88 protein-coding genes and 1 riboswitch are annotated in these 115,343 nt (G+C 72.3%); of the genes, 55 read left to right on the top strand and 33 right to left on the bottom strand.

Annotation, left to right across the window (positions count from 1 at the left end; all coding sequences use genetic code 11):
* Positions 1–281: 281 nt before the first annotated feature.
* Positions 282–1,739 (top strand): amino acid permease, encoded by a 1,458-nt coding sequence (locus ACIPSJ_RS37365; protein WP_401352646.1) that lies wholly within the window; start codon positions 282–284, stop codon positions 1,737–1,739.
* An 8-nt stretch (positions 1,740–1,747) separates the two neighbouring features.
* Positions 1,748–2,200 carry an Lrp/AsnC family transcriptional regulator gene (locus ACIPSJ_RS37360; protein ID WP_046726552.1) on the top strand — a complete coding sequence of 151 codons (453 nt, stop codon included), beginning with the start codon at positions 1,748–1,750 and terminating at the stop codon, positions 2,198–2,200.
* 179 nt (positions 2,201–2,379) lie between these two features.
* On the opposite strand, the gene ACIPSJ_RS37355 is transcribed toward ACIPSJ_RS37360, so the two are convergent.
* Positions 2,380–3,120 carry a GntR family transcriptional regulator gene (locus ACIPSJ_RS37355; RefSeq protein ID WP_359220334.1) on the bottom strand — a complete coding sequence of 247 codons (741 nt, stop codon included), beginning with the start codon at positions 3,118–3,120 and terminating at the stop codon, positions 2,380–2,382.
* Between the two features lie 236 nt (positions 3,121–3,356).
* On the opposite strand from ACIPSJ_RS37355, the gene ACIPSJ_RS37350 reads away from it, so the two are divergent.
* The 10 genes from ACIPSJ_RS37350 (at position 3,357) to ACIPSJ_RS37305 (ending at position 14,770) form a co-directional block, all read left to right on the top strand.
* Entirely contained in the window at positions 3,357–4,517 is a 1,161-nt protein-coding gene (locus ACIPSJ_RS37350; RefSeq protein ID WP_359220331.1) for an extracellular solute-binding protein, read from the top strand.
* Positions 4,514–5,413, top strand: a complete 900-nt coding sequence (locus ACIPSJ_RS37345; RefSeq protein ID WP_401352643.1) for an ABC transporter permease — start codon at positions 4,514–4,516, stop codon at positions 5,411–5,413. Before ACIPSJ_RS37350 ends, ACIPSJ_RS37345 begins: the two co-directional genes overlap by 4 nt.
* Positions 5,398–6,216, top strand: coding sequence for an ABC transporter permease subunit (locus tag ACIPSJ_RS37340; RefSeq protein ID WP_359220326.1), 819 nt, complete (start codon positions 5,398–5,400; stop codon positions 6,214–6,216). The genes ACIPSJ_RS37345 and ACIPSJ_RS37340 overlap by 16 nt, the downstream gene beginning before the upstream one ends.
* 3 nt (positions 6,217–6,219) lie before the next feature.
* The gene (locus ACIPSJ_RS37335) at positions 6,220–7,296 is read left to right on the top strand and encodes an ABC transporter ATP-binding protein (protein ID WP_401352640.1); all 1,077 of its coding nucleotides are present in this window, start codon (positions 6,220–6,222) and stop codon (positions 7,294–7,296) included.
* Positions 7,297–7,407: 111 nt separating this feature from the next.
* On the top strand, positions 7,408–8,859 hold the full coding sequence (locus ACIPSJ_RS37330; RefSeq protein ID WP_401352638.1) for an HAD-IA family hydrolase: 1,452 nt from the start codon (positions 7,408–7,410) through the stop codon (positions 8,857–8,859).
* Between the two features lie 105 nt (positions 8,860–8,964).
* Complete coding sequence (locus ACIPSJ_RS37325) at positions 8,965–11,262, top strand: nitrate- and nitrite sensing domain-containing protein (protein WP_401352636.1); 2,298 nt, start codon at positions 8,965–8,967, stop codon at positions 11,260–11,262.
* Positions 11,252–11,695 carry a roadblock/LC7 domain-containing protein gene (locus ACIPSJ_RS37320; protein WP_401352634.1) on the top strand — a complete coding sequence of 148 codons (444 nt, stop codon included), beginning with the start codon at positions 11,252–11,254 and terminating at the stop codon, positions 11,693–11,695. Before ACIPSJ_RS37325 ends, ACIPSJ_RS37320 begins: the two co-directional genes overlap by 11 nt.
* Positions 11,696–11,702: 7 nt before the next feature.
* Positions 11,703–12,083, top strand: coding sequence for a DUF742 domain-containing protein (locus tag ACIPSJ_RS37315; protein WP_401352632.1), 381 nt, complete (start codon positions 11,703–11,705; stop codon positions 12,081–12,083).
* A 148-nt stretch (positions 12,084–12,231) separates the two neighbouring features.
* On the top strand, positions 12,232–13,020 hold the full coding sequence (locus ACIPSJ_RS37310) for a carbon-nitrogen hydrolase family protein (protein ID WP_401352630.1): 789 nt from the start codon (positions 12,232–12,234) through the stop codon (positions 13,018–13,020).
* Between the two features lie 52 nt (positions 13,021–13,072).
* A complete protein-coding gene (locus ACIPSJ_RS37305) occupies positions 13,073–14,770 on the top strand; it encodes an NAD(P)/FAD-dependent oxidoreductase (protein WP_359220309.1) in 1,698 nt (565 codons plus the stop codon).
* Here the strand turns inward: ACIPSJ_RS37305 and ACIPSJ_RS37300 are convergent.
* Positions 14,767–15,696, bottom strand: a complete 930-nt coding sequence (locus ACIPSJ_RS37300; protein ID WP_401352628.1) for an LLM class F420-dependent oxidoreductase — start codon at positions 15,694–15,696, stop codon at positions 14,767–14,769. The two genes, ACIPSJ_RS37305 and ACIPSJ_RS37300, sit on opposite strands and share 4 nt — an antisense overlap.
* A 95-nt stretch (positions 15,697–15,791) precedes the next feature.
* Positions 15,792–16,478: a DUF5995 family protein gene (locus ACIPSJ_RS37295; protein WP_401352626.1), complete on the bottom strand. Its 687-nt coding sequence runs from the start codon at positions 16,476–16,478 to the stop codon at positions 15,792–15,794.
* A gap of 148 nt (positions 16,479–16,626) precedes the next feature.
* On the opposite strand from ACIPSJ_RS37295, the gene ACIPSJ_RS37290 reads away from it, so the two are divergent.
* Positions 16,627–17,727 carry a glycoside hydrolase family 6 protein gene (locus ACIPSJ_RS37290; protein WP_401353098.1) on the top strand — a complete coding sequence of 367 codons (1,101 nt, stop codon included), beginning with the start codon at positions 16,627–16,629 and terminating at the stop codon, positions 17,725–17,727.
* On the opposite strand, the gene ACIPSJ_RS37285 is transcribed toward ACIPSJ_RS37290, so the two are convergent.
* Positions 17,703–19,085, bottom strand: coding sequence for a uracil-xanthine permease family protein (locus ACIPSJ_RS37285; RefSeq protein ID WP_393667620.1), 1,383 nt, complete (start codon positions 19,083–19,085; stop codon positions 17,703–17,705). The two genes, ACIPSJ_RS37290 and ACIPSJ_RS37285, sit on opposite strands and share 25 nt — an antisense overlap.
* Positions 19,086–19,225: 140 nt before the next feature.
* Here ACIPSJ_RS37285 and ACIPSJ_RS37280 point away from each other — a divergent pair, with 140 nt between their 5' ends.
* Positions 19,226–20,494, top strand: a complete 1,269-nt coding sequence (locus tag ACIPSJ_RS37280; protein WP_401352624.1) for an alginate lyase family protein — start codon at positions 19,226–19,228, stop codon at positions 20,492–20,494.
* 193 nt (positions 20,495–20,687) lie between these two features.
* On the opposite strand, the gene ACIPSJ_RS37275 is transcribed toward ACIPSJ_RS37280, so the two are convergent.
* On the bottom strand, positions 20,688–21,902 hold the full coding sequence (locus ACIPSJ_RS37275) for an MFS transporter (RefSeq protein ID WP_359220298.1): 1,215 nt from the start codon (positions 21,900–21,902) through the stop codon (positions 20,688–20,690).
* Between the two features lie 141 nt (positions 21,903–22,043).
* On the opposite strand from ACIPSJ_RS37275, the gene ACIPSJ_RS37270 reads away from it, so the two are divergent.
* The 10 genes from ACIPSJ_RS37270 to ACIPSJ_RS37225 all read left to right on the top strand — a co-directional run bounded on the left by ACIPSJ_RS37270 (position 22,044) and on the right by ACIPSJ_RS37225 (position 31,296).
* Complete coding sequence (locus ACIPSJ_RS37270) at positions 22,044–23,339, top strand: ROK family transcriptional regulator (protein ID WP_401352622.1); 1,296 nt, start codon at positions 22,044–22,046, stop codon at positions 23,337–23,339.
* Between the two features lie 236 nt (positions 23,340–23,575).
* Positions 23,576–23,706, top strand: a riboswitch (FMN riboswitch).
* A gap of 155 nt (positions 23,707–23,861) precedes the next feature.
* Complete coding sequence (locus tag ACIPSJ_RS37265) at positions 23,862–24,467, top strand: riboflavin synthase (RefSeq protein ID WP_355720894.1); 606 nt, start codon at positions 23,862–23,864, stop codon at positions 24,465–24,467.
* Positions 24,464–25,105, top strand: coding sequence for a nicotinamide riboside transporter PnuC (locus ACIPSJ_RS37260; RefSeq protein ID WP_401352620.1), 642 nt, complete (start codon positions 24,464–24,466; stop codon positions 25,103–25,105). The genes ACIPSJ_RS37265 and ACIPSJ_RS37260 overlap by 4 nt, the downstream gene beginning before the upstream one ends.
* Complete coding sequence (locus tag ACIPSJ_RS37255; RefSeq protein WP_355720888.1) at positions 25,102–26,391, top strand: bifunctional 3,4-dihydroxy-2-butanone-4-phosphate synthase/GTP cyclohydrolase II; 1,290 nt, start codon at positions 25,102–25,104, stop codon at positions 26,389–26,391. The genes ACIPSJ_RS37260 and ACIPSJ_RS37255 overlap by 4 nt, the downstream gene beginning before the upstream one ends.
* A gap of 56 nt (positions 26,392–26,447) precedes the next feature.
* On the top strand, positions 26,448–26,933 hold the full coding sequence (gene ribH, locus ACIPSJ_RS37250) for a 6,7-dimethyl-8-ribityllumazine synthase (RefSeq protein ID WP_355720885.1): 486 nt from the start codon (positions 26,448–26,450) through the stop codon (positions 26,931–26,933).
* A 34-nt stretch (positions 26,934–26,967) separates the two neighbouring features.
* Entirely contained in the window at positions 26,968–27,240 is a 273-nt protein-coding gene (locus tag ACIPSJ_RS37245; protein WP_030946750.1) for a phosphoribosyl-ATP diphosphatase, read from the top strand.
* Positions 27,241–27,304: 64 nt separating this feature from the next.
* Entirely contained in the window at positions 27,305–28,153 is an 849-nt protein-coding gene (gene hisG / locus ACIPSJ_RS37240) for an ATP phosphoribosyltransferase (RefSeq protein ID WP_355720883.1), read from the top strand.
* A 14-nt stretch (positions 28,154–28,167) separates the two neighbouring features.
* Positions 28,168–28,623 carry a PH domain-containing protein gene (locus tag ACIPSJ_RS37235; RefSeq protein ID WP_359220285.1) on the top strand — a complete coding sequence of 152 codons (456 nt, stop codon included), beginning with the start codon at positions 28,168–28,170 and terminating at the stop codon, positions 28,621–28,623.
* 256 nt (positions 28,624–28,879) lie between these two features.
* Positions 28,880–30,208 carry a hemolysin family protein gene (locus ACIPSJ_RS37230; RefSeq protein ID WP_359220281.1) on the top strand — a complete coding sequence of 443 codons (1,329 nt, stop codon included), beginning with the start codon at positions 28,880–28,882 and terminating at the stop codon, positions 30,206–30,208.
* Entirely contained in the window at positions 30,205–31,296 is a 1,092-nt protein-coding gene (locus ACIPSJ_RS37225) for a hemolysin family protein (RefSeq protein ID WP_359220279.1), read from the top strand. Before ACIPSJ_RS37230 ends, ACIPSJ_RS37225 begins: the two co-directional genes overlap by 4 nt.
* Positions 31,297–31,422: 126 nt before the next feature.
* On the opposite strand, the gene ACIPSJ_RS37220 is transcribed toward ACIPSJ_RS37225, so the two are convergent.
* Both ACIPSJ_RS37220 and ACIPSJ_RS37215 read right to left on the bottom strand, forming a co-directional pair.
* A complete protein-coding gene (locus ACIPSJ_RS37220; protein WP_355720871.1) occupies positions 31,423–33,282 on the bottom strand; it encodes an AAA family ATPase in 1,860 nt (619 codons plus the stop codon).
* Positions 33,283–33,712: 430 nt separating this feature from the next.
* Positions 33,713–34,333, bottom strand: coding sequence for a uridine kinase (locus ACIPSJ_RS37215; RefSeq protein ID WP_401353096.1), 621 nt, complete (start codon positions 34,331–34,333; stop codon positions 33,713–33,715).
* Between the two features lie 252 nt (positions 34,334–34,585).
* Here ACIPSJ_RS37215 and ACIPSJ_RS37210 point away from each other — a divergent pair, with 252 nt between their 5' ends.
* From ACIPSJ_RS37210 to ACIPSJ_RS37190, 5 genes are all read left to right on the top strand, one after another.
* Positions 34,586–35,536, top strand: coding sequence for a hypothetical protein (locus tag ACIPSJ_RS37210; protein WP_359220277.1), 951 nt, complete (start codon positions 34,586–34,588; stop codon positions 35,534–35,536).
* Between the two features lie 80 nt (positions 35,537–35,616).
* Complete coding sequence (locus ACIPSJ_RS37205; RefSeq protein WP_401353094.1) at positions 35,617–37,071, top strand: amino acid permease; 1,455 nt, start codon at positions 35,617–35,619, stop codon at positions 37,069–37,071.
* A gap of 201 nt (positions 37,072–37,272) precedes the next feature.
* Complete coding sequence (locus ACIPSJ_RS37200) at positions 37,273–38,652, top strand: peptidase C39 family protein (RefSeq protein ID WP_401352616.1); 1,380 nt, start codon at positions 37,273–37,275, stop codon at positions 38,650–38,652.
* 96 nt (positions 38,653–38,748) lie between these two features.
* Positions 38,749–38,889: an SCO1431 family membrane protein gene (locus ACIPSJ_RS37195; protein WP_355720864.1), complete on the top strand. Its 141-nt coding sequence runs from the start codon at positions 38,749–38,751 to the stop codon at positions 38,887–38,889.
* Between the two features lie 65 nt (positions 38,890–38,954).
* Complete coding sequence (locus ACIPSJ_RS37190; protein WP_401352614.1) at positions 38,955–39,614, top strand: TetR/AcrR family transcriptional regulator; 660 nt, start codon at positions 38,955–38,957, stop codon at positions 39,612–39,614.
* Between the two features lie 57 nt (positions 39,615–39,671).
* Here the strand turns inward: ACIPSJ_RS37190 and ACIPSJ_RS37185 are convergent, their stop codons facing one another.
* The gene (locus tag ACIPSJ_RS37185) at positions 39,672–40,904 is read right to left on the bottom strand and encodes a glycoside hydrolase family 18 protein (protein WP_365685050.1); all 1,233 of its coding nucleotides are present in this window, start codon (positions 40,902–40,904) and stop codon (positions 39,672–39,674) included.
* Between the two features lie 328 nt (positions 40,905–41,232).
* Between ACIPSJ_RS37185 and ACIPSJ_RS37180 the strand changes: the two genes are divergently transcribed.
* Complete coding sequence (locus ACIPSJ_RS37180) at positions 41,233–42,405, top strand: acyl-CoA dehydrogenase family protein (RefSeq protein WP_401352611.1); 1,173 nt, start codon at positions 41,233–41,235, stop codon at positions 42,403–42,405.
* On the opposite strand, the gene ACIPSJ_RS37175 is transcribed toward ACIPSJ_RS37180, so the two are convergent.
* On the bottom strand, positions 42,368–42,610 hold the full coding sequence (locus ACIPSJ_RS37175) for a hypothetical protein (RefSeq protein WP_359220262.1): 243 nt from the start codon (positions 42,608–42,610) through the stop codon (positions 42,368–42,370). The two genes, ACIPSJ_RS37180 and ACIPSJ_RS37175, sit on opposite strands and share 38 nt — an antisense overlap.
* A 146-nt stretch (positions 42,611–42,756) precedes the next feature.
* On the opposite strand from ACIPSJ_RS37175, the gene ACIPSJ_RS37170 reads away from it, so the two are divergent.
* Entirely contained in the window at positions 42,757–43,857 is a 1,101-nt protein-coding gene (locus tag ACIPSJ_RS37170) for a hypothetical protein (protein WP_401352609.1), read from the top strand.
* Positions 43,858–43,871: 14 nt separating this feature from the next.
* On the top strand, positions 43,872–44,975 hold the full coding sequence (locus tag ACIPSJ_RS37165) for a phosphotransferase family protein (protein WP_401352607.1): 1,104 nt from the start codon (positions 43,872–43,874) through the stop codon (positions 44,973–44,975).
* A gap of 1 nt (position 44,976) precedes the next feature.
* On the opposite strand, the gene ACIPSJ_RS37160 is transcribed toward ACIPSJ_RS37165, so the two are convergent.
* The gene (locus ACIPSJ_RS37160; protein ID WP_359220255.1) at positions 44,977–45,435 is read right to left on the bottom strand and encodes a hypothetical protein; all 459 of its coding nucleotides are present in this window, start codon (positions 45,433–45,435) and stop codon (positions 44,977–44,979) included.
* 266 nt (positions 45,436–45,701) lie between these two features.
* On the opposite strand from ACIPSJ_RS37160, the gene ACIPSJ_RS37155 reads away from it, so the two are divergent.
* The 4 genes from ACIPSJ_RS37155 to fxsA all read left to right on the top strand — a co-directional run bounded on the left by ACIPSJ_RS37155 (position 45,702) and on the right by fxsA (position 49,940).
* Complete coding sequence (locus ACIPSJ_RS37155; protein ID WP_053759891.1) at positions 45,702–46,142, top strand: Lrp/AsnC family transcriptional regulator; 441 nt, start codon at positions 45,702–45,704, stop codon at positions 46,140–46,142.
* A 157-nt stretch (positions 46,143–46,299) separates the two neighbouring features.
* Entirely contained in the window at positions 46,300–47,904 is a 1,605-nt protein-coding gene (locus tag ACIPSJ_RS37150; protein ID WP_401352605.1) for an amidohydrolase, read from the top strand.
* 607 nt (positions 47,905–48,511) lie between these two features.
* Positions 48,512–49,306 (top strand): polyprenol monophosphomannose synthase, encoded by a 795-nt coding sequence (locus ACIPSJ_RS37145; protein ID WP_355720838.1) that lies wholly within the window; start codon positions 48,512–48,514, stop codon positions 49,304–49,306.
* 70 nt (positions 49,307–49,376) lie between these two features.
* Complete coding sequence (gene fxsA / locus ACIPSJ_RS37140) at positions 49,377–49,940, top strand: FxsA family membrane protein (protein WP_401352602.1); 564 nt, start codon at positions 49,377–49,379, stop codon at positions 49,938–49,940.
* Positions 49,941–50,063: 123 nt separating this feature from the next.
* Here fxsA and ACIPSJ_RS37135 read toward each other — a convergent pair whose 3' ends face one another.
* The 4 genes from ACIPSJ_RS37135 to ACIPSJ_RS37120 all read right to left on the bottom strand — a co-directional run bounded on the left by ACIPSJ_RS37135 (position 50,064) and on the right by ACIPSJ_RS37120 (position 53,537).
* Positions 50,064–50,438 carry an RNA polymerase-binding protein RbpA gene (locus tag ACIPSJ_RS37135; protein WP_010046329.1) on the bottom strand — a complete coding sequence of 125 codons (375 nt, stop codon included), beginning with the start codon at positions 50,436–50,438 and terminating at the stop codon, positions 50,064–50,066.
* A 292-nt stretch (positions 50,439–50,730) separates the two neighbouring features.
* A complete protein-coding gene (locus ACIPSJ_RS37130) occupies positions 50,731–52,080 on the bottom strand; it encodes an MFS transporter (protein ID WP_401352600.1) in 1,350 nt (449 codons plus the stop codon).
* Between the two features lie 39 nt (positions 52,081–52,119).
* Positions 52,120–52,887 carry a glycerophosphodiester phosphodiesterase gene (locus tag ACIPSJ_RS37125; protein WP_401352599.1) on the bottom strand — a complete coding sequence of 256 codons (768 nt, stop codon included), beginning with the start codon at positions 52,885–52,887 and terminating at the stop codon, positions 52,120–52,122.
* Positions 52,884–53,537, bottom strand: a complete 654-nt coding sequence (locus ACIPSJ_RS37120; protein WP_401352597.1) for a YitT family protein — start codon at positions 53,535–53,537, stop codon at positions 52,884–52,886. Before ACIPSJ_RS37120 ends, ACIPSJ_RS37125 begins: the two co-directional genes overlap by 4 nt.
* A 101-nt stretch (positions 53,538–53,638) precedes the next feature.
* Here ACIPSJ_RS37120 and ACIPSJ_RS37115 point away from each other — a divergent pair, with 101 nt between their 5' ends.
* Positions 53,639–55,138, top strand: coding sequence for a PLP-dependent aminotransferase family protein (locus tag ACIPSJ_RS37115; protein ID WP_359224708.1), 1,500 nt, complete (start codon positions 53,639–53,641; stop codon positions 55,136–55,138).
* Between the two features lie 120 nt (positions 55,139–55,258).
* On the opposite strand, the gene ACIPSJ_RS37110 is transcribed toward ACIPSJ_RS37115, so the two are convergent.
* On the bottom strand, positions 55,259–56,815 hold the full coding sequence (locus ACIPSJ_RS37110; RefSeq protein ID WP_401352595.1) for a hypothetical protein: 1,557 nt from the start codon (positions 56,813–56,815) through the stop codon (positions 55,259–55,261).
* 37 nt (positions 56,816–56,852) lie between these two features.
* On the bottom strand, positions 56,853–57,047 hold the full coding sequence (locus ACIPSJ_RS37105; RefSeq protein ID WP_355722683.1) for a hypothetical protein: 195 nt from the start codon (positions 57,045–57,047) through the stop codon (positions 56,853–56,855).
* Between the two features lie 294 nt (positions 57,048–57,341).
* Between ACIPSJ_RS37105 and ACIPSJ_RS37100 the strand changes: the two genes are divergently transcribed.
* The 5 genes from ACIPSJ_RS37100 (at position 57,342) to ACIPSJ_RS37080 (ending at position 62,860) form a co-directional block, all read left to right on the top strand.
* Entirely contained in the window at positions 57,342–57,734 is a 393-nt protein-coding gene (locus tag ACIPSJ_RS37100) for an ankyrin repeat domain-containing protein (protein WP_359224704.1), read from the top strand.
* Between the two features lie 300 nt (positions 57,735–58,034).
* The gene (locus tag ACIPSJ_RS37095; protein ID WP_359224702.1) at positions 58,035–59,453 is read left to right on the top strand and encodes a HEAT repeat domain-containing protein; all 1,419 of its coding nucleotides are present in this window, start codon (positions 58,035–58,037) and stop codon (positions 59,451–59,453) included.
* 226 nt (positions 59,454–59,679) lie between these two features.
* Positions 59,680–60,810, top strand: a complete 1,131-nt coding sequence (locus tag ACIPSJ_RS37090) for a glycosyltransferase family 4 protein (RefSeq protein WP_401352592.1) — start codon at positions 59,680–59,682, stop codon at positions 60,808–60,810.
* Entirely contained in the window at positions 60,807–62,012 is a 1,206-nt protein-coding gene (locus ACIPSJ_RS37085; protein WP_359224697.1) for a glycosyltransferase, read from the top strand. The genes ACIPSJ_RS37090 and ACIPSJ_RS37085 overlap by 4 nt, the downstream gene beginning before the upstream one ends.
* Positions 62,009–62,860 carry an SGNH/GDSL hydrolase family protein gene (locus ACIPSJ_RS37080; RefSeq protein WP_401352590.1) on the top strand — a complete coding sequence of 284 codons (852 nt, stop codon included), beginning with the start codon at positions 62,009–62,011 and terminating at the stop codon, positions 62,858–62,860. The genes ACIPSJ_RS37085 and ACIPSJ_RS37080 overlap by 4 nt, the downstream gene beginning before the upstream one ends.
* Before the next feature lie 107 nt (positions 62,861–62,967).
* Here the strand turns inward: ACIPSJ_RS37080 and ACIPSJ_RS37075 are convergent, their stop codons facing one another.
* From ACIPSJ_RS37075 to ACIPSJ_RS37055, 5 genes are read right to left on the bottom strand one after another with little or no spacing between them, the layout of a single operon-like run.
* On the bottom strand, positions 62,968–63,837 hold the full coding sequence (locus tag ACIPSJ_RS37075; RefSeq protein WP_401352588.1) for a biotin-dependent carboxyltransferase family protein: 870 nt from the start codon (positions 63,835–63,837) through the stop codon (positions 62,968–62,970).
* Complete coding sequence (locus ACIPSJ_RS37070) at positions 63,834–64,451, bottom strand: allophanate hydrolase subunit 1 (protein ID WP_359224716.1); 618 nt, start codon at positions 64,449–64,451, stop codon at positions 63,834–63,836. Before ACIPSJ_RS37070 ends, ACIPSJ_RS37075 begins: the two co-directional genes overlap by 4 nt.
* A gap of 32 nt (positions 64,452–64,483) precedes the next feature.
* Positions 64,484–65,242: a 5-oxoprolinase subunit PxpA gene (locus ACIPSJ_RS37065; protein ID WP_359224690.1), complete on the bottom strand. Its 759-nt coding sequence runs from the start codon at positions 65,240–65,242 to the stop codon at positions 64,484–64,486.
* A 19-nt stretch (positions 65,243–65,261) separates the two neighbouring features.
* On the bottom strand, positions 65,262–66,110 hold the full coding sequence (locus tag ACIPSJ_RS37060) for a putative hydro-lyase (RefSeq protein ID WP_359224688.1): 849 nt from the start codon (positions 66,108–66,110) through the stop codon (positions 65,262–65,264).
* Complete coding sequence (locus tag ACIPSJ_RS37055; protein ID WP_359224686.1) at positions 66,107–67,423, bottom strand: MFS transporter; 1,317 nt, start codon at positions 67,421–67,423, stop codon at positions 66,107–66,109. Before ACIPSJ_RS37055 ends, ACIPSJ_RS37060 begins: the two co-directional genes overlap by 4 nt.
* Before the next feature lie 172 nt (positions 67,424–67,595).
* On the opposite strand from ACIPSJ_RS37055, the gene ACIPSJ_RS37050 reads away from it, so the two are divergent.
* From ACIPSJ_RS37050 to ACIPSJ_RS37035, 4 genes are all read left to right on the top strand, one after another.
* Positions 67,596–68,291, top strand: a complete 696-nt coding sequence (locus ACIPSJ_RS37050; RefSeq protein ID WP_359224684.1) for a GntR family transcriptional regulator — start codon at positions 67,596–67,598, stop codon at positions 68,289–68,291.
* Between the two features lie 134 nt (positions 68,292–68,425).
* Complete coding sequence (locus ACIPSJ_RS37045; RefSeq protein ID WP_401352585.1) at positions 68,426–69,952, top strand: hypothetical protein; 1,527 nt, start codon at positions 68,426–68,428, stop codon at positions 69,950–69,952.
* 106 nt (positions 69,953–70,058) lie between these two features.
* Entirely contained in the window at positions 70,059–70,928 is an 870-nt protein-coding gene (locus ACIPSJ_RS37040) for a hypothetical protein (RefSeq protein WP_355722714.1), read from the top strand.
* A gap of 40 nt (positions 70,929–70,968) precedes the next feature.
* Positions 70,969–75,564, top strand: coding sequence for a hypothetical protein (locus tag ACIPSJ_RS37035; protein ID WP_401352583.1), 4,596 nt, complete (start codon positions 70,969–70,971; stop codon positions 75,562–75,564).
* Between the two features lie 50 nt (positions 75,565–75,614).
* Here ACIPSJ_RS37035 and ACIPSJ_RS37030 read toward each other — a convergent pair whose 3' ends face one another.
* Complete coding sequence (locus ACIPSJ_RS37030) at positions 75,615–76,106, bottom strand: hypothetical protein (RefSeq protein WP_401352581.1); 492 nt, start codon at positions 76,104–76,106, stop codon at positions 75,615–75,617.
* Positions 76,107–76,540: 434 nt separating this feature from the next.
* Here ACIPSJ_RS37030 and ACIPSJ_RS37025 point away from each other — a divergent pair, with 434 nt between their 5' ends.
* Genes ACIPSJ_RS37025 through ACIPSJ_RS37005 form a run of 5 tightly spaced genes read left to right on the top strand, consistent with a single transcriptional unit; the run spans position 76,541 to position 84,445 of the window.
* Positions 76,541–79,357 carry a nitrate- and nitrite sensing domain-containing protein gene (locus tag ACIPSJ_RS37025; RefSeq protein WP_401352579.1) on the top strand — a complete coding sequence of 939 codons (2,817 nt, stop codon included), beginning with the start codon at positions 76,541–76,543 and terminating at the stop codon, positions 79,355–79,357.
* A complete protein-coding gene (locus tag ACIPSJ_RS37020) occupies positions 79,354–79,788 on the top strand; it encodes a roadblock/LC7 domain-containing protein (protein ID WP_365684997.1) in 435 nt (144 codons plus the stop codon). The genes ACIPSJ_RS37025 and ACIPSJ_RS37020 overlap by 4 nt, the downstream gene beginning before the upstream one ends.
* A 9-nt stretch (positions 79,789–79,797) precedes the next feature.
* Positions 79,798–80,193, top strand: a complete 396-nt coding sequence (locus tag ACIPSJ_RS37015; RefSeq protein ID WP_355722724.1) for a DUF742 domain-containing protein — start codon at positions 79,798–79,800, stop codon at positions 80,191–80,193.
* A gap of 24 nt (positions 80,194–80,217) precedes the next feature.
* The gene (locus tag ACIPSJ_RS37010; protein ID WP_401352576.1) at positions 80,218–83,859 is read left to right on the top strand and encodes a hydantoinase B/oxoprolinase family protein; all 3,642 of its coding nucleotides are present in this window, start codon (positions 80,218–80,220) and stop codon (positions 83,857–83,859) included.
* Positions 83,840–84,445, top strand: coding sequence for an ATP/GTP-binding protein (locus tag ACIPSJ_RS37005; RefSeq protein WP_359224663.1), 606 nt, complete (start codon positions 83,840–83,842; stop codon positions 84,443–84,445). The genes ACIPSJ_RS37010 and ACIPSJ_RS37005 overlap by 20 nt, the downstream gene beginning before the upstream one ends.
* A 60-nt stretch (positions 84,446–84,505) precedes the next feature.
* Here ACIPSJ_RS37005 and glpK read toward each other — a convergent pair whose 3' ends face one another.
* The 5 genes from glpK to ACIPSJ_RS36980 form a co-directional block, all read right to left on the bottom strand.
* Positions 84,506–86,026 (bottom strand): glycerol kinase GlpK, encoded by a 1,521-nt coding sequence (gene glpK, locus ACIPSJ_RS37000; protein WP_401352574.1) that lies wholly within the window; start codon positions 86,024–86,026, stop codon positions 84,506–84,508.
* A 73-nt stretch (positions 86,027–86,099) separates the two neighbouring features.
* Positions 86,100–86,837: an MIP/aquaporin family protein gene (locus tag ACIPSJ_RS36995; protein WP_359224660.1), complete on the bottom strand. Its 738-nt coding sequence runs from the start codon at positions 86,835–86,837 to the stop codon at positions 86,100–86,102.
* A 305-nt stretch (positions 86,838–87,142) separates the two neighbouring features.
* Positions 87,143–88,783 (bottom strand): EAL domain-containing protein, encoded by a 1,641-nt coding sequence (locus tag ACIPSJ_RS36990; protein WP_401352572.1) that lies wholly within the window; start codon positions 88,781–88,783, stop codon positions 87,143–87,145.
* A gap of 112 nt (positions 88,784–88,895) precedes the next feature.
* Complete coding sequence (locus ACIPSJ_RS36985) at positions 88,896–90,086, bottom strand: lipid-transfer protein (RefSeq protein ID WP_359224655.1); 1,191 nt, start codon at positions 90,084–90,086, stop codon at positions 88,896–88,898.
* Positions 90,083–90,529 (bottom strand): Zn-ribbon domain-containing OB-fold protein, encoded by a 447-nt coding sequence (locus tag ACIPSJ_RS36980; RefSeq protein ID WP_401352569.1) that lies wholly within the window; start codon positions 90,527–90,529, stop codon positions 90,083–90,085. The genes ACIPSJ_RS36985 and ACIPSJ_RS36980 overlap by 4 nt, the downstream gene beginning before the upstream one ends.
* Positions 90,530–90,716: 187 nt before the next feature.
* On the opposite strand from ACIPSJ_RS36980, the gene ACIPSJ_RS36975 reads away from it, so the two are divergent.
* Positions 90,717–91,250, top strand: a complete 534-nt coding sequence (locus tag ACIPSJ_RS36975; RefSeq protein ID WP_359224652.1) for an NUDIX domain-containing protein — start codon at positions 90,717–90,719, stop codon at positions 91,248–91,250.
* Between the two features lie 10 nt (positions 91,251–91,260).
* Here the strand turns inward: ACIPSJ_RS36975 and ACIPSJ_RS36970 are convergent, their stop codons facing one another.
* The 3 genes from ACIPSJ_RS36970 to ACIPSJ_RS36960 all read right to left on the bottom strand — a co-directional run bounded on the left by ACIPSJ_RS36970 (position 91,261) and on the right by ACIPSJ_RS36960 (position 106,597).
* Positions 91,261–93,621 (bottom strand): TIM-barrel domain-containing protein, encoded by a 2,361-nt coding sequence (locus ACIPSJ_RS36970; protein ID WP_401352567.1) that lies wholly within the window; start codon positions 93,619–93,621, stop codon positions 91,261–91,263.
* Positions 93,622–93,912: 291 nt separating this feature from the next.
* Positions 93,913–99,201 (bottom strand): hypothetical protein, encoded by a 5,289-nt coding sequence (locus ACIPSJ_RS36965; protein ID WP_401352565.1) that lies wholly within the window; start codon positions 99,199–99,201, stop codon positions 93,913–93,915.
* A gap of 82 nt (positions 99,202–99,283) precedes the next feature.
* Positions 99,284–106,597, bottom strand: a complete 7,314-nt coding sequence (locus tag ACIPSJ_RS36960) for a SpvB/TcaC N-terminal domain-containing protein (protein ID WP_401352563.1) — start codon at positions 106,595–106,597, stop codon at positions 99,284–99,286.
* A 502-nt stretch (positions 106,598–107,099) separates the two neighbouring features.
* Here ACIPSJ_RS36960 and ACIPSJ_RS36955 point away from each other — a divergent pair.
* A complete protein-coding gene (locus tag ACIPSJ_RS36955) occupies positions 107,100–109,076 on the top strand; it encodes an acetoacetate--CoA ligase (RefSeq protein WP_401352561.1) in 1,977 nt (658 codons plus the stop codon).
* 18 nt (positions 109,077–109,094) lie between these two features.
* On the opposite strand, the gene ACIPSJ_RS36950 is transcribed toward ACIPSJ_RS36955, so the two are convergent.
* A complete protein-coding gene (locus tag ACIPSJ_RS36950; RefSeq protein ID WP_401352559.1) occupies positions 109,095–110,414 on the bottom strand; it encodes an aminotransferase class I/II-fold pyridoxal phosphate-dependent enzyme in 1,320 nt (439 codons plus the stop codon).
* 111 nt (positions 110,415–110,525) lie between these two features.
* On the opposite strand from ACIPSJ_RS36950, the gene ACIPSJ_RS36945 reads away from it, so the two are divergent.
* Positions 110,526–111,734 (top strand): MFS transporter, encoded by a 1,209-nt coding sequence (locus tag ACIPSJ_RS36945; protein ID WP_401352557.1) that lies wholly within the window; start codon positions 110,526–110,528, stop codon positions 111,732–111,734.
* Between the two features lie 22 nt (positions 111,735–111,756).
* Positions 111,757–112,650 (top strand): hypothetical protein, encoded by an 894-nt coding sequence (locus tag ACIPSJ_RS36940; RefSeq protein ID WP_401352555.1) that lies wholly within the window; start codon positions 111,757–111,759, stop codon positions 112,648–112,650.
* A gap of 72 nt (positions 112,651–112,722) precedes the next feature.
* Here ACIPSJ_RS36940 and ptsP read toward each other — a convergent pair whose 3' ends face one another.
* Together ptsP and ACIPSJ_RS36930 are read right to left on the bottom strand one after the other, a co-directional pair.
* Positions 112,723–114,393, bottom strand: coding sequence for a phosphoenolpyruvate--protein phosphotransferase (ptsP, locus tag ACIPSJ_RS36935; protein ID WP_401352553.1), 1,671 nt, complete (start codon positions 114,391–114,393; stop codon positions 112,723–112,725).
* An 89-nt stretch (positions 114,394–114,482) separates the two neighbouring features.
* Complete coding sequence (locus ACIPSJ_RS36930; protein WP_359224634.1) at positions 114,483–114,932, bottom strand: PTS glucose transporter subunit IIA; 450 nt, start codon at positions 114,930–114,932, stop codon at positions 114,483–114,485.
* Positions 114,933–115,343 lie beyond the last annotated feature (411 nt).

The following is a 115,343-nucleotide window of genomic DNA, read 5'->3' as shown; positions in this document are numbered from 1 at the left end:
GGGCGCCGATTTCGGGTGCGGGTCGTCCGTGGCCGGTCGCGCAGTTCCCCGCGCCCCTGAGGGGGCGTGTCATGAGCGGCGCGCAACAAAAGTTCGCGTTGCTGCCGCGGACGCAATGATCTTGCGTATATGGGCAAGGTTGCTGCATTACGTCCGTGAAGTGTCGGCTCATAGGGTCGTGCGCTGTACGTGGCGTGGCCGGGACCCCGCTCGGTGGGGCCCTGCGGGAGGGGCGCCGCCGGTTCCGGCCGCCCTCACCCGCAGCGACGAAGGAGCCGCGCGTGCTCGACCAAGGCCAAGGCGCACCCCCACGAACCGACGTCCCCCCGTCCCTCGGTGCCCGGCTCATGCGCCGGAAACCGGTGGAACGGCTGGTCGCGGAGGGCGGGCAGGGCGAGGGCGGATCGCTTCGGCGTTCGCTCGGGCTCTGGCAGCTGACGATGATCAGCATCGGGGCCACCCTCGGCACCGGCATCTTCGTGGTGCTCGGCGAGGCCGTCCCCAAGGCCGGCCCGGCCGTCACGCTCTCCTTCGTGATCGCCGGGCTGACCGCGCTCTTCTCCGCGTTCTCCTACGCCGAGCTGGCCGGCACCATCCCGGTCTCCGGCTCCTCGTACTCGTACGCGTACGCGACCATGGGCGAGCTGATCGCCTGGGTCTGCGGCTGGTGCCTGCTCCTGGAGTACGGCGTCTCGGTGGCCGCGGTCGCCGTCGGCTGGGGCGAGTACCTCAACGAACTGCTCGACGGCACGATCGGCGTCACCATCCCGCAGGCACTGTCGGCCCCGCCCGGCGACGGCGGCGTCTTCAACCTGCCCGCGCTGATCGTCGTCCTGCTCGCGATGGTGTTCCTGCTCGGCGGGGCCAAGGAGTCGGCGCGCGCCAACACCGTCATGGTGTGCGTGAAGATCGCCGCGCTGGTGCTGTTCTGCGCCATCGGCTTCATGGGCTTCAGGTCCGGCAACTACGCCCACTTCATGCCGCTGGGCATGGCCGGGGTCAGCGCGGCCGGGGCGACGCTCTTCTTCTCGTACATCGGCTTCGACGCCGCCTCCACGGCCGGCGAGGAGGCGAAGGACGCGCAGCGCGACCTGCCCCGGGCCATCATGCTGTCGCTGGTCATCGTGACCGCGCTGTACGTCCTCGTCGCGGCCGTCGCCGTCGGCGCGCGGCCGTGGCGGACGTTCGCCGGCTCCGAGGCCACCCTCGCCCAGATCATGCGGGACGTGACCGGTCAGAGCTTCTGGGGGACGCTGCTGGCCGCCTGCGCGGTCGTCGCCATCGCCAGCGTCGTGCTGACCGTGCTCTACGGCCAGACCCGCATCCTCTTCGCGATGTCCCGGGACGGACTCGTGCCGAAGGTGTTCGCCCGGATCCACCCGAAGACCGGCGCGCCCCGGGCCAACACCGTGATCGTCTCCGTGTTCTGCGGGGTGCTGGCCGCCGCGATCCCGCTGGGCCAGCTGGCGGACGCCACCAGCATCGGCACCCTGTTCGCCTTCGGCCTGGTGAACATCGCCGTGGTCGTGCTGCGCCGGACCCGCCCCGAGATGCCCCGCACCTTCCGCGTCCCGCTGTCCCCGCTGCTGCCCGCGCTGGGCCTCGGCTTCTGCGTCTGGATGATGGGCAGCCTCTCGGCCGTCACCTGGGTCGTCTTCGGTGTCTGGATGGCGGCCGGGCTCGTGTTCTACTTCGTATACGGCTATCGCCGGTCCCGTCTTGCAACATCTGAGAGCTGAACGACCCCTTGCTGAACGATCTCGACGAACGCATCGTGCACGCCCTCGCCGAGGACGCCCGCCGCTCCTACGCGGACATCGGGCAACTGGTCGGCCTGTCCGCGCCTGCCGTCAAACGGCGCGTGGACCGGCTCCGCGCCACCGGAGCGATCACGGGTTTCACCGTGCGGGTCGATCCGGCGGCCCTCGGCTGGGAGACGGAGGGGTTCGTCGAGATCTACTGCCGGCGCAACACCTCTCCGGAGACGATCCAGCGGGGGCTGGAGCGGTACCAGGAGGTGGTGGCCGCGTCGACGGTCACCGGTGAGGCCGACGCGGTCGTGCAGGTCTTCGCGTCCGACATGCGTCACTTCGAGCGGGTGCTGGAGCGGATCGCCGGCGAGCCCTTCGTGGAACGGACCAAGTCGGTCCTGGTGCTGTCGCCGTTGCTGCGGCGGTTCTCTTCGGGGGCGCCGGGGTGAGAACGGGGTAGGGGCTTGGGGGTGCGGGTCCGGTGCCGGGTGCGGGTGCGTGGGGGCTGGTCGCGCAGTTCCCCGCGCCCCTCAGGTGGGACCAGCCGAGTCGCCTTTTAGGGGCGCGGGGAACTGCGCGAGCAACCACACACCACCCGCACCCGGCACCTCACCCGCGCCCCCACCCCCTACTCCGCGGTCTTCCGCGACAGCGCGTTGCTGTCGATGGAGTTGTGCACACTGAAGCTCACCGCATCCGACCGGTACCGGTCGTCCGACCACTCCACCGGGCGGCCCTCGCGCGTCGTCGTCACCCGGCGCACCCGCAGCAGCGGACTCGTCCGGCGCACCCGCAGCAGCTCGGCGTCCTGCGCCCCCGCGGCCACCGCGTCGATGACGTGCTCGCCGTAGGCGAAGACCAACCCCTTGTCCTCGTAGAGCCGTTGGGTCACCGAGGGGCATTCCGGCTCTATCGCCTCGACCGCCGGCGAGATCCAGTCCGCGTACACCGTGCGCTCCAGCAACACCGGCTCGCCGTCCAGGCCGCGGACCCGGAGGACGTGCAACACCGGCGTACCGGCGGCCAGTTGGAGGCGGACGGCGTCCTCCTGTGCGGCGGGCCGGTACTCCTGGGCCACCACGTGGCCCGTCGCCTCGCGGCCCATCGCCTTCGCCCACTGGGCGAAACTGCGCAGCTCCGCGAAGCTCTGGCTGCGGCGGCTGGCCAGCACCACCCGGCGGGCGCCCTGGCGGGAGCCGATCAGCCCCTCGGCGGTGAGCGCGGCGACGGCCTGGCGGACCGTGCCGCGGGACACGCCGTACTGCGCGGCGAGCTCCGTCTCCGCGGGCAGTCGACTGCCGACGGTGTACTCCTCGCGGTCGATGGCCTGCCGCAGCTCGTCGGCGATCTCCTCGTGTCGCGCCGTCATGCTTCCCCTCTGAGTCGGCAGCTGTGCACAGCGTGACCAGCCTAATCGACGTTCCCAGGTGATTCGTGTCAGCCCGTACCCGGCCTGGATTGTGCAGGGAATCAGGGGCTGGAGTTTCGTCGCCGTTCATGAAGGGGAAACCCACGGCGGGCGTACTAGGGCCAACTTGTTCAGACAAGTTCGCTCGGCGCCACCCCTAGCGCCACCCACCCTCGTGCGTACTCCCTGGAGAGACCGTGACCGTGTCCCTGCCGAGAACCGCCCTCCTCGGCGGTTCCCTCGCCACCGTTGCCGCGCTCGCCCTGAGCGCCTGCGGCGCCGCTCCCGACAACGCGTCGTCCACCACGTCCGGTGGCAAGAGCGCCGCCACCGCCACCTCCGCCGCCGACCTCGGCGGGATGGACAAGCTGATCGCCGCCGCCAAGAAGGAGGGCACGCTGCACATCATCGCCGTGCCCCGCGACTGGGCGAACTACGGCGCCATCATCGACGGCTTCAAGGCGAAGTACGGCATCAAGATCGAGGACGAGAGCCCCGACGGCTCCAGCCAGGACGAGATCAACGCCGTGACCTCGCGCAAGGGCCAGGACCGGGCGCCGGACGTCCTGGACCTCGGTTCCTCGTTCGCGCTCAGCGCCGCCCAGCAGGGGCTGCTCGCGCCGTACAAGGTCACCTCCTACGACGACATCCCCGAGGGCCAGAAGGACCCGAAGGCCCAGTGGTACAACGACTACGGCGGCTACATCTCCATCGGCTGCGACGCGAAGCGGGTGAAGACCTGCCCGACGACCTTCGCCGACCTGCTGAAGCCGCAGTACAAGGGGCAGGTCGCCCTCAACGGCAACCCGACCAAGTCCGGCTCGGCCTTCGGCGGCGTGTACGCGGCGGCGCTCGCCAACAAGGGCTCCTTCGACGACATCCAGCCCGGCCTGGACTTCTTCGCCGAGCTGAAGAAGAACGGCAACTACACGCCCGTCGAGTCCACCCCGGCCACCGTCGAGAAGGGCGAGACGCCCATCTCCATCGACTGGGACTACCTCAACGCCGGTTACGCCGACGAGTTCAAGTCCAAGGGCGTGGACTGGAAGGTGACGGTCCCGGCCGACGGCCAGTTCTCGCAGTACTACTCCCAGGCCATCAACAAGGACGCCCCGCACCCGGCGGCCGCCCGCCTGTGGCAGGAGTACCTGTACAGCACCGAGGGCCAGAACCTGTGGCTCAAGGGCTACGCCCGCCCGGTCCTGATGCCCGCCATGGAGAAGGCAGGCACGCTCGACAAGACCGCCGCCGCCAAGCTCCCCGCGGTCACCGGCACCCCGTCCTTCCCGACCGAGGCCCAGCAGGACAAGGCCAAGACGGTCCTGTCGTCCGGTTGGTCGAAGGCCGTCTCCGGATGACGGCCACGCTCACGCGGGCCGACGTGGCGTCCGCCGCTTCCCAGAAGCGGCGGCGCCGTGTCCCCGGCTGGCTCGCCGTCGTCCCGCTGCTCGCCTTCACAGCCGTCGCCTTCGGACTGCCGGCCGTGGCCATGCTGAACGGCGCCTTCACGGTCAAGGACCCGACCAGCGGCGCGAGTTCGTACACCGCGAGCAATCTCGGCGACTCGCTGCAGGGGCCGTACCTCACCGCCCTCGTCGGCAGTGTGAAGCTGTCCGCGCTCTCCGCCGTCATCGCCGCCGTCCTCGGGCTGCCGCTGGCGCAGGCCGTGGTCAGCTCGCGCTCCCGGGCGCTGCGCGAGGCCGTGCTCACCGCCTCCGGTGTGCTCGCCAACTTCGGCGGTGTGCCGCTGGCGTTCGCGTTCGTCGCGACCCTCGGCAACGCCGGTGTGCTGACCGTGCATCTGCACCTCGCGGACCACGGCTGGGACCTCTACAGCTTCTGGGGTCTGGTCCTCGTCTACCTGTACTTCCTGATCCCGCTGATGGTCCTCACCATCACCCCGGCCCTGGACGGCCTGCGGGTGCAGTGGCGGGAGGCCGCGCGGAACAACGGCGCGACCGGCGTGCAGTACTGGCGGTTCGTGGCCCTGCCGGTCCTCGCGCCCTCGCTGCTCGGCGGGTTCGTGCTGCTCTTCGGCAGCGCCTTCGCCGCCTATGCCACCGCCGCCGCGATGGTCGGCAGCGCGGTCCCGCTGGTCACCCTGCAGATCGCCGACGCCCTCTCCGGCAACGTCCTGGTCGGCCAGGAGAACGTGGCCCTCGCCCTGAGCCTGGACATGGTGCTGGTGGCCGGCCTGGTGATGGCGGTGTACCTGCCCCTGCAACGACGGAGCGCCCGATGGCTCGACGCCTGACCCCCTGGCGCTGGGCCGTCCTCGGCCTGGCCGCCCTCTACTTCCTGGTCCCGCTGGGCGCCTCCGTCCTGTTCACGGTGGACGTGCCCGGCCAGGGCATCACCTTCGACGCCTACACCCAGATCGTCTCCGCCGACGGATTCGTCTCCAGCCTGCTGCTCTCCCTTGAGCTGGCCGTCGCCACCATCGCCGTCGTGCTGCTGCTGATGGTGCCGGCCGTGGTCGCCCTGCGGCTCAGCGCGCCCAGGCTGCGTCCGGTCGTCGAGATCGTCTGCTCGCTGCCGCTGGTGGTGCCGCCGATCGCGTTCGTCGCCGGCATCGTGACCGTCCTCAAGTGGGGCCCCGACTACCTGTCGAAGACCCCGCTGTTCGAGACGTTCGTCGCCGTCCAGAACCCGACCTTCCCGGTCGTCCTGGTCCTCGCCTACGTCGTGATGGCGCTGCCCTTCGTCTACCGGGCGCTGGACGCCGGGCTGCGCGCGATCGACGTGCGCACCCTGGTCGAGGCCGCGCGGAGCTGCGGGGCCTCGTGGCCGCAGGCGCTGGTCCGGGCCGTCCTGCCCAACCTGCGCGGCGCGCTGCTCAACGCGTCCTTCCTCACCCTGGCCCTGGTGCTCGGTGAGTTCACCGTCGCCCGGCTGCTGGGCTACCAGCCCTTCGCCGTGTGGATCTACAACGTCGGCGGCTCGCAGGCCCAGATGTCCGTAGCCGTCTCCGTGCTCAGTCTCCTGGTGACCTGGGCCCTCCTCCTCGCGCTCGCCGGTGCCGGCGGCCGTGACCGAACCGCTTCCTCCCGGGGATGAACCATGAGTGTCAGCACGCTTGAGAAGGCGTCCACCAAGGCAGCCACCGTCGAATTCCGCGGCCTGCGGCGGGAGTTCGGCGCCACCGTCGCCCTCGACGGACTCGACCTGACCGTGCGGCCGGGGGAGTTCCTGGCCCTGCTCGGCCCGTCCGGCTGCGGCAAGACCACCGCCCTGCGCATGCTCGCCGGGTTCGAACACCCCGACTCCGGCGCCGTGCTGGTGGACGGCGAGGACGTCACCCGGGTCCCGGCCCACCGCCGCGACGCCGGGATGGTCTTCCAGTCGTACAGCCTCTTCCCGCATCTGAACGCCGTCGACAACGTGGCGTTCGGGCTGCGCATGCGCAAGGTGGGTACGGCCGAACGCCGGTCCCGGGCCGCCGAGTTGCTGGAGCTGGTCGGGCTCGGCGACAAGGGGGAGCGGTTCCCGCACCAGCTCTCCGGCGGCCAGCAGCAGCGCATCGCGCTCGCCCGTGCCCTGGCGCTGCGGCCCCGGGTGCTGCTGCTCGACGAGCCGCTGTCGGCGCTCGACGCCAAGGTGCGGCTGTCGCTCCGCGAGGAGATCCGCCGGCTCCAGCAGGAACTCGGCATCACCACGCTGTTCGTGACGCACGATCAGGAGGAGGCGCTGTCCATCGCCGACCGGGTCGCCGTGATGCGCGCCGGGCGGCTCGAACAGTGCGCGGAACCCGCCGAGTTGTACGGCCGTCCGGCCACCGCGTTCGTCGCCGAGTTCGTCGGCACGATGAGCCGGATCCCGGGAACGGTCCAGGACGGCTCGGTCGAGGTGCTCGGGCAGCGGCTGCCGGTCGACGGACAGGCGCCGGCCGCGAGCGAGGTCGACGTGCTCGTGCGGCCCGAGGCCGTCCAGGTGCGCGGGGACGGGTCCGGTACGGCCACCGTCGTCGCCACCGCCTTCCTGGGCGCGGTCGTCCGGGTCACCGTACGGCTCGCCGACGGCACCGAGGCCAAGGCCGACCTGCCCGCCCACGACGCCGCCGAACTGGGCGCCGGATCCGCCGTGAGCGTGTCGCTGCCCGAGCGGCCGGTGCTCGTGGCGGAACGTGCCCAGAAGTAGCGCGTGCGGAAATAACGCGTGCAGAAGTACGCGTCCAGAAGTCCCGAAGCATCCGGCAGCCCCCCAGGCGACACAGTGTCCGGAAGCCCAGCAGTGAGGAATGACGACAACGTGACCCCCCACCTCCGACTCCCCCTCCAGGCCGTCCTGTTCGACATGGACGGAACGCTCGTCGACACCGAGCGACTGTGGTGGGAGGCGGTGGAACAGGTCGCCGGGCGGCCGCTCACCGAGGCCGACGAGCCGGAGGTGCTGGGCCGCCCGGTGGAGCACACCGCCGACTGGCTCGCCGCCGCCACGGACCGGCCGGCCGCCGGCCTCGCGGCCGAGCTGCACCGGGAGTTCGCGGACCGCGTCCGCACCGGAATCGTGCCCCGCCCCGGCGCCCTCGACCTGCTGGACGCGCTCGCCGCGGCCGGCGTCCCCACCGCCCTGGTCACCGCGTCCCCACGCGCGGTCGCCGCCCTCGTGCTCGACGCCCTCGGCGCCGGCCGGTTCGCCGTCTCGGTCACCGCCGACGACACCGGCCGCACGAAGCCCGCCCCCGACCCGTACCTCGCCGCCTGCCGTGCGCTCGGCGTCGACCCGGCGGCCTGTGTGGCCGTCGAGGACACCGAGACCGGGGTCGCCTCCGCCGAGGCGGCCGGCTGCGCGGTCCTCGCCGTGCCCTCGCTCGCGCCGATAGGCGGCGCGCCCGGCCGGACCGTCCGGGACACCCTCGTCGGGGTCACCCCGAGGGAGCTGAGCGGGATGGTCGCGCCGGAACTGCGGGTCATGTCCTGGAACCTGTGGCTCGGCGGCAGCCGGATCGACGACCACCGCGCCAAGCAGGTCAAGGTGATCCTCGACGCGGGCGTGGACGTCGTCGGCCTCCAGGAGACCGCCGGGACCAGCGCCCGGGAACTCGCCGAGGCGCTCGGCTGGCACCACCACACGGCGGGGGAGAACCTCGGGATCATCAGCCGGTATCCGGTCACCGCCCGGCTCGGCGACCCGGACGTCGGTTTCTACGGGGCCGCCGGGGTACGGATCGCCGTCCGGCCGGGCCGCGAGGTGGAGATCTGGACGGCGCATCTGCATTACACGCCGTACGGGCCCTACGAGTTCCACTTCGACGGGCTCGGCGCGGACGAGCTGATCGCCCACGAGGACGTACGGCTCGGACAGATGCGGGAGACCCTGCGCCGGATCGGGACGACCGACGTACCCGTGGTCCTCACGGGCGACTTCAACTGCCCGTCCCATCTGGACTGGGCGGCGGTCGAGTGGCCGGTGACCAGGGCCGCCGAGGAGGCCGGGTTCCGGGACTCCTACCGGGAGGCGCACCCCGACCCGGCCGCCGCGCCCGGGCACACCTGGTCGCCGATCCACCCCGTGCACGAGGACGGCAGTGGGCGGACCGAGCCGCAGGACCGTATCGACTACGTGCTGCACAGGGGGCTGCGCGTGGTCGACTCCCGGACCTGGGTGAGCGGAGACCCGGCGCCCTGGCCCGAGGTGGCGGACAACGACTGGCCCTCCGACCACGCGGCCGTCGTCACCACGTTCGCCGTCGAGCCGTAATCCGGGGTTACTCGGGGTTACCTGGGGCAACCATTGCGGTCGCGATGGGGATCCCGTAGGTTGTGCCAGCCCTCCTTACTGACTGGTAACACCGGCAGGTAACCCATGCGCTGGCCAGTAGGCCGACCCACCACCGTCCGCGCGCGGATCGTGGCGCTCGCCCTCGCCCCGGCCGTCGCGCTGACGGCACTGTGGAGCTTCGCCATGGTGTCCGTCACCGCCGAACTGCGCGCGCTGATCCGGCTCCAGGGGGTGTACGACGACTTCGGCACCCCCGTCGACACCGCCGTGGGACAGATCCAGATCGAACGGCGGCTGTCGGCGGCCTACCTGGGCGCCCGCCTCGACACGTCGGCCGCCACCGGCCTGCTCGCCCAGCAGCGGCGCACCGACCGGGCGGTGGACGCCATGCGCGACGCGGTCCGGGACGGCGACCGCGGCCGCCTGACGGACCGCCAGCGCCAGTCCCTGGACGCGATGGTGACCGCGACCGGCGGACTGGAACGGCTGCGCGCGCGGGTGCTGTCCCGGAAGATCTCCTGGGACACCGCCGTCGCCGACTACAGCGCCCTCGTGGAGCCCGGCTTCGACGTCGAGTCCACCCTCACCGCCCTCCAGGCCGGACAGCTGGCCCGGGAGTCGCAGGTCGTCGTCGAGCTGGTGCGGGTACGGGAGTTCGTCTCCCGCGAGGACGCGCTGGTCGCCGGGGCACGGGCCGCCGGACGGCTCACCGACCGGCAGTACGACACCCTCACCGCGACGATCGAGGACCGCCGGGTCTTCGAACGGACCTACGTCCCCGACCTGCCGTCGGACTCCCGGACGCTGTTCGAGACGTTCCAGGGCGGCGAGCTGCACCGCTCGCTGGTGCGCGGCGAGGACGCCCTGCTGCGGGCGGGCGCGGACCGGGCCGGAGCGGCCGTCGCCGCGGACACCTGGCGGTCGACCACCGACCGGGCCGTCAAGCGGTACATGCTGCTGTGCACCCGGTCCGCCGAGAACTCCGCCGCGCGCGGCCGGGCCTTCGCCTACCGGGAGCTGGCCAAGGCGGCCGTCGTCGGCGTGGCCGGGCTGGCGGCCGTGGGCCTCTCGCTCTGGTTCGCGGTGCGCGGGGCCCGGCGCATCTCACGCCGGCTGGAGATCCTGCGGGACGCGGCCGATGTGCTGACGGCCCGCCAACTGCCCGCGCTGATGGAGCGGCTGAGCGCCGGCGAGGACGTGGACGCGGTCACCGAGGCGCCGCCGCTGGCCGCCGGGGAGGCCGGGGACGACGAGATCGGCGACGTCGGCCGGTCGTTCAACCGGGCCCGGCTGGCCGCCGTCGAGGCCGCGGTCCGGCAGGCCACACTGCGCCGGGGCCTGTTCGCGGTCCTCCTCAACATCGCCCGCCGCAACCAGGCCCTCGTCCACCGCCAGCTGAAACTCGTCGACACGCTGGAACGGCGCACCGACGACCCGGCCGTCCTCGGCGAGCTGTTCCACATCGACCACCTGACCACCCGGATGCGCCGGCACGCGGAGAGCCTGATCATCCTCTCCGGCGCCACCCCCGGACGGCGCTGGCGGCGGCCGGTGCCGATCGCCGACGTGGTGTCCTCGGCGGTCGGCGAGATCGAGGACTACACCCGGGTCGTGGTGCCGCCGATGCCCGAGGTGGGCGTGGCCGCGGACGCCGTCGCCGACGTCGTGCACCTGGTCGCCGAGCTGCTGGAGAACGCCACGGTGTTCTCGCCGCCGCACACCCGGGTCACCCTGCGCACGGCCCGGGTGGGCCAGGGCTTCGTCCTGGAGATCGACGACCGGGGCCTCGGCCTCGACCCCGAGCAGCTCACCGAGGCCCACCGCACGCTCACCGCCCCCGACGCCTTCGACCCCACCCGCCACGACCGCCTCGGCCTCTACGTCGTCGGCCGCCTGGCTGCCCGGCACGGCATCGAGGTGACCCTGCGGGACTCCCCGTACGGGGGGACGACGGCCGTGGTGCTGCTGCCCGAGGCGGTGCTCGCGGACGTCGAACCGGAGAGCGGCCGACGGGACGGACCGGCGGTCGGCGCGCCGTCGTCGTACGGAGGCGGCGCACGGTCGTCGTACGGGGGTGGCGCACCGTCGTCGTACGGCGCGGCCGAGGCCGGACGGGGAGCCGGGCCCCCGCCGGGTCCGTCGGCGGACCCCGCCCCCGGCGCGACCCCGCCCCTGCCCACCCGCACCCGCCAGGCCTCCCTCGCCCCCGAGCTGCGCACGGAGCGGGCCGCGGGTGAGACGCGCGACCTGGACGCCGACGAGATGCGGGCGGTCTTCGGGGCCTTCCAGCGCGGCCTGGACCGGGGGCGCAGAGGACTGCCGGCCGGACCGGAGGAGCCGGACCACACCGAGGAGAGGACGCGCGCCGACCATGACCAGTGACGACCGACCCCAACCCGCCGACGACGCGTCAGCGCCCGGCGTCCAGCCCGGTACCGGCCTCGGCTGGCTGCTCGACGATCTCGTCGCCCGGACGGACCACGTCCGGCAGGCCGTGCTGCTCACCGCCGACGGACTGCCGCTCAGCCACACCGACGGCATGCGGCGCCGGGACATCGAACATCTCGCCGCCGTGTGCTCCGGCTTCCACAGCCTGGCCCGGTCGGCGGGGGAGCGGTTCGGCGCCGGAGAGGTGCGGCAGACCATGGTGATGCTCGACGACGCCTACCTCTTCGTCACCCCGGCCGGGCACGGCAGCCGGCTCGCCGTCCTCAGCGACGTCCGCACCGACGTCGGCCAGCTGGCCCACGAGATGGCCCTGCTCGTCCGCCGCCTCGGCCGCCACCTGGACGCGGCCGTCCGCTCGGCCCCCTGACACCGCGGTGAGCGACGAGCACTGGTACGAGGACGAGACCGGCTCGCTCGTCCGCCCCTACACCGTCACCCGGGGCCGTACCGAGCCCTCCGGCCGGCATGCCATCGACCTGATGTCGCAGGTCACGGCGGTGGAGGCGGACGCGGCCCAGCCGGACGTCGACCATGCCCGCGCCGCCCTGCTCGCCCTGGTGCGGCGCGGGGCCCGCCCGGTCGTCGAGCTTGCCGCGGACGCCGACCTGCCGCTCACCGTCGTCCGCGTGCTGCTCGGCGATCTCGCCGAAGCCGGCCTGGTCCGGATCGACGAGCCCCGCCGGCTGGAACCGGCGGGCCCCGCCGCCGACCCCGAGCTGCTGAAGGTGATCGTGGAGCGGCTGCGGGAGCTCTGACCCCGCGCAACGAATCGCCGCCGGACGGCCGCATCACGCAACGAACCGCTCGCCGACGCGCAACAGGTCCTTCTTGTCCGGTCCGGCCCGCCGACCGTACCGTCTAACTGGCCCCCAGACCCCCCTTCCGTACCCGGTGAGGACCAGCATGCGCACCGCCCTGCTCCAGAGCTCCGGCCACCCCGGCTCCACCGTCGAGAACCTCAAGGTGCTCGACGAGGCCGCCGGCCGGGCCGCCGCCGCCGGTGCCGCACTGCTCGTCGCCCCGGAGATGTTCCTGACCGGCTACGCGATCGGCGACGACATCGCCCGGCTCGCCGAGCCCGCCGACGGCGACAGCGCGGACGCGATCGCCGAGCTGGCCCACCGGCACGGTCTGGCGGTCGTCTACGGATACCCGGAGCGCGACGGCGAGGCCGTGCACAACTCCGCCCAGCTGATCTCCGCCGACGGCACCCGGCTCGCGAACTACCGCAAGTCCCACCTCTTCGGCGGCTTCGAGCGGGACCACTACACCCCCGGCGACCAGCCGGTCGTCCAGGCCGAACTCGGCGGCCTCACCGTCGGGATCATGATCTGCTACGACGTCGAGTTCCCGGAACTGGTCCGCGCCCACGCCCTGGCCGGCACCGACCTGCTCCTCGTGCCGACCGCGAACATGCACCCGTTCCAGCTGGTCGCCGAGTCCCTGGTCCCGGTACGGGCCTGGGAGAACCAGATGTACGTCGCCTACGCCAACCGGGTCGGCCACGAAGGGGAGTTCGAGTTCTTCGGGCTGTCCACGCTGGCCGGACCCGACGGGGTCGCCCGGGTCCGCGCCGGCCGCGGCGAGGAACTCGTCGTCGCCGACGTCGACCCCGCCCTCCTCGCCGCCTCCCGCGAGGCGAACCCGTATCTCAAGGACCGCCGCCCCGGCCTCTACGGCTCCCTGGCCTGACCTTCTTCCTCCCCACGCTCTACTTCACGCACGCCGCAAGGAGCCGTACCCCATGACGTCCACCGTGCCCAACGCCGTCGAGCACGCAGACGAGCAGCAGCCGCCGATCACCATGTTCGGCCCGGACTTCCCGTACGCCTACGACGACTTCCTCGCCCACCCGGCGGGCCTCGGCCAGATCCCGGCGACCGGGCACGGCACGGAGGTCGCGGTCATCGGCGGCGGTCTGTCCGGCATCGTGGCCGCCTACGAGCTGATGAAGATGGGCCTGAAGCCGGTCGTCTACGAGGCCGACGCGATCGGCGGGCGGCTGCGGACCGTCGGCTTCGAGGGCTGCGACCCCGAACTGACCGCCGAGATGGGCGCGATGCGCTTCCCGCCCTCCTCCACCGCCCTCCAGCACTACATCGACCTGGTCGGACTTCAGACCCGGCCGTTCCCCAACCCGCTCGCGGAGACCACCCCTTCGACGGTGGTCGACCTCAAGGGGGAGTCGCACTACGCCGAGACCGTCGACGACCTGCCGCAGGTCTACCGTGATGTCGCCGCCGCCTGGAACAAGTGCCTCGACGAGGGCGCCGACTTCTCCGACATGAACCGCGCCATGCGCGAGCGGGACGTGCCGCGCATCCGCGAGATCTGGGCGAAGCTCGTCGAGAAGCTCGACAACCAGACCTTCTACGGCTTCCTCTGCGACTCCGAGGCGTTCAGGTCCTTCCGGCACCGGGAGATCTTCGGCCAGGTCGGCTTCGGCACCGGCGGCTGGGACACCGACTTCCCCAACTCCATCCTGGAGATCCTGCGGGTCGTCTACACCGAGGCCGACGACCACCACCGCGGCATCGTCGGCGGCAGCCAGCAGCTCCCGGTCCGGCTCTGGGAGCGCGAGCCGGAGAAGATCGTGCACTGGGCGTACGGGACGTCGCTCGCGAAGCTGCACGAGAACGGCGAGCCGAAGCCCGCCGTGACCCGGCTGCACCGCACCACCGGCAACCGGATCACCGTGACGGACGCGGACGGCGACATCCGCACCTACCAGGCCGCGATCTTCACCGCGCAGTCCTGGATGCTGCTCTCCAAGATCGCCTGCGACGACTCGCTCTTCCCGATCGACCACTGGACCGCGATCGAGCGCACCCACTACATGGAGTCCTCGAAGCTGTTCGTGCCGGTCGACCGGCCCTTCTGGCTCGACAAGGACGAGGACACCGGACGGGACGTCATGTCGATGACGCTCACCGACCGGATGACCCGCGGCACTTACCTCCTCGACGACGGCCCCGACAAGCCCGCCGTCATCTGCCTCTCCTACACCTGGTGCGACGACAGCCTGAAGTGGCTCCCGCTCTCCGCGCACGAGCGGATGGAGGTCATGCTCAAGTCGCTCGGCGAGATCTACCCGAAGGTCGACATCAGGAAGCACATCATCGGCAACCCGGTGACCGTGTCCTGGGAGAACGAGCCCTACTTCATGGGCGCGTTCAAGGCCAACCTGCCCGGCCACTACCGCTACCAGCGGCGCCTGTTCACCCACTTCATGCAGGACCGGCTGCCCGCCGACAAGCGCGGCATCTTCCTCGCCGGCGACGACATCTCCTGGACGGCGGGCTGGGCCGAGGGCGCCGTCCAGACCGCGCTGAACGCGGTCTGGGGCGTCATGCACCACTTCGGCGGAGCGACCGACACGACCAACCCGGGCCCGGGCGACGTCTACGACGCCATCGCGCCGGTCGAACTCCCCGAGGACTAGACCCCGGCGGCCCGCGCCTTCTCGTACACCTCGGCGGCGACGTCCTTGAGCTCCTGGGCGTCGCGCGGGGTGGTGGTGAGGTCGATCAGGATCTCCTCCAGGCCGACGGCCGCGTGCGCGACGAGGTCCTCGACGATCTGCTCGACGCTGCCCTGGAAGGGGCGGCGGTCCGCGCCGTCGTAGGCCTTCGGCGTGTACGTGGCGTTGACCCGCAGGACCGTCTGGATCGGCTCCGTGCGGCCGCGCTCGGCCGCCAGGTCCTGGAGCTGCGTCCACTGGCCGGCGAGCTGCTCGACACCCATGCCCACCGGCAGCCAGCCGTCCGCGTGGTCGACGAGCCGGCGCTGCGCCCTCCTGTTGTTCGCGGCCAGCATGATCGGGATCGGCCGGGCGGGCTTGGGACCGACCACGGCGGAGGCGATCTTCGTGATCCGCCCGTCGTAGCGCACCGGATCGGGGCCCCACACCGCGCGGCACACCTCGATCAGTTCGTCGAGCACCTGCCCGCGCTCCTCGAACGGCCGGATCGCGCTGGCCGCGTACTCGTCCAGGGACCAGCCGGTGCCCAGTCCCGCGATCACCCGGCCGCCGCTCGCCGCGTCCAGCGTGGCCAGGGCCTTGGCCAGGTGGAAGGGGATGTGCAGCGGCGCCACCAGGACGCTGCTGCCCAGCCGGACCCGCTCGGTGACCGCGGCGGCGAGGGACAGCGTGACCAGCGGGTCGGCCACGTTCCGGTACTCGTCGGGCCAGGGCACCCCCGGCATGCCGTACAGGCCCTGGGTGGCCGGCTCGGGGAACAGGGCCCGCTCGAAGACCCAGAGGCTGTCGTAGCCGATCTGCTCGGCGGTGCGGGCCACGTCGGTGACGTCGGTGGCGAGGGAGTACTGCCGCATCTGGGGAAGACTGAGGCCGAGCCGAGTCGTCATACCGGTGCTCCTCTGGATTCGGGTTCGTGCGGTCAACGCAAGGCGATCACACCCGGATTCCACCGCGGTCCGGGCACCGGCGGGATCAGGCCATCTCAGTCCGGCAGCGGGGTGAGCAGCATCCGCCCGGCCAACCCGACCGCCGCGTCCAGCCGTTCGGCGAACTCCTCGACCAGGTCGTCGAACCGGCGCAGCGCCCACAGCGCCCGCGCCGCCGACCAGGTCGCGTCCCGCGCCCGCTCCAGGCTCCAGGAACCGAGCAGATGGGTCAGCGGATCCGCGATCTGGAGCAGGTCGGGGCCCGGCATCAGATCCTCGCGGATGCGCTCCTCCAGCGAGACGAGGAGTTCGCCCACGCGGTCGAACTCGTCCTCCAGGTCCGCCGGTTCGCAGCCGAGCGTACGACAGGCGTCCACCACGGCGAGCGCCAGGTCGTGCCCGATGTGCGCGTTGATGCCCGCCAGCGCGAACTGCAGCGGTCGTACCCCGGGATGGCGGCGGAACTGGAACAGCGGCCGCCAGCAGGCGGGCGGACGGCGGTCGCCCTCCGCCGCGTCCACGGCGGCCAGATAGCGCTCCGCGAACCGCACGTCCAGCGCCTCGGCCGCTCTCGGATCACCGAACCGGCCCGCGTCCAGGCGCCGTTCGACCTCCTCCGTGACGGCGAGGTAGACACGGTTGAAGACCGCGATCCCGTCCCGCTCGGGCAGGGTCGCGTCCAGGGCGCGCATCCGGGAGACGACGGTGCCGACCGGAGCGGTGAGGTGTTCCGACTGCGCCATGGGGGAAGGGTCCCAGCCCTGGGCTGACGCGGGTGCCGACGGGCCCGGCGCTTCCCCGGAACGGGGGAACGGACCTGTCGCGCGGGAGGGGGAGCACGGCATGCCTGGCTCACACGCCCGGCGCCGGGACGGGCGGAAGCGGACGGTCATGCTCGCCGTCGCCTCGGCCGTGGTCGCCGTCGGTACCGCGACCGGGATGCTCTCGGCGCTCGGCGAGGAGCGCGGTGGCGCGGCCGGCGGACCGGCCGTGGGACAGGACCGGCCCGTGGTGACGTACGCGACGACGCTGGCCCCCGCACCGTCCGCCTCCGCGACCCCCTCCGTCCGGCCCGCACCGTCTCCGCGGCGGACCGCGGCGAGCCCCACCCCCACCGTGGCGAAGCGGCGGACACCCCAGCTCTACCGCCACCCCGACTCCCAGGTCGCCGACTGGGTCCGGGCCCACCCGGACGATCCGCGCGCCGCCGTCATCGGGAACCGCATCGCCGACCGGCCGGCCGCCGTGTGGTTCGCCGACTTCGCCCCGGCGGCCATCGCCTCCCGGGTCCGCGCCGTCACCTCGGCGGCCTCCGCGCAGGGCCGGGTGCCGGTGCTGGTGCCGTACGCGATCCCGGACCGGGACTGCGGCGGGGCCTCGCGGGGCGGGGCGCCGGACCTCGCCGCGTACGACGGCTGGATCGACGCCTTCGCCCGGGGGCTGGGCTCCGGCGAGGTGATCGTGATCCTGGAACCGGACTCGGTCGCCCAGGCGGACTGCCTCTCCGCCGCCGACCGCGCCGCGCGGTTCGCCTCGCTGGCCCGCGCCGGCCGGGTGCTGAAGGCGGCCGACCCCGGGGCGCGGGTCTACTACGACGCCGGTCACTCCGGCTGGCACCCGCCCGGCCGACAGGCGGCCCTGCTACGGCAGGCGGGCGCCACGGCCGCCGCCGGGATCTTCAGCAACGTCGCCAACTTCCGGACCACCGAGGACGAGATCGCCTACGACCGGCAGGTCCTCGACGCCCTCGGCGGACCGGCCTCGCTCGGCGCGGTGATCGACACCAGCCGCAACGGCAACGGCGCCCCGGCGAACGGCGCCTGGTGCGATCCGGCGGGGCGGCGGATCGGCCGGGCGCCCACCCTCGGCACCGGTCAGGCGCGGATCGACGCCTATCTGTGGGTGAAGCTGCCGGGGGAGTCCGACGGCTGCAAGGGCGCCGCCGGGAGCTTCACCCCGTCGTACGCCTACGACTTGGCGTCGTCGTCGTAGGAACTGGTGCCCTCGTCCAGCAGCGGCTGGGTGGACTTGAGGTGGGCCGGGGCCAGGGCGCGCAGCGCGTGGTAGCCGATGATGACGACCAGGGTGCCCAGCGCGATGCCGCTCAGCGAGAAGGTGTCGGTGAACTTCAGGCTGACGTTGCCGACGCCGATGATGATGCCCGCGGCGGCCGGGACCAGGTTCAGCGGGTTGCGCAGGTCGACCTTGGCGTGCAGCCAGATCTGGGCGCCGAGCAGGCCGATCATGCCGTACAGGATGACGGTGATGCCGCCGAGGACCCCGCCCGGGATCGCCGCCACGACCGCGCCGAACTTGGGGCAGACGCCGAAGAGCAGCGCGAAGCCGGCGGCGGCCCAGTAGGCGGCGGTGGAGTAGACGCGGGTCGCGGCCATCACGCCGATGTTCTCGGAGTAGGTGGTGTTGGGCGGGCCGCCCACGGCGGTGGAGAGCATCGAGGCGACCCCGTCGGCCGAGATGGCGGTGCCGAGCTTGTCGTCCAGCGGGTCGCCGGTCATCTCGCCGACGGCCTTGACGTGCCCGGTGTTCTCGGCGACCAGCGCGATGACGACGGGCAGGGCGACCAGGATCGCCGACCACTGGAAGGACGGGCCGTGGAAGGACGGCAGCCCGATCCAGTCGGCCTTGCCGACGCCGGAGAGGTCGAGCCGCCAGTGGTCGGTGACCTGGCCGCTCGGGCTCATCGAGTGGATCTTCCCGAAGATCCGGTCCAGGGCCCAGGACAGGACGTACCCGAAGACCAGGCCCAGGAAGATCGCGATGCGTGACCAGAAACCACGCAGACAGACGACGGCCAGAGCGGTGAACAGCATCACCAGCAGGGCGGTCCACTGGTCCTGCGGCCAGTAGGTGGAGGCGGTGACGGGCGCGAGGTTGAAGCCGATCAGCATCACGACCGCGCCGGTGACGATCGGCGGCATCGTGGCGTGGATGATCCGGGCGCCGAAGCGCTGCACGGCCAGGCCGATCAGGAACAGCACGGCACCGACCACGAAGACCGCGCCGGTCACGGTGGCGCTGCTGCCGCCCTGGGCGCGGATCACGGCGGCCACGCCGACGAAGGAGAGGGAACAGCCCAGGTAGCTGGGCACCCGGCCGCGGGTCGCGAGCAGGAAGATCACGGTCGCGGCACCCGACATCATGATCGCCAGGTTGGGGTTGAGGCCCATCAGTACCGGGGCGACGAAGGACGCGCCGAACATGGCCACCACGTGCTGGGCGCCGAGCCCGACGGTGCGGGGCCAGGAGAGCCGTTCGTCGGGGCGCACCACCGCTCCGGGCGCGGGCGTGCGCCCGTCGCCGTGCAGTTTCCAGCGGACGCCGAGATCCATGGTGGGGCTTCGCTTTCCTCGTACATGAAGTTGGTCCGCACCATTGTCACGGCTACCTCGCGGTTCTACGCTCGCACGGTCCTACTCATGAACTGAGTTCACGTATCTGATCCACGCTTGATGTCCGATCGGAGTGCTCGATGAGTGGAAGATCCCGCGTGGCCGTCGTCCTGACGGCGCTGGCGGCCGTCGGCGCCGTCCTCGTCCCCTCCGCCCACGCGACCGCGAGGGCGCCCAAGGCCCCGGACACCGCCGTCCTCGACGGCACCCGCCTCCAGCGGACCCGGGCCGGACTCGACCACGGCGACCCGCGACTGAGGCGCGCCGTCGAGGACCTGACCACCCGCGCCGACGCCTGGCTCGGCCAGGGCCCCTGGACGGTCGTCGACAAACCGAAGCCCGCCCCCGGCGGCGACGTCCACGACTACCTGAGCCAGGCCCCCTACTGGTGGCCCACCACCACCCCCACCGCCGACAACCCCTGGGGCTGCCCCTACGTCCAGCGCGACGGACAGCGCAACCCCGAGGTCGACAGCGGCACCGACCGCCAGGACGTCGAGAAGGTCTTCGACTCGACCTACGACCTCACCCTGGCCTGGTACTACACGGGCCGCCGGGAGTACGCCGAGAAGGCCGGGCAGGTCCTGCGCACCTGGTTCCTGGACCCCGCGACCCGGATGAACCCCGACCTGAACCACGCCCAGTTCATCCCGTGCAAGTACGACGGCCGGGCCATCGGCATCATCGACTTCTCCCAGTCGTACACCAGCGTGGTCGACGCCCTGGCGATCCTGGGCACGGGCGCCCCGGGCTGGAGCGCCGGGGACCGCGCCGGGATGCGGAGCTGGAACACCGACTTCCTCGGCTGGCTGAAGAACAGCGCCTTCGGCAAGGAGGAGGGCGCCGCCGCCAACAACCACGGCACCTTCTACGACATGCAGCTCGCCGCCCTCGCCTACGCGACCGGCGACAAGGCGCTGGCGAAGAAGACCGTGCTGGACGCGCGGGCCAGGCGGATCGACCCGCAGATCGCGGCCGACGGGAGCCAGCCGCAGGAGCTCGCCCGGACCAGGAGCTGGCACTACTCCACCTTCGACCTGGTCGCCTACACCCGGCTCGCGGCCATCGGCCGGCACGTCGGGGTGGACCTCTGGAGCTACCGGGGACCGGACGGGCAGAGCCTGTCCCGGGCCGTGGACTACCTGCTGCCCGCCGCGACCGGGGCCGCCGCCTGGCCCTACCCGGAGCTGGAGTTCCACCGCTACGCGGCGAGCGACGTCGTGCACGCGGCGGCCGACGCCGGCGACCAGGCGGCCCGGCGGGCGGTACGACGGCTGGAGGCACCGCCCGGCGGCGACCTCTGGGCGCTGCGGCCGGCCGCCGAGCAGCTGGACTCGATCGCGGGCTGAGGATGTCCACGGAGGGGTTCCTGAGCGCTCGCTCAGGATGGGTGCCGTACCCGAAGCTCAGGAGCCCCGCCCGTGACCGCCGAAGCGCCGCAAGGTGCTTCGACGTGCTCCGAGCCCGTCGGCAAGGTCGGCTCGGCGCTCAGCGATAACCAAGCGCGCGCTGACTTGAGCCCTGCGCCCAGGCGCGACGCTGTCAGGGCCGCGGGTCGGGCACTGCTGCGGCCGCGGGACTGACCTCGGCCCGCCTGCCCCGCTCCCCGGCGCGCAGCACGCCCGCGAACACCACCAGACCCAGCGCCAGTACCGTGACCAGGCAGAACGACACCACCAGGCTGGTCGCCTGGGCCACCCCGCCGATCAGGCTGGGCGCGATCAGACCCGAGGTGTAGGTGATCGTCGCCACGCCCGCGATCGCCTGACTGGGGTTCGGCCCGGCGTGCCCGGCCGCCGCGAAGCACAGCGGGACGACGACCGCGATACCGAGACCCATCAGGCCGAACCCGGTCATCGCCACGGCCGGATTCCCGGCGAGCACGACCAGCAGACCGCCGAACGCGGCCAGCACGCCCCCGGCCCGCACGGTACGGACCGCGCCGAAGCGGTTCACCACCGCGTCCCCGCTGATCCGGGCCACCGCCATGGCCAGCATGAACCCCGTGGTGGTGGCCGCCGCGAGCCCGGCCGAACTGTCCATCCGGTCCCGCAGGAACACCGCCGACCAGTCCAGGCTCGCGCCCTCCGCGAACACCGCGCAGAAACCCACCGTGCCGATCAGCAGCGCCGATCGGGGCGGCAGCGTGAACCGCGGCGGCGGCTCCTCGTCCGCGTCGGGCTGGACGTCGAGGACCCAGCCGGCGGTCAGTACACCGAGCACCGTGAGCACGGCCGCCGCCAGGGCGAAGTGCACCCGCGCGTCCGTGCCCAGGTGCGCGGCGAGGGTGCCCGCCGCCGAGCCGACCAGGGTGCCCGCGCTCCACATGCCGTGCAGCCCCGACATGATCGACCGGTCCAGCAGCCGCTCGATCTCCACGCCGAGCGCGTTCATCACCACGTCCGCCATGCCGGCGCTCGCGCCGTACACGAACATCGCGAGGCACAGCGTGTAGAGGTTCGTCGCCAGGGACGGCAGGATCAGCGACGCCGTCCACATCGCGATCAGCCCGCGCAGTGCCGTACGGCTGCCGAAGCGGTGGCTGATCCGGCCCGCGAGCGGCATCGAGCACGAGGCGCCGAACGCGGTGAAGGCGAGCGCGAAGCCGAGCTGTCCCGCGCTCAGCCCGGCGTGTTCCTGGATCCAGGGCACCCGGGTCGCGAACGAGCCGGTGACGGCGCCGTGCACGGTGAACACGGCCGCGACGGCGTACCGCGCCCGCTTCACCTCGTGCTGCTCGTAGCCCACGTCTTTCATGGTCCTGCCCCTCCCCGGGTGGGTGCCGCCCCGCTGTCCCCGCCGTACCGCTGTTCGGTCGTAAACTATCAGGGACCCTGCCTGATAGATAGAGAGATATGCGGCCGTCCCGGGCCGCGCGGATCTGGGAGGATGCCCGTCATGCCCGCATCACCGAGCACCGCCCGGGCCATCAACGACCGGCTCGCGCTGAGCCTGCTCCAGCAGGAAGGCCCGCTGACGGCAGGGCAGTTGAAGCAGCTGACCGGGCTCTCCCGGCCGACCGTCGCCGACCTCGTCGAGCGGCTCACCGCCTCCGGTCTGATCACGGTGGTCGGCGAGTCCGGCGAACAGCGCCGGGGCCCGAACGCCCGGCTCTACGGCATCGTCGCCGACCGCGCCTGCCTGGCCGCCCTCGACGTCCGCACCGAAGGCGTCTCGGTCCTGGTGTCCGACCTGGTGGGACAGGTGCTGGCGGAGGGGGCGGTACCGGTGGGGCCGGAGGCCGGAACGGCGGCGGCGGTCGAGCAGGCGGTGGGGCTGGTCGAGCGGGCGGTGAAGGAGGCCGAGGGAGCCGGGGAGGGGCGGCTGCACACCGTCGGCATCGGCGCGCCCGGCCTCATCGACCCGGCCACGGGCGACCTGCGCGACTCGGCGGGGCTGCCCGCCTGGCACCGCCGCCTGGTCGCCACCCTCCAGGAACACTTCCCGCACACCCGGGTCAGCGTCGAGAACGAGACCAACCTCGCCGCCCTCGCCGAGCAGCGCGAGGGCGTCGCCCGGGACCGGGACACCTTCGTCCTGCTCTGGCTGGGCCACAGCTGCGGCGCCGCCGTCGTCCTCGACGGCCGCCTGCGCCGCGGCGCCTCCGGAGGCGCCGGCGAGATCGGCTTCCTCCCGGTACCGGGCACCACCGCACTCCCCTCCGCCACGGACTGCTCCGGCGGCTACCACTCCCTGGTAGGGGCAGCGGCGATCACCCAACTGGCCGCCGAACACGGCCCTGAACTGGACGAGCCGAGCGCGTCGATCGCGGCAGGGGCATCCCGGCTCACCTTTGCGGCTCCGTCTTCTCTAGCGCCCCGCAGGGGCGCGGGGCGTATCGATATGCGGCTCCGCCGCGTGGGCGCGACCAGCCCCCACGCACCCGCGGACAACCGACGACCCACCAAGCCGAACCCCGATTTCCTGGGCACCCTCGCCGACCGCATCGCCCTCGGCCTGGCGGCCGTCGTCGCGGTCCTGGACCCCGGCTGCGTCGTCCTCGGCGGTGAGATCGGCGCGGCCGGCGGTGCGGCCCTCGCCGCCCGTGTGGAGGACCGCCTGCGCCGGATGTCCCCGCTCGCCACCGAGGTGCGGGCGAGCGCGCTCGGCGGTGCGGCCGTGCTGCGCGGCGCCCTGCTGACCGCTCGGGAGCGCGCCCAGGACGAGCTGTTCGCGCCCCCGGACCGCGGATGAGTGACCCGGCGGCGGGCAAGGGTCGTCGTCACCGCCACCGGGCCCGATCGCACCCTAAAAGGACTAGACCAGTAGGGTCAATAGGTTTGGATCAAAGTCAAGATCCCTGGTCCGGGGCCCAGTTGGGCACATGACGAGCTGTCAGGGAAGTCCAGCGACATGGGTTGTGAGGCACCCCACACAGTTCCCCTGTATGGACCACCACCCGGCGTGGCACACTGGCGGTGTACCAGAAGCAGCGCACTCCGGGGTCGGTGAAAGTCCGAACCGGCGGTTATAGTCCGCGACCCGTCCGCTTCCAGCGGCCGGTTGACCAGGTGAAATTCCTGGACCGACGGTTAAAGTCCGGATGGGAGGCAGTGCGCGGCGGGCGAGCATGTATCTGTGCGCGCCGCCGTATCTGGTCTCGTCCGTGACGGACGGGACCTTGTCGGCGTCGCCCCGGTGTGTTCACCCGTACATTCTGTCGTCCGTCGACAGGCCCCGGAGTCCGTGCCCCGTTGAGGCAGGAGGACCCGGGAAGTGTTCACCGGAATTGTCGAAGAGCTGGGTGAGATCACCGCCGTCGAGAATCTCGGCGACGCCTCCCGTTTCCGGCTCCGTGGCCCCGTAGTGACCGAGGGCGCACAGCACGGCGACTCCATCGCCGTGAACGGGGTCTGTCTGACCGTCGTGGAGCACGAGGGCGACGAGTTCACCGCCGACGTCATGCAGGAGACCCTCCGGCGCTCCTCCCTCGGCGCGCTCGGCGTCGGCTCCCGGGTCAACCTGGAGCGCCCCACCGCCGTGGGCTCGCGCCTCGGCGGCCACATCGTGCAGGGCCACGTGGACGGCACCGGTCAGGTGCTGGCCCGCACCCCCTCCGAGCACTGGGAGATCGTCAAGGTCTCCCTCCCCGCCGACCTCGCCCGCTACGTCGTCGAGAAGGGCTCCATCACCGTCGACGGCATCAGCCTCACGGTCGTGGAGGCGGGCCCGGACTACTTCACCGTCAGCCTCATCCCCACCACCCTCGACCTGACCACGCTCGGCCACAAGCAGCCCGGCGACCCGGTCAACCTCGAGGTCGACGTCGTCGCCAAGTACGTGGAGCGGCTGCTCGCGAACTCGCAGGGAGCGGGCAAGTGAACTGGCTCAACTCCGAGGCCTTCGTCCTGTTCGGCCAGCACATCCTCTGGTCGGACATGATCGGCAACATCCTCGGCCTGATCGCCCTGGCCCTCGGCTGGCGCCGCAACCTGTGGAGCTGGCCGGTCCAGTTCGCCTCCGGCCTGATCCTCTTCGGCGCCTTCTTCGGGCACCTCACCGGCAGCGCCGGCAAGCAGGCCGTCGTCATGGTCGTCGCGCTGTACGGCTGGTGGCAGTGGAACCGCAACAAGGGTCAGGGCACCGATGGTCATATCGCGCCCCGCTTCGCCACCTGGCGCGAGCGCGGCGCGATGGTCGCCGCGGCCGCCGTCGGCACGGTCGCCGTCGCCCTGCTCTTCAAGGCCTACCCGTCCCTGTCCTGGGACCCCTGGCCCGACGCCTACATCTTCGTCGGCACGATCGTCGCCATGTACGCCCAGGCCCGCGGCATGGTCGAGTTCTGGTTCGCCTGGCTCCTGGTCGACATGGTCGGCGTCCCGCTGAACTTCGCCAACGGCTACGCCTTCTCCGGCTTCGTCTACGTCATCTACGGCGCGCTCGTCCTGTGGGGCATGCGCGACTGGTGGCTGCGCTCCCGCCAGGGCACGCGGCCCGCTCTGGAAGGAGCACCCGCATGACCGCGGCACCCATCCTCTACCGCACCGACGGCGCCGAAGACCTCACCCTCGACCCCGTCGAGCAGGCCATCGCCGACATCGCGGCCGGCCGCCCGATCGTGGTCGTCGACGACGAGGACCGCGAGAACGAGGGCGACCTCGTCATCGCCGCCGAGAAGGCCACCCCCGAGATCATCGCCTTCATGATGAGCGAGTGCCGCGGCCTGATCTGCGCCCCCATGGAGGGCGAGGAACTGGACCGGCTCCGACTGCCGCAGATGGTCGACGACAACACCGAGTCGATGAAGACCGCGTTCACCGTCTCCGTGGACGCCTCCGCCGCGCACGGCGTCAGCACCGGCATCTCGGCCGCCGACCGCGCGACCACCCTCCAGCTGCTCGCGAGCGGTACCGCCGAGCCCTCCGACTTCGTCCGCCCCGGCCATGTCTTCCCGCTGCGCGCCCGGCCCGGCGGCGTCCTGACCCGCAACGGCCACACCGAGGCCGCCGTCGACCTCGCCCGGCTCGCGGGCCTGCGCCCGGCCGGCACGATCGTCGAGATCGCCGGCGAGGACGGCCGGATGCTCCGCCTGCCCGAGCTGATCCCGTTCGCCCGCAAGCACGGCCTGACGATCATCTCCATCGCGGACCTGATCACCTACCGCCGGGCCGCCGAGCCCACCGTCCGCCGCGAGGCCGAGGTCAACCTGCCCACCCGGCACGGCGCCTTCACGGCGTACGGCTACCGCTCCACCCTCGACGGCGTCGAGCACGTCGCCCTCGCCCACGGCGAGATCGGCGACGGCGAGGACGTCCTGGTCCGGATCCACTCCGAGTGCCTCACCGGGGACGTCTTCGGCTCGGCCCGCTGCGACTGCGGCCCCCAGCTCGACTCCGCCCTGGACCGGATCCAGGAGGAGGGCCGGGGAGTCGTCGTCTACCTGCGCGGACACGAGGGCCGGGGCATCGGACTGCTGTCCAAGCTGCGTGCCTACGAACTCCAGGAGCGCGGCCGCGACACCCTCGACGCCAACCTCGAACTCGGTCTGCCCGCCGACGCCCGGGACTACGGCGCCGGCGCGCAGATCCTGGCCGACCTGGGCGTGCGCAGCGTCCGCCTGATGACCAACAACCCGGACAAGAGCGACGCACTGCTCAGCCACGGCCTCAGGATCAGCGGCCGGGAGCCGATGCCCGTGCAGGCGGGCGAGCACAACCTCCGCTACCTGCGCACCAAGCGGGACCGGATGGGCCACGACCTGCCCTGGCTGGACACGCCCGCCGTGGCCGGCTGCGCGAACCAGTAAGAACGCCAACCAGTAAGAACCAGCACTTCAGCAGAGCAACAGCACCGAGGAGAGACGTGAGCGGCAAGGGCGCACCGGAACTGTCCGTACGCAATGTCAGCGACCTGCGGGTCGCCGTCATCGCGGCCCAGTGGCACGAGAAGGTGATGGACGGACTGGTGGACGGCGCGCTGCGCGCCCTGCGCGACCTGGGCATCGACGAGCCGACCCTGATCAGGGTCCCCGGCACCTGGGAGCTCTCGGTCGCCGCCAAGGCCCTCGCCGGCCGCGGCTACGACGCGGTGGTCGCCCTCGGTGTCGTCATCCGCGGCGGCACCCCGCACTTCGAGTACGTGTGCCAGGGCGTCACCCAGGGCCTCGCCCAGGTCTCCGTCGAGACCGGTGTTCCCGTCGGCTTCGGCGTGCTCACCTGCGACAACGAGGAGCAGGCGCTGGACCGTGCGGGTCTTGAGGGCTCCCACGAGGACAAGGGCCACGAGGCGGTGACGGCGGCGGTGGCGACCGCGGCCACCCTCCGCTCAGTATCTGAACCCTGGCACTGAGCGACGCGGCCATTGGCGTAGTCTGGCGCTCACCATGTCCAACAAGACTTTCGAGGAGCTCTTCACCGAGCTCCAGCACAAGGCCGCCCACGGCGACCCCGCCACCTCCCGCACCGCAGAACTGGTCGGCAAGGGGGTCCATGCCATCGGCAAGAAGGTCGTCGAGGAGGCCGCCGAGGTCTGGATGGCCGCCGAGTACGAGGGCAAGGAAGCCGCCGCCGAGGAGATCTCGCAGCTGCTCTACCACGTCCAGGTGATGATGGTCGCCCGCGGCATCTCGCTGGACGACGTCTACGCCCACCTGTAAGCCACTCGCCGCACCACCCCGTTCAGAACACCGTCAGAGCACCAGAGCAAAGGAAGCCGACCTCATGCTGCGCATCGCCGTCCCCAACAAGGGTTCCCTCTCAGGCCCTGCGGCGGACATGCTGCATGAGGCCGGCTACCGGCAGCGCCGGGAGTCCAAGGAACTGCGCATCGTCGACCCGGTCAACGACGTCGAGTTCTTCTACCTCCGCCCGCGCGACATCGCGATCTACGTCTCCTCCGGCCGCCTCGACATCGGCATCACCGGACGGGACCTGCTCGTGGACTCCGCCGCCAACGCCGAGGAGATCCTGCCGCTCGGCTTCGCCCGCTCCACCTTCCGCTTCGCCTCCAAGCCCGGCGCGGCGAGCACCCTGGCGGACCTCAAGGGCAAGACGGTCGCCACCTCCTACGAGGGGATCGTCGCCAAGCACCTCACCGACAGCGGTGTCGACGCCTCCGTGGTCCACCTGGACGGCGCCGTCGAGACCGCCATCGAGCTGGGCGTCGCCGAGGTCATCGCCGACGTCGTCGAGACCGGCACCAGCCTGCGCAACGCGGGCCTGGAGGTCTTCGGCGAGCCGATCATGAAGTCCGAGGCGATCGTGATCCGCCGCACCGGAGCGGACGCCGAGGAGCCCAAGGTCCAGCAGTTCCTCCGCCGCCTCCAGGGCGTCCTGGTCGCGCGGACGTACGTGATGATGGACTACGACTGCCGGGTCGAGCAGCTGGAGAAGGCCGTCGCCCTCACCCCCGGCCTGGAGTCGCCCACCGTCTCCCCGCTGCACAACGAGGGCTGGGTCGCCGTCCGTGCCATGGTCCCCACCAAGGAGGCCCAGGGCATCATGGACGACCTGTACGACCTCGGTGCCCGCGCCATCCTGACCACGGCCATCCACGCCTGCCGCCTCTGAGGGACACGCACGAGATGTCCGAGCTTCCCGCTCTGCCCGTCACCTTCCGGCCGGGCCGCACCCGCGCGATCCTGCTCACCGCCGGGGTCGCGATCTTCGCCACCATCACCGCGGTCGCGCTGCTCCTGGAGCAGCTCGGCCCGGGGGAGCAGCTCAGCTTCGTCGTCACCGGCGCGCTGATCTTCTGGGTGCTGGCCCAGCTGGCCCGGGTGAAGGTCGTCGCCGACGAGACCGGGGTCACCGTGGTGAACATCGCCAGCAGGCGGCGTCTGGAGTGGGCTGAGATCCTCCAGGTGAACCTCCGCCCGGGTGACCCGTGGGTGTTCCTCAACCTCAGCGACGGCACCAGCCTGCCCGCGCTCGGCATCCAGCCGGGCGTCGCCAAGGAGCGCGCCATCAGCGACGCCAAGGCCCTGCGGGCCCTCGCCGAGGCCCACGCGCCGCACGACCCCGAGCAGCATCAGGGCTGAGATCACGCAACTTCGGGGCCGCCTCCGGGTCGTCGCCCCTGCCGCTGCGGCCCATGTCTTGATTAATCTGTTGGCGGAGGCTTTTCACGTCCCGCCTCCGCCCCTGTCGCGCGCCCCGCGCACAGGGGTTCCTGCTACCCGAGGAGTGACCCTCTCCGGCGATGGACGGATCGTCCTGTAGTACCTGCGCCGCCCCCTCCCGACATACCGCCGACCTCCGATTCGAGGTCCGCGACGATGCGGAGGCGGCGGCATCATGACCACCCCCCTGCTGCTCCTGGCAGCCGCGTTCCTGCTCATCCTGGCCAACGGCTTCTTCGTGGCCGCCGAGTTCGGCCTGGTGACCGTGGAGCGACCGGAGGCCGAGAAGGCCGCCGCCGACGGCGACCGGCGCGCCCGTACGGTCGTCGAGTCGCTGAAGGAGCTGTCCTTCCAGCTCTCCGGCACCCAGCTCGGCATCACCATCACCTCCCTGGTCGTCGGCATGCTCGCCGAACCGGCACTGGCCGAGCTGCTGCACGGCCCGTTCACCGCGATCGGCATCCCGCACGGCGCGGTCTCCGGGATCGCGGTCGTCGTCGGCATGCTGCTCGCCTCGGCGATCCAGATGGTGATCGGCGAACTCGTCCCCAAGAACTGGGCGGTCTCCAAGCCCCTCCAGGTCGCGCGCGTCGTCGCCGGCCCGCAGGCCCGCTTCTCCCGCCTTTTCCGCCCGGTGATCGCGGCGCTGAACACGGTCGCCAACCGGCTCGTGCGCGCCCTGGGCGTCGAACCCGCCGAGGAGCTGGCCTCCGCCCGCACCCCCGGCGAGCTGGTCTCCCTGGCCCGGCACTCCGCCCAGGCAGGCGCCCTGGAGCAGGACACGGCCGACCTGTTCGTCCGCACCCTGTCCCTGGGCGAGCTGACCGCACAGCACGTCATGACCCCCCGGGTGAAGGTCGGCGCGCTCCAGGACTCGGCCACCGCCGAGGACGTCGTCAACCTCACCCGGGCCACCGGCCTGTCCCGCTTCCCGGTCTACCGGGAGAAGATCGACGAGATCGTCGGCATGGCCCACCTCAAGGACGCGCTGGCGATCCCCGTGCACGAACGCCTGCACACCCCCGTCGGCCGCATCGCCCGCCAGGCCCTGCTCGTCCCGGAGACCCTCCCGGTCCAGCCCCTGCTGGCCCGGCTGCGCTCCGAGCAGCCCATCGCGGTCGTCGTCGACGAGTACGGCGGCACGGCCGGCGTCGTCACCCTGGAGGACATCGTCGAGGAACTCGTCGGCGAGGTCCGTGACGAGCACGACAGCCCGGACGCGCCGGAACTCGCGGCGGCCCCGCCGCAGGACGGCAAGCCGGCCTGGGACGTCGACGGCAGTGTCCGCGTCGACATCCTCCAGCGGATAGGCCTCGACGTGCCCGAGGGCCCGTACGAGACGGTCGCCGGCCTGGTCGCCGACCTGCTCGGCCGGATCCCGGCGCCGGGTGACCGCGCGGAGCTGCCCGGCTGGCGGCTGTCGGTCCGCCGGGTCGGCCACTACCGCGCCGAGCGGGTCCGTCTGGTCCGCACCGCCCCCGTCGTCGCGGAGGCCGTCCGATGAGCGTTCTCCAACTGGTCTTCGCGGGGCTGCTGGTCCTGGCCAACGGCTTCTTCGTCGGCGCCGAGTTCGCCCTCGTCTCCGTCCGCCGCAGCCAGATCGAACCCCTCGGCACGGCACGGGCCCGCCAGGTCCTGTACGGCCTGGAGCGCCTGCCGCAGATGATGGCCGCGGCCCAGTTCGGCATCACGGTCTGCTCCCTCACGCTCGGCGCGGTCGCCGAACCGACGGTGGCGCACCTGCTGGAGCCGGTGTTCGAGGCGGTGCATCTGCCGGAAGGCGTGATCCACCCCCTGGGCTATGTGATCGCACTGGCCGGAGTGGTCTTCTTCCACCTGGTCATCGGCGAGATGGTGCCGAAGAACCTGGCGATGGCGGCGCCCGAGAAGGCGGCGCTGTGGCTGAGCCCCGGCCTGGTCGCCTTCGCCCGGGTCTGCCGGCCGATCACGGTCGCCCTCGGCGCCTGCGCCCAGGGAATCCTGAAGCTGTTCCGGGTCGAGCCGAAGGACGAGGTCGAGGCCGTCGTCACCAGCGAGCAGCTCAACCGTCTCCTGGAGGACTCCGGCCAGGCCGGCCTTCTCGGCCCCGAGGAGCGGGAGCGGCTGGAGGACGCGCTGGAGCTGGGCTCCCGCCCGGTGACGGACGTCCTGCTGCGCCGTGAGTCGCTGATCACGGTGCCGCCTTCGGTCACCCCGGGCCAGATCGTCGAGCTCACCGCCCGCACCGGCTACTCCCGCTTCCCGGTCGCGACCGAGTCCGGTGCCTTCATGGGCTATGTGCACGTGAAGGACGTACTCGACCTGGAGGACTCCGACCGGGCGGTCCCCCAGCAGGTCTGGCGCCCGATGACGACCCTCCGGGCCGAACTCCCGCTGGACGACGCCCTCACGGTGATGCGCCGAGCCGCGACCCACCTGGCCCAGGTGGCCGACGGCAAGGGCCGGGTCCTCGGCCTGGTCGCCCTGGAGGACGTACTGGAGCTGCTCGTCGGCGAGGTGACGGACCCGGCACACCGGGCACAGCCGACACCGCCGCTCAGGACACCGGAGCCGCGGTCCAGCGGCGAGCCGGAGGAAGTCCCGGTGGGCTGAGGTGGTGGGGAGCTGCGGGCCGGTGAGGGCTGGTCGCGCAGTTCCTCCCCCAGCCTTCGGCCGGGGGGACCCCCAGCGCCCCTTACGGGGCACGTCGTAGCTGCCCCAGCCCCCAAGTACCCGCACCTACATCCCGGCCGACGGATCCTGTGGCCCCCGCCCCGACAGCACCTCGCCGTACGCCTGCATCAGGTCCGGCAGCCGCAGGGTCGCGAGGTCGTCCCGGGACAGTGCGCCGGGGTACCCGGACAGCCGGAGATCCCGGTAGGCGCAGCTCTTCTCGTACAGGGTGCGCAGGAAGCGGCCGTTGCCGAGTTCGTCGATCCAGCCCTGGTCGACGACGTGTCCGGCGATCGACCGGAGTTCGTCCAGGGCCTCCTCGTCCCAGGCGTCGCCGTTCTCGGCGGCGAGCACCTCGCCGATGGAGGTGAGTTCGAGGGGGCGGTAGGAGGGGAAGTCCACGCGGGTCGTGAAGCGGGAGGAGAGGCCCGGGTTGGCGGCCAGCAGGCGGTCCATGCCCTCGGGGTAGCCCGCCAGGATCACCACGAGGTGGTCGCGGTTGTCCTCGGCCCGCTTCAGCAGCACCTGCAGCGCCTCGTCGCCGTAGGCGTCGCCCTTGCCGTAGCCGGAGTTGGAGAGGGAGTAGGCCTCGTCGACGAAGAGCACCCCGCCGATCGCGGAGTCGATGAGTTCGTTCGCCTTCACGGCGGTCTGGCCGAGGTACTCGCCGACGAGGTCGGCCCGCTGCGCCTCCACCAGATGGTCCCCGCCGAGCAGGCCCAGGGCGTAGAACACCCGGCCGAGAATCCGCGCGACCGTGGTCTTCCCGGTCCCGGACGGCCCGGAGAAGACGAAGTGGCGTTTCGGCGGCTGCACCGGCAGCCCCTGCCCGGCCCGCAGCCGGGCCATGTTCAGCTGCGCGGACAACGCCTTGACCTGCCGCTTCACCGGTTCCAGGCCGACCATGCGCTCCAACTCCGCGAGCGCCTCCTCAAGTAACGCGGGGTCGGTCGGCCCGGCGGGCAGCGGCGGCGACGGTACGACCTTCTCGCGCACCGACGGGTCGATCACCGACGGCATCGCCCCGGCCGGCGGCTCCGGTTCGCCGAGCCGCAGATCGCGCCCCTCGGTGCCGAAGAGCGGGTCGAGCAGGTCCGGCCCGTCCACGACGTCCCCGGCGCCGGTGAGGGTGATCGCCGCGAGGTCGGCCGTGTCGTCGTACCCGTCGCCCTCGGCGATCGCGGCCAGCCGCGCCGAGGTGTCCATGAAGGCGGGGTCGACCCGGTGCACGGCCCGGTAGAGGGGGAGCGCGGCGGCGCTGCGGCCGGTGCCCTCGTGGGCCCGCGCCAGCCAGTACCGCAGCTCCTTGCGCTGCGGCTGCTCGCTGCGGCAGCGCATCAGCGCGGCGGAGAGCAGCGGTTCCGCCTGGCCGTACATCTCCAGGCGGACCCGGGCCATGCCGCCGAACAGGCCCGCCTCGATGCCGAGCATGGGATCGTCGAGGAGCGGGTCGGTGTGGCGTACCAGCTGCTCCCAGTCCTTGACGAGGTAGGACCGGCAGGCGTGCAGGAAGCGGACCTGGGGGTCTGCGTCCACCGGCGGGAGCCCGGCGAGGGCCCGGTCGAGTTCCGGGACGTGCCGGCCGTCCAGCCAGTGCGAGGCGTGCGCGAGCAGCAGGTCGCGCGGGCTCTCCAGGACCGGCTGCACCCACCAGCCGAGCCAGTACCAGGAGTTGAGCGTGCGCCGGTGCCGGCCGCGCTGTTCGCCGAAGCGGTCCCGGTGCCGGAACATCCGCAGCAGCGCGGTCGTCGTGTCCACGCGCAGCGCGTGCAGCCCGAGCCAGGCGTCGGCCATCCCGGGATCCATCCGCACCGCGGCGCGGAACTCCTCCTCCGCCTGCGGATAGGCGCCCATCGTGTAGGCGTCCACGCCTCGCAGCCAGGCGAGGTCGGCCGGGGCCTCGGGGCCCTGCGTGCCGAAATCCATCACGTCCCCCACAAACCGTGCCCCCGTGGTTGGCCCCCGGGCTCCCCCCGATGGCCGCCGTTGGTCGAACCGCTGTGCCGCGGACCGGAGTTGCAGGTGCGCGAAGCAGCCGTTCGAAGGTCGCACCGAGGGCATCGTACCTGCGCTTCCACCACCCTTCGAAGGGTGCCGCACAGGCCGTTTGGCGAGGTGGGAGCAGACAGGGCGCACAGAACTCGGTGACCGAGGGTGAGCGGGGAAGTGCGCGCGGCGCACACAAAAGGGGTAAAGGGCAGAACGAAGCCCCCGATCACGGGGGAACAACCGGGGGCTTCGCGACTGCGGGGCGGCTCCCAGGGGCCGCTCAATCAGAACGTAAGACCTGTACGGCCCCCGGGTCAAGCCGAGTTGAGGTACTCGGGCAACTTCTTGGAGGCGCTTCTTCACAAGTTCAGCACACTGCGGACGGTCCATCACGGTGGGTGACCGCCTGGTCTGGTCCAAAGGTTCTCGCAGGCCCCGCCAGCACCTCGTACCCCTCCTGTGACTGTGTCACCAGAAGGTGGGCGTACGGCCGGGAGGGATCCTCGGCGAAATGTGTGCGTTCCGCCCTGACCCACTCGCCCCAGAAGTCCCGTTGCTCCACGCCGTCCCGCGCCCTGCCCCGCGCCCAGGACTCCTCGTCCGGCAGCTCCATCCACAGCAGCCGCGCCAGGAACGGGCGCAGTGCCCGGCGGCCGGCGCCGACGCCCTCGACGAGGACCACGGGGGCGGCCGGCAGCGGGCGGGGCGGGCCGAAGCGGCGGGCGCGCCAGTCGTAGGGGGAGTACTGCGCGGTCGTGCCGTGCCCGAATGGCTCGATCACCTGGGTCAGCAGCCGGGCGGTCCAGGCGAACAGCTCCTCGTGGCTGGCGATGTCGTCGAGGTGGAGCACCGGCGCCCCGCCCAGGGCGGTGGCCAGCCGCCCGGCGAAGGTGGTCTTCCCGGAGCCGGCGTGCCCGTCGACGCCGACGAGGCGGACCGGGCCGCAGGACGGCGGCAGGTCCCGGAGGGCGGAGGCGAGGCGGTGAATGGCGATTCCCGAGGTGTGCTGCGGTGTGGGGCGTTTTCCGGAAACATTCTAGTAGTGCGGCGCATAGCGGGCGTTTGCGCCCCCGGAAAGTCTCGGCTTGAACTAAATTCGAGCCGTTCTCCACCGCCCTCGCCAATATTTCCGACCGGCTGACCGATATGTCGATAACGGGCGTTCCCGGTGTGCTGTCCGCTGAGTAGGGTGCGTGCTGCGCGACTGCGACGCGTCGAAACGGGGACGGACAGGGGAAAGATGGCCGCGGAGTTATTCGAAGGGCAGTACGTATGGCATCCGGCGGCCGATGACCGCTTGCTCGCGAGCGTATGCGTGGACGTACGCGCCGGGAGATATCGCAGTGCCCGCGAGGCCCTCGCCGAGACCCGTTCCGACTTCGCCCTGCGCGCCCACCGCTCCCTGGTCCTGGCCTCCGAGGCGGCCGGCACCGATCTGGTCGAACGCTGGCTGGCGGAGGAGCCCGGCCCCGAGTCCACGCTGATGTGGGCGCGGGTGGCCGTGCAGCGGGCCATCCGGGCGGCCGACGCCCGGGACGAGCGGGCCGAGGCACTGGAGCGGATCGCGCTGGCCGCCTGCGACCGGGCCAGCGCCGTGAACCCCGCCGACCCCACGCCCTGGGCGGCCAAGCTGGCCATGGCCCGGCTGCACCGCCCGCACGACCCCGCCCCCGGCGGCCTGCTCACCTCCCCGCCCGGTCCCTGGCGGCTGTTCGCGCACACCCTCGCCCTCGACCCCTGGCACCGCGAGGCCCACCACCGCTTCCTGTCCTTCTTCTTCACCCGGTACGGCGGCTCGGTCAACGCGGCCTGGGACGTCGCCGCCTTCCTCGGCCAGCGGGCCCCCGCCGACTCCGTACTGCGGCTGCTGCCCCTGGTCGCGCTGGTGGAGAGCCACAACCCCACCCAGCTGCTCGCCGAACGGGTCTGGGAGCAGCCGCAGTGGCGTTCCACCGCGTTGTCGATCTACCACAACTGGCTGCCCACGGTGGCCGGATACCGCTTCACCCCGGTGCTGGACCTGGCCTACCTCGCGCACGCGCTGGTCATGGCCCGGCGCGAGTTCGAGGCCCGGGCGGTGTTCGCGGCCATGGGGCCGTACGCCACGCGGATGCCCTGGAGCGTCTTCGGGGAGCCCGCCGAGCAGCTCTCCCGGGCCCGCCGCGCCTGCGGCCTGTCCGTCCCCTCCTAGTCCCTCTGGCGAAAGGCCGGCACGTGTCAGAACGCACAGCGGATCCGACCCTGCTCGACGACGACGCGACCCTGCACGCCATGGGTTATCCGCGAAAACTCACCCGCCGATTCCAGGCGTTCGACAATTTCGCGATCTCCTTCACCATCATCAATATCCTCTCGGGAATCTTCTCCTCTTTCGGATTCGGTATGAACGCGGGCGGCCCCCGCATTCTCGTGTTCGGCTGGATCGGCGTCTGCCTGATGGTGCTGTGCATCGGGGCTGCCATGGCGGAGGTCGCCTCCGCCTATCCGACGAGCGGCGCGCTGTATTTCTCCGCCGGTAAACTCGCCAAACGCCACAAGGGCGCCTGGTCCTGGTACACGGGCTGGCTGAACTTCGTGGGCCAGATCGGCGGCACGGCGGCCACCGGCTACGCGGCCGCCACCTTCATCCAGGCCTTCATCGCCCTGCAGTGGACCTCGTACGTGCCGACCGCCCACCAGACGGTCCTGATCACGGCGCTGATCATCGTGGTCCAGGGGCTCGCCAACACGTACACCGTCCAGCTCGTCGCCGTACTGAACCGGATTTCCGTGTGGTGGCTGCTGATCGGACTCGTGGTGATCGTGAGCACACTGATCGTGATGCCCGACCACCACCAGTCGGCGTCCTTCGTGACGCATTTCGTGAACAACACCGGTTTCACCAACGGCCTTTACGGGGGCATGCTCGGCCTGCTGGTCACCAGCTGGACCTTCACCGGCTTCGACGGCAGCTTCCACATGTCCGAGGAAACGGTCCGGGCGACCGTGAACGCGCCCCGGGGGATCATCCGGTCGATCGGCTATTCGGCGATCACCGGGCTCGTCCTGATGCTCGCGCTGGTGTACAGCATCGGCGACTACGCCAAGGTGGCGGGCTCCTCCGCGCCGCCCGTCCAGATCCTCATCGACGGGCTCGGCATGGGCTGGGCCAAGGCGATGCTGCTCGTCGTCATCGGCGCCATGCTCTTCTGCGGCCTCGCCAACCTCACCAGCAACACCCGGCAGATCTTCGCCTTCTCCCGGGACGGCGCCATGCCCGGCTCCCGCCTCTGGCACTCGGTCTCGCCCCGCACCCGGACGCCCGTCAAGGCCGTCTGGCTCGCGGTGGCCTGCTCGCTCGCGCTGGTGGTGCCGGGCTGGTGGTCGCACACGGCGTTCACCGCGATCGTCAGCGTCAATGTCGTCGGCCTGTTCCTCGCCTACGCCGTGCCGGTGTTCCTGCGGCTGCGCCTCGGTGCCGAGTTCCAGCCGGGGCCCTGGAACCTCGGCCGCTGGAGCAGGCCCGTCGGCTGGCTGGCGGTGGTCTGGATCCTGCTCAGCAGCGTCCTGTTCATGCTGCCGCAGGCCTCGCCGATCACCGTCGACACCTTCAACTACGCGCCGATCGCCCTGGCCGCCGTCCTGATCGTGGCCACCGTCTGGTGGTTCGCCACCGCCCGCCGCCGCTTCCAGGGCCCGGTCAGCTACGGCCGCCCCGACGAGGTCGCCGCGATGGACCTCATCTGACGCCCCGAAACCCGACCCCCGAAATCTGACCCCCGAAAGGGCTCCGGCGGAGGGCGCCGGAGCCCTTTCAGCGGACAGGATCCACATTGGTGGGCGTGGCATGGGCGGAAGTGCTGGCAGGGGCATGGCGCCTGTTCCATAGTGGGCGCACAGTCTTGCTCCGGACCAGTCGCGTCGCGCACCCCTGGGGGTCTCCCACGCATGAGCAGATCCGAAAAGCCGTCCCGCAGAACCGTTCTGGCAGCCGCCGCCTCCGTCGCGGCGGCGGCCGTGGCCCAGGGAGTGGTCCCGGCGGTCCCCGCCGCCGCGGCGCCGGAGACCGAAGCCGAGGAGACCGGCCGGGCCGACACCCGGCCGATCGAGTACCGCTCCTGGACGACCTACAGCGACTGGAAGACCGGCACCGCCAAGGGCACCGGCGCCGTCGCGGGGGACCGCCCCGGCGTGGTGATCGGCACCCCGGCCGGCACCACCACCTACACCGACCCGCACACCGGCACCAAGGCCACCTGGGAGTACGCCACCTGGACCGGCCCGGTGCAGCAGCTCGCCGTCCCCGCGACCGAGACGATCGCCTCCTGGAACGCGGACACCCCGGCCGGCACCTGGATCCAGGTCGAACTGCACGGCACCTACTCCGACGGCACCCAGACCCCCTGGTACGTGATGGGCCGCTGGGCGGCCGGTGACCAGGACATCAAGCGCACCTCGGTGGACGGCCAGAGCGACGGCAAGAGCACCATCTGGACGGACACCTTCGCCATCGACGACGCCACGACCGGCCTGCGCCTCACCTCGTACCAGTTGCGGCTGACCCTCTACCGCAAGCCCGGCACCAAGCTCACCCCGACCGTCTGGCGGCTCGGCGCGCTGGGCTCGGACATCCCGGACCGCTTCACGGTCCCCGCCTCGACGCCCGGCCTGGCCCAGGAGCTGAAGGTCCCGCGCTACTCGCAGGAGATCCACAAGGGCCAGTACCCCGAGTACGACAACGGCGGCGAGGCCTGGTGCAGCCCCACCTCCTCGCAGATGATCGTCGAGTACTGGGGCGCCCGCCCCACCGCCGCCCAACTGGCCTGGGTCGACCCCTCGTACGCCGACCCCCAGGTCTGCTACGCGGCCCGCTACACCTACGACTACCAGTACGGCGGCTGCGGCAACTGGCCCTTCAACGCCGCCTACGCCTCCACCTACCAGGACCTCCAGGGCGTGATAACGCGACTGGCCTCCCTCACCGACCTGGAGACCCTGATCGCGGCGGGCATCCCGGCCATAACGTCACAGTCGTTCCTGTCCTCGGAGCTGACCGGCGCCGGCTACGGCACCTCGGGGCACCTGATGACCGTGATCGGCTTCACCGCGGACGGCGACGTGATCGCCAACGACCCGTTCTCGGCCAGTGACGACGCGGTCCGACGGGTCTATCTGCGGCGGGAGTTCGAGAACATCTGGCTGCGCACCAAGCGGTACAACGCCAGCGGCAAGGTCGTCTCCGGCACCGGGGGCGTCTGCTATCTGTACTTCCCGGCCTGCCCGAGTCCGAGCCAGCTCAAGGCGCTGGACGCGGTGGGCGTGCGCTGACCAGGCACGACGGAGGCCCCCGCAGGTCTGCGGGGGCCTCCGCCTGTGACCAAGCTCTCCGCCGCAAAAGCCGCAAGCGGTGGCATGGTGGACGGTATGACCACGCACTCCGCCACCGCCGCCCGCACCCGCACCGGCGGCCCCGAGGCCGACGGCCCGAAGGTCCTGGAACACATCGTGGGCTGGACCCTTGTCGTGGTCATCGCCATGCTGGTCACTCAACTCGGTCTGCTGTGACCTGACCCACGACCCGACCTGACATACTGCGGATGTCCCGCAGCCCGTTGAGACCAGGGTCTGAATTGAATATTAGTCAACAACGTGCCGCCGCCCGTCCCCGGGCGCGCGGCACCGAGCGCTCGGTGGCGCGTCGTGCTGAACTCATCGCCATCGGGCGGAAGTTGTTCGCCGACACGTCCTATGACGCGCTCTCCATGGACGACATCGCCAGGCAGGCGCATGTCGCCAAAGGGCTGATCTACTACTACTTCCAGTCCAAGCGCGGCTACTACCTGGCGATCATCCAGGACTCCGTCGCCGACCTGGTCACCTACGCCGCCAGCGGCCTGGAGCTGCCCCAGGTGGACCGCGTCCACCGCACCATCGACAGCTATCTGCGCTACGCCGAGCACCACCAGGCCGCGTACCGCACGATCGTGAGCGGCGGGGTCGGCTTCGACACCGAGGTGCACGCCATCCGGGACGGGGTGCGCGAGGCGATGGTCGGGGCCATCGCCGAGGGGGCCTACGGCCGTACCGACATCGCCCCGCTCGCCAGGATGGGCCTGCTGTCCTGGCTGTGCAGCGTGGAGGGCGCCACCCTGGAGTGGATCGACCGCCCCGAACTCTCCCGCGAGACCATGTGCGAACTGCTGGTCAAGACGCTCGGCGGCACCCTGCGCGCCATCGAGGAACTCGACCCCTCCTACCGCGCCCCCGCCCCGGCCCGCCGGGATTCCTGACCCGACGAGGGGCGGAGGTCTCGTGGAACCCCCGCCCCAAGCCCCCCGTGACCGGGGTCAGTTGATGGCCTTGATCAGCTCACCGCCGGTGGTGTCGCCGCTCAGCTCCCAGAAGAAGGTGCCGCCCAGGCCCTGCTGGTTCTTGTAGGTCATCTTGGTCGCGATGGTCGACGGGGTGTCGTAACTCCACCAGTCGCTCCCGCACTTGGCGTACGCCGTGCCGGCCACGGTGCCGGTCGCCGGGCACTTGGTCTTGAGCACCTTGTAGTCGTCGATGCCCGCCTCGTACGTCCCCGCCGCCGGTCCGGTCGCCGTGCCGCCGGGGGCCGCCTGGGTCACGCCGGTCCAGCCGCGGCCGTAGAAGCCGATGCCGAGCAGCAGCTTGGCCGCAGGGATGCCGAGTCCCCTGAGCTTGGCGATGGTCGCCGAGGTGTAGTAGTTCGCCGTCGGGATGCCCGAGTAGGAGTTCAGCGGCGAGTGCGGCGCGGTCGGGCCGGTGGACGCCCAGGCGCCGAAGTAGTCGTACGTCATCGGGTTGTACCAGTCGACGTACTGTGCGGCGCCCGCGTAGTCCGCCGCGTCGATCTTGCCGCCGCTGGTGGCGTCGGCGGTGATCGCGGCGGTGACCAGCGAACCGCTGCCGAACTTCGCGCGCAGCGCCGCCATCACCTTCTTGAAGGCGTCCCGGCCGCTGGTGTCACAGGTGTTGCCGCAGGCGTTCGGGTACTCCCAGTCGATGTCGATGCCGTCGAAGACACCCGCCCACTTGGAGTTCTTCACCAGGTCGTAGCAGGACTGGGCGAAGGCCGTCGGGTTCTTGGCGGCCTCGCCGAAGCCACTGGACCAGGTCCAGCCGCCGAAGGACCAGAGGATCTTGAGGTTCGGGTGCTTCTTCTTCAGCTTCAGCAGCTGGTTGAAGTTGCCGCGCAGCGGCTGGTCCCAGGTGTCCGCCACGCCGTCCACGGACTCGGCGGCGGTGTAGGTCCGGTCGGTGGCCGCGTAGGAGTCGCCCATCGCGCACTTGCCGCCGGTGACATTGCCGAAGGCGTAGTTGATGTGGGTGAGCTTCGCGGCCGAGCCGGAGGTCTCGACGTTCTTGACCAGGTACTTGCGGTCGTAGGTACCCCATTCCGTGAAGTAGCCGACGACCTTGGAGCCGGCTTTCACCTGGGGAGCGGACGGGGCGGCCGCGGACGCGGTGCCCGCGCCGGCCAGCAGCCCGGCGCCGAGGACGGCACAGCAGGCCGCGGAGAGCAGCGCCCGGAACCGGGAGCGGAGAGGGAGGTGCATCGGGTGTCTCCTCCTGGGGGAGAGGGGAACGCGCGCCGATTGGCATGAACGCGGTAAAGCGTTGGTCATGAACCCTAGGAGGACTAGACCAGTCAGGTCAATGGTTCGGACCAATTTCGGGGTGAGCGGATGTTGGCCTGGAATTCCTGAAGTAAGCGGTCGTTAACTGGTGACGGGAGGTCCCGGATCGGGCATACTCACTGCGCAGCCGCAGGTCAGCAGCTTCCGAGACCCGGAAGCGCGCTGCGGCAGGACTCGAACGAAAGACGGCGTGGCCCCTACCCGAAGGCCCCTGCCGCCCGTGCCCGACAGGGAGGAGACGGACGCCATGTCCGACCGCGACCCGCAGCCGGTGGAGCGTCAACTGCCCACGGAGGAGGCGAGGGACCTGCTCTCGCTGGTCCGGGAGATCGCCCAGCGCGAGATCGCGCCGAAGGCGGCCGAGGAGGAGGACGCCGGCCGCTTCCCGCGCGAGGTCTTCACCCTGCTCTCGGAATCAGGCCTGCTCGGCCTGGTCTACGACGCCGAGTACGGCGGCGGCGACCAGCCCTACGAGGTCTACCTCCAGGTACTGGAGGAGCTGGCGATGGCCCGCCTCACCGTCGGCCTCGGTGTCAGCGTGCACACCCTCGCGAGCTACGCGCTCGCCGCCTACGGCAGCAAGCAGCAGCAGGTCGAGCACCTGCCCGCGATACTCGGCGGCGGCCTGCTCGGCGCCTACTGCCTCTCCGAGCCCGCCTCCGGCTCCGACGCGGCCTCCCTGCGCACCCGGGCCGTCCGCGACGGCGACCACTGGGTGATCAACGGCACCAAGGCCTGGATCACGCACGGCGGCATCGCCGACTTCTACACGGTCATGGCCCGCACCGGCGGGGAGGGCTCGCACGGCATCACCGCCTTCCTGGTCCCCGGCGACGCCGAGGGCCTGAGCGGCGCGGCGCCCGAGAAGAAGATGGGCATGAAGGGCTCGCCCACCGCCCAGGTCCACTTCGACGACGTCCGGGTGCCCGACGAGCGCCGCCTCGGCGAGGAGGGCCAGGGCTTCGCCATCGCCCTCTCCGCGCTGGACTCCGGCCGGCTCGGCATCGCGGCCTGCGCGATCGGCCTGGCCCAGGCCGCCCTGGACGAGGCGGTCGCCTACGCCACCGGGCGCCGGCAGTTCGGCCACCCCATCTCCGACTTCCAGGGCCTGCGGTTCATGATCGCCGACATGGCCACCCAGATCGAGGCCGGCCGGGCCCTGTACCTCGCGGCGGCCCGGCTGCGGGACGCGGGCCGGCCCTTCGCCAAGCAGGCCGCCATGGCCAAGCTGCACTGCACCGACACCGCGATGAAGGTGACCACCGACGCCGTCCAGATCCTCGGCGGCTACGGCTACACCGCGGACTTCCCGGTGGAGCGCTACATGCGCGAGGCCAAGGTCCTGCAGATCGTCGAGGGCACCAACCAGATCCAGCGGATGGTCATCGCCCGTCAGGTGGCGGGGCCGGAAAGTCGCTGAACTGCCCGCGGGAGACCGTCGGGGCCGCCAGCCTGATCCACTCCGGGTCGTGGCGGCCCGGCAGGGTGCGGCCCCGGTCGGCCCAGGTCCGCATGAGATCGCGGTAGATGGGCGGATCCTGCGGCACGGGCGGCGGAAGCGATTCCGCGGGCGGCGGCACGAAGATCCGGCGCTGACGGCCGAGGGCGGCGTAGGTGGTCGTCATGCCCGGCCAACGCGGCGGGCGCCGCCCTGGTCACCGATCGCCCGAATCGGGCGTGAGTTCGTGGACGTCCGCTCCCGGATCTGGCCACTCCCCGCTTTCTGACGTACCGTCAGCCGGACCGTCTCCAGCCTCCGGGGAGGCCCGCCATGGCCGACGACCGTCCCGTACCGCTCGACGAGTACCCCGTGCACCAGGTCCCGCTCTCCATGAAGCACGTCGCCACCGGGGACCGGAACGCCTACGACCGCTGCATCTTCCACGTCCTCGACCACAGCGGCCACGCCCTGCTCATCCTGGGCCTCGGCGTCTACCCGAACGTCGGTGTCACCGACGCCTACGCCACCCTGCGCACCGGCGACACCCTGTACGCGGTACGCGCCTCGGACGCCCTGGGCGAGGACCGGACGCGGCTCGCGGTCGGCCCGCTGCGCATCGAGGTCGAGGAGCCGCTCCGCCGCTTCCGCCTGACCTGCGAGGACGACGCGCTCTCCTACGACCTCACCTGGACCGCCGACTTCCCGGCCCTGTGGGAACCCCACCACCTCCAGCGCCGGGGCGACCGGCTGACCCTGGAGGGGCGCAGGTTCGTGCAGGCCGGGGGAGTCTCCGGGGTGATCCGGGCCGGCGGCGAGGAGTTCCGCGCCGACCCCGCGGGCTGGACCGGCACCCGGGACCGCAGCTGGGGCGTCCGGCCGGTACCGGGGGAGGAGGGCGGACGGCTCGCCGAGGCGCACCCGACCGAGGGCTTCCACTGGATCTGGTGCCCGGTCCGCTTCGAGGACCGCTTCCTGATGGTCGTCACCCAGGAGGACGCCGACGGCTACCGCACCCTGAACGACGCCACCCTGGTCCGCCCCGGCCGGCGCGACCGCCAACTCGGCTGGCCCCGGACCGAGATCGGCTACCGCTCCGGCACCCGGCACCCCGAGCACGCCGTCGTCCACCTCGGCGACCCGCGCAAACCCCAGGAGCTGGAGGTGGAGATCCTCGCCTCCTCACCGCTCGCGGTCGGCGCCGGCTACCCACCGGCCGACGACTGGCAGCACGGCACCTGGCAGGGCCCCGGCTGGGTCGACCGCCGTACCTACGACATGACCGCACCGCACCCTCGCGCCGCCTACGGCGTCACCGACCACTCCGCCCGCTTCCGCCTGGACGGACGCGTCGGCCACGGCATCTTCGAGCACGGCTCGTTCGGCAGACACGATCCGAGCGGCTTCACCGGCTTCGACTCGGTGGCGCCCTGAGGGAGGAGGCCGGCATGACGACGAAACCGCGCCCGCGCACCACCACCCGCGACCCCGAGGATCTCACCCGCCGGCTGACCGCCTGGCTGGACACCCGGCTCCCCGGCGCCCGGGCCGTCGGCGTCACGGTCCCCGCCTCCAACGGCATGTCCAGCGAGACCCTGCTCTTCGAGATCGCCCACCCCGAACCGCCGCTGCGGCACTGCGCGTTGCGGCTCGCCGCCGACCCCTCGGCGTACACCGTCTTCCCCTCGTACGACATGACCCGCCAGTACCGCACCCTGCGGCTGGTCGCCACGCACACGGACCTCCCCGTGCCCCGCGTCCTGTGGCTGGAGGAGGACCCGGAACCCCTCGGCGCGCCCTTCTTCGTCATGGAGCGGGTCGAGGGACGGGTGCCGCCCGACGTCATGCCCTATACGTACGAGGGCAATTGGCTGCACGCGGCGAGCGACGCCGACCGTGAGCACCTGGAGGCGCGGTCCGTGGGCCTGTTGGCCCGGCTCCACGACCAGGTCCCCCCGGCGGAGGCCGAGTTCCTCGCCCTGCCCGGCGACGGCGACGCCCTGCGCCGACACGTCGAGTCCCAACGCGCCTACTACGCCTGGGTGGTGGACGGAGTCGCCCGCTCACCCCTGATCGAGGCCGCGTTCGACCGGCTGACGGAGCTGTGGCCGGACCACACCGGCACGCCGGTCCTCAACTGGGGCGACGCGCGCATCGGGAACGTCGTCTACGACGGCTTCGACCCCGTCGCCGTCCTCGACTGGGAGATGGCGGCACCGGCCCCGCGCGAGGTGGACCTCGGCTGGACCGTCTATCTGCACCGCTTCTTCCAGGACCTCACGGCCGCCTCGGGACAGCGGGGGCTGCCCGGCTTCCTGCGCCGGGACCGGGTCGAGGCCCGCTATGCCCGGCTGACCGGCCACACCCCGCGGGACATGGACTTCTACACCCTGTACGCCGCCCTGCGGCACGCCATCGTCATGCTGCGCGTCGCCTATCGGCAGGTGCACTTCGGCGAGGTCGCCGTCCCGGCGGATCCGGACACACTGATCCTGCACCACGGCAGTCTGCGCGCCATGGTGCAGGGCAGCTACTGGGATGCGGTGCGGTGACTCAGGCAGCCTGGCGGCCGACGGCGTAGCCGCCGAGGCGCATCGCCGGTACCCGCATCGGGCGCGAGCCCACGCCGCCGACGTGCGAGAAGGGCTGCGTCCGCCAGTCCAGACCCTGCGGAAGGGTGAGCAGGATGGCGGTGTCCTGCTCCTGCGACTCGACCGAGTCGTCCGCGGACGGCACGTCGTCCGCCGCGCGGCCCGTACCGGCACAGACCGTGAGCCCGAACGGGTTCCACGGTGAGGCGCACAGCGCGTGCTCCGGCAGGAACTCCTCGTCCGCCAGCAGCGCGATGGACTGCGCGCAGTCCGGGCAGATCACCCGGAACATCTCGAAGGTGTCGTAGGTGTCCGGCTCGCCGACCTCGTAGAGGTCGGGTTCGACGCCCTCCGGCTCGGGCTCGACGACCAGCTGCGGGCGCTTGGGCGTGGTGCGACCAGGGCGCTTGAGACTCTGCATGGGTAACTCCCCCTCGGGCTGGGCCGTAAGGCGCTGCGGCCTCGACCACAGCAAGCACTTCCCGTCCGCTCTCGGAGGTAATCACGAGAGCATCACGGAGCCCGTTCGGGGGCTGTGGCGTTCGTCACATGCCGCCCGCAGGTGCCCGGTGCGGTGGTTTTGTCCCTCAGGCGGCTCACAGCCTGCCCCGCGTCACATCACGAACCGGCCATGACCTGCGCCGCTGAGGTATCCCAGGAGATCAGGCGCAATGTAGTTTTTGCGCCATGGAGGAGCTGGACCGTCAAATTGTGCAGCTGCTCGTCAAGGACGGGCGGATGAGCTACACAGACCTGGGCAAGGCCACGGGTCTTTCCACGTCGGCCGTGCACCAGCGGGTGCGTCGGCTGGAACAGCGTGGCGTGATCCGCGGCTATGCCGCGGTCGTCGACCCGGAGGCCGTCGGGCTGCCCATGACGGCGTTCATCTCGGTGAAACCGTTCGATCCCAGCGCGCCCGACGACATCGCGGACCGGCTGGCCGGCGTTCCCGAGATCGAGGCGTGCCACAGCGTGGCGGGCGACGAGAACTACATCCTCAAGGTGCGGGTGGCCACGCCGCACGAACTGGAGGAGCTGCTGGCGCGGCTGCGGGGCCTGGCGGGGGTGTCGACGCGGACGACGGTGGTGCTGTCGACGCCTTATGAGGCACGGCCGCCGAGGATTTGAGCGCCGGTGCGGCCTGTGCGTCGTCTGCGGGTGCGTTGTGGCTGGTCGCGCCCACGCGGCGGAGCCGCATATTTGATACGGCCCCGCGCCCCTGACGGGGCGCGTTTCGGGTGCCCCTCGTTCAAAGTGATCGGTGTGAGGGGTGAGACTGGTCTCCATGAGTGAGCGCGCCCCCGAGCCCAAGACCGTTCTTCTCCGTCGTGGAGAGGTGCACAGCCCCGCCGATCCGTTCGCGACCGCGATGGTGGTGGAGCGGGGGCAGGTGGCCTGGGTCGGGTCCGAGGGGGCCGCCGACGCCTTCGCGGACGGGGTCGACGAGGTTGTCGACCTGGATGGCGCGCTGGTCACTCCCGCCTTCACGGACGCCCACGTGCACACCACGTCCACCGGGCTCGCGCTGACCGGCCTCGACCTGTCCGGGGCGGGCTCGCTGGACGCGGCGCTCGCGCTGGTACGGGACTTCGCCGCCGGTCGCCCGGGTGACCAGGTGCTGCTCGGGCACGGCTGGGACGCCTCGCGCTGGGCCGAGGGCCGGCCGCCGAGCCGCGCCGAGCTGGACGCGGTCACCGGTGGACGCCCGCTGTATCTCTCCCGGATCGACGTCCACTCGGCGGTCGTCACCACGGCCCTGCTGGACCTGGTCCCGGGCGTGGCCCCCCGGGAGGACGCCCCGCTGACGAGCGACGACCACCACGCCGTACGCGCGGCGGCGTTCGCGGCCGTGACGCCCGTACAGCGCGCCGAGGCGCAGCGCACCGCGCTGGCGCACGCGGCCTCCCTCGGTATCGGCACCGTGCACGAGTGCGGCGGGCCGAAGATCTCCTCCGAGGACGACTTCACCGGACTGCTGCGGCTCGCGACCGAGGCGCCGGGACCCCGGGTGGTCGGCTACTGGGCCGAGGAGAATCCGGACAAGGCGCGTGAGCTGGGCGCGGCCGGTGCGGCCGGTGACCTGTTCGTCGACGGGGCGCTCGGCTCGCACACCGCCTGTCTGCACGAGCCGTACGCCGACGAGACCCACACCGGCTCCGCCTACCTGGACACGGCCGCCGTCGCCGCCCATGTCATCGCCTGCACCGAGGCCGGCCTCCAGGCGGGCTTCCACGCCATCGGCGACGCCGCCGTGACCTCCGTGGTCGAGGGGGTGCGCGCCGCCGCCGAGAAGGTCGGCCCGGCCCGTGTGCGCGCCGCCCGGCACCGGGTCGAGCACGCCGAGATGCTCACGCCCGGGCACATCGCCGCCTTCGCCGAGTTCGGTCTGATCGCCTCGGTGCAGCCCGCCTTCGACGCGCTGTGGGGCGGGGCGGAGGGGATGTACGCGCAGCGGCTCGGCATCGAGCGGGCCCGCACCCTGAACCCCTTCGCGGCCCTCCTCAAGGCCGGGGTACCGCTCGCCTTCGGCTCCGACAGCCCGGTCACGCCCCTCGACCCCTGGGGGACCGTCCGCGCCGCCGCCTTCCACCACACGCCCGAGCACCGCGTCTCGGTCCGCGCCGCGTTCACCGCGCACACGCGCGGCGGCTGGCGGGCGATCGGCCGGGACGACGCGGGCGTCCTGGTGCCCGGCGCGCCCGCCGACTACGCGGTCTGGCGCACCGACGAACTCGTGGTGCAGGCCCCCGACGACCGGGTCGCCCGCTGGTCCACCGACCCGCGCTCCGGCACCCCCGGCCTGCCCGACCTGACCCCCGGCCGCGACCTGCCGGTCTGCCTGCGCACGGTGGTGGGCGGCCGGACCGTGTTCGTACGACCGGGCGAGTGACCCGGCGCATTCGTACGGCCGGGCGAGTGATCTCCCGGGGTGGCGTGATCGTGATCGTCGGCCACCGGCCCGTCGCGCGACCTGCGCATCCTCCGCGCTGACCAGGGGTTTGAGGTTGTTTGCGCAGGTCAAACGGCTGTTGACAGCCAGCGGCAGCGGGCCGGTAGGTTCGGCCGAGTCCACCACCGGACGCCCGACCGGGGAGCAGTTCGCGCACTCGTCGCAGCGCCGCTGGGTCAGGGACGGTGTGCCGCACCGGGGCACCGTCACTGGGAGCCAGGCTCAGCGCCCGCGCCGACGAGGGAACGTTCCGGCCGGTCGGGAGGTGTGACCCGGGTGGGGCCCGGAGCTCAGTAGACAACGGCTTTCGGTCGACCCGCAGCCAGCGGGTCCCAGGTCGGCCCGAAGGGCGCCGGGCCCCCATCCGCAGGGGAACAGAGTGGCTCCGCGGGCGAACAGGATGGCGAAAGAACGGATGACCGCCACCCGAAACGGGCATCCTTACCCCGCTCTTGCGGAATCGACACCACCATACGAATGAGCTGTCACGTCAGCGCAGGCAGCGGCCACTATGGTGGACCCCTGCGTACGACATGAAGGGGCAGCAGTGAACGACGGCGACGGGACCCTCGCGGCACAGGCCCAGGGGAGGCGGTTCGGCCCGCTCGGCACGGCCTTGGTGATCATTCCCACGTACAACGAGGCGGAGAACATCAAGTCCATCGTCGGCCGGGTGCGCCAGGCCGTCCCCGAGGCACATGTGCTGGTGGCGGACGACAACAGCCCCGACGGCACGGGCAAGCTCGCCGACGAACTGGCCGCGGAGGACGACCACGTCCAGGTGCTGCACCGCAAGGGCAAGGAAGGCCTCGGTGCCGCCTATCTCGCGGGCTTCCGCTGGGGCATGGACAACGGTTACGGCGTGCTCATCGAGATGGACGCCGACGGCTCCCACCAGCCGGAGGAGCTGCCCCGCCTGCTGACCGCGCTGAAGGGCGCCGACCTGGTGCTCGGCTCCCGCTGGGTGCCGGGCGGCCGGGTCGTCAACTGGCCGAAGTCCCGCGAGTTCATCTCCCGGGGCGGCTCCCTGTACTCCCGCCTCGCCCTGGACCTCCCGATCCGGGACATCACCGGCGGCTACCGCGCCTTCCGCCGGGAGACCCTGGAAGGGCTGGGGCTCGGCGAGGTCGCCTCGCAGGGCTACTGCTTCCAGGTCGACCTGGCCCGCCGTGCCATCAAGGCCGGGTTCCATGTCGTCGAGGTGCCCATCACCTTCGTCGAGCGTGAGCTGGGCGACTCCAAGATGAGCCGCGACATCCTGGTGGAGGCCCTGTGGCGGGTCACCTCGTGGGGCGTCACCGAGCGGGTCGGCAGGATCACCGGCAAGGGCAGGACGTCCTAGCGGAAAACCCACAGATCCGGCTGATCAACCCCTTATCCCGCACTGAGCCGGGCCCAGGCACACTGGACGCATGACGACTGGCGCGCAGACCCCTCCGTACACCGACCGGCCCCGGCGCTCCCGGCTTGCCAGATACCTGCCGTTGGGCATCGCCGCATGGCTGGTGCTGGAGGTCTGGCTGCTGACCGTGGTCGCGGGCGCGGCGGGCGGCATGACCGTGTTCCTGCTGCTGGTGGCGGGTTTCGTCGCGGGTTCCGTGGTCATCAAGCGGGCCGGCCGACGTGCCTTCCAGAGCCTCAACGAGGCGATCCAGCGCGGCGGCTCCCCGGAGAGCGGCGGTGGCAACGGCCTGATGATGCTGGGCGGCCTGCTGCTCATGATCCCCGGCCTGGTCTCCGACGCCCTCGGTCTGCTGCTCCTGCTGCCGCCGGTGCAGAAGGCGGTCTCCCGCCTCGCGGAGCGCACCTTCGAACGCAAGCTCCGCGCCGCCGCCCCCGGCACCCTGGGCAACGCCTTCCAGCAGGCCCGTATGCACCGCCCCGACGGCAAGGTGGTCCAGGGCGAGGTGATCCGCGACGCCGGCCCGCAGCCGGGCGACGACCGGCCGGGAGAGCGGCCGCCGCTGACGCGGTGACCGCCCCCGGCCGGGCAGCCGGGAGCGGCTCCCCGCGCGGGCACGCAGAAACGAGGGCGCCGCACGTTCACTGAACGTGCGGCGCCCTCGGTTTTGGTTATGTCGGCTTCCCGTTGGACGGGACTATGCGGACTTGCGGCTGTCCCTGGGATGAATCGCGATGTTCATCGCCCCGGAACGCAGAACCGCCAGACGCTCCTCGAGGACCTCTTCGAGCTCCTCGCGGGTGCGCCGCTCCATCAGCATGTCCCAGTGGGTACGCGCGGGCTTGGCCTTCTTCTCTTCAGGGCCGTCGCCGTCCACGAGGAGTGCCTGGGCCCCGCAGACCTTGCACTCCCACTCCGGCGGGATCTCCGCCTCGACCGAGAAGGGCATCTCGAACCGGTGCCCTTTCTCGCATGCGTACTCCACGGCCTGGCGCGGGGCCAGGTCGATACCGCGGTCCGTCTCGTAGCTGGTCACCACGAGGCGCGTACCGCGAAGAGCTCGCTCACTCATGAATCGTGCCTCCCGGGCTTGTCGCCCACAGGACAGGTGTCGCTGTCGTCGTCATCCGGTCAACGTCCGGTCGGCGGTAAAGATTCCCGTTCCGGGTCATGCGTCGCCGTCGTAGCCGCCCCTTGTTGTACCCACCAGCGCCCGGTTTGTCACATCTGCTAGCAGATGTCACCCAGCGTTTCGGCATCTTTGACGCGCAGTAACGGTACGCCTGGCAGGCCAAACGCGTACACTACCGCCCTTCCGCGTTGAACGCTAAATCTTCCCGCTGGATCTTTTCGCGGATCTTCCCTCAGATCTTCTGCGGAACCGGATTGCCCGCCTCGCCGATCGCCTGCCGCACCGGTACTCGCGCCAGCAGCACGAAGCCGATGACGAAGAAGGCCACCAGCGAGATGATCGCCGAGCGGTAGCTCCCGGTCAGCTGGTAGGTGACCCCGAACAACAACGGTCCCAGCCAGCTCATCCCCCGATCGCTCATCTCGTACGCCGCGAAGTACTCGGCTTCTTTGCCGGGCGGCACCAGATGCGAGAACAAGGAGCGGGACAGGGCCTGGCTGCCGCCCAGCACGAGGCCGATGCCGGACGCGAGGACGAAGAACCACACCGGCGCCCCGGCCGGCAGGAAGTACCCCGCCGCCAGCGTCACCGTCCACGCCACCAGCGAGCCCAGGATCGTGCGCTTCGCCCCGTACGTCCGGGCCAGCCGCCCCATCGTCAGGGCGCCCGCCACGGCCAGCACCTGCACCAGCAGGACGGCCCCGATGAGCGTCGACTGGCCGAGCCCGAGCTCCTCGGAGCCGTAGACGGACGCCTGCGAGATCACCGTCTGGATGCCGTCGTTGTAGATGAGGTACGCCAGCAGGAAGGAGAGCGTCAGCGGATGGCGGCGCATGTCCCGGACGGTCGCCGCGAGTTGACGCAGCCCCGGCGCCGTCGCCTCGGCCGGCGTCCGGCCGCCCCGGTCGCGCAGCCGTCGTAGCGGGACGAGGGTGAAGGCGCCCCACCACAGACCCGCCGCGGCCAGGCAGATGCGGACCGCCTCCGTCTCGGACAGGCCGAAGGAGTCGTGCGCGGAGTACAGGACCAGGTTGACGATCAGTACCAGGGAGCCGGCCAGGTAGCCGAAGGCCCAGCCCCGGGAGGAGATCGCGTCGCGTTCCTCGGGCGGGGCGATCTGCGGGAGGTAGGAGTTGTAGAGCATCAGGGCGACGGACTGGGCGGCGTTCGCGACGACCAGCAGCACCCCGCCGAGCAGATAGCGGTCGCCGTCCAGGAAGAACATGCCCGTGGTCGCCGCGGCCCCGGTGTACGCGGCCGCGCCCAGCAGGTGCTTCTTGCGGCCGGTGCGGTCGGCGGCGCTGCCCACCAGGGGCATCAGCACCACCGCGAGGATCACTGACAGGGAGACCGAGTAGGCGAAGAAGGAGCCCGCCCGCACCGGGACGCCGAGCGGATGCACATAGCCGTCGGCGTCCGCCGCGTGCTCGGCGACCGAGGTGAGATAGGGGCCGAGGAACACGGTGAGGACGCTCGTCGAATAGACCGAGCACGCCCAGTCGTAGAAGTACCAGCCGCGCTGTTCGCGCCGCAGCTCGGCGGCCTCGTCCAAGGCCCCCGTCCGCACGGTCTCGGTGCCCACCCGTGCCCTCGCCTTTCCCGTGGCGGTGCCGTGCGCGTCTCAGAACCAGACGCCGCGGTCCCGCATGACCTCGCGCAACGTGTCGATGTGATCGGTCATGATGCCATCGACTCCCAGGTCCAGGAGCCGGTGCATCCGCTCGGGTTCGTTGATGGTCCACACGTGGACGTGCAGCCCGAGCGCGTGGGCGGCGCGCACGAAGCGCCGGTCGACCACCGGGACCCCAGACTGCGACTCCGGCACCTGGGCGGCGACGGCCGACCGGCGCACCGACGCGGGCAGCCCCCAGGAGCGCAGCCGCAGCCCGACCACACCGCGGGTGCCGAACGAGGTGGCCAGCCGCGGACCGGCCAGCCGCTGCGCCCGCAGCACCCGTGCCTCCGAGAACGACCCCACGCACACCCGGTCGTAGGCGTCCGTCTTCTCGATCAGGTCGAGCAGCGGTCGCAGCGCCGGTTCCGCCTTGGCGTCCACGTTCCAGCGGACGTCGGGGAACTCTTCGAGCAGCTCCTCGAAGAGGGGGAGCGGCTCACGGCCCGCCACCCGCGCCTGCCGTACGTCCTGCCACGGCAGGTCGGCGATCCGGCCGGCCCCGTCGGTGACCCGGTCCAGCGTGTCGTCGTGGAAGGCGACGAGCCTGCCGTCCACCGTCGCGTGCACATCGGTCTCGATGTACCGGTAGCCGAGCTCGACCGCGCGCCGGAACTGCGCCACGGTGTTCTCCAGGCCCGCCGCGGCCCCGCCCCGGTGGGCGAAGGGGATGGGACCGGGGTGATCCAGGTACGGGTGGCGTATCAGCGTGCTCACGGGCGAAGTATGACCTGCGCCGATGACCCCTTGGCAACGACCGTACTGCCACCGGATGCCGCCGGAACGGCGAACACCTTCAGGAACAGCTGCGCCAGCGGCCCGATGGACACCGCGTACAGCACGGTGCCGACCCCGACGGTCCCGCCGAGCGCGAACCCCGTGACCACCACCGCGACCTCGATCCCCGTCCGGATCAGCCGGATCGACCGGCCGCCGCGACGGTGCAGCCCGGTCATCAGACCGTCGCGCGGACCCGGCCCGAAGCTCGCCGCGATGTACAGGCCGGTCGCCGCCCCGTTGAGCACGATGCCCGCCGCCATCAGCGGGATCCGCACGGCGAACGCGTGCGCCTCGGGGACGAGCGCCAGCGTGGCGTTCATCGCGAGCCCGATCACGAAGACATTGGAGACCGTGCCCAGGCCCGGCCGCTGGCGCAGCGGGATCCACAGCAGCAGCACGGCCGCGCCCACGACGATCGACACCGTGCCGATGCTCAGCCCGGTGTGCCCGGCGAGCCCCTGGTGCAGCACCCCCCAGGGCTCCAGGCCGAGGCCCGCCTCGACGAGCAGCGCGGAACTCATGCCGTACAGCGTGAGCCCCGCGTAGAGCTGGACCAACCGTCGTCCGAGACGGCCTTGCGTGGACAAGGGATACCCCCCTGGTGGTAAAGGTGGCCTGACCCGTGTCACTCTGTGGCTGGGTCGAGACGGCCGGCCATGGCCAATTCGGGGAAGGTGGACTGATTCGGATGGCGCAGTGGACCTCGGCGGTGGGTGCCGCACAGCTCGCCCGGCTGCTCAACTCGCAGCAGGAACGGCCCGCCGGCCCGGGCACCCGGCGTCCGCCCGCCTATCGCGCCCTCGCCGACGGCATCCGGCTGCTGGTCCTCGAAGGACGCGTCCCCGTCGCCGCCCGGCTGCCCGCCGAACGCGAACTGGCGCTGTCCCTGTCCGTCAGCCGTACGACGGTGGCGGCCGCCTACGAGGCGCTGCGCGCGGAGGGGTTCCTGGAGTCCCGGCGGGGTGCCGGCAGCTGGACCGCCGTCCCGGCGGGCAACCCGCTCCCCGCCCGCGGCCTCGAACCGCTGCCCCCCGAGGCCCTCGGCTCGGTGATCGACCTCGGCACCGCCGCGCTGCCCGCGCCCGAGCCGTGGCTGACCCGTGCGGTCCAGGGCGCCCTGGAGGAACTCCCGCCGTATGCCCACACGCACGGCGACTACCCGGCCGGGCTCCCCGTCCTGCGCGCGATGATCGCCGAGCGCTACACGGCACGCGGCATCCCCACCATGCCCGAGCAGATCATGGTCACGACCGGTGCGATGGGCGCGATCGACGCGATCTGTCATCTCTTCGGCGGGCGCGGCGAACGCATCGCCGTCGAGTCGCCGTCGTACGCCAACATCCTCCAGCTGATGCGGGAGGCCGGCGCCCGTCTCGTCCCCGTCGCGATGGCCGAAGGGCTGTCGGGCTGGGACGTGGACCGCTGGCGGCAGGTGCTGCGGGAGGCGGCGCCCCGGATCGCGTACGTGGTGGCCGACTTCCACAACCCCACGGGGGCGCTGGCCGACGAGGACCAGCGCCGTCGGCTGGTGGACGCGGCCCGCTCGGCGGGCACGGTGCTGGTCGCCGACGAGACGATGAGCGAGCTGTGGCTGGACGCGGACGTGGAGATGCCCCGCCCGGTCTGCGGCTTCGACCCGGCGGGCTCGACCGTCATCACGGTCGGTTCCGCCAGCAAGGCCTTCTGGGCGGGCATGCGCATCGGCTGGGTACGGGCGGCTCCCGACGTGATCCGCAGCCTGGTCGCGGCGCGGGCCTACGCCGACCTGGGGACGCCGGTGCTGGAGCAGCTGGCGGTGAACTGGCTCTTCGGCACCGGGGGCTGGGAGCAGGCGGTCGACCTGCGCCGGGCGCAGGCGCGCGAGAACCGGGAGGCGCTGGTGACGGCGGTCCGGCGGGAGCTGCCGGAGTGGGAGTTCGAGGTTCCGCAGGGCGGTCTGACGCTGTGGGTGCGGACCGGGGGGCTGTCCGGTTCGCGGCTGGCGGAGGCGGGGGAGCGGGTGGGGGTACGTGTCCCGTCGGGGCCGCGGTTCGGGGTCGACGGGGCCTTCGAGGGGTATGTGCGGCTTCCGTTCACCGTGGGGGGAGCGGTGGCGGACGAGGCGGCGATGCGGCTGGCGGCCGCGGCGCGGTTGGTGGAGGCGGGGGCGTCCGGGGGGAGCGAGTCGCCGCGGACTTTTGTGGCGTAGTGGGTCAAGTGCGGGTGGGTGGGGGCTGGTCGCGCAGTTCCCCGCGCCCCTGAAGGGGCGCTTCACAGCCGCCTCTCGCAGCGGCACCCTGCCGGCGCCGGTAAGCGTCCCACCCCCACCTCAGCCCTCGGCTACGGCAGCCTCCACCGGTACCGCGTCGTCCAGTTCCCCGCTTCGCGGTGGCAGCAGCGACAGCACCGCCTCGCGGTAGACGTCGCTCGTGGCGTCGTCGTACGGGTCGGGGGTGGCCGGTACCTGGAGGCGGAGTACCGGGCCGTGGCCGAGTCGGGCGTAGCCGCGGCCGGGCGGTACCTGGGCCAGGGGCGTGGTGTGGGGTGGGGCGCCCAGTACCGCCGCGAGTTCGTCGGGCAGGGCCGGGCCCAGGACGACACGCGCGGGGGTGTGCTGTCGTACCGCCTCGCTCAACGCGTCCGCGCTGTCGAGCTGTTCGGCGATGACCACGGTGACGTTGGCCGCGCGGCCGTGGCGGAGGGGGACCTGGAGGTGGGACTGCGGATCGGGGTGGCCGGCCGCGGAGGCCAGGTGGACGAAGGCGCTCGGCCGGTCCAGGAGGATCCACAGGGGGCGCTTGCAGTCGTCCGGCTGCGGGTGGCCGGCCTGCCGTGCGCGGTTGAGGGCGACGAGCCGGCGTTCCGTCTCGTGCGCGGCCCATTCCAGGCTGGCGAGCGCTCCGGTGAGCCCGCACTCCACGGCGAGGACCCCGTCCCGGCCGGTGAGGCACGCGTACTCGCCGGTGCCGCCGCCCTCGACGACCAGGACGTCGCCGTACTGGAGCGCCTGCAGGGCGACGGAGCGCAGCAGGGTGGAGGTACCGCTGCCGGGGCGGCCGACGACCAGCAGGTGCGGCTCGGTGGAGCGGGCACCGGTGCGCCAGACGACCGGCGGGACGTCCCGCCGCTCCTCGCCGTAGGCGAGCGGGAGGGTGCGCTGGACCTCGGCGGGGTCGGTGAAGCCGAGGACCGTCTCGCCCGGCGCGGTGACGAAGCGCTGGGCGGCGATGTCGGTGGGCAGCGGGGCGAGGACGTTCACCGTGAGGTGGTTGCCCTCCTCGTCCCACGCGAAGTGGTACTCGCGGCCTCGCCCGGACTTCGCGGTGAGGAGGTTCTCGATCCGGGCGCGGGCCGCGGGCTCGCCGTCCGGGAAGTAGGCGGGGTAGCGGATCAGGAGCTGGCCGACCCGGCCCGTGTCGTCGAACTCGTGGGCGATGAAGGCCTTCTCCCACTCCCCGCCGTGTGCGTACAGCGGCGCCGGGTCCTCGGCGGCCGAGAAGTACGGCACCAGGGCCTCGTACAGGGACTGGAGCCGCTGGGTCTGCGACTCGTCGGGGCCCTCCGGCGGGGGTGGGGCGGTGTCACGGCCGTGCCAGGCGCTCGCCGCCATCAGGGTGATGACGGCGAGCAGGGGACCGTACGGCACCAGTGCCACGACCAGGACGACCGAGGCCACCAGGAAGAGCAGTGGCCCCCGCTTGTCCTTGGGTGTCTCCGCCCATCTGCGCCGCCCGGCCGAGGCCAGCCGGCGCAGTCCGCGGGTGACGGTGATGAGCGGATGGAGGACGTCGGTGGCACTGTCGGCAGCCGTCCGGGCCAGCTCCCGGCTCCGGGCGAGCTGCATGCCGCCGTTGCTCAGAATGCGAGGAAGAGGGCGCCGGGCCACTGCTGTCTCCTGACGGTGCGTACGGACGGGAGCGGCGTCAGAACTTGATGCCGCCGAGCAGGCTGGCCAGGCTCTCGCCGCCTGCCTTGATGCTCGGTGCGATGGCCGTGCTGGCGAGGTAGAAGCCGAAGAGCGCCGAGATCGTGGCGTGCGACGCCTTCAGCCCGTCCTTCCGGAAGAAGAGAAAGACGATGATGCCGAGCAGGACGACGCCTGACATGGAGAGGATCATTTGAGATCTCCTGGTGTCGAAGGGGGACAGTCACCATGAGTTCTTCCAGGATCACAGCAGGTATCCATACGATAAAAGGTGCAATGGGGTGAATTCTGGCGAATTTCACTCGGTTGGTGGATCATTCCTGACCTGTGCTGACTGCGGTGATCTTTACCTCGGGCGGAACCGGTCATGTGCACCCAGAGCCAGTACGCTGACGATTCACTCGTACGGCCCCGCGGCCCGCCCGTTGCCGTACGCTCCACCCGTCCGCGAAAGTCCCCGCAGCACACAGGAGAGGCGGTCCGTGCGATGAGCGAAGCCCCCGACCCCGAGGTCGTGGAGCTGGCGACCAAGATCTTCGATCTGGCCCGGCAGGGGCGGACCGAGGCGCTCGTGGCCTACGTCGACGCGGGCGTTCCGGCCAACCTCACCAACGACCGCGGCGACTCCCTGGTGATGCTCGCCGCGTACCACGGGCACGCCGAGGCGGTGCGCGAACTGCTGGCCCGGGGCGCCGAGGCGGACCGGATCAACGACCGAGGCCAGACCCCGCTCGCGGGGGCGGTCTTCAAGGGTGAGACGGAAGTGATCAAGGTGCTTCTGGAGGCCGGCGCGGACCCGGCCTCGGGCACCCCGTCGGCCGTCGACACCGCACGGATGTTCGGCAAGGCGGAGATTCTGGATTTGTTCGGTACCCACTGATACGTCTGTTCTGACCAGCGAAAACACACATAACGGGGGAGGCGGTACAGGGCCGCCGAAATTTCGGTCGCGGCAGGTCGAAGTGCCGAGTCATCATGACGTCGTGATTCACGGACGCGATGGCTGGGCAGGTGTTGCCGCACCGCGCGGGCCGTGATCGGCCCGCATGGGCCACTGACGAGAGGCAGAGAGAAATGGTCTACAGCAAGCAAGAGACGGCGGGCGCTCCGACGTTGTGTCACGCGGCCAGGTAATGCGTGCTCCCCGGTTGCGTCGACGCTTGATGTGAGGCTGTTTCCCATGTTCGATCCGGTCATAGCGCCCAGCGGCACGCTGCTCGGCCTGCTCCAGCGGGGCCGAGGCGACGGCACGCTGCACGCGCTCACCGCCCCGCGCGCCGAGGCGCTCGCGGCTCTGAACCACTGTGTGCTGAGCGACCCCCGCCACGACTGGCAGGTGGAGAACCGCTCGCTCTACTACGCCCGGCTCTACCTCGACCTGAACGGCGAGCTGGACGCCATCGAGGCGCATCTCTTCGACCCCGAGGACGTCCTCGACGACGAGGAGTCCCGTACCGGCCTCGCGCTGGCCGTGCTCGGGCACCTCGCCTCCTACGGCAGGCGGGACGCGCTCGCACTGCTGCGCAGGTACGCCGCCACCGGCTCCAACTGGGCCTGGGCCCTGGACGAGCTCGCCCTGCGGGACGACGACGCGGGTCTGCGCGCCCTGGCCGCCCCGGTGCTCGCGCGCTTCACCACGGACGCCGAGGGCGAGGCCGAACTGGCCGCCGCCGTCCGGGACGCCTTCGAACCACGGCCCTGGCGGCTGTGGGCCGACGATCCGCGCGAATCGATCGCCACGCGCGTGCGTGCCGCGCAGGAGACCGGCTGCTTCGACCGCTGGCAACGCCAGATGCGACCTACCGGGCCCCGTCCGGGGTGGAGCGTGCGGGCGGTCTTCGAGTGGGCCCAGCAGGGCGTCGACCGGGGCGCGGCCCTCCATGTGCCGGCCGCCCGCTGCCTGGTCGCCGTGGCCGGACCCGAGGACCGGCCGGAGATCCTCCAGGCCGCCAAGGACGGCACCGACGGAGCCCGCTGCACCGCGTTGCGCTACCTCGCGGACAGCAACGACCCCGACGCGCTGAACCTCATCGAGGCCGCGGTCGCCGACGGCACCGCCGCCGTCCTGGAGGCGGCCGTCGACGCCTTCGAACGCATGCGCAGCATCGCCGCCGTCGACCGGGCCCGCGGCTGGGCCCGCCGGCCCGACGCCCTGGGCGCAGCCGCCGGACGGATGCTCGCCTGCCGGGGCGGAGCCCAGGACAGCGAACTGGTCCTCGCGGCCCTCCGGGAGGCCGTACGCGGCGAAGGCCCCGACGCCCCGACGCTCTGGACGCTCGTCGACGGCACCGGACGGCTGGGCATCGCCTGCGCCGCACCCGTCCTACGGCACGTCTACCGCGAGACGGCCTCGTCCCATCTCCGCGGCCGCGCCGCCCGCGCCCTGGCCGCCACCGATCCCTCCTTCGCCACCGGCTTCGCCGTCGAATGCCTGTGGGACTGCGAGGAGACCACCCGCGAGATCGCCGCCCGGCACGCCGAGACCGGTGACGCCCGGGTCGTCGAACAGCTCCGCCGGCTCGCCGCCGACCCCGCCGAGGAGGCCGAGGTCCAGACGGCCGTCCGCAGCCGCATCGGACCGGACACACCCGCCGTGTGACACATCCACGGGGGACGACGGCTTCACCACGGGAACCACGGGGGGTTCCCCGCACGTTCCGTACGCGGACGACCGCCCGCCGGGTGAACAGCCCGTGACCGACAGGCCAGCCACGCGTGGACGCAGGCTGGCCCGCTCGGGTGTGCAGGCCAACGCTCATGGGACGTTTAACCTTCGGAAAGATCCACTTTGACGCGGCCACGTCCAGCGCGGCGACAACACCGGTATGCGTGTCGTCATCGTGACCGAATCCTTTCCCCCCGATGTGAACGGCGTGGCCCACTGCGCGCTCCAGACCGCCCGACACCTCGTCGATCGCGGTCACGCTCCCCTCGTCGTCGCACCGGCCCCCGCCCCCGGAAACAGGCTCGCCGCGGCCGCCGCGCCGTGCCCTGTCGTCCATGTCCCCTCCCTTCCGCTCCCGGGCTATCCCCAGGTCCGCGTGGCTCTCCCCAGCCGCAAGCTCGCCACCGCGCTGATCGAGCACCGTCCCGACGTGGTGCACCTGGCCAGCCCCTTCATCCTCGGCGTCCGCGGCATGGCCGCCGCCGCCCGGCTCGCCATCCCGGCCGTCGCCGTCTACCAGACCGACCTGGCCGGATACGCCCGTACCTACGTGGGCGCCGGCGAGGCCGCCGCCTGGCGGCGGATCCGGTCCGTGCACGGCGCCGCCGACCGCACCCTCGCCCCGTCCACCGCGTCGATCAGCGACCTGGAGGCGCACGGCGTCCCCCGGATCCAGCTGTGGCAGCGCGGCGTGGACACCGTCCGCTTCCGCCCCGAGTTCCGCGACGAGGCACTGCGCCGCGAGATCGCCCCGAACGGCGAGGTCATCGTCGGCTACGTCGGCCGGCTCGCCCCCGAGAAGCAGATCGAACTGCTCTCCGGGGTCTGCGGCCTGGACGGCGTCAAGGTCGTGATCGTCGGCGACGGGCCCAGCCAGGCGCACCTCACCGAGGCGCTGCCCGGCGCGGTCTTCCTCGGCCGCCGCACCGGCTCCGACCTCGCCCGGATCTTCGCCTCCTTCGACGTCTTCGCGCACACCGGCCCCTTCGAGACGTTCTGCCAGACCGTCCAGGAGGCCATGGCCAGCGGCGTCCCGGTCGTCGCGCCCGCCGTCGGCGGCCCGATCGACCTGGTCGACCACGGCCGCACCGGGTTCCTGGTCCCGCCGCGCGACGCGGGCGCCGTCCGCGAGGCCGTGGCGTCCCTGGTGGCCGACCCCGCGCTGCGGGCCGGCTTCGGCGCCGCCGCCCGCCAGACCGTCGAGGGCCGCACCTGGGCCGCCGTCGGCGACCAGCTGATCCAGCACTACGAGGACGTGCTCGCGGCACGCCGGCCGGTGGTGGCTGCATGAGCGCCACTTCGTCCGCGCCCCTGCGCATCGTCCGGCTGGCCAACTTCGTGGCCCCGTCGTCGGGTGGTCTGCGCACCGCCCTGCGCGAGCTCGGGAAGGGCTTCGTGGCCGCCGGCCACGAGTCGGTCCTGATCGTCCCGGGCGAGCGCTACTCGGACCGGGACGAGGAGCAGGGCCGGGTCATCACGCTGCCCGGCCCGCTGCTGCCCGGCACCGGCGGCTACCGCGTCCTCGTCGACAAGAAGCGGGTGCAGACCCTCCTGGAGCGCCTCGCCCCGGACCGCCTGGAGGTGTCCGACCGGACCACCCTGCGCTGGACCGGACGCTGGGCCCGGCGCGCCCGGGTCCCCGCCGTGATGGTCTCCCACGAGACCGCCGACGGTGTCCTGCGCACCTGGGGCCTGTCCGAGAACATGTCCCGGCGGACCGCCGACGCCCTCAACATCCGCACGGCGCACACCTACGCGCGCGTGGTGTGCACCACCGAGTTCGCCGAGCGCGAGTTCATCCGCATCGGCGCGCGCAACGTCGTACGCGCCCCCCTGGGCGTCGACCTGATCGGCCGCCATCCCTCGATGCGCGACCTCGACCTTCGGGCGCGGTACGCGCGCGACGACGAGGCCCTGCTCGTCATGTGCTCGCGGCTGTCCGTGGAGAAGCGGCCCGGCACCGCCCTGGACGCCCTGGAGGCGCTGGTACGGCGCGGGCGCCGGGTCATCCTGGTCGTCGCCGGCGACGGGCCGCTGCGGGAGCGCCTGGAACAGCGCGCGCGGGAGCGCCGGCTGCCGGTGACCTTCCTGGGGCACGTCTCCGACCGGGACACCCTGGGCTCGCTGCAGGCCTCCGCCGACGTGGCGCTGGCGCCCGGGCCCGCCGAGACCTTCGGGCTCGCCGCGCTGGAGGCCATGGCCTGCGGGACCCCCGTGGTCGCCAGCGCCTCCTCCGCGCTGCCCGAGGTGATCGGCTCCGCGGGGGCCACCGCGGCCGACCGCGGGGAGGCGTTCGCCGACGCGGTGGAGACGCTCCTGGAGCGCCCCGCCGCCCAGCGCCGGGAGACGGCACGCGCGCGTGCGGAGTGCTTCGGCTGGGGAACGGCCGTGGAGGCCTTCCTCGCCGCGCACGACGCGCCGGTGCTGTGCCGTCGTGACGAGAGCGGAGCGACGGAACCGGTCCGTCGTGTCGTGCCGGAGGGCGTGGCATGAGAGCGGTTCGTTTCGTGGCGCTCGGGGACTCGCTGACCGAGGGCGTGGGCGACCCCGCCGGCGACGGGTGGCGCGGCTGGGCCGCGCTGCTCGCCGGCGGACTCGCCGTCAAGGACGTGGACTTCACCAACCTCGCGGTCAGCGGGGCGCAGACCCGGGACGTGCTGGAACGCCAGACCCCGGCCGCACTGGACCTGCGCCCCGACATCGTCGCCGTCGTCATAGGCGTCAACGACACCCTGCGCTGCACCTTCGACATCCACGCGGTGGCCGAGCGGCTCGACAGGGTCTACGCGGCCTTCACCCAGCAGGGCGCGATCCTGCTCACGGCCTGCCTGCCCGACCCCGGCTCGATGCTGCGGCTCCCGGGCGCCCTGGCCCGCCCGCTGGCCCGCCGGCAGCGCGCGGTCAACGCGGTCGTGCACGCCCTGTCCGAGCGGTACGGGGCCGTCCATCTGCACGCGGCGGAGGGCGCCTGGCTCACCGACCGCGGGCTGTGGAGCGCGGACCGGCTGCACCCGTGCGAGCGCGGGCACCGGCAGCTCGCCGTCCGCTTCCACGCGATGCTCGCCCCGATGGGCAAGGCGACGGGGACGGCGCCGTCCCCCGAGCCCGAGTTCGCGGCGCCGACCAAGTCGGCGAGCCTGTTGTGGCTGGCCACCGCCGGCACCGCCTGGGTGATCAGGCGCTGCCGCGACCTGCTGCCCCAGCTGATGCGGCTGGCCCTCGACGAGATGCGGCACCGCCGCAAGGGGACCAGCGCCCGTCTGGACCTGAGCGCGTCGGCCGCCGTCTCCGCCGCGCTCGCCGCCCTCCACCCGCCGGAGCGGCCCGCCGACGCCGCGTGAGACCGCCGACGCCGCGTGAGACCGAGGGCGCCAGCCCCGCCGAACGAGGGGTGTCGTACGGCGGTTCAGCGATGCCGTACGGCGGTTCAGCGGCGGCGTACGGCGGTTCAGCGGCGGCGTACGGCCACGAAGCGGACCGGGGTGCCCGGGACCGCCTGGGCCGTCGCCGGGAGGTCGGCGGCGCGGACCACCGCGATCACCGGATAGCCGCCGGTGGTCGGATGGTCGGCCAGGAACACCACCGGACGTCCGTCCGGCGGCACCTGGACGGCGCCGAGGACCATGCCCTCGCTGGGGAGTTCACCGGGACGGGCCCGCTCCAGGGCGGGCCCCTCCGTGCGCAGCCCGATCCGGTTGCTCGCCGACGAGACGCGGTACGCGCGCGAGGTGAACGCCCGGACGGCGTCTGCCGTGAACCAGTCGGCGCGCGGGCCGAGCGTCACCCGCAGCACCAGCCCGGCCGGCGGGGACGGCTGCGGTCCGACGTCCACGCGCGCGTGCGGGCCCGCCGGAGCGCCCAGCGGCAGCACCGTGCCGTCCGCCAGCGGAGCGGGGCCGAGCCCGGAGAGCAGGTCCGTGGCCCGGCTGCCCAGCACCGGCTCGACGGCGATGCCACCGGAGACGGCCACATAACTCCGTACGCCGGACAGTGCCTTTCCCACTTCCAGCAGTTCCCCGGCCGGAACGGCCACGGGCGCGCCCCACGCGGCCGGGCGCCCGCCCACCGCGACCGGGCACGGCGCACCGCCGACGGCGACCACCACCGTGGAACGCGGCCGTACGGCACAGCCGTTGAGCGTCGTCTCCAGGACCGCCGCGTCGGGGGAGTTGCCGACCAGCCGGTTGACGAGCGCCGCGGCGGGCCCGTCCAGCGCGCCGGAACGGGGTACCCCGAGATGCGCGTACCCGGGCCGCCCCCGGTCCTGCACGGTGGTCAGCGCCCCGGCCCGTACGACGACGAGCGCGCGGTCGGTCACAGGTCCCCCACCGGCACGAACCGCACCCGCGTCCCCGGCGCCAGCAGCGCGGCCGGCACACGCGTGTGGTCCCACAGCACCGCCTCCGTCGTCCCGATCAGCTGCCAGCCGCCCGGCGAGGAGCGCGGGTACACCCCGGTGTACGGCCCGGCCAGGGCCACCGCGCCCGCGGGCACGGCCGTGCGCGGGGTGGCGCGGCGCGGCACGTCGTAGCGGGCGGGGAGCCCGGTGAGGTAGCCGAAGCCCGGCGCGAAGCCGCAGAAGGCGACCGTGAAGTCGGCCCCCGCGTGGATGCGGGCGACCTCCCGCTCGGGCACCCGCCAGTGCGCGGCGACCTCGGCGAGGTCCGGGCCGTCGTAGCGCACGGGCAGCTCGATCGCCGCACGCGCGCGTGGGGGAGTGGGCGGGATCGCGGCGGCGGCCAGCTCGGCGGCCCGGCGGGCCGGGTCGTCGAGGCCGTCGAGCAGGACCGTGCGGGCGGCGGGCACGATCTCGCGGACCGTCAGCGAGCCCTCCGCGCGGCGGCGCAGCAGCTCGGCGTGGAGCGCCTGGGCGTCGGCACCGGTGCCGACCTCGACGAGGAGGGCGTCGTCACCGACGAGCCGCGTGGTCATGGGCATGGTGGTTCCGGCGCGGTCGGTCCCGCTCATGCGAAGGCCGCCACGGTCACGCCCGCCGCCGTGAGCCGCGCGCGCACCCGGCGCGCCAGCTCCACGGCGCCCGGGGTGTCGCCGTGCAGACAGAGGGAGCGCGCGCGTACGGCGATGCGCGCGCCGGAGTGCGCGGTGACCGCGCCGGAGCGCGCCAGTTCCACCGAGCGCTCCACGACCGTCTCCGGGTCGCTCACCACCGCGCCCTCGCGCCCGCGCGGGACGAGCGTCCCCTCGTCGGTGTACGCGCGGTCCGCGAACGCCTCCGGGACGGCCGGCAGCCCCGCCTTCCCGGCCCGCTCCAGCAGCCGCGAACCGGGCAGCCCGAGCACGGGCAGCGAGGCGTCCGCGAGGAGCACGCCGTCGACCACCGCGGCGGCCTGCTCCTCGTCGTGCACCACCCGGTTGTAGAGCGCGCCGTGCGGCTTCACGTACGCCACCCGTGAGCCCGCCGCCCGGGCGAAGACCTCCAGAGCGCCGATCTGGTAGGCCACCTCGGCCGCCAGTTCGGCGGGCGGCACGTCCATCGCGCGCCGCCCGAACCCCGCCAGGTCCCGGTAGGACACCTGGGCGCCGATCGTCACCCCGCGCCCGGCCGCCAGCTCGCACACCCGCCGCATGGTGGCCGCGTCCCCGGCGTGGAAGCCGCAGGCCACGTTGGCGCTGGTGACGACGGACAGCAACTGCTCGTCGTCGGTCAGCCGCCAGCGGCCGAAGCCCTCGCCGAGATCGGCGTTCAGGTCGATCGAGGTCATGGATCCGTTGTCTCCCCTGTCAGGCCACGCGGTACTGCTCGTCGCGGGCGTCGCTGATGAACATCTGGCCCGGCGCGTGCGTGAGGGCGAACGGCGGCCGTGAGGCCATCACGGCCGCCTGCGGGGTCACCCCGCACGCCCAGAACACCGGGATGTCGTCCGGGTCGGCGTCCACCGGGTCGCCGAAGTCCGGTCGGCCCAGGTCCTCGATGCCGAGCACCGAGGGATCGCCGCAGTGCACGGGGCCGCCGTGCACCGCCGGGAGCAGACTGCTCTCCCGGATCGCGGCGGACAGATGCGCCGGGGGCACCGGGCGCATGGACACCACCATCGGACCGCTGAGCCGCCCCGCCGGACGGCACGGGCTGCTGGTGACGTACATCGGCACGTTCCGGCCCTGCTCGACGTGGCGGATCGGCACTCCGGCCCCGGCCAGCGCCCACTCGAAGGTGAAGCTGCACCCGAGCAGGAACGACACCAGGTCGTCCCGCCAGTACGCGCGCACGTCCGTCGGCTCGTCCACCAGCTCGCCGTCCCGCCACACCCGGTAGCGCGGCAGGTCGGTGCGCAGGTCCGCGCCCTCGGCGAGCACGGTGCCGGTGGCCCCGGCGTCGGTGACGTCGAGCACCGGACAGGCCTTGGGGTTGCGCTGGCAGAACAGCAGCATGTCGTACGCCCAGTCCGCGGGCACCGAGATCAGGTTGGCCTGGGTGTGACCGGCCGCGACCCCGGCCGTGGCGCCCGTGAGGCCCTCCCGGAAGCGGGCCCGCGCGGTGTGCGGGCTCCACGCGTGCGCGTGCTCGTCGGTCAGCACGACGGGCCGGTCCTCGGTCGCGAGGACGGGTGAGCGGTCTTCCGTACGGTTCACGCCAGTTCCTTCCCGCGCGTCTCCGGCAGTCCGAACAGGGCCAGGGCGGCGAGCGCGTATCCGGCGGCGCCGAAGACCAGCGCACCGCCCACGCCCCAGCTGTCGGCCAGGAAGCCCACCAGGGTCGGGAAGACCGCGCCCACCGCGCGTCCGGTGTTGTACGTGAAGCCCTGCCCGGTGCCGCGCACCGCCGTCGGGTACAGCTCGCTCAGATACGAACCGAAGCCGCTGAAGATCGCCGACATACAGAAGCCGAGCGGGAAACCGAGCACCAGGAGCAGCGTGTTGGCGCTGTCCGGGATGTTCGCGTACGCCAGCACACAGACCGCCGACAACAGCGCGAACAGCCAGATGTTGCGCCGGCGGCCCAGCCGGTCGGTGAGATAGCCGCCGGTCAGGTAGCCGAGGAACGCCCCGGAGATCAGGAAGGTCAGATAGCCGCCGGTGCCGACGACCGACAGACCGCGGTCGGTCTTGAGGTACGTCGGGATCCAGGTCGCCAGCGTGTAGTAGCCGCCCTGCACCCCCGTGGAGAGCAGGCCCGCGAAGACCGTGGTGCGCAGCAGCCCGGGCGCGTCGGCCGTGCCCCGCCGGAAGATCGCGGCGAACGAGCCGCGCTGCGGACTCTGTTCCCGTACCGCGACCGCCTGCGGGGCGTCGTGCACCCGGCGGCGCAGCCAGACCACCAGCAGCGCGGGCAGCGCGCCGGTCCAGAACATCACCCGCCAGGCCATGTCGTCGCCGACGAACGAGAAGACCAGCGTGTAGACGATCGCGGCGAGCGCCCAGCCGACGGCCCAGGAACTCTGGATCGCGCCCAGCGTGCGGCCGCGGTGTCGGGCGCTCGCGTACTCGGCGACCAGGATCGCGCCGACCGCCCACTCGCCGCCGAAACCGAGACCCTGGAGCGCGCGGAACACCAGCAGCGTCTCGTAGTTGGGCGCGAAACCGCAGGCCACCGTGAAGACCGCGTAGGTGATCACCGTGATCATCAGGGCGCGGACCCGGCCGACCCGGTCCGCGACCACGCCCGCCACGGCGCCGCCGATCGCGGACACCACCAGGGTGACGGTGGTGAACAGGCCGGTCTGGCCGCTGTCCAGACCGAAGTACGCCGCAAGCGCGACCATGCTCAGCGGCAGCGTGAAGTAGTCATATGAATCCAGGGCATATCCGCCGAAAGCACCGGCGAACGCGCGCCGGCCGCGCGGGCCGAGGGCGTGCAGCCAGCCGAACGCGCCGTCCTCGGCGGCGCGTTCGCCCTTGCCCGGCTGGGTGTCGGTCAGGGCCTGGGGTGGAGGAGTCGTGCTCATGTGCACCTCGCAGATGAGGGGACGGAGGGTGCGTGGACTGAGCCGTGCGGGGGCCGTATGGGGCCGTGCGGGGCCGTGTCGTGGTGAGCGTGATGAGCACCGTAGAGGATCGTTCAACGATCCTTCAATAGGCACGTTGTTTCGTTCCTGTGTCTGCGGTTGAATTCCGGGCATGGCAGAGCAGCTGACGGGACTGGCCGACGACCGCGCCCTCCTCGGGCGCACCAGCACCGCCGAACGGGTCTCCGACATCCTCAGAAGCCGGATCGCCGAGGGGTACTTCCCGCCAGGAACCCGGCTGTCGGAGGACGGCATCGGCGGTGCGCTCGGCGTCTCGCGCAACACGCTGCGCGAGGCGTTCCGGCTGCTCACCCATGAACGCCTGCTCGTCCACGAACTCAACCGGGGCGTCTTCGTCCGGGTCCTGACCGTCGAGGACGTCGAGGACATCTACCGCACCCGGACCCTCGTCGAGTGCGCCGTCGTACGCGGCCTCGGCGACCCGCCGTACGCCCTGGACGCCCTGTCGGCGGCGGTCACCGAGGGGCAGCGGGCGGCGGCCGGAGATGACTGGAAAGCAGTGGGTACGGCCAATATCCACTTCCACCGGGAACTGGTCGTCCTGGCCGGCAGCGAACGCACCGACGAACTGATGCGCAGCGTCTTCGCCGAACTCCGCCTCGCGTTCCACGTGGTCGACGACCCGCACGCGCTGCACGAGCCGTACCTGGCCCGGAACCGGGAGATCCTCCGAGCCCTGGAAGCGGGCGACAGATACGGAGCGGAACGGCTGCTTGAGACCTACCTCACGGATTCGCTGGAACGAGTGGTGGAGGTCTACCGACGCCGGGTCGACAGCGCCCCGTAAGGGGCGCGGGGAACTGCGCGACGAGCCCCCACCGGCCCGCACCGTGGCGAACCACCCGCACCCACCCGGCCCCACCGGCGGAGCCACCTGCGTCGTTTGGGCCGATGTCAGACCCAGGACCTAGTCTGTGCACCGTGACTTCGCCTGCTTCGACGGACAGCGTTCCGCCCCAGCTCAGCGCGGGGCCGCGCCCGGCACCGGGCCCGGCCGCCGACGAGGGGCTGGCGCGGCGGCTGCGCGCGCTCGCGTGCACCGCGCCGCTGCACGACCTCGACACCCGCAAGGCGAACCTGGCCGGCGAGTACTCGGTCTACGGCATGGCCGAGGTGGCCCTCTCCGCCATCGACCTGGTCACCCTCAACATGGACTTCGACACCGGCGCCGACCACGAGCAGATCGTCGCCCGGCTGATCCCGCGCATCTCCGCCCAGACCCCGCACCGCCCGGTCGCCGAGCACGAGCGGGTGGCCCGCTGGGTCCTGGAGAACCTGATCAACGTCGGCAGCGTCGACCGCGGCTTCCGCGCCGTGTACGGCACCTTCGCGCCCGACGGGTCCTACGTCCGCCGGGACTACGACTTCAAGCTCATCGAGGAGGTGCCGGGCCCCGGCGGCACGGTGTACCTGCGGACCACGGACGAGGCGGTCAACGTCCTGGTCGGCGCCCTCGACACGGACGTCACCAGTGCCCAGATCGCCGCCGAGGTCAAGCTGGAGGTGCTGATCAACCGCGGCCGCCTCGCCGACGCCCAGCTCGCCGCGGAGCAGGCCCGCTACCGGACCGTGCAGTACTCGGAGTCCCTGCGCCGCGCCCTGGACGCCACCCGGCGCAACGTCCGCGCGGTGGACTGGCTCAACGCCGTCCCCGACATGATCGCCGAGGCCCTGGACCACGTCGCCGACCGCTACCGGCACGAGAACGCGATCCTCACCAACATCCGCAAGGCCCGCGACGAGACCGAGGAGCCCGAGAACAAGCGGCGCGCCGCCGAACTCGTCGACATCGTCAAGGACTGCATCCGACGCCATACGCAGTTGCAGTCGCGACTGCTGGAGGCCGGGCCGCTGTTCCGCGCGGAGCAGGACCGGCAGGCGTTCGCGACACCGATGACGACGTCCGGCACAGACCTGTACGGGCATCTCCTCGCGCCGCTGCTGCCGCTGCCGATGGAGCAGGCGAGCCGGGTCACGAGCGCGTTCTTCGCGCGTGGCACCGGGCTGCGGACGCCGGTGTCGGTGCGGGTCGGCGACCTCGTCGACATACTGCTGACGCCGCCGGTCGAGCGGGAGCACCTGGGCGCGGAGATGCCGGAGCCGGACCTCATCGCCACACCGGACGACAGCCGGTTCAGCGAGGAGCAGCTGGCTGCCGCCATGGAATTGCTGGATCTTCCGGCCGACGCGCCCCGGAGGTTGTCGGGGCTGTTGGCGCAGGCGCGGCGGTCCGATCCCGATCTGCCGTATCTGGTGGCCTTGTTGGCGGTGCACGCGGCCAGTCCCGCGGTCGGTACGGCGTATCGGCAGGGCGAGGAGAAGTTGCTGTTCGCCGTGGACGACGGGACCGAGCTGGACGATCCCGAGTTCGGTGGGGCGGATCTGATCGTGGGGACCGCTTTGCTGGACGCGGTGGGGATGGCTGCGGATCGGACCGAGGCGGCGTGATGTCGTGCGTCGGGTGCGGGTCGTTCGTGGCTGGTCGCGCAGTTCCCCGCGCCCCTGACGGGGCGCTTGCGCCGACCCCTGTTTTCAAGTCGAGGGAGTTGTCGTAGTGAGCGAGTACGTCGAGGCTGAGGTGTCTGCCGGGGCGGCGCCCGCTGCCGTCACGCCGGCCGATGCCGCCGATGCCGCGCGGCTCGTCGCCTTCGGGTTGCAGCCCAAGCTGCAGCCCGCGCGTGACCAGGAGTACACGGAGCTGCTGCGGCGGTACCGGGAGGACCCCGTGTTCGCGCGGCTCGCGGATGCCGTGGCCGCCGGGCTCGGTCTTGTGGTGCTGGAGGTGTCGCCCCGCGCGGGGATGGCCGTGACCGCCGCCGAGGACTCGGTGTTCGCCGTTCGCATGGGCGACTACGCGCGTCGTACGTCCGCGGACGGCAGCGACCGCTTCCTGCACGGACTCGCGCATCTCGCCGTCGCCGCACTGGCCTTCCCGCGCCCCGAGGACCTGGCCGACGACGGGTACATCGGGCGGATCACGGTCAACGGCGTCGACGCCTTCGTACGGCAGGCCTGCCGCCGCCTTGAGGAACGGGCGGAGGAGCTGGGGGAGAACACCGACCCCGCCACCGACGCGCCCGGCCTGGAGGCCGCCTGGCGGATCTGGGCCAGACGCAGCGCGACCGGTGCCACCAAGGACGCCCGCCGGCTGGCCGGTTCCACCACCGGGATCATCGGCAAGGCGGTCGTCTTCCTCACCGACTCCGGGTTCCTCCAGCGCACCGGCGACGACCAGGGCGGCACCTACCGCACGACGGCCCGCTACCAGCTCCAGGTGCGGGACATGGCGGGCAGCGCCGCCATGGCCGAGCTGCTGGAGCTGGGTGTCGTCCCGGTCACCGACGGCACGGCCAGTCTGATGCCCGCCGACGACACCGAGGATCTGGACCTGGTCGCCGACGCAGGGCTGCCGTTCCACTCCTGAGCCGTCAGAACCCCTTTCCCAAGCCTTACGAGAGTCCGCCATGTACGAGCTGTCCCGGGTCCGCCTCTACTCCATCGGGCCCGCCGGTGCGCGCTACGCCGACACCGTGCTGGACCTGCGCGGTGTCGGCGAGCCCGTGCCCGACCCCGCCCCCACCCAGGCGGAGTTCTTCGAGAAGGAGCCGGTCGGCCCGCCGCGCCGGCCCGCGCCCGCCGGCGTGCTCTTCCTGGAGAACGGCGGCGGCAAGTCGGTGCTGCTCAAGCTGATCTTCTCGGTGATGCTGCCGGGCCACCGCAACACCCTCGGCGGCGCCAGCTCGGGCGTACTGCGCAAGTTCCTGCTCGCCGACGACTGCGGGCATGTCGCCCTGGAGTGGCAGCACACGCTGACCGGCGAGTGCGTGGTCGTGGGCAAGGTGAGCGAGTGGCGGGGGCGGCAGGTCTCCAACGACCCGCGGAGGTTCGCGGAGGCCTGGTACTCCTTCCGGCCCGGTCCGGGGCTCTCCCTGGACAACCTGCCGGTCGCCGAGTCCACCGCCGTACGGCCGCCGGTGGAGGGCGCCTCCGGCGCACAGGGGCGCCGGCGGACCATGAAGGGCTTCAGGGACGCCATCACCGAGGCGAGCAAGTTCTACCCGCATCTGGAGGTGCACTGGGAGGAGATCCACGACCGCTGGATCGAGCACCTCGGCGACCTGGGCCTGGACCCCGAACTCTTCCGCTACCAGCGGGAGATGAACGCCGACGAGGGCGAGGCCGCCGGCCTGTTCGCGGTGAAGAAGGACTCCGACTTCACCGACCTGCTGCTGCGGGCCGTGACCGACACCCGGGACACCGACGGGCTCGCGGACCTGGTCGGTGGCTTCGGCAACAAGCTGGGGCGGCGCGCCGAACTGATCGCCGAACGGGACTTCACCGCAGGATCGGTGGAGCTGCTCGGCCGGATCGTGGAGGCCGCGGAGGGACGGGCCCGCGCACGGGACATCCACGCGGGCGCCGAACGCCGCACCCGCACGCTGGCCCGGCGGCTGTCCGCGCGGGGCGTGGAGGAGCGGGTGCGCGCCGCCGAACTCGCCCAGCGGGTCACGGCCGCCGCCTACGCCGTCACCCACTCCGAGGGCGCCCGTGAGCGCAGCGCGCTCATCGCCGCCGAACTCGCCTACCGGCACGCCTCGCTGGCGCTGGCCGCCGGTGAGAAGTCGGCCGCCGCGCAGAAGCGCGAGCTGGCCGACGCGCGCACCCTGCACTCCGCCTGGCAGGCCGCCGAGGCCGTGCTGCGGCACCGGGCCGCCGCCGACCGCGTCGCACGGGTGGCCGCCGCCATCCAGGAGGCCGAACGGGACGCGGCCCCCGCGCTCGCCGCCCGCGCCAAGGCCGCCGTCGACCTCGTCAGGGCCCTGCACTCGGCCGCCGAGAACGCCGAGAACCTCGCCAACGAGGAGGAGGAGCGGTCCGCCGCCCTCCAGGAGGTCAGCGACTCCGCGTACCGGGACTCGACCTCCTCCGCCACCGAGGCCCAGCGTGCCCGCAGCGAGGCCGGACATCTGCGCCAGCGCCTCGGCGAGGTCGAGCAGGAGACCGCCGAGGCGGTCCGCGCGGGCTGGCTCGACGACAGCGCCCCGGACGCCGACCCGGCCCGCGCCGCCCTCGCGGCCAGCGACGCCGAGAAGACGGCCGTGGCCGCCTGGGACACCGCCCGCGAGGCCTCCCGCAAGACCGCCGAGCACGCGCGCGAGGCGGCCTCCGCCGAGTCCCGCGCCGAGCTCACGGCCGCCCGCGCGGCGGACGCGGCGACGGCGGCCGAGCGAACGTACGACGCCGAGCAGCGCCTCGCCGAGGCGCTGGCGGCGGAGCAGCGGCTCGCCGAACTGCTCGGCCTCACCGGCTCCCGTACGGCTGTGCCGCGGCCCCGGCACGAGGGCGGCGACGACACCCTCACCCCCGAGGAACTCGACCGGTTCGCCGACGAGTTGCGCGAGCTGCTCGACGACGCCGTCGGCTCCGCCGAGCGGCACCTGTTCGAACTGCGCACTGCGGCCGCCGACGACGCCCGGATCCTCGGCGCCCTGGGCGACGGCGGACTGCTGCCCCCGGGACCCGATGTGCTGGCCACCGTCGAGTTCCTCGGCGAGCACGGCATCCCGGCCCTGCCCGGCTGGCGCTACCTCGCCCAGGCCGTCGACCCGGCGGACCACGCGCGCGTGCTCGCCGCCCGCCCCGAACTCGTCGACGGCGTCATCATCACCGACCCGGACACGCACGCGCGGGCCCGCGAGGCACTCGGCGAGGCGGCCCTGCTGCCGCGTTCCGCCGTCGCCGTCGGCACCGCCGCCGCCCTGCTCGCACCGACTCCGGCCGCCGACGCCACCCCGGGCGACGTGTTCCTCGTACCGCCGAACCCGGCCATGCACGACGAGCACGCCGCCGACGAGGAACGGCAGGCGCTCCGCGCCCGGGCGACCGAGCGGGACGAGGAGATCCGCACCCTCGCCGCGCGGCTCGGCAAGGACCGCGAGCTGGCCGCCCGGCTCGCCTCCTGGCGCACCGGCTGCCCGGCCGGGCGGCTGGTGGAGCTGGCGCAGGCCGCGGGGGACGCCCGTGTGTTCGCGGAGGAGTCCGAGGCCGAACTGACCGAGGCGCGGGCCGTGCGGGCGGAGGCCGAGGAGGCCGCCGCCGAGGCCGCCCAGGTGCGTGACGAGCGGCAGGAGGCCGCGCAGAAGGCCCGACGGTCCGCCGACGCCCTCGCCGGCCTCGCGTTCCGGCTCCGTGAGCGGTCCGGCTGGCAGGTGAAACTGCGGGAACTCGCCGACGAGGCCGTCGAGTCGGAGGCTCGCGCCCAGTCCTGTCTGGAGCGCGCCCGGGCCGCCGACGAGGACCGGCGCGCCGCCCAGCGCGCCGCCGACGACGCCCGCCGCACCGCCCGCGCCCTGCGCGCCGAGCGCTCCGAGATCGCCGGCGCCCCCGACGACGTGCCCGAGGCGGACGAGGACGCGCCCAAGTCCTCGCTGCCCGCCCTGCGCGAGGCCTACCGGGCCGCCTCCCAGGTCTACGAGAAGGTGGGCGTAGGCGCCGACCTGCGTGCCGAGCAGGCCCGCTCGGAGAGCGACGACAGCGCCGCGCTCGCGGAACTGGACCGGCTGAGCAACAAGGTCCGCACCCGCGCGGAGCAGCTGCTGCAGTCGCCCGAAGGCTCCGACGGACCCTCCCGGCAGGCCGCCGCCGCCCGCGCGGAGGAGCTGGTGCAGCTCCTGGAGACCCGGATGTCGACCGCCAGCGAGCAACTCGGGCGACTGCGCGGCGAGGCCGAGCGGCACGCCCCCGAGGACGGTGAGGCGCACACCGAGCTGCCCGAGGAGCTCCAGCCGCGCGACGCCGAGCACGCCCAGGCGCTGCTGCGCACCGCGACAGCCGAACTGGCCTCACGCACCGAGGCGTTGACCCAGGCCCGCGAGGCCCACGCCGACCTGCTGGAGACCCACCGCGCCGCCGAGGACGCGGCCGGCGGCTTCGACGAGATCGCCGCCATGCTCCGCGACCTGCTGCGCGAGCACTCCCCTGAAGAGGAGCAGGAGGCGCCCGAGCCCTACCCCGGCAGCCCGGAGGAGGCCCGGCAGTCCGCCGCCGAGGCCCGCCGCTCGCTGCGCGGCTGCGCCGGTGACCTGTCCACCGCCGAGTCCGCCGTACGCGAGGCGAGCGATGTGCTGGTCCGGCACGCCAACTCCACGCGGTACGAGGCGGTCCGCACCCCCGCGCGCCAGCAGATCCGTGAACTGCCCGCCTCCGCGCTGCCCGAGCACGCCCAGAAGTGGGCCGACGCCTTCGCCCCCCGACTGCGTGTGCTGACCGACGAGCTGGCGCAGCTGGAGCGCAACCGGGACTCGATCGTGGACCGGCTGCGCGGGCTCGTCGAGTCCGCGCTCGCGACCCTGCGGTCCGCCCAGCGGCTGTCCCGGCTGCCCGAGGGGCTCGGCGAGTGGTCCGGGCAGGAGTTCCTGCGCATCCGCTTCGAGGAGCCCGACCAGGCCACGCTCACCGAGCGGCTGGGCGAGGTCGTCGACGAGGCGACCCGGGCCGCCGTGAAGAAGAACTCCGACCTGCGGCGGGACGGAATGTCCCTGCTGCTGCGGGGCGTTGCGGCGGCCCTGCAACCGAAGGGGATCGCCGTCGAGATCCTCAAGCCCGACGCGGTGCTGCGCGCGGAGCGGGTCCCGGTGGGGCAGATGGGGGACGTGTTCTCCGGCGGGCAGCTGCTCACGGCCGCCATCGCCCTGTACTGCACAATGGCCGCGCTGCGCTCCAACGACCGGGGCCGGGACAAGCACCGGCACGCGGGGACGCTGTTCCTCGACAACCCGATCGGGCGGGCCAACGCGACGTATCTGCTGGAGCTTCAGCGGGCCGTGTCGGACGCCCTGGGGGTGCAGCTGCTCTACACGACCGGACTGTTCGACACGACCGCGCTGGCCGAGTTCCCGCTGGTCATCAGGTTGCGCAACGATGCCGACCTCAGGGCCGGACTGAAGTACATCAGCGTCGAGGAACACCTCCGGCCCGGGCTGCCGCAGCAGCTCCAGGCCGGAGAGACCGTCCACAGCGAGATCACGGCGACCCGGATGTTCAAGAAACCCTCGGCCTGAGGGGCCCGTGCCCCGTCACCCGCGTGTCGCCCGTGTCCCCCGTGACGCGCTCAGGGGTGGGACAGCTGCCCGGCGTTGCCGCCGCGCCGCCGTATCCGCTCCTGTTCGCGCTCGGCGGCCCGCTCCTGGCGCCGGGCCGCCCGCCGCTCGCGGCGCAACGCGCGCGCCGTGCTGCTCGGCTCCGAGACCACGCCGTTGCGCTGGCTCCACACCTGACGGGTCACCAGCACGTCGACCGCGCTCCAGGTGGCCACCACCGTGCTCGCCACGCTGCTGATCACCATCGGGAACGCCAGCCAGGACTCCGCCATCGTGCAGAGGAACGCCACCATGGCCTGGATCAGCGTGACCGCGATGATGATCACCGCCCGCACGGCCGAGGTACGCACCGGATCCGGCATCCGGTACCGCTTGGCGGGCTCCTCGACCCACAGCGGCCGGTACGGCACCTGCTGTCGCGCACCTGCCCCGGGTCCCGGTCGTGCCGTCGAGCGCACCACCGTGTCGTCCTCGGGCGCCAAGCGCCGCTGAGCCGTCCCCATCAACGTGTCACTCCCCACCGCCGGCAGACTCCTCGCACCGGTGTCCGACGACCCCGGCTCCCCAGTGGCTGCCCGGCTTGCGCTGTTTTACGCCGCCCGGATGCGAGATGCGGCTCCTGTGGCCGATTCCGCACCCATCTCCCATGTACAAGGACGAACGAACTCGCCCGATGATTCCCAACCAGCGAAAAATTCCGGCCAACTGATCCTTCGTCCCGTTCCCGCCCCACTCGCACGAACTCGGCGTGACCGCGGGGGCAATCTCCCGCAATGCCCGGACAACTCTCCCTGCCCGTTCGTCATGTGCCGACCCCGGGGCGGAAGTTCATCGTCCGGACACGCCTTCGAGTTATCCATGTGGCGGTAGTAGGCTCACGCCGTTTGTTGACGCACATATGTACCCCCGGGCGGCGGGGGACGAGCAGGGGGAGGACATGCGCTTTCGCGGGAAGTCGATCCGCCGGAAGATCGTGGCGCTGCTTCTCGTGCCGCTGGTGTCCCTGGCCGCGGTCTGGGGCTTCGCGACCGTACTGACGGGACACGAGGTCACCAGACTCTTCCAGGTCTCGTCCGTCATCGAGGACATCGGCTACCCCACCGAGGACACCACCCGGGTCCTGCAGCAGGAACGCCGGCAGACCCTCGTCTATCTCGCCGACCCGCGCGCCGCCGACGCGCTGACCGCCCTGCACCGCACGCGCGCCGCCACCGACAGCGCCGTCGCCGAACTCCGCAGGAACGCAAAGAAGCAGGGCGCCCTCGACGGGATGGACGCCGACGACCGAGAGGGCCTCTCGGCCGTGCTCGACGCCTTCGAGGGCATCGACACCCTGCGTCGCAGCGTCGAGGAGGGCACGGTCGACCGGGCCCAGGCCTTCGACCTCTACAACCGTCTCGTCGACCCGTGCTTCGCGCTGCTCACCACCCTCGACGGGCCCAGCGATGTCGAGTTGGAGAAGCAGGCCCGCGCCCTCGACAACGTCACGCTCGCCCGCGAACTCGTCTCCCGCGAGGACGCCCTGCTCGGCTCCGCCCTGGTGGTCGGGAAACTCTCCCGCGAGGAGAGCCGCGAGATCGCCGACCTCGTCGCCCAGCGCACCCTCCTGTACAACGTCGGCCTGCCGCTGCTGCCGTCCGCCGAACGCGACCGCTTCGACCGCTTCTGGAGCAACGCCACGACGGCTCCGCTCCGAGCGGCCGAGAAGTCCGTCATCGCCGCCGGGTCGGGCTTGCCGGACGACGTCGGCGCGAAGAGCTGGGACTCCGCCGCGGGCAACGTCCTCAAGGAGCTGGGCGACCTCGACGACCAGGCCGCCGACCGCTATCAGGACCGGGTCCGGCCCGCCGTCATCAGCGTGATCGTCCGGGCGGCCGCCGTCGGCGTCCTCGGTCTGGTCGCCCTGCTGTTCTCGCTCATCGTGTCCGTCCGGGTCGGCCGCGGCCTCATCCGCGACCTGCGACTGCTGCGCCAGGAGGCGCACGAGGCCTCCGGAGTCCGGCTGCCGAGCGTGATGCGCCGGCTGTCCGCGGGCGAACAGGTCGACGTGGAGACCGAGGTCCCGCGCCTGGAGTACGACAAGAACGAGATGGGCGAGGTCGGCCAGGCACTCAACACCCTGCAGCGCGCCGCCGTGGAAGCCGCCGTCAAACAGGCCGAACTGCGCTCCGGTGTCTCCGAGGTCTTCGTCAACCTCGCCCGCCGCAGCCAGGTCCTGCTGCACAAGCAGCTCACCCTGCTCGACACCATGGAACGCCGGACCGAGGACACCGACGAACTCGCCGACCTCTTCCGCCTGGACCACCTCACCACGCGTATGCGCCGGCACGCCGAAGGCCTGGTGATCCTCTCCGGCGCGGCACCCTCGCGGCAGTGGCGCCGGCCCGTCCAGCTGATGGACGTGGTGCGTGCCGCGGTGGCCGAGGTCGAGGACTACGAGCGCATCGAGGTCCGCCGGCTGCCCCGCGTCGCCGTCACCGGGCCGGCCGTCGCCGACCTCACCCACCTGGTGGCCGAACTCCTGGAGAACGCCACGGTGTTCTCGCCCCCGCACACCGCCGTCCAGGTCCTCGGCGAACGGGTCGCCAACGGATTCACCCTGGAGATCCACGACCGCGGCCTCGGCATGGCGGCCGAGGCGCTCCTGGAGGCCAACCTGCGGCTCGCCGAGACCCCCGAGTTCGAGCTCTCCGACACCGACCGGCTCGGCCTGTTCGTGGTCAGCCGCCTCGCCCAGCGCCAGAACGTCCGCGTCTCGCTCCAGCCGTCCCCCTACGGCGGCACCACCGCCGTCGTCTTCATCCCCGACGTGCTGCTGACCGACGACGTCCCCGACACCAACGGCATCGGCTTCCGCCTCGACCGGCCCTCCCCGGAGGCCGAGCCCGAGGAGGGCCGCACCGCAGCCCTGGCCCAGATGCCGGCGCAGCGGCCCGGCCGGCCGGCCGCGCTCCTGGACGGGCCGGTCGAGCTGGAGGCACCCGTCGACCTGGACGCGCTGGACGGCTTCCCGGGCGCCCTCGCCGACGAGGACAGCGAGCGCGGCGGGCTGTTCCGCCACCGCCGTTCCCTCGGCCGCGCGGACGAGCCCACCCCCGCCGTGGGCGAACTTCACCAGCCGGCCCTGGAGACCGCGGACGGCTTCCGCGACGAGCGCGCCGACAGCCCCGTGCCGCTGCCCACGCGGCGCACGCCCAAGCTGGTCAGCTCGCACGGCAGGCCCGTCACCGAGCAGCGCTCCCGCCGCGCCGAGCCGGACGAGCCGGACCCGGTCCGCCCCGAACCGGGCGGACTCGCCCCGCTGCCCTCCCGCCGCCGCACCGACCCCTCCCCGCAGCGCGCCGCCGGCCCGGCCGACCGCGCCCCGGACCACACGGTCCCCACGACCGGCGGCCCCGGCGAACCCGCCGGCCTCCCCGCCCTGCCCCGGCGCGCCCGGCACGCCGAGCCCACCGCCGGCAGCGGCACCGAAGACTCCGTCCCGCCCCCCGGCAGCACACCCCCGGAGGCCGCATCCGGCACCCGGCCGCTGCCCAAGCGGGTACGGCAGGCCAACCTGGCCCCACAGCTGCGACAGGACCCGACACGACCCGCCACGCGCGCGGCGGAACCCGCCGAGCGCGACGCCGACGAGGTGCGCAGCCGCATGGCCTCGCTCCAGCGCGGCTGGCAGCGCGGCCGTGAGGAGAACACCGCGGGCGACGGGTCCCGGAACGGCACAGCGCAAGGAACGACTAAGGGGGACGGTCGATGACCGATCCGAAGGCGACCGGCCACACGGCGACGAACAAGCGCGAGCTGAACTGGCTCCTGGACGACCTCGTGGACCGGGTCGCCAGCATCCGCAAGGCCGTCGTGCTCTCCGGCGACGGCCTGCCCACCGGTGTCTCCAAGGACCTCACCAGAGAGGACGGCGAGCACCTGGCGGCCGTGGCCTCCGGCTTCCACAGCCTCGCCAAGGGCGTGGGACGCCACTTCGAGGCGGGCACCGTCCGGCAGACCGTCGTCGAGCTCGACGAGGCCTTCCTGTTCGTCACGGCCGCCGGCGACGGCAGTTGCCTCGCCGTCCTCTCCGACGCCGACTCCGACGTCGGCCAGGTCGCGTACGAGATGACGCTCCTGGTCAAGCGGGTCGGCATACATCTGGGGTCCGCTCCGCGCACCGACCTGCCCTCGGGCGGGTAGTGGAGTGACATGAGCGGAGACGGTCAGGGAAGAAGTCACTGGTTCGACGACGAGGCCGGACCGGTCGTCCGTCCGTACGCCATGACGCGTGGCCGCACCACCAGTGCGGCCCAGCACCGCCTCGATCTGATCGCGGTGGTCGTCACGGAGCCCCACGCGGACGACCCGGAGGCCGACCGGACACTCTCCCCGGAGCACGTGGACATCGTCGAGCTCTGCCGCGACGTTCCGCAGTCGGTCGCCGAGCTGGCTTCGGAACTCGATCTCCCCATCGGAGTGGTCCGGGTCCTCATCGGCGACCTCGTCGACGGGGAACTCGTCCATGTCAACCGCCCGGTACCCCCGGCGGAACTGGTGGACGAGAGTATTCTGCGCGACGTGATCAACGGCCTCCGGGCGCTGTGACCGGCGCGGATGCGGAGTAGTGACGTGACAGGCTGGCAGTTCTGGGTCGACCGTGGCGGTACGTTCACCGACGTCGTCGCACGGCGCCCGGACGGCCGGCTGCTCACCCACAAACTCCTCTCCGACAACCCCGCGCGGTACGCCGACGCGGCCGTGGCAGGCGTCCGCGAACTCCTCGGCGGCTCCGGCGACCCCGTCGCCGCCGTCGACGCGGTCCGCATGGGCACCACCGTCGCCACCAACGCGCTCCTGGAACGCAAGGGCGAGCGCACCCTTCTCGTCATCACCCGCGGCTTCCGCGACGCCCTGCGCATCGCCTACCAGAACCGCCCCCGTATCTTCGCCCGCCGCATCGACCTGCCCGAGCTGCTGTACGAACGGGTCGTCGAGGCCGACGAGCGCGTCGCCGCCGACGGCACCGTCCTGCGCGCCCCCGACCTGGCCGCGCTCTCCGGCCCGCTGCGGGAGGCGTACGACGACGGGATCCGCGCCGTCGCCGTCGTCTGCCTGCACAGCCACCTCCACCCTGCCCACGAGCAGGCGATCGGCGAGCTGGCCGCCCGCACCGGCTTCCCTCAGATCTCGCTGTCCAGCGAGGTCAGCCCGCTGATGAAGCTCGTCCCGCGCGGCGACACCGCCGTCGTCGACGCCTACCTGTCGCCGGTGCTGCGCCGCTACGTCCGGCAGGTCGCCGACGCGCTCGAAGGCGTGCGGCTGATGTTCATGCAGTCCAACGGCGGCCTCGCCGAGGCCGGTCAGTTCCGCGGCAAGGACGCCGTCCTCTCCGGCCCGGCCGGCGGGATCGTCGGCATGGCCCGGATGTCGCGGCTCGCCGGCTTCGACCGGGTCATCGGCTTCGACATGGGCGGCACCTCCACCGACGTGTCCCATTACGCGGGCGAGTACGAGCGGGTCTTCACCACGCGGATCGCGGGCGTCCGGCTGCGCGCGCCCATGCTGGACATCCACACCGTCGCCGCGGGCGGCGGCTCGGTGCTGCACTTCGACGGCTCCCGCTACCGCGTCGGGCCGGACTCGGCCGGCGCCGACCCCGGCCCGGCCTGCTACCGGGGCGGCGGCCCGCTCGCCGTCACCGACGCCAACGTCATGCTCGGCCGTATCCAACCCGCGCACTTCCCACGGGTGTTCGGGCCCGACGGGGACCAGCCCCTGGACGCGGACCTGGTCCGGGACCGCTTCACCGGCCTCGCGCGGGAGATCCGCGAGCGGACCGGCGACGACCGCACCCCGGAGCAGGTCGCCGAGGGCTACCTGAGCATCGCCGTGGCCAACATCGCCAACGCCGTGAAGCGCATCTCCGTCCAGAAGGGCCACGACGTCACCCGCTACGCCCTCACCACCTTCGGCGGGGCCGGCGGGCAGCACGCGTGCATGGTTGCCGACTCGCTCGGCATCCGCACCGTCCTGGTGCCGCCCATGGCCGGTGTCCTGTCCGCGCTCGGCATCGGCCTCGCCGACACCACCGCCATGCGCGAACAGTCCGTCGAGGCCCCGCTGGAGCCCGCCGCGATGCCCGGCGTCCGCAAGACCGCCGACGACCTGGAGGCCGCGGCCCGCGCCGAACTCCTCGCCGAGGACGTCCCCGAGGACCACATCGAGGTCACCCGCCGCGCCCAGCTCCGCTACGACGGCACCGACACCACCCTCACCGTCGAGCTCACCGAGCCCGACGCGATGAAACACGCCTTCGAAGAACGTCATCGCGCCACGTACTCCTTCACCCTCGACCGCCCGGTCGTCGTCGAAGCCCTCTCCGTGGAAGCCACCGGCATCACCGCACCCCCCGATCTCTCCGCCCTCGCCCCGTACGAGGGCCGCCCCGCCGCCCCGGAGACCGTCCGCCTGCACACCGGCGGCGCCTGGCGCGACGTACCCCTCCACCGCCGGGAGGCCCTGCCTCCCGGGGTGTCCGTCACCGGCCCGGCGCTCGTCACCGAGGCCGGTGCCACCACCGTGGTCGACGACGGCTGGCGGGCCGCGGCGACCGACGGCGGGCATCTGGTCATGGAACGCGCGGCGGTCACGCAGAGTTCCGATCTCGACACGGAAGCCGACCCGGTCCTGCTGGAGGTCTTCAACAACCTGTTCATGTCGATCGCCGAACAGATGGGCGCCCGGCTGGAGTCGACGGCCCAGTCCGTCAACATCAAGGAACGCCTGGACTTCTCCTGCGCCCTGTTCGACCCGGACGGGAACCTGGTGGCCAACGCCCCCCACATCCCGGTCCACCTGGGCTCCATGGGCACCAGCGTCAAGGAGGTCATCCGCCGCCGCGGCACCTCGATGCGGCCCGGCGACACCTACGCCGTCAACGACCCGTACCACGGCGGCACCCACCTGCCGGACGTCACCGTCGTCACGCCCGTGTTCGACACACAGGGTGACCGGATCCGGTTCTACGTCGCCTCCCGCGGCCACCACGCCGAGATCGGCGGCATCGCACCCGGCTCCATGCCGGCGAACAGCCGCACCATCGAGGAGGAAGGCGTCCTCTTCGACAACTGGCTGCTCGCCGAGGACGGCCGCTTCCGCGAGCCGGAGACCCTACGCCTGCTCACCGGAGCGCGGTACCCGTCCCGCAACCCGAAGACCAACCTCGCCGACCTGCGCGCCCAGATCGCCGCCAACCGCAAGGGCGTCGACGAGGTCACCCGCATGATCGAGGACTTCGGCCTCGACGTCGTCCAGGCCTACATGCGGCACGTCCAGGACAACGCGGAGGAGGCGGTCCGCCGCGTCATCGACGCCCTGGACGACGGCGAGTACGCCTACGAGACCGACTCGGGCGCCGTCATCCGCGTACGCGTGCGCGTGGACCGCCACGACCGGCGCGCGACCATCGACTTCACGGGCACCTCCGCGCAGCTGGCCACCAACTTCAACGCCCCCTTCTCGGTGGTCAACGCGGCCGTGCTGTACGTCTTCCGTACCCTGGTCGCCGACGACATCCCGCTCAACGACGGCTGCCTGCGGCCCCTGGACATCGTCGTACCGGCCGGATCCATGCTCGCCCCCGAGCCGCCGGCCGCCGTCGTCGCGGGCAACGTCGAGACCTCCCAGGCCATCACGGGCGCCCTCTACGCGGCGCTGGGAGTCCAGGCCGAGGGTTCCGGGACGATGAACAACGTCACCTTCGGCAACGAGCGCCACCAGTACTACGAGACGGTCGCCTCCGGATCCGGCGCCGGTGACGGATTCCACGGCGCGAGCGTCGTACAGACCCATATGACCAACTCCCGGCTCACCGACCCGGAAGTCCTGGAGTGGCGGCTGCCCGTCCGCCTCGACGAGTTCGCCGTACGACGGGGCAGCGGCGGCGCCGGCCACTGGCACGGCGGGGACGGCGCGGTCCGCCGGATCCGCTTCCTCGAACCCATGACCGTCTCCACCCTCTCCCAGCACCGCCGCGTCCCGCCGTACGGCATGGCGGGCGGCGCACCCGGCGCACTCGGCGCCAACCGGGTGGAGCGGGCCGACGGCACGGTCACCGGACTCGGCGGCAGCGACGCGGCGGACGTCGGCCCCGACGACGTACTCGTCATCGAAACCCCAGGCGGCGGCGGATACGGACGTCCGTCATCGACCCCCGTCAGGCACGACCCCCACCTAGCAGGAGAAGAGACCGATGATCTTCGGCCGATCTGAGCGCGGCAAGCCCCCGGTCGAACCCGTCACGCTCAAGATCCTCGTGGCGGGCGGCTTCGGCGTGGGCAAGACGACCCTCGTCGGCGCGGTCAGCGAGATCAGGCCGCTGCGCACGGAGGAGCTGCTCACCGAGGCCGGGCGGCCGGTCGACGACACCAACGGCGTCGAGGGCAAGCACACCACCACCGTCGCCATGGACTTCGGCCGCATCACCCTGCGCGAGGACCTGGTGCTGTACCTGTTCGGCACCCCCGGGCAGGAACGGTTCTGGTTCATGTGGGACGAGCTGTCCGAGGGCGCGCTGGGCGCCGTCGTGCTCGCCGACACCCGCCGCCTGGAGGACTGCTTCGCCGCCGTCGACTACTTCGAGCGGCGCTCCATACCGTTCGTCATCGGCGTCAACTGCTTCGAGAACGCGGCCCGCTACCCGGTGGACGATGTCCGTCAGGCCCTCGACCTCGACGCGGACGTGCCCGTCGTGCTCTGCGACGCCCGGGACCGCGAGTCGGTCAAGGACGTGCTCGTCGGCGTCGTCCAGCACGCGATGGCGTTCGGGGCGGCCCGCCGGCGGGCCGTCACCGGCTGACCGGCGGCGACACGGCCCGTACCCCCGCCGACCGGGGTACGGGCCGTGGTCCCAGGGGGGTTACTCGTCGCCCTCCTCGATCCAGCCGAAGCTCTTCTCCACCGCCTTGCGCCAGCTGGCGTACTCCCGTTCGCGCACCGACGCCGCCATGGCGGGCGTCCACTCCACGTCCTTCTGCCAGTGCGACTTGAGCTCGTCCAGGTCGTTCCAGACGCCGGTCGCCAGGCCGGCCGCGTAGGCGGCGCCCAGGCAGGTCGTCTCGGAGACCCGGGGCCGGATCACCGGCACGCCGAGGACGTCGGCCTGGTGCTGCATCAGGAGGTTGTTCTTGGTCATGCCGCCGTCCACCTTCAGGGTGGTGATCTGCACCCCGGAGTCCTGGTACATGGCGTCCACGACCTCCCGCGTCTGCCAGCTCGTCGCCTCCAGCACCGCGCGGGCGAGGTGCGCCTTGGTGACGTACCGGGTGAGTCCGGTGACGACCCCGCGCGCGTCCGAGCGCCAGTAGGGCGCGAACAGGCCGGAGAAGGCGGGCACGATGTAGGCGCCGCCGTTGTCGTCGACGCTCGCCGCGAGCGTCTCGATCTCGTCGGCGGCGCGGATGATGCCGAGCTGGTCGCGGAACCACTGGACGAGCGCGCCCGTGATGGCGATCGAACCCTCCAGGCAGTAGACCGGCGCCTCGCCGCCGATCTTGTAGCCCATGGTCGTCAGCAGTCCGTTCTTGGACGGCACCGGCCGGTTGCCGGTGTTGAGCAGCAGGAAACTGCCCGTCCCGTAGGTGTTCTTCGCCGTGCCGACGTCGTAGCAGGCCTGCCCGAACACGGCCGCCTGCTGGTCGCCCAGGGCGGACGCCACCGGCACACCGGCCAGCTGGCCGACGGCGGTGCCGTACACCTCGGCGGAGGACCTGATCTCGGGCAGCACCGCCTCGGGGACGTTCATCGCGGCGAGGATGGTGGCGTCCCACTGGAGGGTCTCCAGGTTCATCAGCATGGTGCGCCCGGCGTTGGTGACGTCGGTGACGTGCCGGCCGCCGTCGGTGCCGCCGGTGAGGTTCCAGATCAGCCAGGAGTCGATGGTCCCGAAGGCGATCTCACCGCGCTCGGCCCGGTCCCGCAGCCCGGGCACGTTGTCCAGCAGCCAGGCCGCCTTGGGCCCGGAGAAGTAGCTGGCCAGCGGCAGTCCGGTCTGCTCGCGGAAGCGGTCCTGGCCGTCGCTGCCGCCCAGTTCGTTGCAGAGCGCCGCGGTGCGGGTGTCCTGCCAGACGATCGCGTTGTGCACGGGCTTGCCGGTGGCGCGGTCCCACAGCACGGTCGTCTCGCGCTGGTTGGTGATGCCGAGCGCGCTCAGCTGGTCGGCGCGCAGCCCCGCCTTGGCGAGCGCCCCGGCGACCACGGCCTGCACCTTGGACCAGATCTCGGTGGCGTCGTGCTCCACCCAGCCCGGCTTGGGAAAGATCTGGCGGTGCTCGCGCTGGTCGACGGCGACGATGGCGCCGCCGTGGTCGAAGATGATGCAGCGGCTCGACGTGGTGCCCTGGTCGATCGCGGCGACGTACGTCTCGGCGGTGTCCGTCATGGCTACCCCTTGGTCGCTGGTCGGAAGGCTGCGTGGGTGGGAGGGCCGCGGTGTGTTCGAGGACCGCGCCGAGTCAGAAGGCCACGTTGTAGATGAGGCCCGCGAGCGCCCCGCCGGCCAGCGGGCCGACGACCGGGATCCAGGCGTAACCCCAGTCGGAGGTGCCCTTGTTGGGGATCGGCAGGAAGGTGTGCACGATCCGCGGGCCGAGGTCACGGGTCGGGTTGATGGCATAGCCGGTGGGCCCGCCGAGCGACAGTCCGATGCCGACGACGAGCAGCGAGACGATCAGCACGGTGGTGCCCGACTCGCCGAGTCCCTTGGTGAGTCCGAACGCGAGGATCGGCAGGACCAGCGCGATCGTCGCGATGATCTCGGTGATGAGGTTGGCGACCGGGTTCCGGATCTCCGGGATCGTGGAGAAGATGCCGAGCGTCGGCGTCGGCTCCTCTCCCGTCTCCTGGTCGCGGACATTGGCCTGGAACTGGGCCAGGTAGACCAGGTAGGTCAGGACGGCGCCCAGCATCGCGCCGGTGAACTGGCCGAGCAGATAGACCCAGACCTTGCCCCACTCGCCGGTGTCGACGGCGATGCCGATGGTGACGGCGGGGTTGAGCTGGCCTCCTGACAGCGGGGCGGCGGTATAGGCGCCGGCGAGGACGCCGAACCCCCAGCCGAAGGCGATCACCACCCAGCCGGAGGCCCGGGCTTTGGAGTGTCTGAGGGTGACGGCGGCGCAGACCCCGGCCCCGAAGAGGATCAGGATGGCGGTGCCGATGACTTCGCCGACGAATATGTCTCCGTTGCTCATGGCGGCTCCTAGGGCGCTGGCCGGGGGATCACCCCGGCGCTCCGAGCAGGAACGGTTCCCTTGGCGACGTCAGCCGAAGGCAGGGAAGGCCCCGCGCCCCGCCCGGCGTCTGTGACGAGCGTGCCGTAGCAGCCGAATCGCCCACGGGGGACAGGCCTGGAGACAGGAGCGGCCCATGGCGCAGTGCCTGAATACGCCGAGAATGTACGGCGATGTCGACCGACACCGGAAGTTTTCACCGGCACTCAGGGAGCGTCAAGGTCGCCGACGGCATCGATGACAGGCAACCCACCGGAAAACAGTTCTCACGGCTCCACCGCGGCGTACCCGGCCTGGGCCGGATACGCGCCCGAGCCGCGCCGGATCTCATGGCCGGGCAGTCCCGCCCGCCCCAGCACCCAACTCGCCCCGTGCAGCGCCTTGGCGGCCTTCTTGAGGGGCGCCAGACAGGCGGCGGCCTGCCGGTGGTCGGCCACGCTGCCGGGGCCGCACACGACGGTGGCCAGGGACAGCGTGACGGGACGTCCGCCCGCCGACCAGGGCGCGTCGAGCAGGGTGGCCACGGCACCCAGCCCCGCCTCGTCGGCGAGCACCAGGAAGTCGTCCCCGCCGATGTGCCCCACGCGCGCGTGCCCGACGGCGGCCTCCTGCAGCGCCCGCCCCACCGAGCGGATCAGCTCGTCGCCCGCGGCGAACCCGGCGCCGTCGTTCACCTGCTTGAAGTGGTCGATGTCCAGCCAGCTCAGCGCGAAGACCCGGCCGCCCGCGATCCACCGGTCCACCTCACCCGTGATCGCGTCCGAACCGGGCAGCCGCGTCAGCGGGTTGAGCCCGGCCGCCTCCTCGACCCGGCTCTCGGCGAGCGACCGCACGAGGTCGGCGAGGCGTACGACGCCCACGCAGCGCCCGAGCCGGTCGACCACCGCCACGTCGTCCGAGGTGCGGTCCCGGCCGCCGACGGCCACCACGTCCAGCACCTCCCAGGCGGTCGCGTCGACGCCGACCGTGCGCGGGGCGTCGCCCAGCTTGAACGCCGGGCGGTCCGCGTACAGGGCGTGTCCGTAGCGGCCGGACATCGACAGCAGGAAGCGGGAGCGGTGCACCGAGCGGACGGGGGCGCCCGTCTGGTCCACCAGGAGGACGCCGGAGACGTCCGGGGAGCCGGTGAGCAGAGCCCGCACCTGGAGCGCGGACGCGGTGACCGGCAGCAGCGCGGCCGGCCGGATGAACTCCCGCACGGACGGCCCGGAGCGTGGCGGGGCGACGACGGCGGGGGAGGGCGGCGGAACGTATACCTCCGCGACCGGGATCCGGGCCGGGGGCGCGAACAGCTCGCCCTGGGCCAGCTGCGCGCCGGCCGACACGGCGGCCGCGTACTGGAGCTCGGTCTCCACGCCCTCGACGGCCACCAGGGCGCCCAGTTCCTCGCACAGGGTGCGCATCGCCCGCACCGCGGCCGGCCGGCCGAGCAGCGAGGCGTCGAGCTTGACCAGGTCGGGGGAGAGGTCGGTGAGCAGCCGCAGCGGCACATCCCCGTCCCCGATGCCGTCCGCGCTGATCCGGAAGCCCTGGCCGCGCAGGATCGCCACGGCCTCCAGCAGGGCCTGCTGCGGCACGTGCGTGTACGGCGGGACGACGTCCAGGGTCACCTCCCAGGGCATCCGCCCGGCTTCCCGGATGGCCTCGGGCAGCGGGCCGATGCCGCCCAGGTCGGCGAGGGTGGCCGCGAAGACGTTGATGTGCAGCGGCAGGAGCGTCTCCTTGCGGGCCGCCGCGCGGAAGGCCAGCACGGCCAGCCTGCCGTCGAGTTCGGGATTCCGGCGGGCTTCGGCGAGGATGTCGCCGGTCTCGGGGCGGGCGAGGATCTCCAGTGCGGCGATCCCGCCGGTCGTCAGATTGACCACCGGCTGGAAGGCGAAACGGAGAGCATCCGTCCAGGTGCGCACGGGAGCATGATGACCCCACCGGCGTACGCCCAGGCGCAGTTCATAAGACGTTCACGCACCATTTCGGGGTGGTCACGTACGGTGTGCGATCCCTGCTGTCACGCCCGTCCCGCTAGCGCACGGCTATCACGGAGGAGCCGTGCCCGAACAGCCCCTGGTTGGCCGTGATCCCCACGCGCGCGTGCGCCACCTGCCGGTCGCCCGCCGCCTCCCTCAACTGCCAGGTCAGCTCGCAGACCTGGGCGATCGCCTGGGCCGGCACCGCCTCCCCGAACGAGGCCAGGCCCCCGCTCATGTTGACCGGTATGCGGCCGCCCGGGCCCGTCGCACCCTCGCGCAGCAGCTTCGCCGCCTCGCCCTCGGCGCACAGCCCCAGATCCTCGTACCACTGCAACTCCAGGGCGGTGGACAGGTCGTACACCTCCGCGAGGGACAGCTCGTCGGGGCCGATGCCCGCCTCCTCGTAGGCGGCGTGGGCGATCGACGCCCGGAAGGCCCGTGCCGGGGGCGCCACCGCCGCCGCGGAGTCCGTGGCGATGTCCGGCAGGTCCAGCACCGTACTGGGGTAGCGCGGTGTCACCGTGGACACCGCGCGGATCCGCACCGGCCGCGCCACCCCGTGCCGCTGCGCGAACTCCAGGCTGGACAGCACCAGTGCGGCGCCGCCGTCGGAGGTCGCGCAGATGTCCAGCAGCCGCAGCGGATCGGCGACCACCTGGGAGGCCGCGACCTCCTCGGCGGTGACCCGCTTGCGGTAGCGGGCGTACGGATTGAGCGCTCCGAGGGCCGCGTTCTTCACCTTCACCAGCGCGAAGTCCTCCGGGGTGTCCCCGAAGACCGCCATCCGCCGGCGCGCGTACAGCCCGAAGTACGTCGGGTTGGTCGCCCCGAGCAGCCGGAAGCGCAGCCAGTCGGGATCGTCGGGCCGGTCCCCTCCGGCGGGCCGGAAGAACCCCTTGGGGGCCGCGTCCGCGCCGACCACGAGCACCACGTCCGCGAGCCCCGCCAGGATCTGGGCCCGCGCGGCGGCGACCGCCTGGGCCCCGGACGCGCACGCCGCGTACACGCTCGCCACCCGGGCCCCCTGCCAGCCCAGCGCCTTGGCGAAGGTCGCGCCCGCGACATAGCCGGGGTATCCGCCACGCACCGTGTCCGCGCCCACGATCGAGCCGACGTCCCGCCACCGGAGCCCGGCGTCCTCCAGGGCCGCGCGGGCCGCCGCCGTCCCGTACTCGACGAAGCCGCGCCCCCATTTTCCCCAGGGGTGCATGCCCACGCCGAGCACCGCCACGTCCGCCGTCATGCCGCCACCCCCGTCGGCCGCCAGTGCCAGGTCGTCCAGGCCGTCTCCGTGTCCTCGCTCAGCACTCCGGGGACGGCCTCGACCTCCATGCCCACCGCCAGATCGGCGACGGTGATCCCGGGAACCGCCTGTCCCAGCACCACGATCCGCTCGGACTCCAGCTCCACAGCGATCAACGCGTACGGATCCCACGGAAGTTCCGGATCGCTCACATAGGGTGACGGCGGCCGGTACCTGCCGTCGGTGTACGACCAGATCCGCCCGCGCCGGGAGAGCGGGACCTCCTCCAGCTCGCCGCCGGCGCACCCCGGATTGCGGCAGTGGGCGTCCTCGCGCGGGAAGAAGACCGAGGAGCAGGCCGCACAGCGGGTGCCCAGGAGCCGGAAACGGTCTCCTTCGCCGGTGAACCAGCCGTCGACCGCAGGCTTGTGTGTACGCGACAAAGCTCCTCCGGAGAACGAGATCTGACGGAACGTCAGAAGTGTGCCACGGGGCGCCGGAATTGGGCAGGCCGTCCGGGCGAACCGACCGCACCTGCCGGTTCCCGGCTTTCCCGGTTCGTTTCACTTCCGGAAGGAGACGTTCCCCTGACCGCAAGACGGCGTTCCCGTGATCGGATAAAGTCCGCGCGTGTCCGAAAATCAGCACCCAATTGCCAACTCCGCTCCGGGCTCGCACTGTTCGAGCTGCGGAGCGCCCTACGGAGCGGGAGTCTCCGGCTGGCCGCGCACCTGCCCGGCCTGCGGCCACGTCACCTACCGCAATCCGCTGCCGGTGGCGATCGCCCTCCAGCCCGTGTACGACACGAAGGGCACCGCCCTCGTCGTCATCACCCGCACCATCGCCCCCGCACGCGGGGGCACCGCGCTGCCCGGCGGCTATGTCGACGACCGCGAGGACTGGCGGCACGCCGTCGTCCGTGAGCTCAAGGAGGAGACGGGCATCGACGCGGCCGGCCGCGACGTACGGCTCGTCGACGCCATGAGCTCCCCCGACGGGCACCTGCTGCTGTTCGGGCTCCTCCCGGAACGTCCCGTCGAAGGGCTCCCGCCGTCCGGCGCCACCGACGAGACGGAGGGCTGGAAGCTGCTGCGCAGGCCCGAGGAGCTCGCCTTCCCGCTGCACAGCGTGGCGGTACGCGCGTGGTTCGAGGGCCGCTACTGAACCCTCCGGCTCAGCCCAGCCCCCTGACACGCACCGGGTGGGCCGGCTCGGCCACGCCCTTCTCGCCCTCGCGCCGGACCACCACCCGCCGGCCCTCCCAGCGGGCGACGTAACGCTCGATCTCCGGCTCGTCCCAGCCGTCGCCCGCGTCCGGCACGAACAGCCCGCCCCCCGTCCGCCCCCGGGCGGGCGCCCACACCTCAAGCCGCGTCCCGCCGTCCTCGCCCCGCACGGGAAGGACGGCACCCGCGCGCGCGAGCACCGGAATCCGGGACAGCGGGGCGTCCACGAGCACCTGCCCGGGCCCCTCGTACGCCTGCTCGGTGACCGTGTCGTACCACCGTCCCCGGGGCAACTGCACCGCACGCCGGTCGGTGCCCGGGTCCAGCACCGGAGCCACCAGCAGTGCGTCGCCGAGCAGGAACGCGTCCTCGCAGTCGCGCAGCGCCCGGTCCTCCGGCGCGCCCCACCACACAGGACGCACATAGGGCGCGCCGGTCCGCCGGGCCATGTGCGCCAGCGTCATGAAGTACGGCAGCAGCCGCCGCCGTTCGAGGAGCGCCACGCGCGCGTGCTCCAGCACCTCGGCCCCGAACTCCCACGGTTCCCGGCGCCCCGCCCGCATGCTCGCGTGGGTCCGGAACAGCGGCAGACAGGCGCCCAGCTGGAACCAGCGCAGAAACAGCTCCGGCGACGGACTCCCGTCGAAGCCGCCCACGTCCGGCCCCGAGTACGGCACCCCGCACAGCCCGAGTCCCAGAACCAGCGAGAGGGACGCGCGTAGCCCCGGCCAGCCGGTGGCCACGTCACCGGACCACGTGCCGCCGTAGCGCTGCATGCCCGCCCAGCCGGAGCGCGAGAACAGGAACGGCCGCTCCTCGGGCGCCAGTTCCCGCAGACCCTCGTAGGCCGCCCGCGCCATGCAGAGCGCGTAGACGTTGTGGGCCTCCCGGTGGTCGCCGCCCCGGCCCTCCAGGGAGTGCCGCGAGGAGCGCGGCAGCGTCGACTCGCCGAAGGCGCTGAAGGACGTCGGCTCGTTCATGTCGTGCCAGAAGCCCGCGAATCCCTGGGCGAGCCGCTCCTCGTACAGGCCGCCCCACCACTTGCGCACGCGCGCGTGCGTGAAATCGGGGAACACCGTCTCCCCGGGCCACACCACGCCCTCCACCACCCGCCCCGACGGATCCCGGACAAAGGCGTCGACCGCCGTCCCGCTGTCGTGGACCGCGTTGCCCGGCTCGGCCTTCACCGCCGGATCCACGATCGACACCAGCCGGATCCCGTCCCGCCGCAACTCCTCGGCCAGCGTCGGCAGCTTGGGGAAGCGCTCGTGGTCGACGGTGAACACCTGGTGGGCGTCGTAGTGGTCGATGTCCAGATGGACGGCGTCCAGGGGCAGACCGCGTTCCTGGTAACCGGCGACGATCCGCCGTACCTCCTGCTCGCTGCCGAAACCCCAGCGCGCGTGGTGATGCCCCAGCGCCCACTTCGGGGGCAGCGCGGGCGCGCCCGTCAGGGAGGCCCAGGTGTGCAGCACGCGCGCGGGGGTGCCCACCATCACCCAGCAGCGCAGCGGACCGCCGTCCATCCGCAGTTCGGACCGCCCGGTCCGGTCATGGCCGGAACCGGCCCCCTCCTCGCCCTCCCGGAGGCTCACCGTCCCGTCCCACGAGGTGTCGTGGAACACCAGATGCGCGGCCGCGTCCGCCACCACCAGCTGCACCGGCATGGTGATGTACAGCGGATCGTCACCGGGCCCGAAGGCGCGTCCGGGGTCGGTGTTCCACAGGCGGTACGTTCCGTCACGCAGCCGCGGCCCCGAGGCGCGCCCGCCGAGACCGAAGAACCGCGCGTCCGCGGCCACCTCCGAGCGCTGCACCCAGCGCGCCGTGCCCCCGTCCACCGGCTCCCACCACCGGGGCGGCAGATCCCGCCGCAGCATCACGCCACCGGGCGTGCTCACCTCCACCGCGCCGTGCCGGGAGACGCTGACCTTCACCCGCTCCGCCACCACCCGCCAGCCGCCGTCCGTGTCCGGCTCCAGGACCGCCCGCGGATCCGGCTCCGGGCAACGGCCCACGAGCGCGTACGACGGCTCGGCACCGGCCCCGTCCCAGCCCCAGAACACCGCCCCGTTCACGGCGACCGTGATGCGCAGCTCGGACCGGCTGAAACGGATCACACCGCCCCCCGGCCCCGGCTCCGCGCCCTGCACCGGCCCCGGCACCCTGGCCCGCTCCGCGCCCCGCGCGGGCAGCGCGGCGGCATCGATCCGCCTCCTGCGCCACGCGGCCCGTACGGTACGCAACCCCTGAGCCGCATTTCTCGAACCGACCACTCTCACCGAACGCACCAGGTCACGACCGTCCATGCTGCTCACCCTGCCACTCAGCGCTCCACACGCGCGTGCCGTTCAACTGCCGTTCACCCGTGCCGGGACCACATCTTCACGACACGGACCAGGTTGCCCAGAGCGTCCGTGCGGTTCAGATGATCTAGGTCAGGCATCTTAGGTTCAGGTCAGGGGCTTCTGGTCAAGGAGGCAGGGAGAGAAGGTCCTTCGAGACGGGCACGGCCCCAGGGGCCGGACGGCGGACCCTGGGGCGAGTGCCTCCGGTGGACGTGACCCTCGGCCGTCCGCCCACCGGACATCCGAGGCAGGTTAGGGAGCCCAGGCGGGGGCCTGCCCCGCCCAGGTCAGGACCAGCAGGACGTCGTCGAGCGCGCCGGAGTCGAACAGGGCGCCGGCGGCACTGCCGAAGGTGAGCTGCCAGTCGCCGGCCGGGCTGGTGCCGAGGCATGCGGTCCAGGCCGTGGCGTTGCCGCGCCGGGTGCCTGCGATGCCGTCGGTCGTGGTGGCCGTGCCCCCGGCCGCACCGTGCAGCAGCGTGACCGCGGTGTCGGGGACGGCGCCGTCGCTCGACAGGCGGACGGCGACGGCCGCGGTGGTGAGGCCGTCGACTCCGAGCGGGAAGTCGATGTCGCGCAGCGGGAGCGTCACCGACCTGGCGGACGGATCCGCCGGGTTGTTGAGGTCGTACCACTGGTCGGGGAAGTCCCTGGCCAGACTGAACACCCGGTCGGCGCCCCGGTCCCGGTCGGCGTTGAGCCTGGTGACCACCTGGCCGCGGTAGCCGTCGTCGTAGGCGGCCGTGTAGTCGACGGTGACCAGCAGGTCGACGACGCTGGAGAAGTCCAGCGGGTTGGCCGCGGGCGGCAGCTGGAACTCCCAGCTCGTGTCCACACCGCTGCCCTCGAACGGCAGCAGCATCTCCGACTGGGTGTCCAGCTCGAAGACCCCGCTGGCGTTGACCGGCGACGTCAGGGCGACGATGCCGGGGTCGCTGCGGACCACGACGTCCTCGAAGGCCCCGTCGGCCCCGGTGGTCACCCGGGAGATGCCGTTGGAGTACAGCGTGGCCCGGATGCCCCGGTCGGGCGGGACGAGGGCGACCAGGCTCACGTGCACCTGCCGGATCAGCCGCAGGTAGTGGCCCGGGAAGTCGGCGTCGAACAGGGACATCGGAGTGGCGAACGCGAGCGTGCCGGTGCGCCGGAACTCCAGGAACTCCACCGGCATGAGCCGGGCCAGGGAGAACGTCTGCGACAGGTTCAGCCGCCGCCGCGCCGAGCTGAAGGCGTACTCGTCGAGCCGGGTGAGGTCCTGGCCGAGCAGCTCGGCCCCGGTCAGGCCCTGCCGGTCGGCCCCGGCGTCGGCGGTCAGCTCGGCCGGGGTCAGCGCGTAGTCCTGGCGGATCAGGGCCCGGGCCGGCTCCGCCCGCTCGAACGCCAGCTGGGCCTGGGCCAGCCGGGCGGTCGCGGTGGCCTGTTGCAGGAAGTACCGGTACACCCCGCCCAGCGTGTTGCTCATCCAGAGGTACAGGTCCGCGTTGGTGAACTGGCCGTTGAGGAACGCAAGCGTCGCCGTGGCCTGGTCGTGCTGGAGCGTCGCGACGGCCTGCTCCTGCCGCGCGATGGTGACCTGGTCGGCCGCGACGGTGACCTGGGCGGCGGCCACCTGCGCGTCCTGCTGGGCGGAGACCTGCTGAAGCTGCCACTCCTGCTTGCGCTGCTCGATGCCGGCGTGCAGCTGGTTGGCCTGCATCTGCGCCTCCAGGTCGTTCTGCTGGAGCTGGAAGACACCCCTGACGGCCGCGGTCGCACCCATCGCGATGGCCAGAGCCTGCCGGGCGCCGCCGCTGAAGATCGCGTCCATCAGACTGGCTCCGGACGACGCCGCCTGCGCGATGGCTATCGCGGTGTCCGCACCGGTGATCTCGTCCTTGACCTCGCGCATCTCGGAGTACTCGTGGAGGAGATCCGTCTCGTACTTGTTCGCGGGGGACTGGATCGCCGCGGCATAGGCGTCGACCATGGTGTCGGCCTTCGTCAACTGGGCCGCGGCGGCGACGACCGCGTCATTGGCCTCGCCCACCCGGCTCGCGGCCACGGTCGACTGGGCCGCCGTCAACTCGACCGCCTTGACCGCGTCGTAGACCCGCAGCGTACGGTCGTCGTACTTCTCCAGCGCGGCCAGGTAACCGGCCTCCATCTGGGACGCCTGGACGATCAGCTGCCGGGCCCGCTCCAGGAGCACCTTGAAGCGGTACGGCGTGGGCTGGCTGACCGTCGCGGCCAAGAGCCCCTGCGCCCGCGGCATGCCCGCGATGTTGCGGCCCTGGCGGAGCTTGGCGAGCTGCATGCCGACCCGGGTGCGCAACGTCACGAGCTCCGGGATCGGCAACGCCGGCTCGCCGACGTTCGAAGGCTTCTGCGCCACCAGGGCGGGGGAGTCCAGCAGGCGGCGGGCCGTGACGTACAGGGTCCGGGCGTGGGCGACGGACTCGTCGGTCTCCCGGGTGAACTCGGCGTCGGCGTAGTCAAGGTGGCACCGGATGATCGACAGCAGGGTGCCGCGGGTGTACGGCATCGGCCGCTTGGCGGAGGCCGAGTCCACGAGCGCGAACGGGTCGAGGCCGGCCGTCCAGCCCGGCGGGAAGGTCAGGTCCGGACTGGAGGCGGTCTCGCTGTTGATCCGGCTGTAGACCGACTTGGGGTCCGCCAGGTCGTACGGGTAGAGGATCCAGTACCAGTCCAGGGCGGCCCGGTAGTCGCCGGCCGCCTGGAGACGCTGGGCGAGCAGCATCGGCACGACCCAGTAGACCTCCCGCCGCTCCGCCGGGTCCGCCGGCAGGGCGCTGCCCGCGAGCGCGAGCTGGTGGTCACGCCGGCGCTGTGGGTCGAGATACGTGTACGGAGCCGGGAAGGTGAGCTTCTTCGCCGTCAGGTAGTCGGCCGCCAGCTTGACGGCGGTCGCGGCGGTGAAAGTGGCCCCCGGGGCGCTGACCTGCGCGCGGAGGGCGTCCAGAGGTGCCGGGTTAGTCGGCGGGACGGTGTTCGTGCTCGGCACCAGCATCGGGTCCAGGTGCCGCTCGGGGAACAGGAAGGCCGTGGTCGCCGCCTGCCAGGTGCCCAGTTCGCCCAGCCAGTTCCAGGCGGCCGTGAACGTGTCGACGCCGTTCTTGAGCGTCCAGCTCGCCGCCGGATGGTCCGCGGCGAGTTCGCCCGACCGCTTCGCGGACAGCAGCGACTGCACGCTCTCCACGGCCTGCCTGAGGCGGGTGGTGCGCAGCGTCCCGCCGGCGAGCATGTCGACGAAGTACCGCGCGGACACCGCCTCGCCGGCATCGCCCGTCGTGGTGGCGGCCAGGTCGGCGAGCAGGGCGTCGCGCAGGATCGGCAGCGCGGTCTGCTCGGTGGCGGCCACGGCCTGCGCGTTCGCGTCGACCAGGTCCTGGCGCTGGGCGATCCTGGCCCGCAGCACGCTCTGCCACGCGGTGCGGGCGTCCGGCTCCGCGCGGTACGGGCTGACGACGGGCCCCGTGCCGCCGGTGACGAAGAAGTCGGGAGACAGCACGAACGCCGACTCGGCCGACCGCCAGGCCGGGTACAGTGCCGTCCGCTTGTGCGCCCCGGTGAGCACGGCCATGCCGTCGTTCCACTCGGCGGTGGTGACGGTCCCGGTGTTGGCCAGCGCCCGGAGCTTGTTCAGGTAGAGGAAGCCGGCCCGGGTCAGGCCCCGCGCGGTCAGCTGGTCGCCGATGTCGACGCCCTGCGCGTCCTGTGCCGCCAGTCCGTCGAGGTCGATACCGGGGAGCACGAACGCGATCATCGCGGCCAGTCCGGCCGCCGGGGTCTTGCCCGCCCGCAGCACCGTGAGCGTGAGCGTGTACGCGCTCAGGGACTGGGCCCGGTCGGCCAGCAGTTTGCGTATCGGGTCACCGGCCGACCCGCCGACCACGTCGCCCGCGTCGATCACGTCGGGGTCGGCGAGCACACCGAACGCCCGCGGCGGGTCCGGGTGCTGGTCCTGCCCCGCCCAGTCCACCGTCTGGGCGGCCAGCCGCCAGCCGAGCAACAGCGGTACACCGGGGGTCCGCAGCGGGTCGGCCGCGGTGGTCGACGGCAGCCCGAGCAGGGTCTCCAGCCCCGTCTCGGTGATCGCCGGGCTGTCGATGAGCAGTTGGTCGAGCTCGTCGGGCGAGCTCGCCGAGAGCCGGATCCCCAGCCGTGCGGCCAGCGCCCGGCGGGTCGCGGCGTCGGCGCCCCGGGCCAGCCGGAGTTCCGCGTAGGACGTTCCGGCGGCGGCCAGCAGCGACGCGTAGGCCGTGGTGCGGTACTTCAGCTCCAGATTGCCGCCGGGTGCGGTGGGGGTGTTCGTGGCGGCGATGCGGGCCCGCAGCAACTCGACCGGCACCCGGAGCTGGCTGACCTCCTGGCCGCCCCGGTCGGCGGCGGCCGACAGCGGCTGGCTGAGCCGGTCGACGGGCTGGCCGAGCGCGGCGACGAGCGTCGCGGTGTCCAGCGGCACGACCGGCGGACCGGCCACGGTCACCTGCTCCTGGGCGAAGGACAGCAACGCGGCCAGGTACTGCCGCTCGTCGAGCCGGTCGTCCAGGGTCGCGGGCACGTACGAACTGATCACCGTGACCTGGATGTCCTTGGCCACCGTGTTGCCGGCGTTGTCGGTCGCCCACAGGTAGACGGTGTGCGCGCCGAAGCCGGACAGCGGTACGTCCGCGGTCCAGTTGGCGAAGTCGCTGCCGGACACCGGCTTCGCCGCGGTTCTGGTGCCGGTGGCGGTCAGCGCCCACTCCACCTTGGCGCTGCCACCGGTCATTCCGCTCTGGGTGTCGGGCGCAGTGCCGTGCAGCGCCGCCGTGACATTGCCGTTGGCGTCGCCGACGACCGTGGTGATGGGTTCGACGGCGAGTCTCGGCGGCGCCGCGTCGTGGCCGGTCAGCGTGTGGGTCTGGCTCGCGGTGAGACCGTCGGGGTCGGCACAGGCGACCGTGATCGTCCGCGCCCCCAGCGGCATCGGCAGCAGGCTGACCGGCACCTGGTAGGAGGTGCCGCCGGCGAACTGCGCGGAGGTGGTGGTGCCGTCCCGGGTGACGCTGATCGTGAGCGGCAGGCGCTGGGCGCGTGTGATGCCGAGCTGGACGGTGACCTGGCCGCCGCCCTCCTGGAGGTCGACGGTGCTGCCGTCGGCGGGCGTCGACCAGGTGAACGCCGGCGGTAAGGCCGCCTGCACCTGGATGGTCTGCGTGGCGGTCAGCGCGGTGGAGTTGGCCGACCACACGTCCGGCCACTGCTCCGGATACGGCACATAGAAGTCGATCGAGTGGTAGTTGACGGTCACCGTGACCGAGACCTGCGAACCTGGTGCGACGGACGCGGGCAGCGCCACCTGCGCCGTCCACGCACCTCCCGCACTGCTCGCCTGCACCGCGGGGAGGCCCGCGACGGCGATCATCACGTTGTTCAGAATGTCGTACGGGTCGTGGTCACCGGCCTGCGGGACGAGACCGCTCACCTGGGCGCTGACGGTTACGGTGCGGCCGACGACGGCATTGGCGGCGGGTGAGTTGATCTGAACGGTAACGCTCACGACTTTCCTGCTTTCTCATCGATGTCATGCCCCGTCGCGGTGAGCCCCCGACGTGCGGTGCCGCGCGCCACGGCGGGCGGTGTCACGGCTTCTTCCCCTGCTTCACGGCGACGTTCGCCCACGGCCGCGGGTCGGTGAACGGCTCTTCCGTGGGGCTCACGTTGATGGCGTCCTTGGGGATCGGCTTTCCCGCCATCTTCGCCGCGACGATTCTGTGATGTCCTTGGATGATTTTTCCGGTGGAATCGACTCGGATGATGTCCGCCTCTGATGTCGGCCATTTGAAGGTCCCGTCCTTCATCTTCTGTGCCATTTCTTCGACGGTTTCCTTGTAAATGGCCTTCTGTGTCGGCTTGTACCGCGATCCGGTCATGACCTCCGAGGCCTTCCAGTTACCGCGCGGGCCCGCGGCCGCGGTGGGGGACGGCGCCGGGGCCGTGTTGGGCGCCGGGCTCTGGGGCGACGGGCTCACCGGCTCACTCGGTTTGGAGTTGAGGATGCTCGGCTCGGCCGGTGGCTTGCCGCCTGTTCCCGTGGTCCTCGTCCCGACGCCCGGAGCCGGCGGCCCGTACGAGGCTCCCAACGGCCTGCCGGTCTGCCACATCGTGTAGCCCTGTGCCGCCATGTGCGCGACACCGGCGGCCGCCACGACGTTCTCCTCCAAGCGCTGCGCGGTGGGTCCCGCGACCTGGCCCAGCGCGGTCGGCGCCGGGCTGCCGCTGAACGCCTGGACCGCACCCGACCCGGCCACGTCGGCACCCATGACCATCAGCGGCCCGCCCGCGACGCAGCCGACCCCGGTCTCGCACAGCGCCGCTCCCGCGACGAACGCCCCGGCACCGGCCGCGACCTTGAGACCGCCTTCCACACGCGGGGCTATCTCCTCCTTGGCGAATTCCAGCGGGGCCCATTCCCGCGGGTCCCACGTGAATTCCCACTCGGTTCCCGCGGTATCCGTGCGGTTCATGGGGTTGCCGCCGCACATCTCGTAGAGGTTGGTTCCGCCGGCCGAGCCCGTGGGGTCGGAAGAGGCCCAGCGTGCCGCCCAGGACAGGTAGTACCGGTGTCCGTGGCACGCCATCCCGCTTTCCTCGTCGCGTTCCATCCCGGTGAATCGGTAACGCTTACGGGCAAAGCTGCCGAAGCTGGTCTCGCCGTACGGGGTGTGCTCCTCGCGGTTGGTGAGGGTTCCGGTGGCGTCGAGGACGGCCGTGCTGCTGCCGAGGTGGTCGGGAAGGTGGTAGGCGACGGCGGGGCCCTGGTCCTCCGGGTGGGCAGGACCGATGCGTACCAACGCGACACGCTGGCGGTCGTCCATGACGTGGATGTGGTTGTTCTGGCCGTTCTGCGGCCCCGTCCAGCGGTGGTGCTCGAACGTCTCGTCGACGTAGTGCGTGACCTCGACGGCTCCGCCCTGGCGCCGGACGAGCTTCTTCACCCGCCGGCCCGCGGAGTCGTACAGGTACTGGGCATGCACCGATGGCTCGGCCCCGGCGGTCTGGGTGGCGAACGCCGTCATCCGGTCGGCGTGGTTCCACGAGAAGTGCCGGGACGTCGTCTCGGACAGGACGTTGCCGGTGGCCCCGTACGTGTAGGCGTACGGGGTGGTCCCGACGTCCATGCGCTGGAGCCGGTTGCTGTCCGGTGCCAGGGTGAAGGTGCGCCTGAACCCACCGGCCGCCGTGTGGGCGAGTGCGAGGAGGTTGCCCGCCGCGTCGTAGTCGTAGGACTCGGTGTAGGCCTGGGCTCTGGTCACGTCGGTGCCGCGCGGTGAGGCCGGCCACGGGTCGCCGGCCGGCGGTGCGGAGTGTTCGCGCCCCGTCGCCGACAGCAACCGGTACACCGGGTCGTAGGCGAACCGTCTGTCCAGAGCGTCCCCACCGCCGATCAACGCCCGCAGTACCGGGTCGGTGACGGCCGCCGCCTCAGGGTTGCCGGGGATGCCGCTGCCCGGCGCGCGGTCGCGGACGGCGAGGATGTTCCCGGCCAGGTCGTAGTCGTAGCCGTGGTCGGTCACCGCTGCCCCGGTCGGACGGTAGACGAGCGGGTCGGGCTGGGTGAACGGCTCCGTGCGCATCCGGGCGAGCCGGAACGTATGCGGGTCGTAGGCGTACCGGGTCATGACCCCGTTGCCGTAGGCGACCAGCGCCCGCTGCCCCTTGGCGTCGTAGGCGAGCCGCTGCACATGGGCGACACCGTCGAGGGTGACCGCCTCCAGCGCCCCGGCCCTGTTGTACGCCGGGCGCAGCTCCCGGCGGCGGCCCTCCCCGTCGGCGGGGAAAAGGTGCAGGCTGACGCGGTTGAGCGCGTCGTAGGCGGTCGTGGTCACGTACCCGGACGTCTCCAGCAGCGCGTCGTCCCGCTGGGCCTGGGACCGGCCGGCCGCCGGTGTCCAGTCCACCTGGAACGGTGTCACTTGCCAGCCGCCGGCCGCGGCCGCCGCATAGGTGTCGAGGATCGGAGCGTCGGCGATCACCCGCCGGCTCGACTCCAGCACGTTGCCCTTGAAGTCGGCCGCCGTGGTCGTCACCAGTCCGGCCTCGTCGTGGTGGCGCACCGGTCTGCCGAGGAGGTTCGCCGCCCGGTTGGCGGCTCGGTCGGCCGCCGGTTGTGCCGGGTCACCGCCGTCGCCGTACTCGATCACCTGCCGCAGCGTCACTGCCCCGGTCGTGTCGTCGCGGGCCCAGATCCGGCTCGGCCGCCGCAGCAGATCGAACGTGCCGAGGATCAGCGCGCCCTTGCTGTCACGGCCCTCGACGGTGTGCCCCAGGGCGTCGGGGACGCTGTCGCGCCGTCCCGCGTCGATGCTGTCCGCCCGCCAGCGGTGCCTCGCCAGGTCGTAGTGGTATCTGAAGGCGACCCGCCCGAGCGGGTCGGTGATGGACAGCAGGTTGCCCTGGATGTCGTACTCGGATCGCGTCGTGTACCGGTCGGCCGCCGCGCCGCCGTTGCGGGCGACGGTGCGTACGACACGGCCGAGGGCGTCCACCTCGGAGCTCGTCGGGGTGTCCCAGTGCGTTCGGTACGCCGAGGCCCCGTCGCCATGGGTGCGGCCCGCGTTGTCGTTCGCGTCGTAGACGTACGACTCCCACGGTGTAGGCAGGGCGGCGCCGGGATCCGTCAGGTCGGCCGGGACACCGAAGACGACCCGCTGTTCGCCGCCGTCCGGGGTCACCGTTCGCTCGGCCCGCCCGCGCGCGTCGTAGAACATGGTCGTCCGCTGCCCGAGTTGGGCGTCGAGCGGCGGCACGTAGTCGAAGCCCGTGGAGAAGAACGGCTCGTACTTCCGCACCACCCGGCCCTTGTTGTCGTACACCTGCCAGCCCGACACGATCACGTTGTCCGGACTGTCCGGCGCCCTGGTGCGCCCCGTCGAGTCGCCCGCCGGCGTCAGGTCGCCGGCCTGGATGAGACCGCCGCCGAACGCCTGGTCGCCGAAGAGCGTGTCCTCGGCCTGCGACCTGGTCTGCAGCAACCGGCCGAAGCCGTCCGAGTACGCGACCGACACGAGCACGTCGTCGAGCTGCCCGGCGGGAACACCGGTCTCCGTGTCGTGGTGCACGCGCCTGACCGTGCGCACCGACGCGGGCCGGCCGCTCCCCACGAAGGCCAGCAGATCGTAGGTCATGGCCGTGCCGGGGGCCGTCCGGTCGCCCTCGCCGTCCTTGCCCCGCGTGTACGTCGCCGAGACGAACCCGGCCGGAGAGAACGTCACCGAGGTGGTCGTGCCGTTCGCGTCGGTCACCGCGTACGGGCGCAGGACGCGGTAGTCGTGTGCTGCGGTGGTGGCGAGCCCGGCGGCGTCCGTGCTGAGGACGGGCAGCAGGTCGTGCTGGTCGAATCCGACCTGGCTGAGCCCACCGAGGGGGTCGAGCGAGGCCGTCAGCAGACCGCGCGGCGTCGCCCCCGCCACGTGAACGTCGTAGCGGTGCCGTTCCGTGGCCACGTAGTACCCGCCGGGGGAGCCGGGCACGTCGGTGCTCGTGCAGTGGATGTACCCGGCTCGGGCGGGCAGGGCGTCGCGGAAGGCGGCGGGATACTCGACCGGCCAGGTGGCCTGGGCACCGGGCACCAGATAGGGCGGCCGCGGCACGGTCGCCGACGGGTCGCCGGGCGGGTAGAGCGAGTCGAGGAGGGCGTCCTCGAACACCAGGGACTCGGAACGCACCGGCAGCCCGTACTCGCCCAGCGTGCTCAGCGGCAGGCCGGTGAACTCCGCTCCGTCATAGTACGTGCGGGTATGGGCGACCACCCGCAGCGAGATTCCGGGCGAGAACTGCCCGGCCAGTACGGCGTCCCGCAGGGCCGGCACGGGGAGCCGGCCGTCGTTGACGACCTCGTGGCTCGATGTCCGGGCGATGCGGTCGACGAGGTAGCGGTCCGCGTCGTCACGGCGGGCGTACTCCGTGGTCGCGTACGTGGCCAGGTAGGGCGCGGGTGCCGAGTCCGGCGCGGCGCCCGCCAGCGGATCCCGCCCGCGCGGCACCGCGACGGACAGCTCCCCGTGCGGGTACCCGTACGCGTCGTGGGCGGCGGGGAAGGTGAACCGGGTCATAGGTTCCGGCCCGCGCTCCCATTCGGTCGTACGCCGACCGAGCGAGAACGGGAAGAACACGCGCTCCCGGTCGGACCCGCCGTCCGCCTCTTCCTCGCGCACGCCTGACAGCGTCTCCGTCACGGTGTAGGGCCGGTCGGACAGCGGGCTGCCGTCCAGCGCGTACACCTCGGAGCGCACTTCCTGCCCGCGCAGGGTGCGCAGGGCCGCCCTGCGGGCGTCGCGCGCCAGCCCGGCCAGGAACGCGACCTGCTCGGCCGGTCGGGACAGCATGGGGGTGTCGCCCTGCCAGTACTCGTGGCGGAGATCGAGTTCGGTCCAGTCGCCGGGCTCGTCGGAGGCGACGGGGCCGGAGTGGAACCAGTTCCTGGTGAGCACGGGCGGCGCGTAGTGGCCGTCCGGCACACCGGCGCCCACGGCCCCGTCGAACGTCTCCGTGTCCAGGTGCTCGACCAGCGCGAACCCGCGGAACTCACGCTCGACGCCGTCCCAGTAGCCGTGGCGGTAGCGGTACCTGGTGGCCAGTGTGCCCCCCGAGATCCGGTCCGCGACCTCGACTCCCGTCACCACGTGGACGGGGAAGGGCAGTGTGGTGCGCCAGCGGGTGGCGGGGTCGGCGGCGTCCCGCAGGTACTCCTGGGTGGACGACGTGTAGGTCACCCGCGTGACGGCGCCGAGGCTGTTGTCCATCCTCGTGAGAAGGTGCGGCTTGACCCCGCCGGTGAAGTCGAGGAACCGTGCCTGGGGCCCACCGGAGACGCCGGCCGCCCGGCTGTACAGCAGCCCCGCCATCCCGGTGCCGTACAGGTCGCACAGTTGGAGCCCGTCGGTGTCGGCCACCACGGGGGTGCCGCGGATGACGACGGGCGCCTCGGTCCAGCCGTTGCCCGACCGGTTTCCCCAGAGCAGCACCCGCCCGTTGTCGACGTAGAGCAGGTCGGCGGCGCCGTCACCGTCGACGTCGCCGAGCAGCACACGGCGCGGGTCGTATGCGTCGGGCAGGCGTGGCGCGTTGCGCATCGTCACCCGCGCGCCCCACCGGTTGTGCCCGAGATTCGGCCAGTAGGACACGTTTCCGTTGCGCAGCAGCACGATGTCCTGGAGGCCGTCGCCGGTCATGTCGGCCAGCCGCACGCGGGGGTCGGCCAGGTCCACCTGGGGGCCGCTGCCGTTGCTCACCGCGGTCCGCCGCCATGCCAGGCGGGGATCACGGTCGTTGAACCATGCCTGCAGACGGGTGCCCGACCGCAGCACGTCGGTGAGTCCGTCGCCGTCGAGGTCGACCAGCTTCACCCCCGGGGCGGCGAGGCTGACGCCCGGGGACTGCGGATAGGAGGTGAAGGAGCGGCGGCTCCAGCCGCCCGTGAAGGCCGTCGGGTAGTAGCCCGCCGTGGCACCGGTGCCCTTGCCCGACTGCCCCGCCATCGGTACCAGCAGGTCAGGCCGCCCGTCACCGTCGGCGTCGAGGAATTCCACGCCGGCCTCACCGAGCGACACCGGGGGCGCCTCGGCCATCGAACGGGGCAGTTCGAACCGGCCGCCGCCCGCGTTGCGCCAGACCCGCGCCGCCGCCCCGAGCTCCACGATGTCGGGCAGGCCGGTGCCGCGCAGGTCCACCAGGGCGAGCGTCGGGCTGTTCAACGCGGTGGCCGGGAGGCCGGGCCCCGTCACCGGGGAGAACCTGCGCCCTCCCGGATCAAAACCGGAGTACTCGAACACCAGCGGCGGCAGGGGTTCTGCCGGTGCCGGTGCCGGTGCCGGTGTCGGTGCCGGTGTCGGTGTCGGTGTCGGTCCGGCGTCTGCCGCCGGCTGCGGACCGGATCCGGGAACGCCCCCGAGTCCGCCGCCCGCAGCGGGGCCACCCGACTCGTCCATTCCCACCGCGGTCACGCTCGCGAGCAGCGACACCCCGTTGAACGCCGCCTGCCGGTAGGCGAGCCGGTACTCCCGTGCCACCCGTGCCACTCCGTCCGCGGCGTGCGTCGTCACCCGGATCGTGTCGCAGCGCAACGACGTCCTCACCTCGAAACCTGCTCGGTGGTCGGAGAACGGGTCGGGACGCGAGGAGTACTTGAAGTCGACGGTGACCAGGAACGCCGGGTCGGCCCGGTCGCCGTAGTCGGCGTAGGCGACCCTGGCGAGCAGCGGCTGGGTCCACGACCGGTCCTGCTCCGTGCCCGCGTCCGGGAGGTAGGTGTATCTGATCAGGTTGCCGAGCGGGTCGGCGGTCTCGGTGATCCGCCAGCCGAACACCCGGCTCGCGTCGGCGGGGTCGGTGATGACCGCCGGGTCCGTCCAGTTCGCCGGTGCCGGTGCCGGTGCCGGTGCCGGTGCCGGTCGCGGCGTCCCGTACCGGGTGCGCGAGCCGTCCTTGCCGCGTACCTCCCAGTAGTCGCCCGTCGCGTCCCTGACGTGCTCGATCCGTGCGAACAGCCCCTCGGTACGGGGGCGGTACCGCACCCGGCCCGGGTAGGCACCCGCCACCGGCACCAGGTCCTCGGCACCCGACAGGACGAATACGTCGGCCGGGCTCCCGCCCTCGCCGCGGCCGTCCACGTACCGCGGAATCCCGCGAGACGTCTTACGCGACACGCCGGGCAGGCTCAACTGCCAGCCGAGTCCGAACGGCCCGTTGCCATGGCCCGTGCTGTAGGAGAGAGACAGCGTGGGTGTCGCCCCATGGCGCCCTGCGGGTACCGCCAACGGCACCGACGTGTTCCCGGTCCCCGTGAACAGATCGGGAGTGAACTTCTCGCCCAGGCCGCTCACGGCGCCGCCCCCTTGCGGCAAGGAGATCACCGAACCCGCGGCCGTCGCGTCCGTCGTGCCCCCGGAACTCATACCGGTGTCCCTCCTGAAGTACCAGAGACGTCCCGCGGGTCACCGGCGCTGGTGCGGCGTCCACGGGGCCCGTGCCCGTCGGCCCACCACCGCTGCCGACACCATGGCTGTCTCGTCGCACGCCGATGCCTCGGCATCCGTCGCAGCCCGCGAACATGTCGGGCCGCCGCCGAGAAGCGTCTACGTCCGGGTCCGTTCCGTCGTGCTCGGTTCCGCTCATCGGAACCGACTCGTCGAAACCGACCGGAGATGGTACGGAGACGCGCATGAGCTCAAAGGGGCGTTCCACCCGTGCCCGACGGACCGGCTCGCCCGGCCGTCCGGCCTCCCCGGCCGGCAGGACACTGTGGTCGCCATCCGCATCTTCACGACACGGACTATGTGGAGCGCGCCCTGGTGTAGAAGTCGATCACATGGCATCGTCCCTGTCAGCCGCGTCACGCGCACACCCCAGCCCGTGCGCGTCCCTCGCACACCAGCGCAGAAGCCCGGGAGCCGCCCCATGTCGACCGCGAACCCCCAGCCGCTCTGGCAGCCCGAACCGGAACGGATCGCCCGGGCACGCGTCACCAGGTTCCAGTCCTGGGCGGCGGAACACCACGGGGCCCCCGCCGAGGGCGGGTACCCGGCCCTGCACCGCTGGTCCGTCGACCAGCTGGACACCTTCTGGAAAGCCGTCACGGAATTCTTCGACGTACGGTTCTCGACGCCCTACGCGCGCGTGCTCGGCGACCGCTCCATGCCCGGCGCCGAGTGGTTCCCCGGCGCCACGCTGAACTATGCCGAGCACGCCCTGCGCGCCGCCGCCACCCGCGCGGACGAACCGGCCCTCCTGCATGTCGACGAGACCCACGAACCCCGCCCGGTCACCTGGGCGGAGCTGCGCCGCCAGGTGGGCTCCCTGGCCGCCGAACTCCGCGCGCTGGGCGTCCGCCCCGGCGACCGCGTCAGCGGCTACCTCCCCAACGTCCCGCAGGCCGTGGTCGCCCTCCTCGCCACCGCCGCGGTGGGCGCCGTCTGGACCTCCTGCGCCCCCGACTTCGGCGCCCGCAGCGTCCTGGACCGCTTCCAGCAGGTCGAACCGGTCGTCCTGTTCACCGTCGACGGCTACCGCTACGGCGGCAAGGAGCACGACCGCCGCGAGATCGTCACCGAACTCCGCCGCGAACTGCCCACCCTGCGCGCCGTCGTCCACATCCCGCTGCTCGGCACCCCGGCCCCCGAGGGCGCCCTGGAGTGGTCGGCCCTCACCTCCGCCGACATTGAGCCCGAGTTCGAACAGGTCCCCTTCGACCACCCGCTCTGGGTGCTCTACTCCTCCGGCACCACCGGCCTGCCCAAGGCCATCGTCCAGTCCCAGGGCGGCATCCTGGTCGAACACCTCAAACAACTCGGCCTGCACTGCGACCTGGGCCCCGAGGACCGCTTCTTCTGGTACACCTCGACCGGCTGGATGATGTGGAACTTCCTCGTCTCCGGCCTGCTGACGGGCACCACGATCGTCCTGTACGACGGCAGCCCCGGCTACCCCGACATCAGCGCCCAGTGGCGGGTCGCCGAACGCACCGGAGCCACCCTCTACGGCACCTCCGCCGCGTACGTGATGGCGTGCCGGAAGGCCGGCGTGCACCCCTCCCGCGACTTCGACCTCTCCCGGGTGCAGTGCGTCGCCACCACCGGCTCGCCGCTGCCCCCCGACGGCTTCCGCTGGCTGCACGACGAGTTCGCCGACAGCGGGGCCGACCTCTGGATCGCCTCCGTCAGCGGCGGCACGGACGTGTGCTCCTGCTTCGCGGGCGCCGTCCCCACCCTCCCGGTCCACACCGGCGAACTGCAGGCACCCGGCCTCGGCACCGACCTACAGGCCTGGGACCCGGCCGGCCGGCCCGTCGTCGACGAGGTCGGCGAACTGGTCGTCACCAACCCCATGCCCTCGATGCCGATCCACTTCTGGAACGACCCCGACGGCAGCCGCTACCACGACAGCTACTTCGACACCTACCCCGGCGTCTGGCGCCACGGCGACTGGATCACCGTCACCTCACGCGGCTCGGTCATCATCCACGGCCGCTCCGACTCCACGCTCAACCGCCAGGGCGTACGAATGGGCTCGGCCGACATCTACGAGGTCGTCGAGCGCCTGCCCGAGATCAAGGAGTCCCTGGTCATCGGCGTCGAGCAGCCCGACGGCGGCTACTGGATGCCCCTGTTCGTCCACCTCGCCCCGGGCGCGGTCCTCGACGAGGCCCTGCTGAACCGCATCAAGCAGGCCATCCGCGAACAGCTCTCACCGCGCCACGTCCCCGACGAGGTCATCGAGGTCCCCGGCGTCCCGCACACCCTCACCGGCAAGCGCATCGAGGTCCCGGTCAAACGCCTCCTCCAGGGCGCGCCCCTGGAGAAGGCCGTCAACCCCGGCTCCATCGACAACCTCGACCTGCTGTCCTTCTACGAGGACCTGGCCCGCAAACGCGGCTGACCCTCCCCAGGGACGCGATCAGCCGCCGTAGGTGGCCTCGGACTCGCCCAGCACGGCGGCGAAGTCCGAGGCCAGCCGTACCGCGTCGGCCGGCTCCAGCCCCGCGGTCGAGATCCGGACACCCGGCCCGGCCGACAGCCGGAACCGCGCCCCCGCGGCCACCCACCAGCCGTACGACCGCAGCCCGTTCACCACGGCGGACTCGTCCCGCACGGGCACCCACAGGTTCATCCCGCTCGCCCCGTGCGAGGCGATCCCGCGCCCGGCCAACTCCCCGGCCAGTGCCTCCCGGCGCAGCGCGTACGCCTCCCGCGCGCGTGCCACCAACGCGCGCGTGCCCGCGTCCGTCATCAGCCCGAGCACCGTCTCCTGCAGCAGATGGCTGACCCACCCGGACGTCAGGAGCAGCAGACCGTCGTGGCGCGCGAGCGTCGTCGCATCACACGCGGCCGCCGCCCACCGCAGGTCGGTACCGAGGAACTTGCTCACCGTCCGCACATGCACCCAGCGGGTCAGTCCGGCCCCGGCCAGTGAGTTCAGCGGGGCGTCGGTCACCGAGGACGCGTGATCGTTCTCCACCGCCAGGACGTCGGGCTCCTCCCGCAACACCTCGGCCAGCGCGTCCCGCCGGGCCACCGAGAAGCAGCCGCCGTACGGATTCTGCGCCCGAGGGCTGTACACGACGGCCCGCGCTCCCGCGCGGAGCGCCGTGCGCAGGGCGTCCGGGCGCATCCCCTCGTCGTCCACGGCCACCGGCACGATCCGCAGCCCCAACGCCGGGACGAGATCGAGCAGATGGTGGTAGCCGGGGTCCTCCATGGCCACCGCGTCCCCGGGCCGCAGCTCCACGGACAACAGCCGGCCGACGAGATCCAGCGCCCCGTGCGCGAACGTCACCTGCTCCACCGGCACACCGTCCGGCCGCAGCCAGTCCCGCACGGCTTCCTCCAGCCGCGCGAGCCGGGGCGCCGAACGGTGCGACCGGGCGCCGGGGGAGAGCCGTGAGGGCGGCACCAGACCGGGCAGCAGGGCGGGATCCGGATGCCCGCCGGCCAGATCCCGGAGCCCCTCGGGGACCCTGGGCGGCCGCCGGGACGCCACCGCCGGAGCCGGCGCCACCACAGTGCCGCCCCGCCCGCGCGTGACGACGATCCCGCGCCGCCGCAGCTCCTTGTACGCCGTGGCGACCGTCCCCGGACTCACCCCGAGCTCGTCCGCGAGCCGCCGCACCGGCGGCAGCGCCGCCTCCGGGCCCAACGCACCCTCGGCCACGCCTCGTTCCACGGACGCGGCAATCCCCTTGGCCGTCGTACCACTGATCGCATATTGTGTTGCCACGTTGGTAAGTATGTATCAGTACATAATTTCCGGCAAGGGGGAGCAGTGAACGCGAAGCCAGGCGCGACCGCACGGCACACACGCGTACCGGGAGGCCGCGACGGACGAAGAATGCTCCTCGTCGCCCTGGTCGACCGCGTCGGCAGCGGCCTGTGGGCATCCGTCTCGGTCCTGTACTTCACCTACGTCTCGGGCCTCTCCCTCGCCGAAGTCGGCACCCTCGCCGCCGTATCGGGCGCCATCGGCATCGCGGGAGCCCCACTGGGCGGCCGTATCGCCGACCGCCTCCCCCTCACCCGCGTCCTGATCACCCTCCAACTCCTGCGCGCCCTCGCCTCCTTCGCCCTCCTCACCACCCACGACTACGGCCTGCTGCTCGCCATCTCCGCCGTCGGCGCCCTCGGCGACCGCGCCGCCAACGTGCTCACCAAGCTCTACGCCACCCGTATCGCCGGCCCCGACCGAGTCCGCTACCAGGCACTCAACCGCACCATCGCCAACGCGGGCTGGGCCCTGGGCGGCCTCGCCGCCGCGGCAGCCCTCGCCCTCGGCACCACCACCGCCTACCGCTGCCTCCTGGCCGGCGACGCCCTCTCCTTCGTCGCCGCCGCACTCCTCACCCTGCGCTGCGGCGAACCCCCGTCACCCTCGCGGATCGTGGCCGGCTCCCAGACCCAACCGGCAAGCGCGCGGCCCGCCAACCCCTGGCGCGACCGCGCTTACCTCGCCTACGTCGCCACCGACACCGTGCTCTTCCTCGACGACGCCGTCTTCAAGGTCGGCCTGCCGCTCTGGATCGCCCACAGCGACCACGTGCCCCACGGCCTCGCACCCCTGCTGCTCGTCCTCAACAACGTGATGGTGGTGGCCCTCCAAGTCCCCCTGGCCCGCTTCGGCACCAGCAGCGCAGCCGCCCGCCGGCTCCTCGTCCCGCTCTCCGCCGCATTCGCCCTCGGCGGCCTCACGATGGCCCTCTCCGCCACCGGCGGAACCCGCACGGCGATCCTCCTGCTCACCGCCGCGGCCGCCGCCTTCACCGTCGCCGAGATGCTGCACGCCACCGTCTCCTGGGAACTCTCCGTCGCCCTGGCCCCCGACACCGCCCAGGGCGCCTACCTCGGCGTCCACGGACTCGCCCAGTCCGCCCAGCGCAGCATCGGCCCACTCGCCGTCACCGCGGCCATCGCCACCGGCCCTCTCGGCTGGACCACATTCGGCGCAGCCATCGCCCTGACCTGCGCAATTCAGCACCGCCTGGTCCGCGACCGACTGCCGCACCCCGCATTGTCAGTGGCGCCGATTACTGTGAGTGAGCATTGATCGACCGCTCACAGGGGGAACCATGGGACACACCGACCACCGCACCATGCGACGCGTCCTGCGCCGCGAAATCGCCGGCACCATCGGCCTGCTGACCGACGAACACGACTTCCGCGCCATGCGGCGCTACCGCACCTTCGCCTTCCGCGACCACCCCACCTACCTCCGGCAGATCGAAGCCCTCCTCAGGACCCGCGCCGCGGCCGGCACCCACACCACACTCGCCCTGTTCGACCCCGAGGAATACGCCGAGTTCTGCACGGACACCGGACTCGACCCGGACCACCCATCGAGCCGCACCCGCTTCACCGCCGACCTGGCGGCCACCGGCGCCACCATCCCCTACGACGGCAGGCCGCTCACCGACCTGGTCCCCGCCCTCGTCGACGAAGCCGTACGCCAGGCCACCTGGGAATACGCCAGCACCCTCCTCGCCCGCCTCGGCCCCTGCTCCACCTGCGGCGAGGACCTCGGACGCGCCGCCTTCACCCGCGCCTCCCACCTCCTCGCCCGCATCCTCGACACCGCCCCACCAGGCGACCGGCACCTCGTGTGCAGCGTCTCCGGACCACCTGAAACCCTCGTCACCGTCCTCCACGCCGACCAGGGCGCCGAAGGCACCACCCACCTCGACGAAGCCGAAGCCCTCGAATTCACCAGCGTCCTCGCCCTCGGCCTGGCCACCCGCGCCCCCGGCGGCCTCGTCATCCGCACCACCGCCCCCGGCACCGCCGACCGCGTCTACGGCTGGCGACTGCGCGGCGACGGCCTCACCCCCCTCACCGCCGGCGAGGTCTTCGACGCCTACTGCACCGACGTCGAATCCGGCGACCTCATCTCCCCGGAATCCGACGTCGACTACAGCGCACCCCCCGACCTCGGCGACCAGGAGACGCCACCGGGCCACCACCACTGAGACGCACCAGGGGCGCCCCACCCGTCAGGTGGAGCGCCCCTGGAAGAACAGCCGGTCACGGCCGCCGGCCGACTACTCGCCGGACAGCACCGCCTGCGCCGCGGCACGAGCCTCGTCCGCGCTGTCGGTGGCCCGCGCGGCGGAAGCGGCCCGCTCGCACTGGGCCAGCGTGTACTTGGCCAGCGACGCCCGGACATAGGGAATCGACGCCGCGCCCATGGAGAGAGAGGTGACGCCCAGACCCGTCAGCACACAGGCCAGCAGCGGATCGGCCGCGGCCTCACCACACACGCCACAGCTCTTGCCCTCCGCCTTGGCCGCCTCCGCGGACAGCGCGACCAGGTCGAGCAGCGCGGGCTGCCACGGATCCTGCAGCCGGGACACCGCACCCACCTGACGGTCCGCGGCGAACGTGTACTGCGCCAGGTCGTTCGTGCCCAGCGACAGGAACTCGACCTCCTGGAGAATCGAGCGCGCCCGCAGCGCGGCCGACGGAATCTCCACCATCGCGCCGAACTTGGCCCGGAGACCCGCCTCGCGGCAGGCATCCGCGAACGCCTTGGCATCGGCACGGTCCGCCACCATCGGCGCCATGACCTCAAGGTGGACAGGGAGCCCCTCGGCCGCCTTCGCCAGCGCGGTCAGCTGGGTGCGCAGCACCTGCGGGTGGTCCAGCAGCGTCCGCAGACCCCGCACACCCAGCGCCGGGTTCGGCTCGTCCGACGGAGTCAGGAAGTCCAGCGGCTTGTCGGCCCCCGCGTCCAGCACGCGCACGACGACCCGGCCCTCGGGGAACGCCTCAAGCACCCGACGGTAGGCCTCGACCTGCTTCTCCTCGGACGGCGCGTTCTTGCTGTCGTCCAGGAACAGGAACTCGGTACGGAACAGACCGACGCCCTCGGCACCGGCCTCCACTGCCGCCGGCACATCCGCCGGACCGCCCACGTTGGCCAGCAGCGGCACCTTGTGCCCGTCAGCGGTGACACCCGGGCCGGTCGAAGCGGCCAGCGCGGCCTTGCGCGCGGCGGCCGCCGCCTCCAGCTCCGCCTTCTTCTCCGCACTCGGGTTCACGAAGATGTCCCCGGTGCTGCCGTCGACGGCGATCATCGTGCCCTCGGCCAGCTCACCGGCACCCGGCAGCGCCACCACGGCCGGCACCCCGAGCGCCCGCGCCAGGATCGCGCTGTGACTCGTCGGCCCGCCTTCCTCGGTCACGAAACCGAGCACCAGGGTCGGGTCGAGCAGCGCGGTGTCCGCCGGCGCAAGATCCCGCGCGACCAACACGTACGGCTCGTCGCTGTCCGGGACACCGGGCATCGGAACTCCCAGCAGCCGGGCGACGATACGATTCCGCACGTCGTCCAGGTCGGCCACCCGGCCGGCGAGGTACTCGCCCGCTCCGGCCAGCAGCTCGCGGTACGCGGCGAACGCGTCGTACACGGCACGCTCGGCGGTGCTGCCGACTGCGATCCGCCGCTCCACGTCCGCCATCAGCTCGGGGTCCTGGGCCATCATGGCCTGCGCCTCGAGCACTGCCTGCGCCTCGCCGCCCGCCAGGTTGCCGCGCGCCATCAGGTCGGCGGCCACCGCGTCCACGGCCTGACGGGCGCGTCCCTGCTCCCGCTCCGCCTCTTCCGGGGCGATCTGCTTGGCAGGCGGCTCCAGCACCGCCGTTCCCATGTGCCGAACCTCGCCGATCGCCACACCGTGGCTCACGCCGACGCCTCGCAGCGTTGTCTCCATCTCACCCGTCTCCGGTTAGTGCGCGGCGGGTCCCGCCGCCGCGATGGTTGTCGTGGTCGTCAGCTGGTCGTCAGCCAGAGACAGAGGAGTCAGCTCCAGGCGAAGAGGCTGTCGCCGGCCTTCACGTCACCGTCTTCGCGAAGCTCGGAGAGGGAGTCGGCGGTCGCCTCCAGGGCCACGACGGGGCACACCGGGGACTTGCCGGCGGCCTCGACCTCGGCCGGGTTCCAGCGCACGATGCCCTGGCCGCGTGTGACGGTGTCGCCCTTGTTGACGAGCAGTTCGAAACCCTGGCCGTTGAGCTGCACGGTGTCGATACCGAGGTGCGTGAGTACGCCGTGGCCGCTCTCGTCCACGACGACGAACGCGTGCGGGTGCAGAGAGACGATGACGCCGTCCACGGGCGCCACGACCTCGGCAGGCTCGCGCGCGGGGTCGATCGCGGTGCCCGGGCCGACCATGGCCCCGGAGAAGACCGGATCCGGCACGGCGGCCAGTCCGATGGCACGTCCTGCGAGCGGGGACGTCACGGTGGTCATGGGAAGCCTCCCGGGAGTGGAGCTGCTTACGGGCCGTCACTGGCTGTCCCGGACGGCACTGAGCAGCAGCGTATGTCATATGAAGTGGCGGTTCCGCATGGAAGCTACCAGGTAGTGGTCTAGACCACCACCCTAATCGATTTGCGCGGCCTTCGAGGCCCCGTGTACAGTCGTACTCCTGCTTGAGACCGAGCGGCGCGATAAAAAGCGTCCTTGCTCAGCAGCACCCAAACTCGTCAGATCCTAACTCGGGATCATCTTCCGCATGCCTGCGGAACGGTGGTCAGGGAGACGGAAAAACACTGATAGAGTTTGGAACACCGAAGGGAAGCCCGGAGGAAAGCCCGAGAGGGTGAGTACAAAGGAAGCGACCGTTCCTTGAGAACTCAACAGCGTGCCAAAAGTCAACGC

The organism is Streptomyces sp. NPDC090088 (genome assembly GCF_044747345.1).
Lineage (GTDB): Bacteria > Actinomycetota > Actinomycetes > Streptomycetales > Streptomycetaceae > Streptomyces.
This window is presented reverse-complemented; position numbering and strand designations above follow the sequence as displayed.

Bases quoted from the DNA above. Each gene is read 5' to 3' on its own strand.
- ACIPSJ_RS37355 (WP_359220334.1), bottom strand. From the start codon at position 3,120: ATGACGGCGCGACACGAGGAGATCGCCGACGAGCTGCGGCAGGCCATC.
- ACIPSJ_RS37345 (WP_401352643.1), top strand. From the start codon at position 4,514: ATGACGGCCACGCTCACGCGGGCCGACGTGGCGTCCGCCGCTTCCCAG.
- ACIPSJ_RS37340 (WP_359220326.1), top strand. From the start codon at position 5,398: ATGGCTCGACGCCTGACCCCCTGGCGCTGGGCCGTCCTCGGCCTGGCC.
- ACIPSJ_RS37335 (WP_401352640.1), top strand. From the start codon at position 6,220: ATGAGTGTCAGCACGCTTGAGAAGGCGTCCACCAAGGCAGCCACCGTC.
- ACIPSJ_RS37325 (WP_401352636.1), top strand. From the start codon at position 8,965: ATGCGCTGGCCAGTAGGCCGACCCACCACCGTCCGCGCGCGGATCGTG.
- ACIPSJ_RS37320 (WP_401352634.1), top strand. From the start codon at position 11,252: ATGACCAGTGACGACCGACCCCAACCCGCCGACGACGCGTCAGCGCCC.
- ACIPSJ_RS37310 (WP_401352630.1), top strand. From the start codon at position 12,232: ATGCGCACCGCCCTGCTCCAGAGCTCCGGCCACCCCGGCTCCACCGTC.
- ACIPSJ_RS37305 (WP_359220309.1), top strand. From the start codon at position 13,073: ATGACGTCCACCGTGCCCAACGCCGTCGAGCACGCAGACGAGCAGCAG.
- ACIPSJ_RS37300 (WP_401352628.1), bottom strand. From the start codon at position 15,696: ATGACGACTCGGCTCGGCCTCAGTCTTCCCCAGATGCGGCAGTACTCC.
- ACIPSJ_RS37295 (WP_401352626.1), bottom strand. From the start codon at position 16,478: ATGGCGCAGTCGGAACACCTCACCGCTCCGGTCGGCACCGTCGTCTCC.
- ACIPSJ_RS37290 (WP_401353098.1), top strand. From the start codon at position 16,627: ATGCTCGCCGTCGCCTCGGCCGTGGTCGCCGTCGGTACCGCGACCGGG.
- ACIPSJ_RS37285 (WP_393667620.1), bottom strand. From the start codon at position 19,085: ATGGATCTCGGCGTCCGCTGGAAACTGCACGGCGACGGGCGCACGCCC.
- ACIPSJ_RS37280 (WP_401352624.1), top strand. From the start codon at position 19,226: ATGAGTGGAAGATCCCGCGTGGCCGTCGTCCTGACGGCGCTGGCGGCC.
- ACIPSJ_RS37275 (WP_359220298.1), bottom strand. From the start codon at position 21,902: ATGAAAGACGTGGGCTACGAGCAGCACGAGGTGAAGCGGGCGCGGTAC.
- ACIPSJ_RS37270 (WP_401352622.1), top strand. From the start codon at position 22,044: ATGCCCGCATCACCGAGCACCGCCCGGGCCATCAACGACCGGCTCGCG.
- ACIPSJ_RS37255 (WP_355720888.1), top strand. From the start codon at position 25,102: ATGACCGCGGCACCCATCCTCTACCGCACCGACGGCGCCGAAGACCTC.
- ACIPSJ_RS37245 (WP_030946750.1), top strand. From the start codon at position 26,968: ATGTCCAACAAGACTTTCGAGGAGCTCTTCACCGAGCTCCAGCACAAG.
- hisG (WP_355720883.1), top strand. From the start codon at position 27,305: ATGCTGCGCATCGCCGTCCCCAACAAGGGTTCCCTCTCAGGCCCTGCG.
- ACIPSJ_RS37235 (WP_359220285.1), top strand. From the start codon at position 28,168: ATGTCCGAGCTTCCCGCTCTGCCCGTCACCTTCCGGCCGGGCCGCACC.
- ACIPSJ_RS37230 (WP_359220281.1), top strand. From the start codon at position 28,880: ATGACCACCCCCCTGCTGCTCCTGGCAGCCGCGTTCCTGCTCATCCTG.
- ACIPSJ_RS37225 (WP_359220279.1), top strand. From the start codon at position 30,205: ATGAGCGTTCTCCAACTGGTCTTCGCGGGGCTGCTGGTCCTGGCCAAC.
- ACIPSJ_RS37220 (WP_355720871.1), bottom strand. From the start codon at position 33,282: ATGGATTTCGGCACGCAGGGCCCCGAGGCCCCGGCCGACCTCGCCTGG.
- ACIPSJ_RS37210 (WP_359220277.1), top strand. From the start codon at position 34,586: ATGGCCGCGGAGTTATTCGAAGGGCAGTACGTATGGCATCCGGCGGCC.
- ACIPSJ_RS37205 (WP_401353094.1), top strand. From the start codon at position 35,617: ATGGGTTATCCGCGAAAACTCACCCGCCGATTCCAGGCGTTCGACAAT.
- ACIPSJ_RS37200 (WP_401352616.1), top strand. From the start codon at position 37,273: ATGAGCAGATCCGAAAAGCCGTCCCGCAGAACCGTTCTGGCAGCCGCC.
- ACIPSJ_RS37195 (WP_355720864.1), top strand. From the start codon at position 38,749: ATGACCACGCACTCCGCCACCGCCGCCCGCACCCGCACCGGCGGCCCC.
- ACIPSJ_RS37185 (WP_365685050.1), bottom strand. From the start codon at position 40,904: ATGCACCTCCCTCTCCGCTCCCGGTTCCGGGCGCTGCTCTCCGCGGCC.
- ACIPSJ_RS37180 (WP_401352611.1), top strand. From the start codon at position 41,233: ATGTCCGACCGCGACCCGCAGCCGGTGGAGCGTCAACTGCCCACGGAG.
- ACIPSJ_RS37175 (WP_359220262.1), bottom strand. From the start codon at position 42,610: ATGACGACCACCTACGCCGCCCTCGGCCGTCAGCGCCGGATCTTCGTG.
- ACIPSJ_RS37170 (WP_401352609.1), top strand. From the start codon at position 42,757: ATGGCCGACGACCGTCCCGTACCGCTCGACGAGTACCCCGTGCACCAG.
- ACIPSJ_RS37165 (WP_401352607.1), top strand. From the start codon at position 43,872: ATGACGACGAAACCGCGCCCGCGCACCACCACCCGCGACCCCGAGGAT.
- ACIPSJ_RS37160 (WP_359220255.1), bottom strand. From the start codon at position 45,435: ATGCAGAGTCTCAAGCGCCCTGGTCGCACCACGCCCAAGCGCCCGCAG.
- ACIPSJ_RS37155 (WP_053759891.1), top strand. From the start codon at position 45,702: ATGGAGGAGCTGGACCGTCAAATTGTGCAGCTGCTCGTCAAGGACGGG.
- ACIPSJ_RS37150 (WP_401352605.1), top strand. From the start codon at position 46,300: ATGAGTGAGCGCGCCCCCGAGCCCAAGACCGTTCTTCTCCGTCGTGGA.
- fxsA (WP_401352602.1), top strand. From the start codon at position 49,377: ATGACGACTGGCGCGCAGACCCCTCCGTACACCGACCGGCCCCGGCGC.
- ACIPSJ_RS37135 (WP_010046329.1), bottom strand. From the start codon at position 50,438: ATGAGTGAGCGAGCTCTTCGCGGTACGCGCCTCGTGGTGACCAGCTAC.
- ACIPSJ_RS37115 (WP_359224708.1), top strand. From the start codon at position 53,639: ATGGCGCAGTGGACCTCGGCGGTGGGTGCCGCACAGCTCGCCCGGCTG.
- ACIPSJ_RS37105 (WP_355722683.1), bottom strand. From the start codon at position 57,047: ATGATCCTCTCCATGTCAGGCGTCGTCCTGCTCGGCATCATCGTCTTT.
- ACIPSJ_RS37100 (WP_359224704.1), top strand. From the start codon at position 57,342: ATGAGCGAAGCCCCCGACCCCGAGGTCGTGGAGCTGGCGACCAAGATC.
- ACIPSJ_RS37095 (WP_359224702.1), top strand. From the start codon at position 58,035: ATGTTCGATCCGGTCATAGCGCCCAGCGGCACGCTGCTCGGCCTGCTC.
- ACIPSJ_RS37090 (WP_401352592.1), top strand. From the start codon at position 59,680: ATGCGTGTCGTCATCGTGACCGAATCCTTTCCCCCCGATGTGAACGGC.
- ACIPSJ_RS37085 (WP_359224697.1), top strand. From the start codon at position 60,807: ATGAGCGCCACTTCGTCCGCGCCCCTGCGCATCGTCCGGCTGGCCAAC.
- ACIPSJ_RS37080 (WP_401352590.1), top strand. From the start codon at position 62,009: ATGAGAGCGGTTCGTTTCGTGGCGCTCGGGGACTCGCTGACCGAGGGC.
- ACIPSJ_RS37070 (WP_359224716.1), bottom strand. From the start codon at position 64,451: ATGACCACGCGGCTCGTCGGTGACGACGCCCTCCTCGTCGAGGTCGGC.
- ACIPSJ_RS37065 (WP_359224690.1), bottom strand. From the start codon at position 65,242: ATGACCTCGATCGACCTGAACGCCGATCTCGGCGAGGGCTTCGGCCGC.
- ACIPSJ_RS37055 (WP_359224686.1), bottom strand. From the start codon at position 67,423: ATGAGCACGACTCCTCCACCCCAGGCCCTGACCGACACCCAGCCGGGC.
- ACIPSJ_RS37050 (WP_359224684.1), top strand. From the start codon at position 67,596: ATGGCAGAGCAGCTGACGGGACTGGCCGACGACCGCGCCCTCCTCGGG.
- ACIPSJ_RS37035 (WP_401352583.1), top strand. From the start codon at position 70,969: ATGTACGAGCTGTCCCGGGTCCGCCTCTACTCCATCGGGCCCGCCGGT.
- ACIPSJ_RS37030 (WP_401352581.1), bottom strand. From the start codon at position 76,106: ATGGGGACGGCTCAGCGGCGCTTGGCGCCCGAGGACGACACGGTGGTG.
- ACIPSJ_RS37025 (WP_401352579.1), top strand. From the start codon at position 76,541: ATGCGCTTTCGCGGGAAGTCGATCCGCCGGAAGATCGTGGCGCTGCTT.
- ACIPSJ_RS37020 (WP_365684997.1), top strand. From the start codon at position 79,354: ATGACCGATCCGAAGGCGACCGGCCACACGGCGACGAACAAGCGCGAG.
- ACIPSJ_RS37015 (WP_355722724.1), top strand. From the start codon at position 79,798: ATGAGCGGAGACGGTCAGGGAAGAAGTCACTGGTTCGACGACGAGGCC.
- ACIPSJ_RS37005 (WP_359224663.1), top strand. From the start codon at position 83,840: ATGATCTTCGGCCGATCTGAGCGCGGCAAGCCCCCGGTCGAACCCGTC.
- glpK (WP_401352574.1), bottom strand. From the start codon at position 86,026: ATGACGGACACCGCCGAGACGTACGTCGCCGCGATCGACCAGGGCACC.
- ACIPSJ_RS36995 (WP_359224660.1), bottom strand. From the start codon at position 86,837: ATGAGCAACGGAGACATATTCGTCGGCGAAGTCATCGGCACCGCCATC.
- ACIPSJ_RS36985 (WP_359224655.1), bottom strand. From the start codon at position 90,086: ATGACGGCGGACGTGGCGGTGCTCGGCGTGGGCATGCACCCCTGGGGA.
- ACIPSJ_RS36970 (WP_401352567.1), bottom strand. From the start codon at position 93,621: ATGGACGGTCGTGACCTGGTGCGTTCGGTGAGAGTGGTCGGTTCGAGA.
- ACIPSJ_RS36960 (WP_401352563.1), bottom strand. From the start codon at position 106,597: ATGAGTTCCGGGGGCACGACGGACGCGACGGCCGCGGGTTCGGTGATC.
- ACIPSJ_RS36955 (WP_401352561.1), top strand. From the start codon at position 107,100: ATGTCGACCGCGAACCCCCAGCCGCTCTGGCAGCCCGAACCGGAACGG.
- ACIPSJ_RS36945 (WP_401352557.1), top strand. From the start codon at position 110,526: ATGCTCCTCGTCGCCCTGGTCGACCGCGTCGGCAGCGGCCTGTGGGCA.
- ACIPSJ_RS36940 (WP_401352555.1), top strand. From the start codon at position 111,757: ATGGGACACACCGACCACCGCACCATGCGACGCGTCCTGCGCCGCGAA.
- ptsP (WP_401352553.1), bottom strand. From the start codon at position 114,393: ATGGAGACAACGCTGCGAGGCGTCGGCGTGAGCCACGGTGTGGCGATC.
- ACIPSJ_RS36930 (WP_359224634.1), bottom strand. From the start codon at position 114,932: ATGACCACCGTGACGTCCCCGCTCGCAGGACGTGCCATCGGACTGGCC.